Raw genomic sequence first — 115,343 nt, 5'->3', positions numbered from 1 at the left:
ATGACGATCATTGAAGAGGAATATCAGCAACTGAAAAAATTTACTACTGAAAACGGTCTTACGATTAATGCGGTACTGCAATATCTATGGCATAATCAGTTAAGTGTATATGGTGGTGTTGAAACTACCGTTGTAGGAACAACCGTATCCGGACGAAGTCTTCCAGTAGATGATATAGAATCTTCAGCGGGTCTCTTTATCAATACACTTCCGTTAATTGTACAGCATACTGAAAGTAAAGTGGTGGATATCATTTCTGATATTCAACAGAGAATCAGTGAACTGAATACCCATAGTGATGTCAACCTTGCAGAACTTCACCAGGATGCAAGACGTATTTTCAGCAGCTTATTTGTCTATGAAAACTATCCGGTACCACAAGGCGGAGATGATAACAATGAATTAGGATTTGTTTTCAAAGATTCAGTTGAAAAACTGGATTATCCACTAGGAATTATGGCATTTGAGCAGGGAGAAAGTGTAACCCTGAAAATCAATTATGAAGGCGTTCTTTTTGAACAGCATACCATGGAACAGCTGATTGATGGAATGAAAACGGTTCTTGCCCAAATTCTTGAAAACTGGACAATTAGTTCTAATAAATTTTCACATGTTTCTGATAATCAGTTTAAGCTAATGGAAGGATGGAATGCTGTAGAATCTTATTATCCTTCTCATCAAACCATTCATCAGTTGTTTGAAGAACAGGTTGTTAAAGCTCCGGACGCTCCTGCTTTGGTGTATCAGGATGTTGTATTAAGCTACAGAGAACTGAACGAAAGATCAAATCGTTTGGCTAATTACCTGCTCAAAACATACGATCTTCAACCAGATAGCCTGGTGCCGTTATTCCTGGAACGATCTGAGCATATGATTATTGCTATTCTGGCTGTGCTGAAGGCCGGAGCAGCTTATGTACCAATGGATCCCTCTTATCCCGTGGAAAGAATAGAACATATTCTTCAGGATACCGGAGCACAGGTGGTAATCGGACAGGAAAGTACAATAGAAAAACTGCAAAGTCTGGAGACTTCGGTTCTTTCTTTAGATAATGCAGTATTCCAGGTAATTATCAGAAGAATGTCTCCAGAAAATCCTGTTACTCATGTTGATTCATCAAATCTGGCTTATGTAATCTTTACCAGTGGTACTACCGGTATGCCTAAAGGGGTCATGATTGAACACAGAAATGTAATGAATCTTATTCAGCAAGAGGCAAAAGAGTTTGGCTTAATCCATGATTCTGACTTGCCTTTAAGACAAAAGAACTGTCTGTGGTATGCCAATTATGTATTTGATGCCCATATTTGGGAGCTATATCCGGCGATTACTCATGGTCATCGTATTTATTTACTGGATGCTGAAAAACGGATTGACCTTTCTGCATTGCAGCAATATATTAAAGAAAATACCATCAGTATAGCAACAATACCACCAGTGCTCTTAACAAGTGAATTTATACTTCCTTTAGAAAAGCTTGTGGTGGCTGGTGACGTAACCAATCCACAGATCATGTCTCTTTATAAAGCTAATGGAGTAGATCTTATCAATGCATACGGCCCTACAGAAACGACTGTATGTGCAACGCTGCATCACTATAATGAGGATGAAAACCCGGTAAACATAGGTGGCCCGATTGGTAATATGACCATCTATGTTTTGGATCAGTACCAACGTCCTGTTCCGGTAGGTGCCGTGGGAGAATTGTATGTTGGTGGAGCAGGTATTGCAAGAGGTTATCTGAACAGACCGGATTTGACAGAAGAACGTTTTATTTCCAATCCATTCCAAACATTGGCGCAGAGGGAAAAAGAAGAAAACGGACGTTTGTACAAAACAGGTGACTTAGTTCGTATGCTTCCTGATGGAGAGCTGGAATACATTGGACGTAATGACTTCCAGGTGAAGATCCGCGGGTATAGAATTGAGTTAGGCGAAATAGAAAATACTTTACAATCCTATCCGGATATCCGTCAGGTTGCTGTATTGGCAAAAGAAAATAAATCCGGATTAAAATATCTGGCAGGTTATTATGTATCTGAAAAGAATATTGATTCAATACTGCTCTCGGACTACTTAGCTGATTTCCTTCCGGAATATATGATTCCTGAAGCTTTTGTTCATATGGAAGCTTTACCATTAACAATCAATGGAAAACTGGACAGAAGGGCATTACCTGAACCTGATTTTACAGGAAGTAAAGATTTTACTGCTCCTCAAAATAATCTTGAAGCTGAACTATGTCGTATCTATGGTGAAGTTCTGAAACTTGATGGAACAACGATAAGTATTTATGATGACTTCTTCAGGCTGGGAGGAAATAGTATCATGGCGATCAAGCTGATCAGTAAGATCAAACAGGAATTGAACACGCAGGTTAGTGTAACTACGGTATTTACCCATAAAACAGTAGCGTCATTAGCAATGATTCTCGCTGATGAAAACCAATTGGAAGAGCAAATCAATATTCTTCCTGCACAGATCGATTCTGAAGAAGAGCAAAGATTATCCTTTGCACAGGAAAGACTTTGGTTCATTGAATCTTATGAAGGAGGAAGCAGTGCCTATAACATTCCAATTACGACAATACTGAATGAAAATATTCAACTTGAACAGTTTCGTCAATCATTGATCAAAGTGATCATGCGTCATGATATTCTTCGCTCTGTGATCAGAACGAATGAAAAGGGAATGGGATATCAGATCGTTACAGATATAATTCCTGATTGTGAGATCGTTACTATCGGTTCAAGAGAAGAATTGGAAAATGCAATCAACAGAAGTGTTAATACCATTTTCCGTTTGGATGAAGAAACTCCGGTTAAGATTACTATTTTCAAATTTGAAAATCGCTATTACCTTTCAATTGTCATTCATCATATTGCGTTTGACGGATGGTCTACAGATGTATTCCTTAAAGAGGTCGCAATCATTTATAACGGATTGATCGGAAAAGACAGTCCTGAGCTTCCGGAATTAAAAATCCAATATAAGGACTTTGCATTGTGGCAGCGCAATTATCTTTCAGGAGAACGCCTTGATCAACAGATCAACTATTGGAAAAATAAATTTGAGGACTTCCAGAATCTCGACCTGTCTACAGATTTCCAAAGACCACTGGAGATTTCATATGAAGGAGAAAATCTGTACTTCCATCTTACGACAGAACAAGCCGAAAAACTAAGAGAACTCTCCAAAAATCTTGGAGTAAGTATGTATTCTTTACTGCTAAGCGGATATTACCTGATGCTTTCAGTATATTCAGGGCAACATGATATTGTTGTAGGTAGCCCAATAGCTAACCGCCATCATGCAGGTCTTGAAGATATTATCGGTTTCTTTGTCAATACATTGGCTTTGCGTGAACAGATTAACCCAAAACAGAATATCAGAGATTTTATTCTTCAGGTTTCAAAATCAGTTACGGACGCTCAGTCTCATCAGGATCTTCCATTTGAAAAACTGGTAGATGAACTGGGTGTAGAACAAGATACTTCAAGACACCCTGTATTTCAGGTAATGTTTGGTCTTCAGAATATTGAAGCAGAAACAACAAACAACAACGAAGAGATTTTGTTCTATCCTTTTGATGGAGAGATCGACTATCAGGCAGCCAAATTTGATTTGACAACCATGGTAGACGATGACGGAGAAGGAATTCGCATCATGTTTAATTATGCAAAATCTCTTTTCAGAAAAGAAACTATCATTCGTATGGCAGGTTCCTATCAGCTTCTTTTAGAGGAGATTGCACAGGCTGACATCACGGCTCAAATTGGGGATCTCCCATTACTTTCTAAAGAAGAAACAACACAAATAGTAGAGAATTGGAATAATACACAGAAGGAACATCCAAAGAATCTGACGATTCATCAGCTTTTTGAGAAGAAGGTAGTGGAAACACCTGATCATACTGCTTTAGTATATCAGGATGTGAAGTTATCATATAAAGAATTGAATGAAAAAGCGAATCGCCTGGCTCATTATCTGATCGAAAACTATGCCCTTCAGCCTGATGATTTAGTTCCGATATGCTTAGACCGTTCTGAAAGTATACTGGTTGCTATTCTTGCCGTATTAAAAGCCGGAGCTGCATATGTTCCGATAGATCCGTCATATCCTTCAGACAGAATACAGCATATTTTGGAGGATACTTCCGCAAAAGTGATTCTTACCCAGAAAAGCTCTGTTGATAAGATAAAAGATGCAGGTAATGTAGAATTGATCTGTCTTGATGATGTTACTGTTAAAGCAAAACTTGAAATAGTATCATGTGAAAATACTGTTACTCAGGTTAATTCGGGACATCTCGCCTATGTAATCTACACGAGTGGAACAACAGGGCTACCGAAAGGGGTAATGATTGAGCATAAAAGTGTCATAAATCTCATAGAATCAATGATCAATGCTCATAGACTTCAAGAATATAATGAAGTAGGTTGTTATTCAAATTATGTATTTGATGCCTTTGTGTATGAAGCATTTTCTGTTTTGTGTAATGGAAATACCATGTGGTTGTATAACAATGACCTCAGAACATCTGTAGTGGAACTTAACGAATATATTAAAGAAAACAATATTCAGGTTTCCTTTATTCCACCTGTTTTGTTGAGAGAAGTTGTACATCAGGGAACGAACCTGAAACTAATATTTGCAGGTGGAGAAAGTTTCCCGACCTTAGATAAAAATATAGAAAATATTATTCTCATCAATGAATATGGCCCTACAGAAGGGACGGTATGTTCTACGCTTCATGAGTACAAAGAAGATAGAAATCCATTGAATATCGGAGGCCCGATTCCTAATATGACTGCCTATGTATTAGATGCTTATTTCCGACCTGTTCCTGTAGGTGCAGTGGGCGAGTTGTATATTGGTGGGGCGGGTATTGCACGAGGCTATCTGAATCGCCCTGAGCTGACAGAAGAACGTTTCATGTTAAATCCATTCCAAACAATAGCTCAGAAAGAACAAGGCGAAAATGCTCGTTTATATAAAACCGGAGATTTAGTGCGCTGGCTACCAAACGGTGAGTTGGAATATGTGGGTAGAAATGACTTCCAGGTGAAAATCCGTGGACATCGTATTGAATTAGGAGAGATTGAAAATACCTTGTTAAGGTATTCAGGTATTCGCCAGGTAGCTGTATTGACCAAAGAAAATAAATCCGGAATAAAATATCTGGCAGCTTATTATGTTTCTGGCTTAGCCATAGATTCAGAATTGCTTTCAGAATACGTATCAGAATCCCTTCCTGAGTATATGGTTCCCGGAGCTTTTGTTCATTTAACAGCGTTCCCGGTGACTCTCAACGGAAAATTAGACAGAAAAGCATTGCCTGAACCTGATTTTACAGGGAGTAAAGAATATACGGCTCCGGAGACAACCCTTCAGAAGCTGATTTGTCAGATTTATGGTGAAGTATTAGGATTGGAGGCAGAAACGATCAGTATTCATGATGATTTCTTCAGATTAGGAGGAGATAGTATTATCAGTATTCAGCTGGTAGGAAGAATCAGACAGCAGCTGAATGTAAAACTAACAGTTAAAGAAGTCTTTAGTGCCAGAACAACAGCATCATTATCCCAGCTTATTGATGATAAGAAGTACAGTTCAGAAAAACAGCTCCTTACAGAACAGGGATTATTGAATGGGGAAGTATCTTTCCTTCCTGTTCAGGAGTGGTTCTTCAGCCAGAAAGAGAGGGGCTGTCTGAAAGATTTCAACCACTGGAACCAGGCATTCCTGATCCATGTTCCGGAATTGAACCGTGATTATCTTGAAACTTCTATACAATATGTATGGGAAAGGCATGATGCTTTCAGACTTCATTATCCTAAAACAGAGGGCAAATATGGTCAGATATACAGGGATAACTCTTTTTGTCCGGAAATTAGCTATCTGGATGCATCAAAATTAACCCCGGAAGCCCTTTCCCAAAAACTGACTGATTGGCAGTCTGATTTTGATATTGAAAAAGGACCGTTATTCCGGATTGGTTATATCAATGGATACCAGGATGGAAGTGCAAGAATTTTCTTTGCTCTTCATCACCTGATTATTGATGCTGTAAGCTGGAGAATAATTACAGAAGATCTGAAGAATATCTATCAATCTGTTGAAAAAGGAGATGAAGAACGTATTCGTTCTCACACCAAAGGAAGCAGCTACCGTCAATGGGTAAATGCAATAAGCAGCTATCTGTCTGAAGATCCGGAATCAAGAGATAAAGAAATAACCTATTGGAATTCAATTACCGATATTGTAGATGAAAACAATACTGTTTTGAGCAGATTGGCAGGTACAGAATCTCATCATGGTCATCTTATGCTGGATAAGGAAATGACTGGAAAACTGATCAGAAATACACATCATGTATACCATACTCAGATCAATGATTTGTTGCTTTCTGCACTTTCATCTGCTTTATCGGAGATGAGCGGAAGCTCCCATCATGCCGTTTTACTGGAAGGTCATGGACGTGAAGAAGTATTTGATAACTTAGACATCACCGAGACAGTTGGATGGTTTACCACAATGTATCCATTGCTGTTAGAGACGGGGGAAAACCTGAAAGATACAATCGTCCTTACCAAAGAATCACTGAGAAATATTCCAAACAACGGAATGGGATATGGCAGCCTTATCGGGTATACCGGAAGAGACCTCCCTAAGATTAGTTTCAACTATTTGGGACAACTGGATCAGGAAGAAAGCGGGGGAGAAAAATCCTGGTTTATAGCTCCCGAAGACGCTGGTTCAGGTATGGGAAGCGATAACCGTGACAGTCATTTGATCAGCATTAATGGAGCGGTGGTAGATGGTCAGCTGAGGTTCGGAATATCCGGATACTTGTCTGAATCGGAGATTCTTGCTTTATCAGAAGGCTTCAGGAAGTATATTGCCGAAATTATTGAACTTCTATCGGAAGAAAAAAGAAGTTATCTTACTCCTTCAGACGTAGATCAGGTGGTCAACTATAATCAGCTGTTGCATATTCAGGAGTCTGCCGAAATAGAAGGAGTATACCTGGCAAACAGCTTACAGGAAGGTTTTGTCTATCATGCCTTAAACCAGGGGGAGAAAGATGATGCCTACAGAGTACAATTAATGTGGGATTATCATACGGAAATGGATATTGACAAGCTTCAGAAATCATGGAAGCTTACACAGGAGCATTATCCTTCCTTACGTTTAAGATTCGACTGGAACGGAGAAATTGTACAGGTTATAGATAAATCCGGGAATCCTGATTTCCGATACAGAGATATCAGTACCATCAATGGACAGGCTCAGGAAACTCTTATCAACAAAATAACTTATGATGATCGTTTTGAAATTTATGATTTATCAAAAGGAGGCTTGTTCAGGGTCTATGTATTCAAACGGAATGAAAAACACTACAGCTGTTTATTCAGTAATCACCATGCAATACTAGATGGGTGGAGTATGCCTGTTGTTTTAAATGCTGTTCATGATGCTTATCTTAATCTGATTAAAAATCAGGCTCCGGTTCTGATGAAAGATGATGCCTACCAGGCAACTCAAAAGTATCTTCAGGGTCAAAAGGAGAGTAGTCGTAGCTTCTGGAAAAGATATATGACTTTATTGGAAGATCAGGAGAACTTAAGCAGTCTGGTCAAAGAAGATCAAAAAAATACAGACTTAGGAACCTATCGCCATATTAAAGATCATCGCTTTTTGAGTATTTCTATAAGTGGAGATCAGTATCATTTGTTGAAAAACTTTACCAAAGCAAGAGGATTTACAATCAATGCTGTACTTCAATATTTATGGCATAAACAGTTGAGTATTTACAGTGGATCCGGAAGTACGGTAGTAGGAACTACAGTATCCGGAAGAAACTTACCTGTGGACGGTATTGAATCCTCAGCAGGGTTGTATATCAATACCTTACCGTTGATTGTTTCCCACGGAGAAGGTAAAGTAGTGGATCAGATTGCAGAAATACAGGAAAGAATCAGTGATTTAAATACCCATAGTGATATCAATCTTGCAGAGCTTCATCACGACGGGCGTAGAATTTTTAGTAGTCTGTTTGTATATGAAAACTATCCTGTGCCAAAAGGAGGAGACAATAACGAACTTGGTTTTGTATTCAAAGACTCTGTAGAGAAACTTGATTATCCATTAGGAATAATGGCCTCAGAACAAGGAGATAAGGTGACGTTTAAGTTGAATTATGAAGGCGCTCTTTTTGACTCCGGGATGATCGAACAATTGATGGAAGGAATGACAGTTGTGTTGGATCAGATCTTACAAAACTGGGAAATTAGCTCCAAAGAAATATCATATGTCTCAATAAATCAATTAAAATGGGTTGGAAATTGGAGTACACTAAAATCTGAAACCCTTCATGAGTTATTTGAAGAACAGGTGGTGAAAACACCTGATGCAACAGCATTGGTATTCAAGGATATCAGACTTTCATATCGTGAACTTAATGAGAGATCAAATCGCCTCGCTCATTATCTTATGGAAACATATGGTATTCAGCCTAATTCCCTTGTACCTATGTGTCTGGAACGGTCTGAGCTTATGATTATTGCTATTCTTGCTGTATTAAAAGCAGGAGCAGCATACGTACCAATTGATCCATTGTATCCATCAGACAGAATGGAATATATTCTTAAAGATACAGGAGCGAAAATCGTAATCGGGCAGGAGAGTACCGCAGAAAAACTATACGATTTGGGTACAGATATGATTTCTTTAGACCATAAAACGGTAAGAAATCTTATTGAAACCATGTCTCCAAATATACCGGAAACGATAGTTACAGCTGAAAACCTGGCATATATTATCTATACAAGCGGAACGACAGGAACGCCAAAAGGGGTAATGGTAGAGCATAGAAATGTTGTAAATGTAGTGGGTCAGATTAGAGAGGCCTATGGATTCAGTGAAGGAGAAAAGATGACAGCATATACTTCTTATGTATTTGATGTATCTGTATCAGAATTTTTCAATGCCTTATTGTATGGAAACGAACTTCATCTACTGGATGAGAATACGAAGAAAGATGCCGATCTGATCAGTCAGTATTTACTATCCAATGAGATTGCATACGCTTATTTGCCTCCGGTAATGCTTTCAGTATTGCCACGGGTAGATTATCCATTACTGAAAGGGATACTGTATGCAGGTGAACCGTGTGACTATGAGACAGGGAAATACTGGTCAGAAACCAAAAAATTATACAATCTGTACGGCCCTACAGAAGCTACAATCTACGCCATCTACAAACAGGTTGAGCATGGTGATGTACATTTGATCGGGCGACCTGTAGGTAATTCATCAGCCTATATTTTGGATGACTCTTACCGCCTTTTACCTGTCGGTGCCATTGGAGAACTTTATCTTGGAGGGGCAGGAATAGCCAGAGGCTATCTGAACCAACCCGAACTAACGAAAGAACGATTTATTAATAACCCTTTCCAGACTTTAGAACAGAAAAAAAGAAAAGAAAATGGCAGATTGTATAAAACAGGAGATTTGGCAAGATATCTTCCGGATGGAAATATCGAATACATCGGACGTTCTGACTTCCAGGTAAAAATCCGTGGTTACAGAATAGAATTGGGCGAAATTGAGAACAGACTTTCTCAATATCCTGAAGTGAAGCAATCGGTAGTGCTGGCCAAAGAAAACAAAGCAGGACTAAAATTTCTTGTAGGTTATTATGTCTCAGATAAAGATCTGAACCCTGATGATCTTACAGAATTCCTGGCAGAAACATTACCGGAATATATGATCCCGGGAGCCTTTGTTCATTTAACAGAACTGCCCCTCACAATTAATGGAAAACTGGATAGAAGAGCTTTACCGGAGCCCGTATTTACCGGAGATAGAGAATATGTTGCCCTAGAAAATGAATTACAGGAAAAGCTATCTCATCTGTATGGGGAAGTTTTGGGAATTGTACCGGAAACCATTAGTATCCATGATGACTTTTTTAGATTGGGAGGAAACAGTATCATGGCCATCAAACTAATTAGTAAAATAAAGCAAGAGTTGGATGTCCCTGTCAATGTATCTATGATCTTCAATCATAAAACAATAGCTTCTTTGGCGAAAGCCTTGGAGGATGAGACTAATACCGAACAAGTTCTTATAACCCCTGTAAAAGTTGATGCTCCCGAAAAACAACGTTTATCATTTGCACAGGAAAGACTTTGGTTTATAGAATCTTATGAAGGGGGAAGTGGTGCCTACAATATTCCAATGACTGTTTTGCTGGATGAAAGTACAGACATTTCGCTTTTATTTACAGCTTTTGAAGCGATTATAATGCGCCATGAAGTACTTCGTACCATGATTCGTACCACAGAAGATGGAATGGGGTATCAGGTAGTTACAGATTCTATTCCTGAGTTTGAAATAACAGATTTAAAGACCAGAAGCCAACTTGATGAGGCTATAAACAAATGTGCCAATAAAGTGTTCCGTTTGAGCGAAGAGACCCCGGTTAGTATTAATATATTCCGTCTGGAAGGATTATATTATCTGTCAGTTGTCATCCATCATATCGCTTTCGACGGATGGTCTACCGACCTTTTGATGAAGGAAATCGGGACTATCTATTTTGCATTGGTCAACGGGAATATTCCTAAACTGCCGGAATTGAGGATTCAATATAAAGACTACGCACTGTGGCAGCGTAATTATCTCACAGGAGAACGTTTGGATCATCAGATTGAATATTGGAAAACAAAATTTGATGAGTATCAGAGCCTCAATTTGCCTACTGATTTCCACAGGCCTGCTGAGATTTCTTACGAAGGAGAAACCCTTACCTTTAGTATTCCTGAAGAAATGAGTGGAGGGTTGAAAGCAATTTCTAAAAAGCTTGGAGTAAGTCTTTACAGTGTGATGCTAAGTGGATATTATCTGATGCTTTCAGCATATTCAGGACAGGATGATATTGTAGTAGGAAGTCCAATAGCGAATCGTCATCATGCGGGTCTTGAAGATATTATAGGATTTTTTGTCAATACGTTGGCTTTAAGAGAAAAAATAGATTCAAAACAAAGTATAACAGATTTTATTCTGCAGGTAGCCGGTTCTGTGACGGAAGCCCAATCTTATCAGGATCTTCCATTTGAAAAATTGGTAGAAGAACTAGGAGTAGAGCAGGACACTTCAAGACATCCTGTTTTCCAGATTATGTTTGGAATTCAGAGCTCAGGAAGTAAAGAATCTTCTGCTCAGGAAGAAAAAACGCTGTTCCATTCTTTTGATGGCGAAGTAGATTATCAGGTAGCTAAATTTGATCTTACAACAATGATCAACGATAATCCTGAGGCAATGCAGATGACGTTCAATTATGCTAAATCATTATTCAGAAAAGAAACAATAATCCGAATGGCGGATTCTTATCAGTTCCTTCTGAATCAAATGATAAAGTCAGAAGTATCTGAACAGAAGCATATCAGAATCGAAGAGCTTCCTCTTTTATCATTAGAAGAGACAAAACAGATTACAGAGATGTGGAATGCTTCGCAGGCAGATTATCCTTCACAAATGACGATTCATGGTTTATTTGAAACACAGGTTTTAAAAACTCCTGATGAGATCGCTTTGGTATTTGAGGATCGAAAACTTTCATATAAAGAATTGAATCAGAAAGCAAACCGTCTCGCAAACTACCTTATTGAAATGTATGACATTCAACCGGATGATCTTATACCATTGTATTTTGAACGTTCAGAAGATGTACTTATTTCTATTTTGGCTGTGTTAAAGACAGGGGGCGCATATGTACCAATGGATCCAGCCTATCCTGCTGACAGGATAAAGCATATTTTAGAAGATACTAAAGCGAAAATAGTACTGACAAGGGCAAATTCAGATGAAAAAATAGAAGGAGCAGAGGTATTATCACTGAATAAAATGACCAAAATACTTGAGGAATCCAGTTCTGATAATCCCGTTACAAAGGTACATTCGAAAAACCTGTCTTATGTAATCTATACGAGTGGAACAACCGGACTTCCAAAAGGTGTAATGATTGAACATAGCGGAGTAATCAACCTCATTGGATCCATGATAAAAGCTCACAAGCTTGAAGAATATAAAGAAGTAGGTTGTTTTTCAAACTATGTATTTGACGCCTTTGTTTATGAAGCTTTCCCTGCTTTATGTAACGGAAATACCTTATGGCTTTACAATAATGAATTAAGAACCTCCGTAGCAGACCTTAACGAGTATATCAATGAAAATAAAATAGAAGTTTCTTTTATTCCTCCTGTTTTACTGAGAGAGGTAATCGATTATGGAACACGTTTGAAACTGATATACGCCGGAGGGGAAAATTTCCCTGCCTTAGATAAAAATATTGATGACGTTATTTTGGTTAATGAATATGGTCCTACCGAAGGAACAGTATGTGCTACCCTTCATTACTTTAAAGAAGATAATAACCCATTAAATATTGGGTCTTCTATTGCCAACACCACATTGTATGTACTCGATCATCATCAGCGTGCTATACCAGTTGGTGCAATAGGTGAACTTTATATAGGAGGGGCAGGTATTGCCCGTGGATATCTGAACAGAGAAGATCTTACAAAAGAACGTTTTGTAGAAAACCCGTTCCAGACATCTGAACAAAAAGAAAAAGGAGTGAACGGACGTCTTTACAGAACAGGTGATTTAGTTCGTTGGTTACCAAATGGTGAACTGGAATATATGGGTAGAAATGACTTCCAGGTGAAAATACGTGGCTACAGAATTGAATTGGGAGAGATCGAAAATACATTACTTCGTTATAAAGGTATTCGTCAGGTAGCTGTGTTGGCAAAAGAGAATAAAGGAGGAGTAAAATACCTTGCCGGGTATTATGTATCCGACGCAGTGATCGATCCGAGGTTGCTCTCAGAGTTCCTGATAGAATCTCTTCCGGACTATATGATCCCGAATATTTTTGTTCATCTTGAGCGTTTACCATTAACGATCAATGGGAAACTTGATAGGAAACAGCTTCCTGAGCCCGAATTTACAGGCATTTCCGAATATGCAGCGCCTGCCAATGAACTGCAGAAACAATTGGCAGAGATCTATGGTGATGTTTTGGGGCTTGATCCTCAAAGCATAAGTATTCATGATGATTTCTTCAAATTAGGAGGAAACAGTATTATGGTGATCAAGCTGATAAGCAGAATAAGAGCCTTATTGGATATTCAAATCAAAATCCTGGATATTTTCAAAGAAAGAACCATCAGTAAATTGTCTCTGATTCTGGCCAATACAGGTAAAGAATATAAAACAATATCAACATTGGGAGGGATCAATAACAACCCGAATATTTTCCTTATTCATCCCGGAAATGGAGGAAGTGAGGTATATCAGTCACTTGCAGAACAGCTGAAATCAGATTATGACTGCTACGGGGTAGATTCCTACAACCTGTATCATGAAGAAAAAATTGATAATCTGAACAAGCTTGCACGCTATTATCTGGATCACATTAATCTGATACAGGAGCAGACAAAACAGGATGAATACATTTTGCTGGGTTGGTCTTTAGGAGGAAATATTGCATTAGAGATTGCTTCTGAGCTGGAGAAAAGAGGACATAGAAAGATTACGGTCTATCTGTTGGATACAATTCTTTATGCTAACGATCAGACGTTGATAGATTTTCTTGCATTCCCTACCGATGAAGAGTTAAGTGAAAGGCTGAATGTTCCAATTGGTGATACTCACTTTATTGCAACCAAGAAGTTTATGTCAGCAGAGTTTACTATTGCTAAAGAGTCTGTTTCCAATAATCTCAACTTGACGAAAGTTGTTTTATTAAAAGCAATGCTGAATGGGGACACATTTAACGAATCATTTAATAACAATATTAAAAATTCAATGTACAATAATGTGGATTCAATCATAGAAAATCCGGACTTACTATCTGTTTATCCAATCGAAGCTTCTCATCAGATGATGTTGGAGAAAGAAGAACAGATCCTGGATATTATTAATAAAACAACCGTTAAACATTAATATAATAAGGCATGATGAAATACAAAACCTTCATGCCTTATCATCAAAAACATAGAGAAACCTTATGAACACAACCATATCATCAAAACCACAGATATTTTTATTGCATTATGCAGGCGGAGACAGAAACTCTTTCCGCCCTTTAGTTGAAAATTTGCAAAATCTTTTTCAAATAGAGACCCCGGAACTTCCGGGAAGAGGAGGGCGTATGTCAGAACCATTTCTGAAAAATAAACACGCTGCAGTTGAAAATCTGCTGAACCAAATAAAAATGAAGCGGAAAAAAGAAGTTCCCTATATGATTTATGGTCATAGTATGGGAGCCATTCTGGGGCTTGAAATCTGCCATACCATGGAAAATAATGCAGACGCTCCGGAATATTTTGTGGCTACAGGATATCCCGGGCCCAATATAAAAAATAATCCACCTATTGCCGGTCTACCAAGAGCAGAGTTCTTTGAGGAGGTCAGAAAACTGGGAGGCTTATCTGATGAGGTAATGGAAATAGGAGAATTATTAGATTTTTTTGAGCCGGTACTCAGAGCAGATTTCGGATTGCTGGAAAACAAAGAAAATGTACCGTTTAGTGGAAAAATACAGACACCTGTCTATGCCGTAATGGGGAAAAATGAGCAATATGCACTCAACATCAGAAATTGGAAAAACTACACCACTGCCAACTGTGAATGTCAGATTGTTAATGGAAATCATTTCTTTATCAATCAGAATTTCAATTACCTCGCTCAGGTAATTAAAAATGTGATGAATGCTGCAATGGCCAAATAATATATTTCCATTATTAAAAGAATAAAATTTATGATGGCTACGAAAAAAAAGTACGCGCTTGTTTTTATCTACATTACCATTCTGATTGATATTATTGGGATAGGAATTGTTGCTCCTGTATTGCCGACTCTTATTTTAAAATTATCAAATGGGAACTTAAGTAAGACCACCCAATATATTGGATGGTTCATATCGATATATGCTTTCATGCAGTTTATTTTTGCCCCTGTTCTGGGGAGTCTTAGCGACCGGTATGGGAGGCGGCCCTTATTGCTGTGGTCATTATTAGGACTGGGCATAGATTATATGATCCTTGCAATGGCTCCCAATCTTACCTGGTTATTTGTAGGAAGAATAGTCGCGGGAATTATGGGGTCCAGTATGACGACAGCTACAGCATATGTTTCAGATATCAGTACGCCCGAAAAGAAGAGTCAGAATTTTGGAATGATAAGCGCTGTTGCCGGCCTTGGTTTAATAATAGGCCCTGTGATTGGAGGCGCACTAGGACAGTATGGAGAGCGAATTCCTTTTTATGCCGCTGCAGCATTGAGCCTTGTCAATTTTATTTATGGCCTTTTTATCCTTCCTGAATCACTTAAAGAGAGCAATCGAAGTCCATTCTCCTGGAAAACAGCCAATCCTATAGGTGCTATAAAAAGTATTAAAAAAGAAATATTAGCACCTTCTCTCATCATTGCTTTTGTGTTTATTGCATTGTCTGGTCATGCTATGCAAAGTACATGGAATGTATACGGGATGGAAAAATTTCAGTGGAAAGCTGATATGATAGGATATTCATTAGGGTTTTTTGGAGTTTTAATGGTGATCACCCAAGGATTGTTCATTGGCTTATTCATTAATAAATTGGGACAAAAGAAGTCAATCATCATGTGTCTGTTGATTTATTGTATCAGTTTGTTTTTGTTTGGACTCATTAATAAATCATGGATGGCCTTTGTAGTGATGATTCCTTATGCATTGGGAGGAATGGCAACCCCTATCCTTCAAAGCCTGATCTCCTCTAAAGTGCAGGATAACAAACAGGGATTGTTGCAGGGAGGATTATCCAGTATCGGGAGTATTACGGCTGTTTTTGGACCCTTGTTGATGACCAACGTGTTTGCTTATTTTACATCTGGGTATGCTCCTTTTATATTCAGTGGGGCTCCTTTTGTGTTGGCTTCTGTTTTAGCGATGGTAGGGAGTTTATTTGTGTATTCTGCCATAAAAAATGAGAAGACTTAAAAAGAGCAACAAAAGACAAGCCGGGTATGATTCGGATTGATACCTTTGTCAATTAACAGCTTTGAATTGAAAGAATATAAAAAAAGAATTGTCAGAACCATCCAGTATATTGATGCAAATCTGGATGCAGACCTCTCTCTTGAAAGGATTGCCGAGGTTAGTGCTTACTCGCCTTTTCATTTTCACAGAATATTTAAACTCATTACAGGAGAAACCCTTCAGAATTATATCATCAGAAAAAAAACAGAGAGAAGTGCTTTTTTTCTGGCAGTAAAGAAAGAAATGGAAATCAAAGATATTTATTTTGATCTTGGCTTTTCAAATCACTCGGTTTTCAGCAAAACATTTAAAAAATATTATGGGCTACCTCCTTCAGAATTTCGGAAAAAAGCTCCTGAAACATTCCACAAGATTTTACAAACAGACCGCAAGAACGGACAAGTCGATACGGTTTTCAGCCAATACATTTGCAATATAGAAAACCTGTTAAATTGGACAACAATGAACTTAAAAATCGAAGTGAAAGAATTGCCGGAAATGAATCTGGCCGCAGTAATGAGCTTAGGAATTGCGAATGTAGAGCCTTCATTCAATGTATTGATAGATTGGGCAAAAATGAAAAACTTGTTTCCCCGGGAAAATATCAAAATGCTTTCTGTTTATCATGACAGTTTCAAAGTAACACCTCCGGATAAAGTCAGGATTCATGCATGCTTGCTCCTGGATCAAAAGCTTGAAGATTCCAAAGGAGAAGTCTTTTCCGAAACCATTGACGCGGGAAGATTTATAGTCGGAAACGGTGAAGTGACACTCAACGATTTTGAACAGTGCTGGGTATCCTTATTTTTATGGATGAATGAGCACAACTATTCAATGAGAAAAGCATTTCCTTTTGAAATCTATCATTCCAACTTTAAGGAACATCCCGAAGGAAAAATGATTGTGGATTTTTGTATTCCGATTCAGTAATTAAATTCAGGCAGGAAGCCTGAAGCGGGGAGATAGAAGAAGGAAGTCGTGAAGGTTATAAAGAATAAGATCTTTCATTTAAAACCAATTGATTGGCTAGTGAATATCTGTATCTATAACTAAGAGTAACTTCCAGCCCTTTTTACCATTCGGACACAAAAGAATGCCTTTCAGTAATTATTTTTTTACAGGAAGGCATTTTTCATATTATTTTTGATCCAGATATTAAAAACTATGAAAACTCAAGGACAAAAAATCCTGTTTCTTATTGCCTCTTTTGCTTTTATACTGGGATATTCTCAGATGAAAGTTTCAGGAAAAGTAACCTATAGAAACAAAGGAATAGGAGAAGTAAATGTCACTTTAAAAGATTCATATGATGGTGCAACCACCGATGCTCAGGGAAATTTTTCTTTTGAAACGACTGAAAAAGGGAATCACATATTAACATTTACTCATCCCAAGTATGAAGAAGTGGAAAGAAGTATTGTTATTGACAACCAGGAGGTAATGTTGAATGTACAGCTTAAAGAACAAATCAGTGAAATCGATGCCGTAGTCGTTTCTGCGGGCTCTATCGAGGCCAGTGATAAAAAAAGAGCTACGGCACTGCTTTCTCCGATTGATATCTATACTACAGCCGGTGCTGACGGACAAATTTCTTCAGCTTTAACGTATCTTCCGGGAGTACAGAAAGTAGGAGGTACTGAAGGGCTGTTCATCAGAGGAGGAACAGGAACGGAAACCAAAATTTTTATGGACGGCAGCCTTATCAACAACTACTTCTCCAATTCTATTCCGGGAATTGCAGGAAGGGATCAGTTCAATACCTCTCTGTTTAAAGGAAATATATTCTCTAGCGGCGGATATTCTGCTTTATACGGACAGGCTCTTTCCGGGGCTTTATTACTGGAGAGTGTTGACCTTCCGGATCAGAGTTCCTATGATTTTGGAATCTCGCCAATCTTTTTAAGTGCTGGTTTTCAGAGTCTTAGTGAAGATAAAAGCCATTCCTACGGAGCGACGCTGGGATATTCAATGCTGAATCTGATGCAAAAGGTTTTTAACTTTAATACTAATTTTATTGAAGCTCCCAAAGGACTGAACAGTGATTTCAACTTTAGAATTAAAACAAAATCAGGAGGATTTTTAAAATACTATGGAATGTATAATTCCAACAAAATGGGTGTGAAAACAGAGAGTCTTGAACCCGGATATGATTTTGCCCTGGTAAGATTGAACGGAGCAAACACCTATCACAATCTCTCCTTCAGACAGAAATTCGGAAAATACCTTTTCAATGTGGGGGGATCATACTCATATAACAAATCAGATCTTAACTTCTCTACCGAAACCAACGAAGTAGAATCAGGTAAAACCAGATTATTAACAGATGGAAACTATCTCAATTTCAAAGCTGTTCTGGAAAGAAAAATAAACAGGATCAGTGCTGTAAGGGGTGGTTTGGAGTTCAACAACACGAATGAAAAACTAGACTTTGAGCAGGTGAACAAACGGTATAAAGATTTGATTTCTTCAGCTTTTGCAGAGACAGATCTGGGCTTCAGCAATGCATTATCTGCTAAGATAGGAGTGAGAGCAGAGTATTCATCCTATTTGAATAAAACGAATATTGCGCCTCGTTTCGCATTGGCCTATCGGTTTGCCAAAGACTGGACAACCTCTTTTGCATACGGTCTTTTTTATCAGAATCCCGAAAGTAAGTATATTAACGGATCGGCGAATCTGGATTTTCAAAAATCACAACATTATATTTTTCAGATTCAGAGAGCTTCCGAAGGAAGAACCTTACGTTTCGAGGCTTTTTATAAAAAATATGATCAGTTGATTAAAACATTTAATGTCACACCAGACAAAGAACAAAACCAACAGGTACAAACAGCCATGAATAATGATGGTTATGGCTATGCCAAAGGACTTGAATTGTTCTGGAGAGATAATAAAAAAACATTTAAGAATATCGATTACTGGATTACCTATTCATTCCTGGATTCAAAAAGAGATTTTCTTAATTATCCGGTGAGTCTCAAACCAGGTTTTGCAGCAGAGCACACCCTTTCAGCTGTAGTAAAAAGATTTATTCCTGAATGGAAACTTGGAGCAAACCTGTCATACACTTATGCCAAAGGGCGACCTTACTATGATATTGCTTCTACCTATGATAATGGAAAAGCAGTCAATTATACCAGAAATGAAGGAAGACTGAAGGATTATAACGCACTTAATTTCAGTATCAATTATCTTCCCAATCTTGGAAAAAAGGATGCGCGGGCATTTACGGTGTTCGTACTGAGTATTACCAATGTCCTGGGGTCGAAAAATGTGTATGGCTATAATTTTTCAGTAGATGGAACAAGAAGCTCGGCAGTAGTTCCTCCGGTCAACACGTTTATATTTGTGGGAGCCTTTATAAGCTTCGGAGCAGATAAAACACAAGACGCTATCAATAATAATCTATAAAAAAACTAACTTCGAAGAACCTTATTACTAACTTTTAAAATGAACAGTATGAAAAAATACCTTTTAAGCTTTGCTTTAGCTTTTATGAGCTTAAGTGCTTTTGCTCAGACAGATTATGAAAAAATAATGACTGAGAAAATTGCAAAAATTGAAACCTGCAAAACAGCAGAAGACTTTCAGACCCTGGCCAATGATTTTCAAAGGATAGGAAGTAAAGAAAGTTCTCAATGGCTTCCGCAATACTATGCTGCTTTTGCCTCAATTCAGAAAGGAAGAATTATGATGCGCGGAGGACAGATGCAGGATCTCGATGGGGTTGCTGCGCAGGCCGAAAAATACCTGGGGATGGCGCAGAATCTTGCAGGAGCTGATAATGCTGAAATTCATTTATTAAGAAAAATGGCTTATTCTATGCGAATGATGGTAAATCCTCAGCAACGCTACATGACGGATGGAGCAAGAGCTGGAGAAGAACTTAATATTGCTGAGAAACTGGATCCGGGCAATCCGAGAATAGCTTTGATTAAAGCAGAAGATACCTATTTTACCCCGGAACAATATGGAGGAAGTAAAACCAAAGGAGTGGAGCAATTTAAAGCTGCATTGGCAAAATTTAATGCCTACAAACCGAAAACATCTTTAGATCCGAACTGGGGGAAAGCCGAAGCAGAATATTTTATAAGTCTGCCGGTAGAAGCAACAAAATAATCTTAATAAAAGCCTTCATTCAGTGAAGGCTTTTTTGTCCCGTTCAGGAATGAAAAAGCACCCTTCGGTAAGAAATAATTTTTGATACCTTTAATAAAAACTAATTTTGAGTTAAGAAAACGAATCATGAAGCGTAAATATGGTATAATACTTCTCTGGACCTCATTAGGAACAACATTGTTCTTCTTTTTGTTCTTTAATGATCGCAAAGATCTTCATACTTTTATGATCACTTTGTTGCTATCAACAATGTATTCTTTTGTATTGGGGTTTGGAAACGGGTTTATTAATGAATATCTCAATAAAAAATTTCCGTGGTCTGAAGCAACCAGAACAAGAGCTGTCCTGAGTATTATTTCCATTGTTATCGGAAACTTTATTCTGGTCTATTTTTGCAACTTTATGAATTATGTAGTGATTCAGAAAACCGCAACGATCGAAGATTTTTTCTCAAGCAAATATGGGCTTACCAATTGGTTTATGATCAATATTGCCCTGTTGATTACCACCTTTCTTCATGCTAAAGGATTCATGGAAGAGCTCAGAAAGACTTCCAAAAAAGAGGTGGTAGAACAAAAGCTTATTGCCAAGTCTGCCAACGCACAGTTTGAGAGTTTAAAAAACCAGCTCGATCCTCATTTTCTTTTTAACTCTTTGAATGTTTTAAGTTCGTTAATTGATGAAAATCCTCAGCAGGCCCAAAAGTTTACAGCTTCAATGTCAAAGATTTACCGCTATGTACTTGAACAAAAAGATAAAGAGCTGGTAACAGTAGAAGATGAGATAGAATTTGCAAAGATATATTGTGATCTTTTGAAAACAAGATTTGAAGATAGTGTAGATTTCGCTTTTGAAGTAGAAAAAGAAAATTACCGTAACTACGTAGTTCCACTTTCATTACAGCTGTTATTGGAAAACTGTATCAAACATAATTTTGCCACTTCGTCAAAACCATTGATGATAAGAATATTTTCCGATGGTGATACGCTTTGTATTGAGAATAACCTGCAGGTAAGAGAACAAATTAAAGAGAGCTCAGGAATAGGACTGAGTAATATTGTTCAACGATATTCCTTACTGACCAAAAGGAATGTTTTCATTGAAAAATCCGAAAATTATTTTAAAGTAAAACTTCCGATGTTATCAGATAAACCTAACGCTATCAATAAAGAACCTGAAGATGAATATAAAGCTTACAAAAAGGCACAAAAGAGAGTGAAAGAAATAAAGGGATTTTATAGCAACCTTATTTCTTACTGCATTATTATTCCTTTTCTTGTTTTTATCAACCTGATGACGGGAACCAGAAATCACTGGTTCTGGTATCCGGCCATTGGATGGGGAATTGCACTGGCATTCCGGGCACTCCGGATTTTTGGACTCGGAGACTCATGGCAGGACAAAAAAATAAGAGAAATAATGGATCAACAAAAAAATCGAAACAATGGAAACATTTGACGAAAATGATATTCAATATCAGCAAGCCAAAAAACAGGTAGAGAGTTTAAGAGCTTTTTATACGCATCTATTTGCCTATCTGGTTGTAAATATTCTTATTGTCTTTTACAATTACTCAGAGCTTGAACCTGGAGAATCGTATTTCCAATTTAAAAATTTCTTTACCGCAACGTTGTGGGGAATTGGACTTGTAGCACACGGTATAACTGTATTTCTACCCAAATCCAATTATGTAAAGAAATGGGAGGATAGAAAAATCAAAGAGATGATGGGCAAGCAGAAGGAATCTAAGTAAAAAAGAGAAAACATAAGTAATGAACGCAATTCTGCCATATTACAAATTCTTTTTACCACCCTTTCAATCATTTATTTTTAATAAAATTTTATGAAATGAATACCCTATCAATTCTTTTCACCATTTCCATGGTGGCATGGTTTCTCAGTGAATTCCTTTACAAAAATATGTTAAAATCAGATAGAGGAGATAGAAAGGATAAAGACAAATCTACCCTTAATATCTTATGGCTTGCTATTCCATTTTCTATTATGGCAGCAGTTATTAGTTCTTATAATTCTACATTTCCCATTGCCTCAGGATCCTGGATCTCTTACCTAGGGGAAGGGTTGATTCTGATCGGAATAATTTTCAGATTTATAATGATAAGGTCTCTGGGAAAGTATTTCACTGTTGATGTGACCATAAGACAAGATCATAAAATCAAGAAACAAGGATTTTACAAATATCTCAGACATCCCTCTTATACTTTTTCCCTGCTTACATCCCTTGGGCTTGGATTATATTTAAATAACTGGCTGTCATTAGCATTGGCTTTTGTTCCTCCGTTTTTAGCATTTGCTTATAGAATAAAAGTAGAAGAGCAAGCTTTGATAGAACAGTTTGGGGAAGAGTATCTGGAATACAGAAAAAAAACAAAGAAACTGATTCCCTTTATTTATTGAGATAGAACGCTCTTTTGAAGTTGAATATTGGCCTGGAAGTTTAAAGGGGATACCAAAAATTCCATGTAAAGAAAGCAAGAACATCCGCTGAATTAACATTTTTACAGTTCAGTATTCATATTCTACCATTCGGTAAGATAAAATTGATTTGAGGTGGTTTACTGCCATACATTTGTCTCAACAAAAACAAACAACTCATTTTAAAAAATTAAAAAATGGAAACTTTCACCAACAAAGACGAATTAGCTTACAGAAAAGCAACAAGAAGAGTAAAAGAATTAAAGGGGTTTTACGGAAACCTTACTTCTTATTGTGTTATTATTCCTTTTCTGGCCATATTAAATGTTATGACAGCTCCCGGGTATTTATGGTTTTTATGGCCAATGTTAGGATGGGGAATAGGGGTTACATTTCATGCCGTCAGTGTTTTTGGATTAGGAAAACAGTGGGAAGAAAGAAAAATAAAACAGTTAATGGATGAAGACAGGAAAAACATCAAAACACTTTAAAATTTAACAATACTTTTAAAAACTTAATACAATGGACTACAATCAAGCACAACAAAGAGTACACGACCTGAAGAAATTTTACAAACATGTTTTATGGTTCGGAATTGTTGCATTCATTATTTTCTTTGATGATATTTTTGAAAAGGGGATCTTCAATTTTTCACTTTGGGACGGTTCAGTAATTCTGGTGATCTGGGGAATCATTCTGACTGTAAAAGCAGTTAAACTATTTCTTTTTGATGCTGAATGGGAAAAAGAGGTGATAGAAAAGGAGATGAGAAAATCAAAAGAACCACTTAAGTTTTAAGAAAGCATTTTTTTGACTAATTTTATTTCAGAATTTTAAACTAAAATCAGGAACTCAATGATCAAAACTGTCATTATTGAAGATGAAAAACCCGCTTCAAGGAAATTAGAGAGAATGTTAAATAACTTTTCTGAAATTGAACTTGTTGCTAAAATAGAATCTGTAGAAGAAGGTGTGGAATGGTTTACCGAAAATGAGCATCCACAACTTATTTTTTCTGATATCGTTCTCGGAGACGGGCTTTCTTTTGATATATTTGAGAAAGTTCCTACCAAAGGGTTCATCATCTATACCACAGCTTTTGACCAGTATACACTGAAAGCATTTAAATTAAACAGCATTGATTATCTCTTGAAACCTATTATGGAAGATGATCTTTCCGGGGCTATAGAGAAATTCAAATCATTTATTCCTGCTGAGAATACAGTGGGTTCACAGGATATCAAACAACTGATCAAAAAAGAAAAATCAACTCTTTCCAGAGTGCTGGTAAAGATCGGATATAACCTGAAAATTGTACAAACAGAGGAAATAAGCTGTTTTTTCAGCGAGAATAAAATAGTGTACCTTCAAACAGAAGAACGTACTTATCCTTCAGATTTTACTCTGGATGAGTTGGAAGACGTTCTGGATGGCAAAAAATTTTTCCGTGTGAACAGACAATTCATTATCAATTCGGATTATATTAAAAATATTCATACTTCACCTTATTACAAAGTAGATCTCGAATTTCAGCCTCAGGAAGAGATTACCATAAGCCGCGATCGGGTGAAGGACTTTAAAGAATGGCTGGTAAGCTAAGTAGATAAGATTCAGATTGATCATCCTAACTTTACTACACATTTAACCTTAAAAACAATAACACCATGGATCTCATACTTTTAATCTTTAAACTTTTTCTTTCCATGTTTTAACCCGAAAAAGGTTTTACTGATTATAGAAATTGCTTGCAGATGTTGTAAATTCATGAAAAGCTTTGGTAACTTCCTTCTGATGTTTATAGGTCAGCGGAAAAGGAACCATATGAGAATATTCATAAGGGAAATCTTTTATTTCAACGGCTACATTAATATTCCGATAACCGCCCTGTAAGGTGTTTAATGCTTCTATGGGAGGTGCTACGCTATCTTTTTCCAGTACATAAGCCTTGATTTGTGACTGAATTTCACGAATTCTTTCTTCTCTTTCATACTGGAAATAATTGTAGCGCAACATCTTTTTGAACCAACTTTCTTCAGGGTGCAGATTCTCATTCTGGTAATGTTTTAACCGATCATCAAATTTGAAATCGGAACTTAATAGTTCAGTAAATACCGCCAGCATTTTAATGGTTGCCTGGGCGTCCATAATATATTTTGAAATAGGAAACATCCGGTCAATAGTCATTCCTCCGCAAAAACAAAACACTTTAGATTGGGTGAAAAGTTGCTCAGGATCAGCCATTTTAATGATCAAAGAAAGAAATGATCCGATAGAATATCCGAAAAAATCCAGACTCGCATCCTGGGAAATTCCTTTTATCTTATTCATTTTAATTTCCCTTACCACTTCAATGATATCAGAGTAGGTTTGCAATCCTGACCAAAAAACCCTTTGCGGATGAGCCTCAAGTCTGGAACTTATGGCAGCATTTACATAAGAGAAGTTCGTGTTTTCAGGATATCTTTTTTTCCTGAAATTAACAATTTGTGTCATCTGGTGACGATCACTCCAGATAAGTTCTGCTCGATTCATATGAAAAGCAATGGGAAACAAAATGATCGCTTTATGTGTTTTCTGGGCCAATTCATAAGCCCATGGCAGATATTTATCCCATTTCTTTTCATTCAATCCGTGGAAAAAAATGATGCAACCCCTGGCGGTTTCGATATCTGCTCTTTTCAGAATATAATAGTCAAAACGTTTATTACATTCTATATCAAAATCTTTACTATCTACGGAGGGCTGGTTATAGTGAAGGTAGGCTTTTTCATTTATTTCAAGCGGCAACTGATGCTCTTCACAGTCCTGACTTCCCGAACCATGAAGAAGCCCGGAAGCTTTAGAAACAAAAGGAACAGATTCAATTTTTACATTTAAATCCCTGATCTCCACATTTCCTTTTCCGGAATCAAAATGACTTTTCAATACATCATACAGCTCATAATACTCCATCTTAAGATTGTTTGGGGATTATAATTAGAACAATTAAATTAATGAATTATTGCTGTAATACGCTGATTTTAAATATTTAAATATATTCTCAGCATAGAAAAACCTTTCGGATATATCCCGGTTTTGGATTTCGTATATTAATTCTCTATTTTCAACTCCTATAACTACCTGTAATCAATCCTGTTAGATTCAGTATCTTCAAGTTGTTTTAAAATAGACGCCGGAATCTCATCACTATCGATCGGGAAGCTGATGGAATCTGAGATAAAGCTTTTTCGGTCTGCTTTTTGAAAAATCTCAAACAAGGCGATAGGTTCCTGATTGAAGCTGATACAAGTACTTATAAAATGAAGCTCATGAAGTTTATATTCAGGGTTTTTTAGCTTCTCCTTAATATCTTTAATTCTTGAAATAAAGTGCCGTTGCCGGATAAAAGTATTACTGTTCATGATAATAAATACATAGTCAGAATAAGCCGTTACTTTTCCAAAATATTTATGATGGTCACCGCCACTTCTTTCGATAAAATATTCTCCGGTAGTTTCAGATTTATAAATTTCCATGGCAGAACGCCAGATCCTGTCTTCTTTCGCCAGGGAAGGGTTTTCCGGTAGATTTCGGTTATAAGAGTACCAGCAGCCAACCAAACGATCTAAAAGAACGGTATTTAAATTTACATTATTCATATCAATTCTAAGGTCATTAAAGTTGAAAGACTCCGTATTGGAATTAATAAAATCAAGATAATTTGAATATCCGAGTACTTTAACAATCAGGCTGAGTTTGGCAAGATTAGGTTTACTTAATTGAGCATTTTCATGGTGTTTGAATTTCTTTAGTTTATTGATAATCAAATGCTCATACAGATAATTTGTTCCCAGAAGGTCAGGCTTTTTTTTGATCTCTTTTTCCACATGGTCGTTGGTAATGAGGTCATTAAGCTCTGAACCAATGTAAGACCACTCGGTTTTGGTAACATCTTCCCAATGATTTTTTTTTAAAAATTGCCTGCTGAGGAAGTTCATCAATTTCTCCAGATGTAGAATATCTTCTTTTTTCATTGCTCTGTTTTGTAAGACGAATTTAAGATTTTTATCAAACCAAAAAATACTTAAGGAAGACTTTTATATTTTTAATTCAAAAGATATTTGAGTAGAAAAATTAAAATAAAAACAATGGAAACGAATATCTTATTAAAAGACGAGTCTCTATGGATCAGGATCCTCGGATTTTCTTTAGACGCTCCTGACGCCGATTTTCCTTTTTCGAAAAAATTGGCTAAAGAAGAAAACTGGAGTGCTGACTTTACCCGAAAGGCGATTGATGAATATAAAAAATTTATATACCTCTGTTGTATTCTCCCGAATGGAGCTTCACCCAGCAAAATTGTAGATAAAGTATGGCATATGCATCTGATCTACACTCAAAATTATTGGGAGGATTTTTGCCCCAATATTTTAAAAAGACCTCTTCATCATCATCCTTCCAAGGGAGGGCAATCAGAAAAAATGAAACATACCGACTGGTTTTCAGACACTCTGAAAAATTATATGATGGTTTTTCAGTCTGAGGCCCCTGAAGAAATTTGGACACAACAGGTGAAGTCTGAAACAAAAATCAGATGGTGGAAAAAACTGAGCCTTGTTCCATTATTTGCAATACTGATGACACTGACTTCCTGCCTTGGAGAAGTGCTAACTACCTTATTTGGAATTCTTTTTTCTCTACTTGGAATCTTTTTATTTGCGATAATAGTCTCTCTATTTCAGGGAGATAATGGCCAAAATAGAGATGATGATGGTTCGGGAGGAGGATGTAGTGGCGGTGGAAGTAGCTGTAGCGGAGGTGGTGGCTGTGGCGGAGGTTGCGGAGGCTGCGGAGGTTGTGGAGGCTGTGGTGGATAGAAATGAATACCTAAAAATAATATTGAATCATGAAAAAATTATTTGTCCATTTTATACCTGTCGTCATAAGTTTTATATGGCTCATTACGGAATGCCAGACATTCAATCCGATAACATTAAAAGGACCAGATTTCTTAAAATTCTATATGATTTTGGTGCTTGGGTTTTATCTCTCCGTTTTTATTGTAAAATTGCTGGGAGAAAAATTTACACAGACAACTTTTTATTTTCTAATGGGTATTGGCGCTTTGGGAATCATCAAATTGATCTGGGGAATCATGCTGGGAAAACCGGTTGGTTTTTTAACCATGATATTAATTGCAGAGTTAATTATTGCATTTTTGCTAATGGGCTGGACATCTAATGATCAACGTAAGCAATAAAAAAACAACCCGAAACAAAATGCTTCGGGCTTTATAATATCATTAAGTATGATTCTTAATTTTTGTCTGACTTCTGGTTTAGTGAACAACCACTTCTAAATTCTGCCATCAGCATCACGTATCTCGAAACACGCATCCCAATAACCCAAATCTTCTATGAAATCACCCCACTTCCGATAAGCTCTTCATCAATATACCATGAGGCAAATTGCCCTTCAGCAATAGCAGACTGAAGCTCGTCAAATTCAATATAAAAAGCATTTTCAAACTGATATATAGTTGCTTTCTGCAAAGCCTGCCTGTATCTGAATCTGGCCAGTACTTCCATAGATTCTCCATTTTGAAGCTTCATGTCCTCACGTACCCAGTGCAGCTCAGAATTATCAATTTTCAAAGCTTTTTTGTGAAGTCCTGGAAAATGGCTTCCCTCTCCCACAAAAATGATATTGTTTTCCATATCTCTTGAAACGATAAAGCAACTTTCTTTATGTCCTCCTATTCCAAGTCCTCTACTTTGTCCAATGGTAAAGAATTGAGCTCCCTGATGCTTTCCGATTACTTTTCCGTCAGCTTTTTTATAATCGATTTTTCTGGATAAAAAATTCAGTTCCTCCTCTTTAGAAGAGAATGTTGGTATTTCTTGGGAAAAAAGAGGTGAATCTTTGAAAATTTCTACGATTTCACCCTCATTCGGTTTCAATTGTTGTTGTAAAAATTGAGGAAGACTTACCTTTCCGATAAAGCATAATCCCTGAGAATCCTTTTTGTCAGCAGTAACAAGCCCGATTTCTTTTGCAATTTCCCTTACCTGAGGCTTCGTAAGCTCTCCGATAGGAAATAATGCTTTAGACAACTGATCCTGGCTGAGCTGGCAAAGAAAATACGATTGGTCTTTATTATTATCCTTTCCGGCAAGAAGGTGAAAAATCTCCTTTCCGTTTTCATCAAAAGTAGAGTCGACTCTGGCATAATGTCCTGTTGCCACCTTATCGGCTCCAAGGGACATCGCTGTTTTCATAAAAACATCAAATTTTACCTCTCTGTTACACAAAACATCGGGATTGGGAGTTCTTCCTTTCTCATATTCGGCGAACATATAATCAACAATACGTTCCTTGTAAAGATCACTCATATCAATGACCTGAAAAGGGATTCCCAGTTTTTGTGCCACCATTAGGGCATCATTGCTGTCCTCAATCCAGGGACACTCATCTTCTAACGTTACGGAAGCATCATTCCAGTTTCTCATAAATAAAGCCACAACTTCATGGCCTTGTTGTTGTAGCAAATATGCTGTAACACTAGAATCTACACCTCCTGAGAGGCCTACTACTATTTTCATTGTATTTCAATTTTACGAAACTCTTAACGGGAGTTCTTAGTTTGATGCGGCAAAAATACAACTAAAAAAATTCGTAAAAAAACCATAATTTTAAGCATTGATAAAAACGATATTAATTGATATCGCCAATATTTACACCAAATAACTAATGCATTGGTGAATAAGACCATTACAAAATAAAAATAAACATATGAAAAAGAGTATTATTCCGTTGATACTGATGTTCTCAGGGACTTTATTTTCACAAATTTCAGTCGGTACACCAACGCAGGAAAACAATAAATGGACCTTCGGAGGGGGAATTGGGCTGGGCTTTGGTAGTAACAGCTCATTTTATCTGCAAGCTTCTCCAAGGGTAGGTTACAGGCTTACCAATGATCTGGAGGCAGGAGTGGTCGGAAGTGTTTCTTGGCAAACCTCAGACTATTTCAGATCAACGATGTTTGGAGTAGGACCATTTGCCAATTACTATATCGGAAGATCGTTTTATCTGGGCGCCAATTTTCAACATTATTTTATTAATTATAGAGATAAATACTATGATTATAAATATGACAGAGAAGAAAATGCATTGTATCTTGGTGGTGGATATATGCAAAGGATAGGAAATAATTCCTTTATGCAATTAGGATTAATGTATAATGTGCTTTATAAAGAAAGAACAAGTGCATTTTCAAGCGGCTTGATTCCCAATATAGGTTTTGTAGTAGGGCTTTAGGATTTACCCAGTCTGCTTTTCAAGCGTAGAGTAAGTACACAACAACAATAAGGTTGGGCTCATTCCTTACAATGGTAAAATCAACTGGCTTTAGCCAAGACCTGTTAAAACAAAAAGCACCGGAAATCTCCGGTGCTTTTCTATGGTATAAATTATTTGTTTATGATTGAGAAGACTTTTCAGCAGCAGATTTTTTTGCTTTCTGTGTTTTTCCTACCAATGCATCTTTTGCTTCATTAAGATCAAGAACGACTGTTTCTCCTTCATTTAATTGTTTATTGACTAGCATTTCTGCCAATAAATCTTCAATATACTTCTGGATTGCTCTCTTCAATGGTCTCGCTCCGAAATCTTTATCCCATCCTTTTTCAGAAATAAAGTCTTTGGCTTCTTCAGTCAATTCTACTTTATAACCTAATTTTTCAAGTCTGCCATACAATTTGTTCAGTTCAATGTCAATAATTTTCTTGATATCGTCCTGTACAAGAGAGTTGAAGATTACAATATCATCAATTCTGTTTAAGAATTCAGGGGCAAAAGCTTTTTTAAGAGCACTTTCAATAGTACTTCTTGCTCTTGTATCTGAAGATGTTTTTTTGGCTGAAGTTCCAAAACCTACACCGTCCCCAAAGTCTTTTATATCTCTTGTTCCGATGTTTGAAGTAAGAATAATAATCGTATTTCTAAAATCAATTTTTCTACCTAAACTATCGGTAACGTGTCCTTCATCAAGAATTTGTAACAGGATATTGAATACATCAGGATGAGCTTTTTCTATCTCATCCAAAAGAACAACAGCATAAGGTTTTCTTCTTACCGCCTCAGTCAGCTGACCACCTTCTTCATACCCTACGTACCCCGGAGGCGCTCCAACTAATCTCGAAACAGCGAATTTTTCCATGTATTCACTCATGTCAATTCTGATAAGAGACTCGTCTGATTCGAAAAGCTCTCTGGCCATTACTTTTGCAAGCTCTGTTTTACCAACCCCGGTTGTACCAAGGAAGATGAAAGTACCAATCGGACGGTTAGGATCTTTAAGTCCTGCTCTGTTTCTCTGGATAGCTTTCACTACCTTTTTCACAGCATCTTCTTGACCGATCACTTTTCCATTCAGTTTCTCGTCCATCTGAGCCAACTTATCAAGCTCATTTTTACCAACTTTCGTTACCGGAACACCACTCATCATAGAAACCACTTCTGCTACACTCTCTTCACTCACGGTTTCTTTTTTCTCCTTAACATCTTTATCCCATTTCTCCTGAGCAGCATTCAGTTCCATCTGAAGACGTTCTTCCTCATCTTTCAGCTTTCTTGCTTCAAGATAATCCTGAGCTTTAACCGCTTTCTGTTTCAGTTCCTTAATATCCTCAATTTTCTTTTCGAAATCAATGATCTCAGTAGGAACTTTCATGTTTTTAATATAAACTCTGGAACCTGCTTCGTCCATAGCATCAATAGCTTTGTCCGGTAGGAAACGGTCTGTAATATATCTTGATGTCAAATTGACACACGCATTAATCGCCTCAGGGGTATAAATTACATTGTGGTGCTCTTCATACTTATCCTTAATCTGGTTCAGGATCTGAATGGTTTCATCAATAGAAGTAGGCTCCACCATCACTTTCTGGAATCTTCTTTCTAAAGCTCCGTCTTTTTCAATATACTGACGATATTCATCCAGAGTAGTAGCCCCGATGCATTGAATTTCTCCTCTTGCCAAGGCTGGTTTGAACATATTGGAGGCATCCAGACTTCCTGTAGAACTTCCGGCACCTACAATAGTGTGAAGCTCATCAATGAATAAGATGACATCTCTGTTTTTCTCCAGTTCGGTCATGATCGCCTTCATTCTTTCTTCAAACTGACCACGGTATTTAGTTCCGGCTACTAAACTTGCCAGATCCAAAGTGATCACACGCTTGCCATAAAGAACTCTTGATACCTTTTTCTGTTGAATTCTTAAAGCCAACCCTTCCGCGATCGCAGATTTACCAACTCCCGGCTCCCCGATAAGAAGCGGATTGTTTTTCTTTCTACGGGATAAGATCTGAGAAACTCTCTCAATTTCTTTTTCACGGCCAATTACCGGATCCAGTTTTCCATCCCTTGCTAAAGAAGTTAAATCTCTACCAAAGTTGTCCAACGTTGGGGTTTTACTTTTTGCTGAGCCCAGATTTCCTGCAGGCTTTCTCATCTGCTCAAATTCCTCTCTTTCATCATCATCATCATAAGCACTCATCTGTGGTGACTGCCCGGAATTTTTAAGCATTGTCTGGTACTCTCTTGAAACTCCTTCATAGTCGATGTCATAAGCTCCCAGAATATTTGAAGTAGGGTCCTCATACTTATAAAGAATACCCAAAAGCAGGTGAACGGTATTAATTTCATTGCTTTTATATTGTCGGCATTCTAGCTCCGCACGTTTAATGGCATGATCTGCCATCTTGGTGAAAGAAATATTGGTAACCTCTTCAGAAATAGGATTAAGACTTGCTGTATTTAGAGTTTCAATTTTTCTTCTGATTTGTGTTAAATCCGCATTAAGGTTTTGAAGGATTTCTTTTGCAGAGTTTTCCGTTTTTATAATACCTAAAAGTAGATGTTCTGTATTAAGAAATTCACTTTTCAGCCTTTTAGCTTCGCTTTTGCTTTGTTTGAACACCTGGCTCAAACCTTGTGAAAACTTATAATCCATAATATATCTCATTAGAATAATGGCAACGTTGCCATTTATTCATTATCTAAATTACAAATATTTTACCAAAAATCAATTAATGACTTTATGGCAGTAAAAAATTTTATTATCTTCTTGAAAATGTTTAAGTTTGTTATCATTAAAAATTCTTCATGAGCCCTGAAATTACTACTTACATCGGATATTCTGCTTCAGTTTTCATCGTATTGAGTTTCATACTGAAAGATGTAAGAAAAATCAGAATTGTCAACATGATTGGCTGTATTTGTTTTGTCATTTATGGTTTCTTTAGCGGGCCTTTATGGCCGGTTATTATTCCAAACGGAATGATCTGCTTTATCCAGATCTACCATTTAATACTAGGTAAGAAAGATTCATGAAGAAAAAAATAATCATTTCGGCATTTAGTAATCTGTATACCGATCAACGAATAGAAAAGGTGTGCAAAACACTTTTTGATAACGGATATCCTATAGAATTGATTGGAAATGACTGGGGAGGGTGTGAAAAAATGGAACGTCCGTATCCTTTTTCAAGAATACATCTTAGCTCTGCAAGTTTAAAGACAGCGTATTTCGAATTCAATTGGAAGCTTTATCATGAGCTGAAGAAAAAAGCTGACAAAAACACAATACTTCATGCCAATGATATTGACGCGATTCTGCCAAATTATCTCATTGCCAAAAAATTGGATATTCCGTTGGTCTTTGACAGTCATGAAATTTTTACAGAAATGCCTGCCATACAAAACCGGTTTTCCCAAAAATTCTGGCGGGTGATAGAAAGAAGTATTCTTCCGAAGATTAAATTTATGATGACCGAAAGCGAAAGTTATGCAGAATGGTTTCATGAAAAATATAATGTCAGCTCAGTTGTCGTTAGAAATATCCCCAGGAAAATTCCTTCTATACATCATATTCCGCAAAATAATCCTAAAATAATTCTATATCAGGGAGCGATTAATCAATCCAGAGGAATTGAAAAGGTCATTATTGCTATGCATGATATTGAAGGAGCAGTGTTGAAAATAGCAGGTGACGGGCCAAAGAAAAAAACGTATGAAGATCTTGTTGTTCAGGAAAACCTTCAGGATAAAGTCATTTTTCTGGGTAAACTGAAGCCGGAAGTCCTTAGAGAAGTAACGAAAACTGCAGATTTAGGATTTAGTCTGGAGGAAAACAACGGCGTGAGCTACTATTATTCTCTTCCCAATAAAGTTTGTGATTATATCCAATCCAGGGTACCTTTGGTTATGATTAATTTTCCTGAAATGGAACGCATCAAAAGACAATTTGATGTGGGAGAAATGATTACAGATCATCACCCTGAAACTATCGGAAAAGCAATTCGCAAAATGCTTGAAAAAGGCCGGATACATTATAAGTCCGAACTGGATAAAGCGGCAGATGTTTTTTGCTGGGAGAAAGAGGAAATGAAAATTCTTCAACTTTTTGAAAAAGCATCCCACAAGTAATCTTTACAAAATTGGTTATCTTTGCATAAAGAAATTTGATTAAAGATGACCATTAAAGAAAAACAACAGGAAATAATTGACGAATTTGCATTTTTGGACGATTGGGAACAGAAGTACGAATATATTATTGATCTTGGAAAAGAACTGAAAGGGCTGCCGGAGGACAAGAAAACTGAAGAAAATCTGATAAAAGGTTGTCAAAGTAAGGTTTGGATCGATGCGGAATTTAAAGAAGGAAAGCTCTTCTTTAATGTAGATTCTGACGGAATTTTACCTAAAGGAATTGTCTCTCTTCTCGTAAGTATTTATAGTGGGCATTCTACTCAGGAAATTCTGGATTCTGATTTTGAATTTATTGCAGAAATAGGATTGCAGGAATTTCTTTCGCCATCCAGAGCCAATGGACTCATGGCGATGACCAAACAAATTAAATTTTACGCTGTTGCCTATCAATTGAAATCATAGTTGTGACCAGAATTTTAGCATATCGTTTTTCAGCATTTGGAGATGTTGCGATGACAGTGCCTGTCTTCAGAGAATTTCTGGAACAGAATCCCGATGTGGAAATTGTCATGGTTTCCAGAAAAAACTTTAAAGCCTTATTTGAAGGAGTTCCCAACCTTATTTTTAAAGGAATAGATGTAGATGATTATAAAGGTATTTTTGGACTAAGAAGACTAAGCAATGAATTGATCAAAGAATTTAATCCTGATCTTATTGCCAACCTTCACGATGTTATCCGGACAAAGATCATCGATAAGTTTTATGTAAGAAAAGGCCTGAAAGTATTTAAAATAAACAAAGGAAAAGAAGAAAAAGATCATCTTACAGATGTTTGGAACCTCAATAAAGTTCAGTTAAAAAGGACGGTTGAACGCTATGCGGATGTTTTCAGAGAAATGGGGTTCAAAGTAGAACTTTCTCAAAAATTGAGGCCCTCCTCAGAATATAAATCGGGGATTGGTTTTGCTCCTTTTGCCCAGCACAAGGGAAAAATGCTTCCATTGGAGAAGTCCTTTGAATTGGTCCGGATTCTGGCAAAAAAACATACCGTATATTTTTTTGGTGGTGGTAAAAAAGAAACCGAAATTCTCGAAAAATGGGAGAGTCAGATTCCCAATACAAAAAGTCTGTCCGGCAAATTGAGCCTTACAGAAGAATTAAGTAAAATTGCTGAATTGGAAGTTATGATTTCAATGGATTCGGCCAACATGCACCTGGCAAGTCTGGTAGGTACCCGATGCGTTTCCATATGGGCCGCGACACATCCTTATGCAGGATTTTTAGGATTCGGGCAGAGTGAGGCTGATGTGGTTCAGGTAAAAGATCTGACATGCAGGCCATGTTCTGTATTCGGTGATAAAGAATGTTACAGAGGAGATTGGGCATGCCTTGAAGAATTTGACATTCAAAAAGTCATTGAGAAAATCACATGAAAATGAAGCTTTCAATCTGTATTCCTGTCTATAATTTTGATGTTCGCGAATTGGTTTTTGATTTAAAAAAAGAAATTGAAAGTCATACTATTGAGTCAGAGATTATTTTGATTGATGATGCTTCAAAAGAAGAATTTAAACGCGTTAATCAGGTACTTACAGAGGATGTTTCCCATTTCATTTTTTTGGAAGAAAATATTGGAAGATCACGGATTCGTAACCTTTTCTTAGATTATTCTACAGGGGAATATCTGTTGTTTCTCGATTGCGACGGAAAGATCACTCATGAAAATTTTTTACATCAGTATATTCAATGTATACAGCAAAATCCTGAAACCCAGGTTATTTATGGAGGAAGAAAGGTGCTGGAAGATGTTCCGGGGAAAGAGTATTATTTAAGATGGAAATTTGCTGTTGAAAGAGAAAATCTGCCTTTGGAACAGCGCAGGAAAAAACCTTATCTGAGTTTTCAGACGAATAATTTTGTCATCAAAAAGGAAATACTGCAAAAAGTACTCTTTAATCCTGATTTCAGACAGTATGGGTATGAAGACCTGCTTTTTGCAATGGATCTGAAATCTGATAGCATTAAGATTGACCACATTGATAATCCTATTCTCAATAATGACCTGGAAAAAAATGAAATCTACCTTCATAAAGTGGAGGAGTCTGTGGAAAGCCTCTCTGCCATGATTAGAGATAAAAACCTTAGATCAAAGTTATCTGAGGTAAAGCTGGTTAAAATATATTACAAGCTTGGTAAAATGCCTTTTAAAACATTTTTTTCAGGCTTATTCATGATAGGAGAGGGGTATGTTAAGAAAAAGCTTTTAAAGGGAAATGTTAACCTTCGGTATCTGGACTTTTATAAGCTGGGGTTGCTTATACGAAAAATGAAACAGTAATTTTTTTATAAAGTCAGACAATTACATTATATATATAAAAAAAACTCTCAGAAATCTGAGAGTTTTTTTGTGGGCCCTGAGGGATTCGAACCCCCGACCCTCTGGGTGTAAACCAGATGCTCTGAACCAACTGAGCTAAGAGCCCTGAAATTTTTTAAAAGGCTTCAGTATCCTTTTTTTGTGGGTCCTGAGGGATTCGAACCCCCGACCCTCTGGGTGTAAACCAGATGCTCTGAACCAACTGAGCTAAGAACCCTCTAGACTTGTTCTCTTGTTTAGAGTGGTGCAAATATACGACTTATTCCTTAATCTCCAAATTTTTTTCTAAAAATTCTCCCACAACAAAGTTACTTCCGCCAATAAAAATCATCTCTTCGTTTGTACATCGCTCTTTTGCAGAAAGATAGGCCTCCTCTACAGAATTGAAAATTTTATAAAAAATTTTTGCTTCCCGGAGCAGATTTTCATACTCTTCAGGATGTCTTCCCCTATTGATGGATGGTTTCGCAAAATAAAACTCAGAATTTTCAGGTAGCAATTCCATCACTTCATCTATTTTTTTGTCGTTGACAAACCCCAAAATAACATGCTTGTGCTTGTTAATAGAATTTAATTGTGAAAAAACATATTCCAAACCAGCCTGATTGTGTCCCGTATCGCAAATGGTAAGAGGGTCCTTTGAAAATTCAAACCAACGACCGATGAATCCTGTATTTTGATGAACATTTAAGAGTCCTTTTTCTATATTTTTGTCGTCAATGTCAATTTTTAGCTTTTTCAATTCATCAATGATTCCCAGTACGACCCGAATATTCTTTTGTTGATAATTGCCTTTGAGGTCAGAAGCAAACTGAGCATTTATCGAGGTAGCATCTATAAAGGGAGCGCTTTCATGCTCTGCCTTTTCTTTAATAATATTTTTTACCACTTCATTTTCATCTCCGGAAATAATCGGAATATTTCTTTTAATAATACCCGCTTTTTCATAGGCAATTTCCTCGATAGTATCTCCTAGAATATTTTGATGATCAAGCTGAACATTGGTAATGGCCGAAACTAACGGTGTGATGATATTGGTAGAATCTAATCGTCCTCCTAGTCCTACTTCAATAATGGCAAAATCTACCTGTTGCTGATAAAAATATTCAAAAGCCATAATGGTAGTAAATTCAAAAAACGAAGGCCGGATATCTTCAGGAATATTTTTAAGCCTTTGTATAAAGTCAAATACAAATTCTTTATTGCAGTTCTTGCCATTGACCTTAATGCGTTCAGTGAAATCGATCAGGTGTGGAGAATTGTATATTCCTACCTTATAGCCTGCTTCCTGAAGTACTGAGGCCAGCATATTGCTTGAAGATCCTTTTCCGTTGGTTCCACCAATGTGGATGCATTTTATTTTATCTTGTGGATTTCCAAAGAAGGCACAAAGTCTGGTAATATTATCAAGTCCGGGTTTATAGGCTTTCTGCCCGTCTATCTGATAATTGGGCATTTGTACAAAAAGCCAGTCTATAGCTTCCTGATATTGTTGGTGTGTCATCATGATACAAAATTCTCAAAAGTTTTATAAAAATGAAACAATAATTTTTTTTAACTGTAACTTTTTTATATTTAGCACGTCTAATATGGAAAAATCTTAATATGAAATCGCCATGATTTGCAGGTACAAATACTGACGAAGATGATTCGATTCCATATGACCATTAAAAAACAAATAAACATATACATATGAAAAAAGTTTGGATTATCGTTTTTGGACTAGCTTGTTTGGGATTGAACGCCCAGAAGAAATGGTCCTTAAAAGAATGCGTAAGCTATGCAGTGGAGCATAATCTACAGGTTATCCAAAATCAATATAACAAACAGTCACAGGATGCTAACCTTAAAATTGCCAGAAAAGGATATCTACCCTCTGTTTCAGCGGGGATGAATAATTCGGTAAGTTTCGGGCAGCTTTCGCTGGGAACAGGGAGTATCAGAAATGACAGATTTAGTAATAGTGCCAATCTGGGAGCTGATGTTTTAGTGTACAATAATGGAAGACTGGAAAAAAATGTCCGAAAAGCTCAGTTTGATGTGGAGGCGAGCCAGTACGATATCGAAACCATTAAAAACGATATTTCTCTTCAGATTGCCCAGCAATATCTTACGGCACTTTTGAACAAAGAGATCGTTAAGATTTCTCAAAGTGCAGTAGAAAATGCTCAGAAACAATTTGACAGAGCGAAGATAACAACGCAGGTGGGAACTACTGCCCAAACTGTTTTAGCAGAAGCCGAGGCGGCTTTAGCAAGAGAGAAACAGAATCTTAAAACAGCAGAAGTAGATGTAGGAAGAGCATTATTTGCTATTGCTCAGCTTCTGCAGCTTCCTGATTATAAGGGATTTGATGTGGAGGATGTGATCGTGCCGGAGGGTTTAGATCCTCAGTTGCAATCTGCTGATGAAGTGCTGGCTACGGCTTATGAAATCCAACCTCAGATAAAGGCAGCTGAAAGTAGAATAAGATCAGCGGAAACACAAACAGAAATAAGTAAAACTGCATTTTGGCCTACTCTTACGGCAAGTGCCGGAATTTCTTCCTTTTATAACAACATCCTGAATGGCGGGGTTGCCACCAGTACACAGCCTGGCTTTTTTCAACAGTATAAGGATAACTTTGGACAGAGTGTAGGTCTTTCTTTAAATGTACCTATTTTCAATAAAGGAATTACGAAATTACAGGTAGAGCAATCTAAAATCAATGAAAGTCTAGCTAAAGTAACCTTAGAACAACAGAAGCAGACCATAAGACAAAATGTGCAGAAAGCTCAGTTTGATGCTGATGCAAACTATGAAACGTACCTTGCCGCAATAGAATCAGAAAAGAGCACAAAATTAGCCCTTGAATTTGCTGATAAAAGTTATGCTGCAGGAAGAACAACCATTTATGATGTGAATGTTGCCAGAAATAATTATGCAAATGCACAGGGATCAGTAGCGCAGGCGAAATATAATTATCTTTTCAGTCTTAAACTATTGAGTTTCTATGCAGGAATTCCATTAAGTTTGTAAAATGTCTATCCAATCGTTAGAAAAATATTTACCTCAAAATACATTAAAATATTTAAGAATTTGGTTTTCAGAATACTATATTCACATTAAGGTTACACGAAACAGAAATTCTAAACTGGGAGATTATCGAAAACTTCCGGACAATTCGCATGAAATTACAGTCAATTCTACATTGACTCCACAACTCTTTTTCTTTGTGCTTACTCATGAGTTGGCACATTTAATTGCTTTTGAAAAATATGGGCGAAGAATCTCTCCGCATGGAAATGAATGGAAGGAGACTTTCAGAACGATGCTGATAGAAAGCCTGGAAATTTATGACGAAGATTTAAAACCAATCATCGTCCGGTTTTCAAAATCTCCAAAAGCAAATTTTATGGCCAGCCCTGATCTTGTAAGATATTTTCATACTGAAAAACAAGATGATAACCTCCGTTTTATCGAAGAACTTGAAAAGGGAGAATTTTTTATATATCGCAACGAAAAGTATTTATTGGAAGGTCTGATTAAAAAAAACTATCTTTGTAAGAACCTGGCTACTGGAAGGAAGTATTCTTTCAAGCCACTAGCAAGGGTAGAAAAATGTAGCTAAGAATGTTAAAATCAGATAGATACTGTGTAATAATGGCGGGAGGAATCGGAAGTCGATTCTGGCCAATGAGTACGCAGAAGTTTCCCAAACAGTTTCAGGATATTTTAGGAACAGGCCGCACTATGATTCAGCAAACCTATGATAGAATCAGTAAGGTAATTCCTAAAGAGCAGATATTTGTCATCACAAATAAAGAATATGTAGCATTATCTCATCAGCAACTTCCGGAAATTCCTGAAGAAAATATCGTTGGTGAGCCTTTGATGAAAAATACAGCGGCTTGTAACCTGTATATGGCTAATAAAATTGCTGAAATTGATCCTAACGCGACAATGATTGTGTTGCCGGCAGACCATCTAATCCTTAAGGAAGATGTATTCTTGGAAAAAGTAGAGCTTGCTTTTGATGCTGCGTCAAAACACGATTATCTTGTGACTCTGGGAATTACCCCAACCAGACCTGATACAGGATATGGGTACATCCAGTTTGTAGAAAAAAAGGGTTCAGAGTATTTTAAAGTTAAAACATTTACCGAAAAACCCATTCTGGAGATCGCCCAAAGCTTTTTAGAAAGTGGTGATTTTCTTTGGAATGCAGGAATTTTCGTCTGGAATGTAAAAAGTATTCACCATGCTTTTGAACTCTATCTTCCTGAAATGATGCAACATTTCATGGCTTGTGAATACAACTCAGAAAAAGAGGATAGTTGTATTGAAACCATTTATCCGAAAGTTCAGAAAATCTCTATCGACAACGGAATTTTAGAGAAAGCAAAAAATGTGTATGTCATTCCAGCTGACTTAGGATGGAGTGATCTGGGAACCTGGACATCAGTGTACGAGAATACTGATAAAGATAAGAATGGTAATGCTGTAAAACTGAAGCATTTACTTGCCTATAATTCAAAAGGAAATATTATTCGATTAAAAAACAACAATAAGGCGGTGATCATCGATGGTCTTGAGGATTTTATTATCGTTGATACGGATAAAGCACTTCTTATTTGTCCGCGTAATAATGATCAATTGATTAAAGATTATGTGCTTGATCTCAAAAACTTCAAAAAGGGCGAGAAGTTTATGTAAATTTTTGGTATATTTTCTGCTGATTATCAAGCTATGAAGAGAACTACAACCCAACTTACCATTATTATATTCTTATTTTTAGGAATTTTAGGATTCGCTCAGGAGAAGAAAAAATTTTCGAGCATTCCGAATATTTTACAACAGATAGATCCTGATGATAACGTAGATTCCTGGGTATTGGTATACAATAGCTACGGTAAAGGGAAGGAGATTAAAACTTCCGGAGGGACGATAAGTTATACCCCTCAGTTTACGGGCTTCAATTTGTTTCCAAGTGAGGATAGTTTTTATTATATTGCTTATTCTCAAGGAGGGAAGATTAACTATGTTGTTGATACGGAGGCTCTTAAAAAATTCGTCGGGAAGATTGATAATGCTCAGGAAGCATCAATTGTTCTGGCCTCAGATGGCTATGTTGTGGATGAAGAATTTAAAGATCTGGCAGGTAATTACCATGAAGATAAGTCTAATTATTACCTTGATTTAGGAAAACTAACTTCAAAAGAATGTCCTTATCAGAAAACACATTATACTTTAACTGTAAATAAGGCTACAGGGGTTGTAATGAATGTTAAAGACAATGGGACATATATTGAGCTTTATAATAAAAAATGTGCTAATAACCCACGACTTTTAAAGGTCGAAAAAAAAGAAGAACCAAAGAAAGATGAGCCCCAAAAAACACCCAAGCGCAAATAATACCTATGAGACGGAACGATTAATACTCCGCCCAATGTCCCATGACGATCGTGATTTTGTCTTTGAACTTTATAACAGACCAAAATTTATTCAGCATATTGGCAATCGCAATGTTAATAGTATTGAAGATGCTGAAAACTATATCCTAAACAGATTTGTCCCACAGATTGAAAGACTTGGATTTGGAAACTACCTTTTAGTAACAAAAGAAGGACATGAAAAAGTAGGAGCAGTGGGAATCTTCGAGAGAGAAGGGCTTGATATTGTGGATATAGGCTATTCTTTACTGGAAGAATTTGAAGGGAAAGGGTATGCTTTCGAAGCTGCTCAGAAGGTTAAATCTATTGGAATGGATGAATTTGGATTAACAAAAATATCAGCCATCATTTCAAAAGAGAATGTTTCTTCCCAAAAATTGATCGAAAAATTGGGTTTAAAGTTTAAAAAACATGTCATTCTTCCTGGAGAAACTGAAGAACTGAATTACTACGAAACAGAATAAAATAAATAAAAAAAGCTTTCACAAATAGCTGTGAAAGCTTTTTTTATATCTGTTGTTCAAAAAATTATCCTTCCAGAATCTGCTCCGCTGCAGCCTTTGAAGTTACTTTTTCAATTACTCTTGTACAAACGCCATTTTCATCAAAAATAAATGTGGTTCTTACAATTCCCATGTAGGTTTTTCCAAACGTTTTTTTCTCTTGCCAAACCCCGAACTTTTCAATAAGATCATGGTTTTCATCTGCAATGAGATCATAAGGGAAAGCAAACTTGTTGTGGAAATTCTTCTGTTTCTTTACAGAATCGCCACTTACTCCCAATAATTGAAATCCGGCCTTTTTTAGCTTAGTATAATTATCACTCAGGTTGCAGGCTTCCACTGTACAAGTCGGGGTATTGGCTTGTGGGTAAAAGAAGACCACCAGCTTTTTTCCAATTAATTTTGATGTGGTTACTGTTTCTCCGTCTTGATTGAATCCTTCAAATTCAGGTAATTTATCTCCAACTTTCAGCATAATGATTTAATTTTGTTCAAATTTAAGGCTTACATGACAAAAAAACAAAGAGCTGAGCTCGTTCAGATAGAACTGGATAAATTATATCCTACTACGCCCATTCCCTTGGATCACACCGACCCTTATACTTTAATGGTTGCTGTAGCACTTTCTGCACAGACAACAGATAAAAAGGTGAATCAGGTAACACCTGATCTGTTTGCGGTAGCGGGAACGCCACAAAGGATGGCAAAGTTGGAAGAATTCGAAATTAAAGAGTTAATTAAAGAAATAGGACTTTCCAATACCAAAGCTAAAAATCTGAAAAGGATGGCAGAACTTCTTCTGGAAAGGCATGATGGAATAGTCCCTCAGACTTATGAAGAATTAGAAGCACTTCCGGGAGTTGGGCATAAAACCGCTTCAGTAGTCATGAGCCAGGGGTTTGGATTTCCTGCTTTCCCGGTAGATACTCATATCCATCGTCTGATGACCCAATGGAAACTGACATCAGGTAAAAATGTAGTGGAAACTGAGCGTGATGCTAAAAATTTATTTCCGGAAGAAGTATGGAATAAACTTCATCTTCAGATTATTTTCTATGGAAGAGAGTATTCTCCGGCAAGAGGAAAAGGAGAGAAGGATTTTATTACAAAAATGATGTTTGAGAAATAATGTTCTCACTAAGATAAACTTTTGTGATTTTTGGCTGAGCTTAGTTGAAATTTTTATCCATGTTAAGGTTTGACGCTTGACATGGATAAAAGGTAATTAATAATCCAATAACCTTCTGTGATAATTGATCTGCCCTAAATGATAATCCAGATGAGCCACCAGATGGATCAGGAAGTAATCTGTGGTCATTTTGTTTTCAAACACCACCAATGGATATTCTTTTTTAAGATTTTCTTCAGATAATTGAGGTAGAACGGAATCTATCATGGCCACTGTGGCTTCAATTTTTTCAATAAGTTCTGTTCTTGGAATATCTTTTAAGGAAAATTCAAGGTCACGGTTTCTAACATAACCCGTATTTCCGAGCTGAGCTCCTATAAAATGATTAATGTTTCCAACCAGGTGAAGGCTAAGGTTGCCTGCAGAATTGGCAATGCTTTTATCAATTTTCCAAAGGTTTTCTTCCTTCTGATAGGCTTCTATCTCTGTTTTTAATTTATTTAAATCTCTGTTGAAAAGAGATCTTAGACTTTCTGTGATCATATCATTTTTTGTTTTAACTTTTTCAATTTCTTAGAATATATTGTAATAACAAAAGGCACTGATTTTAACCCAGCGCCTTTTGTTATTACCTATTTCTGCTTTTTAGCCCAAAGCTCCATCTTTCTGTTCAGAACATCCAGCGGAAGACATCCCTGACTTAATATTTCATCATGAAAGCTTGCAAGATTAAATTGTTTTCCAAGTTCTTTCTGGTATTTTTCTCTTAATTCACGGATTCTTAAGGACCCGATCTTATATCCTAAAGCCTGCCCCGGCATGGCCATATATCTTTCTACCTCTGCTACAGCAGCCCCTTCATCGTAAGAAATATTGCTTAAGAAATATTTGATCGCTTCTTCTCTTGACATTTTTCCGGTGTGAAGTCCGGTATCTACTACCAATCGTACAGCTCTCAGCATCTGATCGCTTAAATATCCCATTTTTTGGTATGGATCAGTATATAAACCAAATTCAGGGCCTAATGTTTCACAATAATGTGCCCATCCTTCACCATAAGCTCCAAACCATCCAAACCTCATAAATTTAGGAAGTTTTTCATTCTCCTGTTGTAAAGAAACCTGATAGTGATGTCCCGGAATGGCTTCATGCAGAAAAAGAGATTCCATACCTGAAGTCACATTAAATTTGGTGGGGTCAGGAAGCGGAACATAGAATATGCCCGGCCTTTTCCCATCCGGAGTTCCCGGAATATACTCTGCACTGGCACTGGCTTCTCTGAATTTCTCCGTTTGTCTGATCTCAAACTTTGTTTTTGGTGTCACATTAAACATCGTTTTCAGTTTGGGAGTAATCTTTGTCAGGATACCGTTGAAGCCATTCAAAACATCTTTAGATGTTTTATAAGGCATTGCTTTAGGATCAGTTTTTACAAAAGTAATAAACTCTTCAAGTGATCCTGTGAAGCCTACCTGTTGCTTTACTTTTTCCATTTCAGACCGAAGCATGGCAACCTGCTGCTGTCCGATTTTATTAATTTCTTCCGGTGATTTCTTTGTTGTCGTCCAGCTTTTTACATAATAGCTATAGATTTCATTTCCATTAGGAAGACTGTTGTAGCCATCTGTATCTCTGCCTTTTGGTAAATAGTCTTTTTCCAGGAATGCTGCCATTTTGGTATAGGCAGGAATAATTTTGTTCGTAATGGCTTCCTTGTAAAGTCCTGAAAACTTATCCTTTTGAGCCTGTGTAAAACTCTTGGGGAAATTTCTAACCGGGCCGTAGAAAATGTTTTTCTCCATATCTGGAGTGATGATTTCCTCAGCTTTCATTTGAGGAATCATTTTGACCACCAGCTTTTTAGGTAAAACTACTTTATTATTGATTCCTTCACGGAAGTTGTCCGTAGCAGCATTCATCCAATCCGGGAATTTTTCCATTCTTTTTAGCCAGTCGTTGTAATCCTTTTCTGTTTTGAAAGGCTGGCTTCCCTGTCCGCTTCCATAGAGAGGAAAAGTTAAAGGAAGGCCTCCAAATTGGGTAAACGGAATATATTCCGGGTGATACGCGTACGCTTCAATTTTATCTTTCAATGTATAATCCAGTACATCGTATACTACTTTATCTTCATCAGAAAGTGTTTTATAGTCTACATGTTCCAGTTGTTTTTGTACTGAATGGTAAAAGGCAACTTCTCCTGAAATGAAATCTTTATCAATGTTGATAGGCAACTGATCGTTGTATCTGGAATCTCCCTGAGAAGTAGCATCTAAAGGATATAGCTTAAGATACTGCTCGTAGTAATTGGATGCAATAGAGTCCAGATTAGAAGGAGTCACTTTGGTAAGAGGGGAATCAGACTTCTTACACGAAGCAAGAGCAACCATTAATCCCAGTCCTAAAATACTTTTTGACAAAATTTTTTTCATTTTCAGAATCTTTATGAAGCAAAAGTAAGTATTATTAGGGGATCACGAATCAACATGTTACCTGATTTTAAAAAAATAATTTTCAAAATCCTTTTAACTTTAAATCAATTTTTTATCTTTGTCTAAAACGTTTAACAATCATATTATTACAGTTCTTTTTTAAGGAAAAATGAAAGGGATTTTAAAAATTTACCATCCGGAGGAAACGCTAAAATACAATATCAGAAATACTTATTGTAAAGCAATCTACAGCAACCAGCAACACTTTTTAGAGGTTGAAATAATAACGGATGACAGTTTGGATCACGTAGATGATGATTCATTACAGTACAACTTTCCACAACTTTCACTTGAAGTCTTCGATTTTCCTATCGAATCGACGGAAATTGAAGGGAAAACTATCAAAATCAACGATTCTGACGAGGAAACTTATACAGAAGTAGATCTTTTCGATGATGAAGAGGCCTATATTTATGACAATGAGCTTCTTTTTGAAAGAAACGAAGAAGGAGAGCTTGAAGTGATCTGGAAAGGAACCATCGATGATTTCTACACAGGATCAGATACGCCGATTCCTTTTAGATTAAAATGTGAATTTAAGCAGGATGATATCGTGGTAGACGAAGATTAACCGATATCTTTATCTTTTTCGATAACCAATTTCTTTTCAAAATTTCTTTTGGAAAGAAATTTGCTATTTGTAAATCATAACAAAATTTAAGTTGTTTTTAAGCAATTTTTAAGAGTTCAATTCATAATATTCCACTACATTTGTCGTTGAAACTTTAATAAAATACACATTAATGCTGTTAACGGAACTTTCACAGATTGTATTTGCACAAATCGCTACACCCGCAGTTGCCACAGATAATTTAGAATTTTCATTTTGGAAGATCATGTTCCATGGAGGAGCTTTCGCTAAAATAGTGATGGTGACCGTATTACTGCTGGGCGTATTCTCTTTGTATCTGTTTTTTGAAAGATTTTTCTTTATTAAAAGGCTAACCTCAAAGACGGATTCCAATTTCATGAACAATATTGAAGATTTTATCAAAGCAGGCAAGATTGAAGCTGCCAGTGATTATTGTAAAACACAGAATTCACCGGAAGGAAGAATCCTTGAAAAGGGAATTTCCAGATTAGGGCGACCTGTTTCTGATATTGTTAGTGCTATGGAAGCGCAGGCACAGGTAGAAGTAGCCAATATGGAGAAAAACCTGAATCTTTTGGCAGTGGTTCCGAGTATTGCCCCTATGCTGGGACTTTTGGGAACGGTTATCGGGATGATTATCGCGTTCTTTAACTTATCTCATGCTACGGGATCATTCTCACCAAAAACACTTTCTGAGGGTATCTATACTGCTTTAGGACAAACAGCGGTAGGTCTTGCAGTTGCTATTCCAGCAAACTTCTGTTATAATATTCTTTTAACCAGAATCGATAAGTTTGTTTTGAAGGCTCAGAATATGTCTGGAGAATTTTTAGATCTTATCAATAAACCTTTATAAATCTTTCTTATGAAATCGCAGATAAAGAAAGTTCTTTAGGGAATAGTAATTTGAGCGATTCCATCTGATCATTAAAAATATAAGAATAAACAGATGAAAATTCAGAGAAGAAATAAAGCGAATCCGGAATTCAGTTTAGCAGCGATGACTGACGTTATCCTGTTGATGCTGATCTTCTTTATGATAACATCTTCTGCTGCAAATCAGAGTGCTATTGATGTGAATCTCCCTAAGGCAGGAGCCACAGAAGATAATATTCCAAATCCATTGACGGTAAGTATTAAGCCCGATGGCTCATTTTTTGTGGATGATAATCCTGTAAATAAAGGGGAGCTTGAGCAGATTATAGTGGCTAAACTGGCAAGCCAGCCTAATAAATCATTTACCATCAGAGCAGATGAAAACACGCTTCATAAAGATGTGGTTTTTGTGATGGAGATCGCTGAAAAAAATAAATTTAACATTGCCATAGCAACAGTTAAAGATAAATAAGGAAAGAATCAATAGTAAAGATGAGAAGCTATACAGCAAATAGGAATGACGAAAATAAAGATAGAATAAAAAGTGCTCTGCTTTCTATTCTGATCTGGGCTGCCATTTTGCTTTTTGTTTTTTTATATAAATTAAAACCTGAACTGGATAAAGACCCTGAAGTGGTAACCACCATGCTGGTTAATTTTGGAGATAACCGAAACGGGAATGGTGTTGAAGAACCGGCAGAACAACCCGGAAGTTTAGCTGCAGCAACCGAAGAAGTAACCCCGGAACCTGCTGAAACACCTGTACCTGAAACGAAGACGGTGGTAAAACCTGAACCGGCTCCTGAACCCAAAAAAGTAGAAGCAAAGGAGAAGATTATCACCGGCAAAAGTTCGAAAAATACAGTTCCTAAGAAAGAGGAATCTAAAAAGGCTGAAAAAAAAGAAGCAACCAGTACAAATACTTCTAAAAACACTAAAAAATCAGGCGCTGCCACTGCAAATGCTAAAACAGGAAACGGAGATGGAAAAGGGAATGCTGCCATTGGAAATCTGATCAGAGGACGAGGCACAAAAGCTGGAAGCCAGGGAACCGGGGATGGAATTGGAAATGCCGGAGATCCTTTAGGCGGAGATGGAAACGGAGACAGTAAAGTAGGAATTGACAGAAAGCTGGTAGGATATATTCCGGGAACAATGGGACGGGGAGGAGCGCAACCTTCTCACAGTTGTACAGCGAGTGGATCAATTACTATAGCTTATACTGTGGATAAAGCCGGAAATGTGGTTTCTGCAAGAAGAGTGGGGGGTGTTTCTGATCCTTGTGTATCATCTACCTCTGTGGCCTGGGTAAAGAAATATGTAAAAGCAGAAAAAGCTAATACATCATCCACAGGAACTTATAAAATTACTTTCTAAAAATACAAAAGCACTTTATTCAAGTGCTTTTTTTTAATTCATTTATTCTGTTGATGATGGGTAAGGCAAAGATTCCGCTTGTCTGTAGATAGAGTTCATAGAAGGTTTTTGCTTTGTCCTGAAAATCTTTGTTGTGGTCCTGTCTGCTTTTAAAATAGAAAAGATTCCCAAGCATTTCGTAATAGTCTTTGCGGTCTCTTTCCTGTCTTTCATTAACAAGAGCAATCATTTCTTCTTTAGTCATCGAGGATACCTGGGTAAAGTTCATCTTGAAAATATCTCTCATCAACGTATCAAAATCAAGTTCTTTTTGCATTAAACTTTCTTCAGGTTTGTCTAAAATAAGTTTTTCCAATGCCTGTGTCAGCTGACGGATGAGTCTAAGAGTAAATTCTTTATCTGTTATCATAATGGGTAATTTTGTTGCTAGTTGCTAGTTGCTAGTTGCTAGTTGCTAGTTGCTAGAGGTTGGTTATGTACGCCAGTTTAACTGAACGTATTTTATAAAATTATTTATTTTTCCTCCTAAGAGTTTGTATTGTTCTGTTTTGTCTTTGAAGCTTAAGCTTAATTCCGGATATAGCCTGTTGATTTTTGACAAATGGCATACTGTTTCATCACAACTCGCTTGAGAATAGGTTAGAAATCTGATAAAATCACCCTTGTAATTATTGCGTCCATATCCTTCTGCTATATTGGTTACAACGGAGTCTGCAGACCTTCTTAATTGACTTCCTAATTCATATAACTCATGATTAGGTAGTAGAAGTGAAAGTTGATGTGTTTCGATAAACAACTCAAAAGCAATATTGTAAATATCAAGTTTTTCGTAGCTCATTCGTATATTTTTTTAACGAGGAAAATACCAGCAGCTGCTAACTTGCAACCTTATCTAAGCAAAAAAAAGATATGCCAACGCAATTGAGGTAATAATACCCACTAGATCGGCCAGAAGCATGGCAATTACTGTGTATCTTGTATTCTTAACGGCTACGGCACCAAAATATACAGCAATCACATAAAATGTTGTATCTGAACTTCCCTGCAGAACTGCTGCAAGATGTCCCTGGAAACTGTCTGGCCCAAAAGTACTCATAGTATCTACCATCATTCCTCTTGCTCCGGATCCTGATAAAGGCTTAATCAGGGCTGTTGGAAGTCCGTCGACGAAGCGGGAATCAAGTTGAGTCATATTGGCAACCCATTTCATTCCGTCAATAATAACATCAAAAACACCTGAGGTTCTCAACAATGAAATAGCAATTAACATCCCAACCAAATAAGGAATGATTTTTACACAAGTGGTAAAGCCTTCTTTAGCCCCTTCAATAAATGCATCAAAAACGTTGATTTTTTTATAAAGGGCTCCAAGTACAATAGCCAGAAAAATAAACAGAATAAGCCCGTTACTTAATACCTTACTGAAATCATCCAGTTCATCTTTACTCAATTGCACCAGATATACTACCAATAGGCCGATAATGGCTGAAATACCTCCTACATAGGCAATGACTACAGGACGAAGAAGATTGATTTTTTGATATGCAGAAACAATAATCATCGCGGCCAATGTCGCTGCGAAAGTGGCTATCATACAGGGAAGGAAAATATCGGTAGGGGTTTTGGATCCCATTGAAGCTCTTATGGCGATAATAGACACAGGGATGAGGGTCATTCCTCCGGCGTGAAGACAGAGAAACATGATCTGTGAGTTGCTGGCTGTATCTTTATTTGGATTTAAGGTCTGGAGGCTTTCCATAGCCTTTAAACCAAATGGAGTAGCGGCATTGTCCAGGCCCAGAAGGTTGGCACTGAAATTCATCAGCATGTGCCCGAAGGCCGGGTGATTTTTAGGAATATCCGGGAAAAGTTTTGAGAAAAAAGGTTGAATAAACCGGCTTAAGAGATTGATTCCTCCTGCCTTTTCGGCAATACTCATGAATCCCATAAATAAAGTCATGATTCCAATCAGCCCAAGGCAGATTTTTACCGCAGTTTCGGAGGTTCCTATTACGCCATCTGCTTCCTGAATACGATATACTTTTACATTCTGTTGTAAAGAATCTGTTGTTTTATAATGGATTCTGCTTTCGGCAAAATCTGTTTTTTCCTTCAAACCATTTTTAACGACAGGAGAGAGCGTTGCTATGGGTTGTGATGCAATCTGCACCGTATCACCACCTTTTCCTACTACCATATCATTGAAAATGGTTTTGTAGTTGCTTGATGAAATGTATTTTATACTGGCAATGGCAATGGCAATAATAATAAAAGCCGACCAAATTCTGCTGAGAACCATCCGATTGATTTAATTGTTTAAACTTATCAAAAATACTTTAAACCACAAAAGTTACAAAAGAATTAAACAACTAAGTTTTTGAGAAGTGAGAAGAATTCTGTTGATAATAGGCTCAAGCTTTTGAAAGTCAATTATTTTAACGCAGTGCTCTCAAAGATTTTTGCTGAAAGATGTAGATTATTCTTTCGCAGTGGCGTTAGCACTCAGCAGAGTACATTAACAAGAGTCCCTTGCTGAATGAAATGCCTTTGCGCTCAAAAAAATATGCATAAAGTTTTATAATTCCTTTGCGTATTCCTGGCGTTTAAAATAAAATTATGCTTACTCTTCTAGGTAAACCAGATACCCCTCAAAGTCATCATCTAGACTCTTTAAGACTTTGGCGTCATCCATTTTTTTGACCAACGCTTCTACAAAGAAGCTTTTTTCAAAAAACTGGCGATGAATTCCCGGGAGAATTTCCATGAAATAATCCATTCCGATTTTGTTGTTATGAAGATCCATTTTGGTTTCCAGAGGTTCATTTGGGAACAGTTCTTCATGCATGTCTGTTATTCTTTTGCAAAAATCAAGTGCTTTTTTAGGAGAAGAAATTTTGCAGCAATACATCATAATAAAACAGCACCACAGAGCGTGTCTGAAAGCATTTCCAATTCCGTTATTGGAGGCTGTTTCAGGGAATTTTTTCTGTGCTATAGTAAATGCTTTTACCGTTGCATGGAAACTTAATAAGGCAAAAAGAGGATGGGGAAGGACAAGTGATAAAAGACGGATAATCTTTTTAAAACTCATGCTTCGGATGGTATTGAAAAATATCTTAAAAGTCCTCATAAATAAAAATCTCTCCCTAATTAGAGAGAGATTGTATTGTTTTTGTTACAGGGATTATGCTTTTACAGTTAATAAATTAACCGTTTTAGCAACAGTGTCCTGAATTTCTGTTCTTTTTACAATGAAATCAACAAATCCTTTTTCCTGTAAGAATTCTGATGTCTGGAATCCTTCCGGTAAATCTCTGCCGATTGTTTCACGGATTACTCTTGGTCCTGCGAAGCCGATCAATGCTCCCGGTTCAGCCATGATAATATCAGCGGTCATCGCGAAAGAAGCCGTGATTCCTCCAAAAGTAGGGTCACAAAGGTAAGCGATATACAGAAGCCCCGCTTCAGAAAGTTGAGCAAGTTTCGCCTGTACTTTAGCCAACTGCATCAAAGAGTAAGTTGCTTCCTGCATTCTTGCTCCTCCGGACTGACAGATGATCATGTACGGAAGTTTGTGCTTGATACAGTAATCTACTGCTCTTCTGATTTTTTCACCCATTACGGAACCTAAAGATCCTCCGATAAAAGCGAAATCCATACAAGAAACCACCATTTCGGTTCCTTTTACAGTTCCTACAGCATTTCTGATGGAATCTGTAAGTTTCGTTTTAGCTTTTACTTCTTTTAAACGGTCTTTATAAGGCTTTGTATCTTTGAAGTTTAAGATATCAATACTTTCAACATTGGCATCCAATTCGGTGAATTTACCGCCGTCAAAAAGGATGTCAAAAAATTCCGCACTTCCTATTCTTACATGAAATCCGTCTTCAGGAGAAACATAGTTATTTCTCTTTAATTCATCATGTTCCACAACTTTCCCTGATGGAGTCTGATGCCATAGGCCTTTGGGAACGTCCTTTTTTTCATCAGTAGAGGTGGTAATGTTTTTTGCTTTTCTTTTAAACCAGTCGAATGCCATTTTTGCTTGTATTAATGTATAAATGTAAAATGTACCAATGTAAATGTATTCATGATGAATATTTTTTACATTGGTACAAATGTACAGTTCTTATTTTAAAGTATTTACGTTATTTAAATCTTCAAATGCTTTCACCAATCTTGAAGAGAAAGTATCCTCACCTTTTCTTACCCAAACTCTTGGGTCATAGAATTTCTTATTCGGTTTTTCTTCTCCCTCAGGGTTTCCGATCTGAGCTCTTAAATAGTCGATATTATTTACCATGTAATCTCTCACTCCTTCTGTATAAGCAAACTGAAGGTCAGTGTCGATATTCATTTTGATTACTCCATAATCGATTGCCTCTCTGATCTCTTCTAAAGTAGATCCTGATCCTCCATGGAAAACAAAGTTTACAGGTTTGGCAGCAGTTCCGAATTTCTCCTGAACATATTTCTGAGAATTGTCAAGGATTTTTGGAGTAAGCACTACGTTTCCTGGCTTATACACTCCGTGTACGTTACCAAAAGCGGCAGCGATCGTAAAGTTGTCAGAAATAGCTCTTAATTTTTCATAAGTATATGCTACATCTTCCGGTTGAGTATATAATTTTGAGTTGTCAACATCTGAATTGTCAACACCATCCTCTTCACCTCCTGTAACTCCGATTTCTACTTCAAGAGTCATTTGAAGTTTAGCCATTCTTTCAAAATATTTAGCAGAAATATCAATGTTTTCCTCTAAAGGTTCTTCAGAAAGGTCTAGCATGTGAGAAGAGTAAAGGGATTTTCCTGTCTGCTTGAAGAACTCTTCGTTAGCATCCATTAATCCGTCGATCCATGGAAGTAATTTCTTTGCACAGTGGTCTGTGTGTAGAATTACTGTTGCTCCGTAAGCTTCAGCAAGAGTATGAATATGTTTAGCTCCTGCGATTGCTCCAAGAACAGCAGCTTTTTGTCCGTCATTGCTTAATCCTTTTCCTGCATTGAAAGCAGCTCCACCATTTGAAAACTGGATGATTACAGGAGAATTTAATTTCGCTGCAGTTTCCATAGTAGCATTTACATTGCTTGATCCAATTACGTTTACTGCAGGTAGCGCAAATTTGTTTTCTTTAGCATACTGAAAAATATCAGTAACTAATTGACCTGTGGCAACTCCTGCCGGAAAAATTCTACTCATGTTTTACTTTTTATTATAAATTTATTAGGTGTTTTAATTTCGTGTAAAGGTAATCATTTTTAGGAAATTGCTAATTTCTTTTGTCCCTTCCCCAAAGCAGCTTCTGACGAATGGTTTCGTAGAAACTAAGGTTATTGGGCTGCACTAAAAGAAGTTGAAAAGAAGCTTTTTTGATGATGATTTCCTTATCTGTTTCAATATGTATTAATCTTGAGTCTAAAGAAAGGGAGTATTGTGGTACCCGGCTTTCTACTCTGAATTTTATTTCTACTTTGTCATTCACAACTAAAGGTCTCACGTTCAGATTATGAGGGGCAATAGGGGTGATGACGAAATTTTCGTTGTTGGGAGAGATAATCGGCCCTCCACAACTTAGTGAATAGGCAGTGGAACCTGTTGGAGTTGAAATGATAACACCATCCCCCCAGAAAACATTTAAAAATTCATCGTTGATATAAGAGTCTACCGTAATCATTGATGTTGTTTCTTTCCTTGAAACTGTCACATCATTCAATGCATAAGGAAAAGCTCCTTCCAGTTTTGGAGAGACAACTTCTATGACTGAGCGACGACTGGTTTTTACATTACCCTTTAAGATAGAGTCAAGCTCTTTGAAAGCTTCTTCTTTGGTGAAAAAGGCTAAGAATCCCAACCTTCCGGTGTTTACTCCTACAACAGGTATTTCAAGATCCTCAATAAAAGTTAAAGAGTTTACAATGGTTCCGTCTCCACCGAAAGTAAAGAACAGGTCCACTTCTTTATCCAAAAGATCCTGTTTATTATTGAATGTTTCGAAAATTTTTGAGAACTGAAGAGCTTCTGCCATTTCATCATATAAAACAGATTTTACCCCTCTGCTTTCGAGCTCAGAGATAAACTTGCTTAGATATAAAAAAGTATCAAGATCTTTTTTCTGAGAATAAATAGCTGCCTTCATTGTTATATTTCTATAAATTTTTGGAAAAAACCGAATCGATCCTTAAAAAGATCGGTTTTCTCATCAGAATAGTATTTTTCAACAATTCTGTAGTCATACCGGTCAAAAGTAGAGTCTATTGAAGCCAGATTTTCATTACTGATCTTTATAGTTACGTGGATCACCTCGTCAGACATAAAGCTTATAAATCCTCCATAAAACTTTGAATTATTGCTTTCCACAATATTGGCAATCTCCGTCATTGAATATTTTCTGGAAGGAGTTTCTATGGTAAGAATAGCTCCGGATTCTGAAAACAAAGGGTAACGGGATAAATCCTGAAAAATGTCATCACAGGTGATATACCCCAGATACTTTTCATTTTTGTTGATTACCGGGATCACATTGGAGCTGAACGTATAAAACAGACGGATACTGTCCATTATATTATTATCTTCCTGGATGGCAAAACGCTCGATCTGATGTTCCAGATCTTTTAAAGTTCCACCGTCTTCTTCATAAAGAAAGTCTTTGGCGAGGGCTCCGTAAAAGTGATGGGATTTTTTGATGAAAATATGGGAATATCCAAAATCTTCTAACATATTTCGGGCCGACTCTATTGAATCAGACAGGCTAAAACACGGGAAGTCTTTTGAGATATAGTCCTTAATAAACATTGTGCTAATTTATAAAAAATTAAATGAATCTTTTTCTGAAAACCTCACTTTTTTTAGACTCAAATCAAAAAAATGATTCTAAAATTTGTTTGTAAAGAAAAAAAAGGTACCTTTGTCGCCTTTCATTTTTACTTTTTATTAGATTTATTTCAAACTGCACTGTCTGTTAATGACATATGCAGTTTTTTTATTTTAAAGCTTTTGCAAATTCCCACATTACAATTCCACCGCATACACTTACATTCAGAGAATGCTTGGTTCCCAATTGCGGAATTTCCAGGAATACATCAATATTTGGCAATACTTCATCACTGATTCCTTCTACTTCATTTCCTAGAACCAGCGCATACTTTTTTGATGTATCGATTGTAAAGTCTGTGATCAGTTTACTGCCTGTTGTTTGTTCTATTCCAATAATTTCATAGTCTTTACTTCTAAGGTCAGATATTGCTGCATTGGTATCTGTTTCATGTGACCAGTCTACACTTTCTGTAGCGCCTAATGCTGCTTTATGGATTTCACGATGCGGGGGCTGAGGAGTGATTCCACACAGGATTATTTTTTCAATCAAAAAGGCATCTGCTGTTCTGAAAGCGGCTCCTACATTATGCATACTTCTGATGTTATCTAAAATGATAACCAATGGAATCTTATCAACCTTCTTGAATGTTTCTACATCGATTCTGTTCAGTTCTTCCAGTTTTAATTTATGTACCAATTGTTTTATTTTGTTGAGATTAATTTTCCGTCTTTATAGACTTCTGTTTTTTCAATGCTTCCGTTTTCACGGTAAAAAACTCTTTTACCATTGCGTTTGTCATTGGCAAGTTCTGTTTCACGCTCAAGTTTTCCGGATGGATAATATACTTTCCAGAGTCCGGTAGCGAGTCCGTTGCTATAGTTGCCTTGTTGTTTTACCGTTTTTCCATCTTCATGATAAGCAGTGCTTTCACCTTCCAGTTTTCCGAATTTATAATTGGAAACCTCATTTATTTTCCCATTGGGAGAATAAAATGTGGCGGTAGAACTGTCATCATAGATGTTTTTTTCACCGTTTCTGTAATATTCTTTGGAGAGAAGAACGCCACTGTTGTCGTAGTACTCCCAGTTTTTATATTTATATCCTTTTTTATTTTCTCCCTTAGCTTTTACTTTTCCATTTTCATGGTAATAAACGGCTTCACCATCTATCTTTCCTTTTTTCCATTCAACAATGTTCTTTACCTGCCCGTTGTCAAAAAACTCTTTGCAGGATCCTTCCTGCAGGCCGTCTTTAAATCCGCATGGTTTCTGTGCATATATCATTGCAGAAGCAGAGAAAAATAATAGAAAAACGTATTTCATAGCTATTTTTATTTCAAAAATACTAAAATACTTATATTTGGCTCAAAAATATACTATGAAAAAATTCATTATCTTATTCATATTGATGTTGAGTTTCACCTGCACCTATGCTCAGAACACTTATTATCCTCAAGCGTTTTTTGATAAAAAATTAGCCCGAGACATGCTGGGATTCGGAAATTCGTCGATTGAAGGAGTGGCCTCCACAAAACAAAAAAACAACTGGGGAATCAAACCCTTACTTGGAGAAAAGCATTATGCGAGGCAAGGAACAGTAATCATGCTTTTTCCGGTAACCCCTTATTTTCAGGAGTTTTATGATATGAGGAGAAAGTACGAAAACAAAAAGACAACGGTATACATGTCTGAAGAAGCTTTTAAATACAGAGTAGAAGCATTAACGGATGACCGGGGCAGATTTAAGTTTGAAAAACTGAAACCAGGAAAATATTATCTTGAAACGATTATCAATTTCACGGCAACAGCAAGTTATCAGAAACAAACAGGAACAACAGACACCTACAATGGTATGGGAGGTTATTTATACTCTACCCCTATTTATAATACATTTTTCTACGGCTATTCTGCCGCCAACAGGGAAAGCAAATTTGTAGAAATAAAACAGGATGGCGAATTAAAAGAAATCAAGCTTTAAAAGCTTGATTTTTTATTTTCTGATCATAATCTGATGTACATTCTTTTCGATATTTTGCGCTAGTGTTTCCATCGGAATGTCATTTTCATCATTATTAAAAGGATCTTCAATCTCTTCAGCAATCAGTTCAAGGCTCATCAATACATAATACACAAAAACAGTAAGAGGAATCATGAATAATCCGATTGTAATTACGTAGGCAATTGGCAGGGCAAAAACATAAAGAATAATAAACTTTTTAATGAAAGAAGAGTAGGAATAGGGAATCGGAGTGTTTTTTATTCTCTCACAACCACCGCATACATCCAGAAACCCCGAAAGCTGTGTATCTAAATACAGCATTTCTACTTCAGAAATTTTACCTTCTTTTTTTAATTGGTTCAGTTTGTGAGATAAAAGAATAATGATTTCACTTGGGCCGTGGTTTTGAAGTGATTTTTCAATCTCAGAATAGTCTCCATCCAAAGCCAGCCTTGTCGATTCTTTTGACAGGTGCTTGGCTAAAAAGTGAGGGAAAAACTTTAAATATCTTGAAATCTGCTCAGCATCCTGACGATTATCTCCCAAAATAGTGTTGATTTTAATCGCAAAATTTCTGGTGTCATTGACCAGTTTACCCCAAAGCTTTCTACCTTCCCACCACCTGTCATAGGCTGTATTCGTTCTGAATACCAGAAGTAAAGAAAGTACAAATCCCAATAAAGAATGAATCATTCCCACGTTGCTAACTCCGGATTTTGTGGTAAGGTGCAGATATTCTACTTCCAGATACTGAATGCCCCATGAATAAAGCCCTACCAAAATCATACTTGGAAATAAGATTTTTAAAGTATCGCTTTTGTGCAGACTGAAAAGGATTTTAATGAAATGTTTGGTATTGTAGACTCTCATAAATTTACTTAGTACGACAAATATAATTTTTTTTCAGTTAGTGTCTGATTACAGGAACCCATATGGCTTTTCCGGGAGGTCACATTTTGATGTCAATGTAAATACCTATGTGGTCTTCTCTGTTTGTCTGTCGCTTATCGGTCTTGTATGTCCTGATTTCACCTTTTAAAATTTTCACTGATTTCAAAAAAAAACCTATTTTTATTTCGCATTAAATACAAAGTACATGATCCTCGAAAACGTAGATGTTGTTAATGATATCAGTAAAGAAGATTTTCAGAAAAACTATTTTAAGAAGCAGAAGCCCCTTTTGATTAAGAATTTCGCCAGTCGATGGGAAGCTTTTGACAAATGGAATCTGGCCTATATCAAAGAAAAAGCCGGTGATCAGGAAGTCCCTTTATATGACAATAAACCTGCTGATGCTGCTAAAAGCTCAGATGCACCGGTAACACATATGAAAATGAAAGACTATATAGATACCATAAAGTCTGCTCCTTCTGATCTTCGTATTTTCTTCTATATTATTACAGACAGACTCCCTGAATTATTGAAAAATTTCACATATCCGGACCTGGGAATAAAGTTTTTTAAAAGATTACCGACTTTATTTTTCGGAGGAAGTGAAGCACATGTTCTGATGCATTATGATGTAGATCTCGGTGATTTTATGCACATCCATTTTGAAGGCAGGAAAAGAATCTTATTATTCGACCAGAAACAATCAGCATTCTTATATAAAGTTCCATTGTCGGTTCACACTGTTTATGAAGTGGATTATGAGAACCCTGATTATGAAAAATTTCCAGCATTGCAATATGCGAAAGGGTATGAAATTTTTATGGAACATGGAGATGCTCTTTTTATACCGGGAGCATTCTGGCACTTCAACAGATATCTGGAACCCGGGTTTTCCTTATCATTAAGAGCTTTACCCAATAAACCGAATGTTTTTGCCAATATGCTGTATCATGTTTTCATCATGAGGTATACCGATAAACTCATGCGTAAACTTTTTAAAGCTAAATGGGTAGATTACAAGCAGAAATGGGCACATAAGAAAAGTGCAGAAGCATTAGACCAACATTTGGGAAAATTGTAGGGGTGGAAGTTGGAAGCTGGACGTTGTCGGAGTCGATAAAACAAATTTTAAATCCTTTAATAATTTTTTATAAGTGATATTCAGAAATTTACAGACGAACAGTAACTTCCAGCTTCGATCTTCTGGCTTCCAGCTTTAAAATAGTACTTTATTTATTAATCAATCCAAAAAGTTTTGCATCTACAAATTTTCCTTTTTCAAAGAAATAGTCTTTCATAGTTCCTTCATCCTGAAAACTTAAAGAAGTTAAAAGTTTCTCAGAGGAACTATTGGAAGGATCAATAAATGCATCTACACGGTGTAACTGCATGCTTTCAAATCCAAATGTTAGAATAGGAAGAATAGCCTCTTTCATCAACGATTGTCTCCAGAACAGAGGATTAAGTTCATAGCCGATCTCTGCTCTGAAATGCTCACGATACCAATTGTGATAACCACATGTACCGATAACTTTATTTTCAGATTTTAATTCCAATGCCCAGCGGAACCCTTTTCCTTTATCAAATTCACTGTTGAAGTGTTCAATAATATTCCGGGCATCATCCAACGATTTGAATGCTTCAAGATCATAGTATTCCATCACATGATCCTGCGAAAAATACTCAAATAGATCTTCAGAATCATTAAGGGTAAGCTGTCGTAAAATAAGTCTTTCAGTCTCTAAAACAGGAAATTGCATGGGTTTTATTTTATGGTGAAAATACGATTAATTCCTGACAGGAAAAAGTAGGAGCAAAGTAAACCCCGAAACAATTCCTTAACCCTGAATTTATTTTTCTAAATTTGGGGCTCATTTTTTACTATGGCAAAATCGAAGAAGGAAACTCCATTAATGACTCAGTATAATACCATCAAGGCAAAATACCCTGATGCGCTTTTACTTTTCAGAGTGGGAGATTTTTATGAAACTTTTGGGCAGGATGCTGTGAGAACATCTCAGATTCTGGGTATTGTTCTTACCAAAAGGAATAATGGAGAAGGAAGTGTGGAGCTGGCGGGTTTTCCGCACCATTCTATAGATTCCTATCTTCCGAAACTGGTAAGAGCAGGGATGAGAGTTGCCATTTGTGATCAGTTGGAGGACCCTAAAATGGTCAAAGGAATTGTAAAAAGAGGGGTGACAGAACTGGTAACTCCAGGAGTAACATTCAATGATCAGGTATTGAATTCGAAGAAGAACAACTTTTTGTTGTCCCTGCATAAAGAAAAAGAGCGCTATGGACTTGCTCTGGTTGATATTTCTACCGGCGAGTTTTTAGTAAGTGAAGGCAATCTGGAAAAATTGTTACACATCGTCAATACCTTTGATCCCAGCGAGATTATTTACCAGAGAAGTACACAGATTCCGGAACAGATTAAAAATAAAAATGCCTTTAAGCTTGAAGACTGGGCTTTTCAGTATAATTTCGCCTACGAAAAATTAACCAACCATTTTAAAACCAATTCTTTAAAAGGATTTGGGGTGGAAAATCAGCCTTTAGCGATTACCGCAGCAGGAGCTATTTTTGCGTATCTCGTGGAAGATACCCATCATAATCTGCTGGCACATATTACAAAACTGCAGATTATTCCTCAGGAAGATTACCTGATGATGGATAATTTTACCTTAAGAAACCTTGAAATTGTTTATCCAAGCAATCCACAAGGGAAGTCTCTTTTAGATATTATTGATAAAACATCAACTCCCATGGGGGGTAGGTTGTTGAGAAGGAGGATTATTCTCCCTTTAAAATCAGTAGATGAAATTGCAAGAAGATTATCTCTGATTGATTTCTTAAATGAAAATGACAGCCTCAAATATGAGATTGGGCAGTTGTTAAAGTCCATCTCCGATCTGGACAGACTCATGGGAAAACTGGCTGCTGAAAAAATTTCGCCTAAAGAATTAGGGTACCTTCGTCAGAGTTTAATTAACATACATAAAATCAAGGCGTTGTTGCATCCGTATGCGGATGTGTTGGCATGGCTGGATCCTTTATTTGATCTTAATGAACTGATTCAATTTTTGCAAAATAATCTTAATGAAGAACTTCCGGTAGCTGTAGCTAAGGGAAATATCATTAAAGAAGGTGTTTCTGAAGAACTGGACAGATTGAGAAATCTTCAGAGTAAGGGGCGTGGTTTTCTGGATGAAATGTGCCAGAGAGAAATTGAAAGAACAGGAATTTCCAGCCTTAAAATTGATTTTAATAATGTTTTCGGATATTATATTGAAGTGAGGAACACTCATAAAGATAAGGTTCCTGCTGATTGGGTAAGAAAGCAAACACTCGTCAATGCGGAACGATATATTACCGAAGAATTAAAAGAATATGAAAGCCAGATTCTTGGGGCCGAAGAAAAAATAGGCGTGCTAGAAAATGGACTCTACAGAAATGTGTGCTCTGAAGCTATGGTTTATATTGATCAGATTCAAGGGAATTCTAATATTATTGCCCAACTTGATGTTGCAGGAGGATTATCTGAACTTGCTGTATCTGAAAGCTATACAAAACCTATTCTCAATGACGGATATGCTATTGATTTAAAAGAAGCAAGGCATCCGATTATAGAAAATGCACTTCCTTTGGGGGAAAAGTATATTCCTAATGACATCTTTCTGGATAAAGATTCACAGCAGATCATTATGGTGACAGGGCCGAATATGGCCGGTAAGTCTGCCATTTTACGCCAGACTGCCATTGTTTGTCTTTTGGCTCAGATTGGAAGTTTTGTGCCTGCAAAGCATGCTGAGATCGGATTGCTGGATAAGATCTTTACAAGAGTAGGAGCTACCGATAATATTTCAGCGGGAGAATCTACTTTCATGGTTGAGATGAATGAAGCAGCCAATATTTTGAACAATATTTCGGAACGCAGTCTTATTTTACTCGATGAAATAGGACGTGGAACTTCTACTTATGATGGGGTTTCCATCGCATGGGCTATCGCTGAATATCTTCATCAGCATCCTACTCAGGCTAAAACACTATTTGCAACCCACTATCATGAACTGAATGAAATGACAGTGAATTTTGAAAGAGTGAAAAACTTCCACGTATCTATTCAGGAGAATAAGGGAAATATTATTTTCCTGAGAAAACTGATTCCGGGAGGCAGTGAACACAGTTTTGGTATTCACGTAGCTAAACTGGCAGGAATGCCTGCCAAAGTGGTCAACAGAGCCAATGAAATTCTTAAAACACTCGAAGCAAGCAGAACTCAAGGTGACAGAGCTTCAGAAAATATTAAAAGAGTAACGGAAGAAAATATGCAGCTTTCTTTCTTCCAGCTGGATGATCCCGTTCTGGAGAACATTCGTGAAGAACTTACCAAGATTGATATCAATACATTGACGCCCATTGAAGCTTTAATGAAGCTGAATGCGATAAAAAAAATGATTGGAGGATAATCCAATCATTTTTTTTAATTATACTGTTTAGCAACAGTATCCGTTTTTACCAACAGGACCAATAATCATAAAGTGACTAGGGACTCCTCTGAGCTTACAAAGTCCTTCTGCGCAAGTACCAGCTCCTCCGTTGATCTCTTTTAAGTCCTTTTTTGAAAGTTTTCTTTTTTCGGTGTTTGATTTTTTCATAATGGCTTTATTTAAATTGTTGAGTGTTTAAAAAAGCTGATTAACAGCAAAATTCATCCTGGACTCCCGGTACGCCGGAACGTTCCTTGCCAGTTCTTCTATCTGTACAGCTAATGACAATAGGACAGACAGGACCTGCGCCCTTGATTTCTTTCAATTCTTTTTTACTCAGTTTTCTTGTTTGAATGTTTGACTTTTTCATAATAATTTTAATTTGATGGATGAGATAAGATTTATGCTAAAAATGACCGGAGAAATTTCCGGCCATTTTTGTGGTATTAATCATACTTAGCAGCAAGGTCCATCCTGAATACCAGGTACTCCTATTTGCTCCTCGCCTGTATTGCGGTCAAAGCAACTGAATACAACAGGGCATTCCGGACCAGCTCCTTTAATTTCTTTCAACTCTTTTTTGTTAAGTTTTCTTTTTTGAATGTTTATCGTTTTCATAATTAATTGGGATTGGGTAGATTTTAATTCTTAACAACAAGGTCCATCCTGGATCCCATGAACGCTAAACATTTCCTGACCCGTATTAGGATCAAAACAGCTTACAACCAATGGGCAAAAAGGTCTTGCGCCGCTGATTTCTTTCATCTCTTTTTTAGTGAGTTTTTTTGTTTGAATGTTTGATTTTTTCATAGTAGTTTTAATTTAATATTTTGGTTAACAACAGAATCCGTCTTGTCCTACAAAACCTCTGAACAGGTCATCCGATCCCGGTACCATACAGAATCCCCTAAAGCAAGCGGGAGATGTGCCTCCATTGATTTCTTTTAATTCAGATTTTGTAAGTTTTCTTTTTAGAATGTTTAATTTTTTCATGGTATTTTTAATTTGATGGTAAGCTAATATACATTTTATTTCAAATAACTCAACAGTTAGTGAAGGAAATTAATATAATTATTGAAATTATTAACAAAGTTTAACAGATTGATACTCATTAAGAAAGGAAGCGTTTGTTAATTTTGAGTATGAAAACTTTGATAAAGATATCTGCGGTATTTTTGTTTTGTATAATTTGCAAAGCCCAGCAAACTGAAGTTCCCGTTATGAAATATGAAGACCTGGAGAAAAGGATTCAGCGGGAAAAAGAACACCTTGTTGTGGTAAATTTTTGGGCAACCACTTGCGCCCCCTGTGTAAAGGAGCTCCCTCATTTTATGGAAATTAATAATGAATATTCCGGAAATGCTAAATTTAAAATGTTTCTGGTATCCTTAGACAGGCTGGCAGACAAAGAAAGGGTATTAAAATTTATCAAAAATAAAAACATTACAGCTGAGGTTATTCTTCTTGATGACATCAAAAGAATGAATACCTGGATCCCTAAGTTTGAAAAAGAGTGGGATGGCAATATTCCGGTTACCCTGTTTTATAAAAACGGAGAGAAAATAAAGTTCAATGATGGCGAAATGAGTAAAGAAGAACTTAAAAAAACAATTACAGAAAATTTACAATAAACGATCTATTATGAAAAATATGAAAATAGTATTAAGTGCATTCCTAATGGGATTGGGGCTTTTAAGTTTTACCACCGAAAATGGTGATAACAATATACCTGTAAAGGAAACCGTATCTGCTAAAAAAGGCTATGAAGTAGGGGATGAGGCTACAGATTTTAAGCTTAAAAATATCGATGGAAAAATGGTTTCTTTAAGTGATTTTAAAAGCGCTAAAGGCTTCATTGTAATATTTACCTGTAACCACTGTCCCTATGCAAAGAAATACGAAGACAGAATTATTGAACTTGATAAAAAATATAAATCTCAGGGATATCCTGTGATTGCCATTAATCCTAATGATCCTAATGTACAACCTGAAGACGGTTATCAGCAAATGATTGAACGGGCAAAGCAGAAAGGCTTTACTTTCCCGTATTTAGTAGATGAGGGGCAAAAAGTATATCCTCAATACGGCGCTACAAAAACCCCACATGTATTTGTACTGCAAAAAGAGAATGGCAAAAATATAGTTAAATACATTGGAGCAATAGACAACAATTATGATAACCCGGGTGATGTATCAGAATATTATGCTCAGGATGCGGTAAACGCTCTTATCAAGGGAGAGCCGGTGAAAATGACAAAAACGGTTGCCATTGGATGCACCATAAAAGCAAAGAAATAAATATATTTGTGGATTATAAAAAATCGGTGTTCTCTGAATACCGATTTTTTATGATTATTTTTCCTCATATTACAAGAAAAACGAAGCTGAACTCAATAACAATGAAATTTAAATTTAGTCTTACATATTTCATTTTGTCCCTATGTATTTTTCTGATAGAAGTTTTGATTGCGACAAAACTGAAAGATATTTTTTTCGTAAGAGCCTATCTGGGAGATGTCATTGTTGTTATTCTTCTGTATACCCTGGTTAAAAGTTGCATTAAAGTGGACGACCAGAAACTTATTCTCGGAATATTAATCTTTTCGTGCATTGTAGAATTTGCCCAATATTTTCATATTGCTGAGAAATTAGGCTTCCGTCCAGGAAGTATAATGTATATCGTAATTGGTAATGCTTTTTCATGGATTGATATTCTGTGTTATGTTGCAGGTTGTCTGTTACTTTATATAGGCGTAAAAATGAAGCCTTCAAAAGAATTGAAGGCTTTATAGATCTATATGGGTTCTATTTAGAGGTTTTAAATACTAAAGGCTGTCTAACCCTTACCCGTACATTTTCTCCATTTTTTTCTCCTGGAATCCATTTTGTTTTTATTTCTTTCAGTGCTTTTATGAATTCATCTTTAATCGCCCGATTGCTATTGGATTCCATGGTAATATTAGACATACTGCCGTCTTTTTCAATGACAAATGTTGCAACAGCTGATGCTTCATTAACCCCTGCGGCCAACAGAACCTGAGATCGGAACTGGCTTACAAATTCATTTCGAAAGGCAATCATTCCCCCCGGAAATTCAGGTCCCTTATCTTCAATCTGAGAGCTAGGTTTCTCTTCAGTGTGAGGAGGAATTCCGGAATTCTGCTGGGCTTTTACAAAAAATGCGGCCCATAACAGGGTACTTACTATCATAAATTTTTTCATTCTTCTTCTCATCTATCTTCCAAAACTATCATATTTATCTTCCGCATATTTCGTAAAGCGGTTCAGGAGAGCAACGTTTTCCTTTTCTAAAGGAGAAAGCTCATTATCTACATTATTTGAAACGGGAATATACCAATCTGTTTGCTCAAAAAAGTTTCTGTATGTCTCCTTCTTGAAAGAATAGCCATGTCTTGCAAACACAGAGTTTTTAATGATTTCAAGATCCAGTTTTCTTAAATTTTTAAGATCTTTTTCCGCGAGTTTTTGCTTAGATGCATTTAATCTGAAGACTGCGTCAGAGGCAACACGGTTTTTGGAGGTTGTGTAGCTTTCTGTTTTTCCTGTATCGGAGTCCGTATATTTTTCTACAAAGTCTTTAGGATTAGACCAGTCTACGAGGTTAGAGTCTTTATCCAACATGAAATTCGGATTATAGACAAACTCTTTTTTCGTTAATTTAAGGGTTTTTACCGGTGCTTTTACCGCTGTTTTATTGAAGGCATTCCATTTTCCGGTTAAACTGTCCCCATTGAGTTTTACTTCAAATCTCCCATCTGTTTTATCATTTCCCGGTTCATCCAGTACAAAAGATTTTGAGGTTTCATTGAAAACCCCTCTGAAAGGACGCTGATTCCCGTTAACGATGCTTTGGCCGTATACACTGTCATTTGTAATCCTGTTGATCTTTAGAGAGATTTTTTTATACATATTTGCTTCAAATTCGGATCCATCAGAATCGTCAATCATCTTTTCCATTCCGGCAAAATCACCGGTATAGATCCCGTAATATTCCTTATGAATTTCAGGAATGACCACAGAGTCTTTTTTTGCGGTTAAGGAATCCTTTCCTGATTCATTGATTTTCCCATCTTTTTTGCAGCTCAGTAAAGAGAGTGCCAGCATGGAAATAAGGGTGTAATGTAAAGTTTTCATAGATGTTTTTTTGTGATTAAGTATTCAATTAAAAGGATATTGGGAATCCAGCCCAGCCACGCAATGATCTGATATACATCCATAGGATTGGGATGGAATAAATATACGATAATAACTTTCCACATTCTTAAGGTGATGGCTGAGAAAGTAAAAGCAAAACTCCGCCACATCCATTGTTTGTGCTGAGTAAACTTTTTTTGCCTTGCCAGCTGATAGGCTCTAAAGGTTGAAAACCACCATAAAATCCCAAGAATGACAAAAGAAATTTTGGATAGTATTCCGCCATTGGCAAAGAACCCCATATAAATTCCTGAAGGAGCCGCCAGAATCAGAATGAGAAAAATATAAATTTTCCCCATATTCCTATGGAAGCTTTTCCATCCGAAATCTTTCCTGAGGATAGCCAAAAAACCCGTAAAGAGTACAAAAATACTGGTATAGACATGAGTGTAAAAAAAGCTGAGGTATTCCGGTCTTTGTCCAACTTCTGTTTGCTTGATCATTAAAAAACTGACATTAGGATCAAGAGGAATATACTCCAGTGTGATTTTGAGCATCAGCCAAAAAAAATATCCAAATCCTAGGATCAAAAGGACTCTAAAGAATAAAGAGATATTTTTTTTGACTGTAAGCATTTAGTTAATCAAAATTAATTGAAAATGGAAGGTTATACCAGCTTAGTACAGGAGTTCCTTTGTATTCTTCTGGTTTCCATTTCTTATGCATAGAGGTAATGGCTTTTTCGACTTCTTTATTGAAATCTTCGTTATCACCTGTTACATAGACTTTTTCAATATTTCCTGTGGCATTAACAGAAAATCTAGCGTTGGATTTTACCTTTCCTTTTGCTCCTTTAATTTTATTGGTTCTTATTTTTCTGGCGACCTCCATCATAAAGACATTAATACCGCCGGGATATTCTGCAGCTTTATGTTCTTGCGGAATATAACGGTCTCTGGAATGATCTTGTGTGAGTGGTGCTTCAGTTTCCTTTGTCTGTGAAAAACATAATGCAGATCCCAGTGAGAACAGTAGAAATAGTGTTTTTTTCATGGGGTTATTGTTCTTTGAATGATAATTTTATAAGTTGTTGAGATCCTGTGCAATCAGCCATCCTTCACTCCAGCATGCCTGGAAGTTGAAACCTCCGGTTACGGCATCTATATTTAAAACTTCTCCTGCAATATAAAAATTAGAAAGCAGTTTTGAGGACATGTTTTTAAAGTTAATTTCCTTTAAATCAATCCCTCCTGCTGTTACAAACTCATCTTTAAAAGTAGATTTTCCGGTAACCTGGAACTTCTTTTTGCAAAGGTTTTCGAGAATTTTCTGCATTTCTTTCCCGGAAATATTGGCCACCTGTTTATTGAGATCGACCTTTGAAATTTCAAGTATTTTTTGCCAGAATCTGTTGGTGATATCAAATACCTTTGACTGTCCGATGCTCTTTTTAGGATTATTTTGTTTAAAATCCTGAAAAATCTCTTCTGCTTCATCCATGGGTATTGAAATGAAATTAACCTCAATTTCAAAACTATATTTAAGTTTCGCCAAACTGATGGCTTCCCAGGCAGAAATTTTCAAAACAGCAGGTCCGGAGAGCCCCCAATGTGTAATGAGAAGCGGTCCGCTCTCATCTGTTTTCAGTTTCGGAATTGAAATTCCTGCATTCTCAAAGCTTGTTCCCGGAAGGTCTTTCAACAGGTCATCTTTAATATTGAAGGTAAACAAAGAAGGAACCAGATCAATGATCTTATGACCAAGATTTTCGACAATTTTTAAAGATTTTGGAGAACTTCCGGTAGTGTAAACCACATAATCTGCTTCAAAATCCCCTGAATTGGTCTTTATAAGGTATTTTTCATTCTGTTTTTCAATTTCTTTTACCGAGCATTTTGTTTTGACCACCACATTTTTATTCTGAGTCTCGTTCAGGAATGTATTGATGATGGTTTGCGAAGAATTACTTTCAGGGAAAGTTCTGTTGTCATTTTCAATTTTTAACGGAACATTACGGTTATCAAACCATTCCATGGTGTCTCCCGGCTGAAATTTGGTAAAAACACTCAGTAGTTCTTTATTTCCTCTTGGGTAAAACTGTACAAGCTCCCTTGGGTCAAAGCATGCGTGGGTGACATTACAACGACCGCCGCCTGAAATTTTAACTTTCTGAAGGACATCAGAGTTCTGTTCCAGAATCGTGATATTATATTTCTTTTCGTCGAGGTTGGAAGCACAGAAAAAGCCTGCAGCCCCGCCTCCGATAATGATGATCTGTTTCATGTATATGTAATCCTATGCTGAAGATTATTTTTTCAAAAGTACAATTTTTATAAACCATCTTATTTGAGTATTTTTGAAGATTATAATTTTAATTATACTAAAAACGATTTTCATATGATTTTCTACCATAAATTTGAAGTGAGATGGAGTGATCTTGATGCCAATAAGCATTTGGCCAATTCATCCTATGTACAATACTGTGCTCAAGCCAGAATGGCTTTTATGACCAAAGAGAAAATGGGGGTTACACAGCTCAGCAGATGGGGAATTGGCCCGGTAATTCTGCATGAGAGATACTCTTTTTTCAAGGAAATCTATGCGGATCAGATTGTGATTGTAAGTGTAGAAATAGATGGATGCGCAGAAGATTCTTCTATCTACCGTTTTGTTCATAAGTTTTATACTCCTGATGGGCAACATTGTGCAACAGCAGAAGCGACAGGAGTATGGATCGATATGATGCTAAGAAAAATGACCACTCCACCGGATGATGTAGTGGAAGCAATGAATAAATATAAAAGCCCGGAAACGGTGGTGCTGTCAAGAGAAGATTTCAAAAAATTCCCTTTCCACCCAAATAATATTGATCCGGCAGAAATAAGCCTATAAATAAAAGTGTATGTTTGAAGATAAATCACAGGAGCTTACGCCCATTTCAAAACTAGGAGAATTTGGTCTGATCAAGCACTTGACAGAGTATTTTCCATTATCCAACGAATCTTCTGAACTGGGAGTGGGAGATGATGCGGCCGTTATTAATCCTGGAAATAAAAAAGTAGTTCTTACGACAGATGTGCTGGCAGAAGGGGTACACTTTAATCTGGGCTATGTTCCGTTGAAGCATTTAGGGTATAAAGCTGTTGTTGTTAACCTTAGTGACATTGCAGCAATGAATGCTGTTCCTACTCAGATTCTCGTGTCTTTGGCAGTGTCAAACCGTTTTCCGGTGGAAGCGTTGGAAGAAATTTATTCCGGAATCCAGGCGGCATGTGCAAGATATAAAGTAGATTTGATCGGAGGGGATACGACAAGTTCCAATTCAGGATTAGTAATGAGTATTACTGCAGTAGGAATTGAGAATGATGAAAATATTGTAAAAAGAAGTGGTGCTCAACCGAATGACCTTCTTGTGGTAACAGGAGATTTGGGAGGGGCTTATATGGGATTACAGATATTAGAAAGAGAACATGCTGTGTTCCTTGCTGACCCGAATATGCAACCGGAAATGGAAGGCTATGACTATATTCTGGAAAGACAGTTGAAACCTGAAGCAAGAACCGATGTTAAAAATATTTTAGAAGAATTGGATATCAGACCAACTTCTATGATTGATATTTCCGATGGTCTGGCTTCTGAAATTCTTCATCTTTCCGATCAGTCGAAAGTAGGATTCAGATTGTATGAAGAAAAAATACCACTGGATAATCTTACGATTTCTACGGCGGATGAAATGAATTTAAATCCTGTCATGACAGCATTGAGCGGTGGTGAAGACTATGAATTATTATTCACCATTTCTCCGAATGATTTTGATAAAATTAAAAACCATCCTGATTTTACCATTATAGGACATGCGGTAGAAAAAGAAGAAGGAAACTTTATGGTAGCAAGAGGATCCAACCAATTGGTGGCCCTTACTGCTCAGGGATGGGATGCCTTTTTAGGTAACCAAAGTGAATAAAATTACATTTAATTTTAAATATTGTAGAAAGCCGCAGCATTTTTTTTGCTGTGGTTTTTGTTTATTGCCTAACGATTTTAAGATACAGTGATGATACCAGAAAAAGAAATACCAGTTCACCATCTGACCTCTGAGCAGTTTCAAATGAGTACACTGAGTGCAGCAGGCCCTGAAAATTTTCATGATGTTCACCGTCATAATTTTTTTGAAATTATCTGGTTCAGAGAAGTCTATGAAAACAGTCGCTTAGAATTGGACTTTGAAAGCTATACCGTTGAGAACAATCAAATATGCATTATTGCACCGGGGCAGGTATTCAACATGAAAATAGAAGGAGAGGAGGGATATGCCATGGCAATAAGTAAGGAAATTTTCAACGAAGCATGCGATATAGAATCAGTACTTACAGGAGGCACGCTTCCTTTTCCTCTGGATCCGAAAAATGAACAAACCTGCCATACCATCATGCTGTTGATCCAGCAGGAATATAAAGGAGCTGCAAGAACCGAACTTTTGAAGACCTATCTGAAAGCTTTTTGTATTATCATCGGAGAGCAAATTAATCCACAAGAACCTTTATTGAATGACCGTCAACGTATTCAGGAGCTGATAGGGCTTATTGAGAAACATTATATACAGCATCGGGAAACAGCTTTTTATGCTGAAAAATTAAAAATAAGTCCCCATCACCTTAATGATATAGTACGTCTTTTGAGAGGGACAACGGTAAAGAAATTGATTAGTCAGCGCCTTGTTCTTGAATCCAAAAGGGAACTTAGTTTTGGAGCCTTAACAGTGAAAGAAATTGCTTTTAAGCTGGGATTCAGAGATGCCTCTTACTTTTCCCGTTTCTTTAAAAAACATGCGGGGCAGAATCCGGACGGCTTTAAATCTGGAAATAACTAATCCTCAGAATGTTCCGTTGATTTTGATGTGAGGTGGATGAATTTACTATGAATAGATGAATTAATCCTCAGTTTGTGCTAGTCTTCCTTCATTTATTTTATTGTAAGCTTTTAGTTTTTTAGTGAATTTTGCAGACTGAAAATAGGCTGTAAAGGCTTACAATTATTATGAAGAAGTTAAATATTGTAGTGTTTATCTTAGCACTACTCAACACGTTGGAGTCATTAAGTATCGATCTTTATCTTCCTGCTTTTCCGAGCATGGCCAAAATTTTTAATACCGACATCGGGCATATCCAGATTTCTATTTCGGTGTTCTTTGCCGGGTTTGCATTCGGGCAGTTATTGTGGGGACCATTATCGGATAAAAAAGGTCGTAAACCAATGTTGTATTGTGGGCTTTTATTATTTATCATAGGCGCTACTGCCATTTATTTTACCTCAGATATCTATGTTTTATGGGCAATGCGTTTTCTGCAGGCATTCGGAGGAAGTGCGGGGATTGTTATCGGCAGAGCTATTATTATTGACCTTTATGATAAACAAAAATCGGTCACTATTTTTTCACAACAATCTCAGATCAGTGGTATTGCTCCCATTGTTGCTCCATTGATAGGTAGTGTATTTCTTAAATATTGGGGTTGGAACAGCTCGTTTGCTTTTTTATGCATGATGGGACTGATCACATTCTTTATGGTGTATAAATATGTTCCTGAAACCAACGCCAGAATCAATCTTCCTGATGAAGCTATGGATGAAAAAGGATTAAAAGATCAACTGAAAATGATCATTTCCAATAAAGACTTTATCAACAGCACGATGATCGGAAGTATTGCGTTTGCTTCTTTAATCATTTATATTTCAAATGCGCCGTTCCTGTTTATGGAAATTCACGGATTTTCCAGCGGAGAGTTCAGCTTTATATTCGCATTTAATTCATTAGCACTGATTACCGCAGCTTATATTACTCCAAGACTGATTAAGAGAATCAGCAATTCAAATCTTTTATTTGCCGCTACAGCAATACTATTGATCGTAGGTGTGCTGCATATCCTTATTGCTGCGGGAAATTTTTCTGTGATCCTGGAAATTATGATGCTGTATTTATCATTGCTGGCAATAGGAATTTTGTTTCCGATAACATCCGCACATGCCTTGTCTCCATTTAAAGAAGGGAGAGGCACAGCGGCTGCATTATTAGGATTTATGCAGTTGATGGTTACTTTTATCATGTCCGGATTACTTGGACTTCTAGAGGCAGATTCCATCATTCCAATGGTGGTTGCGCGGGCAGGGATTGCGCTGGTTGCTGTATGGTTTGCTTATCGTATAGTTAGCAGTAAAAGAATAGGAGTACAAAATCCTGAGTTGAATATTGATGTTAAGTAAAACAGTGTTGGGGGGAATCGTACTACGAAATGAAATCAGCAAACGATGCCGCCAATTTAGTTTTTTATAAACTTATACGTGTTTTGGTTCTGTACAGTAAGGAAATAGCAGCCTTTTTGTAAATGTGAAATTTTTATTTCATTTTTTGCTGTTTTTCCGGACATGATCTCTTTACCGTCACTGTTAAAAATTTTATAGTTTAGATCTTTACTTTGTAAATCCTTTATATAAAGAGAATTGAGCGCAGGATTGGGATAGATTTTAAAATTGTTTGAAATATCTGATTTAGTTGCTGACAGGGATTGATTACAAAAAGGAAGATTGTTTACATCAATATCAGGACTTTGACCTGGGGCTGTTACTGAAAATAGTGAGTTTAATGGGATTGATTCATTAAAAAAGCCCCCGTTTTTCAGATAGAATTTATTATTGATCGTTCCTCCATAGGCGTCGACTCTTTGATTAGCCGTGTATGTAGCATCAGCAGTGAACGTCGCCTGAGAGATAGGAAGCCATTGTCCTTGCTGTGTTTTTACCCATTGATTGCTATATTCGGCTCTCCTTCCCATATATCCGTTGTCCGGATTAAAGTTTTCTACAAAACTATAGAACGATTTCAGGTAAGTAGTGGTATATGGTCTTTTCCAACTTGCTATTAATTTCCATACCCCTAGTTCAGGTGCATAGAACCATGCTGTATAGTCAGTTTTTCCTGTCCCGTCAGGTTCTCCTTTTAAAAGAAATTTGTAGGTGATTCCTGCTTGCCAATTGTATTGCAGATAGCTTTGCCCCCCGGATCCTTCGTTACCAAACTCTCCTGTAATGACACCATCACCTTTACAATTGAGTTTTATTTTATGATCCTCAGGAATATTATTAGGGTCATCGGTAGAAAAGGGACTCCATACCGAAAATAAAATTCTTCTTTCTGTAGGAGAGTTTACCTGAATTCCAAAATAGCCTTCTTTAAATCCGTTGGCCATAAAGTATGAGCCTATCTTGTCTTGTCCCACCGGAATGGTTACTTCATTATAATAGTAAGATACGTTGGAATTGGTAGGAATCTTATAATTCAGATGGCATGATGGCCCTCTTCTTGCCCAATAGTAATAATTGGGATCATTAGAATAAACATTTGCAGAAGTTGATGAAGATCCGGAAAAGACCACATGTGAAACATCTGCAAAATAGTTTCCGGTTTTATTTATTCCCTGTAAATCTACTTTCACATATCCGGAAGAGACATTAAAGTTTCCCACAGGATGTACAGCATAAGAAGAGCCGGTAATGGTGATGTTTTTCGATGTTCCGTTTACAGTAACCTTTATGGTGCTGCTTCCCGAAGGAACTTTAGCTTTTAAACTTAAAGTCAACATTCCGGAATTTCCCACTTTAAAGTAGGTACTTGTAATGGTATTGGCATTTATCCAGTTTCCAAGTCCATTTCCGGTAATGACTTCAGGAGCTCCCGCAGGTGCATAGGTAATGAAGGAATTTCCCGCTAAAGGAACCTCATTATCTTGCTTAAAAGAGGAAAAGATAAATTGCTTGGCCGGGATAAAAGCAAAACAAAACAATGTAATTAAAATACTTAGTAAGATATTTTTTTTCATGTCGGTTTTTTTACAAAAATAAATATAAAAATAATATAAATCTCCAAATAGAGATATTTTATCTGAATTGATTAACGATTTCATAGCAATTTTTAGATTCTGTTAAACTTAATTCAGTCATTCCTCTTTTGTGGCTGATCATATTAATTAGAATTTTTATTGCTTGACGGTTCTATTTTCAGATATATTTTTTAAAACAAAAATTCATCGTATTACCCAAAGTTGTCTTTAAAATTAATTTTGTCCCGCCATTTTCTCTCTTGGTCAAATCATTCAGACACTTAATCAAGTATTTTTTGTAACAAACAGGCAATAGGCTCTCTTTGCATAAAATTTAAATTATGAAGAGAAGTCTTTTGACAGCTTTTTGCTGTCTTCTTCCTGTGGGATACTGGATCAGTGCCCAGACAGGAATATCTGCGGAGCTTAAAACGGAATATATTCCTTTTTCAAGTTATATCCGTCCGGAGGACAGTGTAAAAACAAATTCTAAAAGCGATTTTAAAAGAGTTGATCTGAACCTGAGCATTCCTTTATCGGTAAAAAAAGACACCAACGGGAAAATCCGGGCATGGTCTATGCTGCTTGGCGGGTCGTACGCAAAAATGTCACACAAAAACTATGAAAATCAGTTGTTTCCTGCTCAAATGCTGAATGCACAGGTGGGAATACAGCATATTCGACCTTTGGGAAAGAAGTGGAGCATGATGATGACGGCTACGGTAGGGGTGTATACCGATCTTGAAAAAATTGACTTTAATGACGTACTGGGACAGGGAGGTATTTTGTTTATAAGACATTTTAACCCCAATCTGGCATTAGGAGGAGGTCCCGTTCTTACAACTGCATTTGGTGCTCCTATGGTTTTGCCATGGATTTATTTTGATTGGAAAACCAATGGAAAGATCAAGTTTAATATCAACTTCCCGGAAGGAATGGAAGCCGGCTACCAGTTCACGGATAAATTTGCTTTAAAAGCTGTTGTCAATCTCAGTGGAATGTCTGTAGAAAGAAACAAAGACGGAAAATCTACCCTTCTGGGCTACCAGCAAATAACCGCAGGATTAAGACCTGAGATACAGCTGAATGATAAGTTGGCTCTTCGTCTTACCGGAGGAACGACTTTAATCCGAAGCTTCAGCGAAAGCGACCGGAAGATTTCCAGTATTTTTAAAGACAAGAAAGTAGCGGATCCACGCTTTGCCAGTACATTTTATGTCGCGGTAGCCTTACGCTGGAATTTACCTTAATAAAAGAAAATAGGTCGGAAATGATACAGCTTCTCATTTCCGACCTCTGTTTTTTATTTGCTGATTAGTTTTTTATACACTACCTGATTCAGCAGTTCTTCTTTTCGGGTACGGGAAATCGGAAGTTCTGTTTTATTGATGAATAAACGGCCTCCGGAGATCATATCGATATGGGTGATATTGATTAAAAACGATTTATGGATTCTGAAAAAATGTTCCGACGGTAAAGATTCTTCTATAGCTTTCATCGTCTGATGGATTACAAGAGATTTATCTTTAAAATGAAGCTTTGTATAGTTCTGCATACTTTCAATGTATAAAATATCTACCCACGAAACTTTAATAAACGTATCGGATTGTCTTACATAGAGAAAAGGATCATCTAAAAGGGTGTTCTTTTTCAATTTTTCATTGATGATAAATTGCTGCTGGGCTTTATTTACCGCCTGATAAAAGCGATTAAAAGCAATCGGTTTTAAAAGGTAATCGACCACTTGCAGACGAAATCCTTCCAACGCATATTCAGAATACGCGGTAGTTAAAATACATAAAGGTGGATTTTCCAGCTGCTCAAGAAATTCGAGACCGGTCAGATATGGCATATTGATATCCAGAAAAAGAAGGTCTATTTCACTTTCCTTTACTTTGGCATCGGCTTCCAGGGCTGTGGCGCAGGTCCCTTCCACAGAAAGAAAATCAATCTGATCCGCTAATTCTTTAAGATGGAATCTTGCCAGCGGTTCATCATCTATAATCAGGCATTTCATTTTAGGAATCATATTACTGCTCATTTTCTTTGGATAATTCTAAGGTTAAAGTTACGGTGTAAACCTGTTCATTGGACTCAATTTTAAGATCATAGGAGTCAGGATATTGCAGTTTTAAACGTTTTTTTACATTTTGAAGACCAATTCCTCCGGCGCCGTCTTTCTTTTTGTATAACGTCATATCGGTGTATGAATTTTCAACATAAAAGAAGAGCTTCTCATTTTCTTCGGTACAGGAAATTTTTACATACCCTTTGTGCCCGGGAAGTCGGCATACATATTTAAAAGCATTCTCAATAAAAGGAACCAACAGAAGAGGGGCGATATCCGCTTTTTTATTCCTGATATCCCAGCTGGCTTTTACATCAAGTTCATTTCCCCAACGTAATTTTTCCACTTCTACCAGATTCTGAAGATATTCAACCTCTTTGTCTAAAGGAACGAGTGGCTGATTGCAGTGATAGAGTTGATATCTTAGAATATCCGAAAATTTCATCAGAAGAAAATCGGCAAGTTGGGTATCTGTTTTCATCAGAATGTGGATGTGATTCATAATATTGAAAACCAGATGAGGATTTATCTGATCCTGCAATAATTTAAGTTGATTCTCCAGATGGGCCTGCTGAAGAAGGATATGATCACGCTCTATTCTTCCGTGTTCTTTGTAGAACTTAATTCCGCAAGCAGAGCCATTGATAAGAAATGAGGCTGGCAGAGACATATAAAATCCTTGCCATAAAATGGGTAAATGATCTACAAATCTTTCAGGAAGGTGATTTTTAGGAAATTCCTCAAGATAGGTAAAAATGAAAGAAAATATCAGACTCAGTAAGAAAATAACCATAATGGTCTGAATGAGGAATCGCTTCATCTTTTTAGCCCTCAATGCTTTTGGGAGCAGTTTATTGGTTAAAAAGTGAGTAAAAGTAAAAGAACCGATACCAATAATAATAGCCTGGAGCATCGCCAGGTATTTTTCTGTAGAAGTCTGAAAGTTGCACCACAATACAAAGGTAAAAACAAGCCAGAACAGAAAAGTAAAAATATGTTCTTTTAAAACAAAGGGTTTTGTCATGGTTGAAACAGGAGTAAATTCATAAAAAAATAGAAACTGCACGGTCACAGTTTCTAATGGTAAAGGTAATTTAAGTTTTTTAGAATAAGAAATAGCCAATCCCTAAGCTAAAGCTATGAGGTTTTGATTTAAAATCTTTGCTGATACTTGATAAACCGGTTTCATACTTAAGGTCAACCGTGAAGTTCTTATAATCTACACCTACACCTCCTGTAATTCCGATATTGGATTTGTCAAATTTGATAAAACCTTCCTGAATTGCATGAGAGGTTGAAATTTTATTATTAAAGGCATAGCTGTAAACTCCTCCGGCAAATACTCTGAAATTAAAATCATCCGTCTTTACAATTTTGTATCCTACCACTACAGGAATATCAATAGCATTCCATGTGAGTTTCGCGTTGCTTCCGTCCTTGATATCGTAAGATGTTTTTCTTTTGTTGAACAAGGCTTCTCCTTGTACATAGAGTTTTCCAATATCCATTCTGGTCATGACGCCGGCCTGATAACCTAAACCGTATTTCCCTTCCAATAAAGAAGACTCCGTTGAGGTTTTGGTAAAACTGGTTCCTCCCTTTACCCCGATGTGAAAAGAAGGTGTTTGCTGAGCCTGAAGCTCTACGGAGCACGTAATGCATAGTAACAAAGCCGTGAATGCCAAAAAATGTTGTTTCATAAATTGATAAGTATTAAAAATTTTATGCAAAACAACGGATCAGAAGGGGGAGTTGAAATTTTATTTGATGAATGGCAGAGATCTTTTGACAAAGCTCTGTTTAGAGATGAAAAAAAAATCGGAAGTTATGCTACTTCCGATTGATTGTTTTTATTAATAAGGTTCTTCCACACAAATAGTTGGAGGGGTACACCCTCCGGTACCTCCACCAGGATTTCCTCCACCTCCAACGGCAATACATTGCCCCGGACTTCCGTCTTCATACATTTCACAAGCTTTTCCCCAGGCACACTGGCAGTCACTTTGGCAATTATAGTGATCTCCGCCCATGTGGCAGGTATCTATTCCGTTACCAAGAATTGTTGAAAGATCCTTTCTCAAAAGTTTTTTCATAGTTTTCATAGTTTAATCTGGTATTAAATGTTATCGTTTAGGATTGTACCTCTTTGTAAATATAATAAAATAGTCTTAATGAATTGTAAATGAATTATATGTAAGGTTGCTTGCCATACAAAAAGAAGCCACTGCTGGAGTGACTTCTTTATAATTCTAAGAGATTTTGTTTTAAAAACTAAAATCCTTTTGATACAATAGGTATTCTTTTTTGAACAAAGGGATGGTGCCTTCATATCGGAAAGGGCTTATTCCAAAACCATAAAACATATCAGCCTGAATTTTGCCTTTTACAGAAAATATTCCTTTTCTTTCAGGAATAAGTGTTAAGCCTAAAGATGAAAGAGCAGAGGCTCTTCCTCTTAATCCTGAATTCGCAATAGGAATAGAAATAAACATCAGTCCCACAGCTCCTTTAGCTTCCAGGCCGGCTTCTGCAGACAGATTGCCTCCTAATCCGGTAATGGCAGGATCTGATTTCTTTTTCAGATTGATATTCAGTGCCGGAGTTTTACTTACCATGAAGTTGGCATTTCCTTCAAGATCCAAAAGCTGTCCCTGGACTTTTCCTGTAGCTTCTACACCCAAAAAAGGACCCGCAGAAAGAGTCGGGCTTAAAATAAGTCCGGTAGGACCCAAAACAATTGGGACGATAGGTATAGACAGGTAATCTGTAGTGCTTGCAGTATATCCCAGACTTCCTACAATGGTTGCTGAACTCTGAAGTTGAATATCATCCATGATAAGGTTAACATAAAAATCAGATAAATGTCCCCAGGAAAAAGTGATATTATAATCAATTTTTGGAGTAAAGCCACCTTTTACATTCACACTGGATGTTCCTGCTGAGGATAAAGGAAAAGAAAATGTTTTATCAAAATCAAAACGGTTAAAAGCAATCAGTTTTTGATTTTGAAGATTTTTGGCTTCAATAGAATAGATTTTACTATTAATTTCTCGTGAAACCATTCCTTCCACAGGAACATAATTGACCATCTTCCCATTAATACTAACAGGGGCTTTATCTGAGGGATCATACACTCCGCTTAATGTTCCACTATAAATAAATTCTTCAAGTTTCGCACTGGAAGTCTGTACTGTAAATCCATTATTAACCTTAGAAACAGATGTAACTTTTGATAAGATGGTACTTATCTGGTCACCTTCTACCTTTGTTCCTACAATAACAGTTCCGGTTGAGATACTGTCCGTTTGAGGAGTGGTACGGCTGAACGTAATGGCTCCTTCATTATGGGCAGATATTGCATCCACTGATTCGTCGTTCAGAATTATAACATTTTTTTGTAAAGTCAGGTTTCCCAGGGTTTTCATAGGAACAGACTCTACCGGTTTTTCAACAGGAGCATCCGCCGGATCATCCTGAGAACAAGACATTAAAAGAAATACACAGAAAATTGCAAAAAAAATAGAGAAATAAAATTTTCTGCTGATTTTGAAGGGGTTAGATTTCATTTTCATAAACAGTGATTTTAAGTTTCTATCTAAGTTAGGTGAATTATTTAAAGCCTACAAAAGAATCAGATTAAATTAATGTCAATAACATAATGATTATCAGCAAGGTTTGTATTTTGTTTTTTAACTGTCTATACTATTCGTGAAATCCTGAAAAGAAAAACCCGCTGTCACAGCGGGTTTTTTGTATTATTTTTTAAAAGTTAATGCTAATGGGATGGAAACTGTAGAGGATACCGGTTTTCCGTTGGCTTCTGCCGGTTTCCAATTGCCTTTTTCTTTAATTCGATAAAAAGCAGCCTCGATGAATGTGTTTACATCTTCATTAATTCCTTTTACATGAGCATCCAGAGGATTTCCTTTAGAATCTACCACAAAACTTAGGGTTGCTTTATAAGAATCAGAAGAAAAGTTTAAGAAAGCAAGATCAACGGCTTCGGATAACAGTTTCTGAAAAGAAGCTTTGCCTTTATCATATTCGGCCTCCTTGGAAATTTTACCTTTAGTCGGAGGATCTACTGCAATCATTTTCTTGTCTTCTGATGAAACCTTATCCAGAGCAGTTTTATAGGAATTTATTTTATCTTCAGTAAGAAGCCATTCCTTCTTAGTTCTTAAATCATTAGGCTTCGGATATTTATTATATAAAGCCGTTTTCTTTCTTTCATAGCGTGAGTCTGCCCGTTGAAATTCAGAAATCTGGGCGCTGCCGAAAACAAAAGTGAGAATACAAGCTAATGCTAAGAACTTTTTCATGACTAATTAAGCTTTTACGATATTAATAATTACCTCTGTAGCTTTCTCCATACTTTCCAGGGCTACATACTCATAAGGTCCGTGGAAATTGATTCCTCCGGCAAAAATATTCGGGCAGGGAAGTCCCATATAAGATAGCTGGGCCCCGTCAGTACCTCCCCTGATTGCTTTGATCTTAGGCTCAATCCCTGCTTCAGTCATTGCTTTTGCTGCAAGATCTACAATATGCATTTTTCCTTCAAACTGCTGCTTCATGTTTCTGTATTGTTCCTTGATCTCCACTTCAGCAGTTCCTGAACCGTGTTTTTGGTTGAACTCTGCTACTTTTTCTTCCATGATTTTCTTTCTTGCTTCAAATTTTTCAGCATCGTGGTCACGGATAATATATTGAAGTTTTGCTTCAGAGATGTCAGCCGTAATGTCCATTAAATGATAGAAACCATCAAACCCTTTCGTTGTAGCGGGGGTCTCATTAGCAGGAAGCATTTGTGCAAATTCCGAAGCTAAAAGAGCTGCGTTGATCATTTTTCCGTAGGCATAGCCAGGGTGTACACTTAAACCGTGAATTTTTACTACAGCTCCTGCAGCATTGAAGTTTTCATATTCAAGTTCACCTACTTCTCCGCCATCCATCGTATAAGCCCATTCAGCACCAAATTTAGCAACATCAAATTTATGCGCTCCTCTTCCGATTTCTTCATCAGGAGTAAACCCTACAGCAATTCTTCCGTGTTTAATTTCAGGATGAGCAATCAGATATTCTGCTGCTGTTACGATTTCTGCACATCCTGCTTTATCGTCAGCACCAAGAAGAGTAGTTCCATCCGTTGTAATTAATGTTTGTCCGATATATTTTTTCAAACTTTCAAACCTTGAAGGAGATAATGTGAATCCCGTTGCCTGATTTAAAAGAAGATCATTTCCGTCGTAGTTTTCCCAAACCTGAGGTTTTACGTTTTCTCCGCTGAAATCAGGTGACGTATCATAGTGGGAAATAAATCCGATAGTGGGCCTGTCATCATTTTCAATGTTGGAAGGAATATATCCCATAATATAGCCGTTTCCATCAATCGAAACATTCTCCAAACCGATATTTTTCAGTTCTTCCGTAATATAATTTGCGATGTCCCACTGACGTGGTGTAGAAGGTGTTGCCTCACTTTCAGCATCACTTGTTGAATATATTCTTACATAACTGAGAAAACGGTTCAGTAATTTGTCTTTCCACATTGGGTTAAATTCTATTGTACTCATCAGATTTATCATAAATTTTAACAAAGTTAGCAAATTTGACGCTCAGAATACATTATTCGCGACTGAATATCAGATATTGAAATTATAAATCAGATATAAAACTTTGAAAATCAAAATAGTGATACATTTACAGACCTCATGTTTAAAATTGTTTAGTTTTATTATATTTGAGAAAATGAAAGTACCAATGTTTCTTACCGAATGTCCCAGAGACGCCATGCAGGGGTGGGGAGAGTTTATCCCTACAGATAAAAAAATTGATTACATCAACTCCTTAATGGATGTGGGATTTGATGTGTTGGATTGTCTGAGTTTTGTTTCTCCAAAAGCAATTCCTCAGATGGCTGATTCTGCTGAAGTGGCTGAAAATATTGATAAATCCCGCTCTAATACAAAAGTTTCTGCCATTATAGGAAATTACAGAGGGGCTGAGAAAGCGTTGAAGCACAAAACCGTGGATATCATTGGGTTTCCTTTCTCTATTTCTGAGACTTTTCAGCATAGAAATACCAACAAAAGCCAGGAAGAGGCCTTTGATGAAATTATAAAGATGCTGGAGCTGGTAAAAAGCGAAGGAAAACAACTGAATATCTATTTTTCAATGGCTTTCGGGAATCCTTATGGTGAAATGTGGAAATGGGAAGATGTGGATCAATGGGCTCAAAGATTTTCAGAAATAGGAGTGAAAGATATTCTACTTTCTGATACCACAGGAGTGGCTACTCCTGAAACGATTGCCCTTTTATTTGAAAAAATTCCTTCAAAATACCCTGAAATCAACTTTGGAGGACATTTTCATAATCGTTATGAAGATTCTTATTCAAAATTGAAAGCGGCTTATGATCAGGGTTGCAGAAGATTTGATAGTGCTATTAAAGGAATAGGTGGATGTCCTATGGCCAAGGATGATCTTGTGGGAAATATGCCTACAGAGCAGGTGATCAATTTTATGAGTGTTGAAAAAGCAGATCATAAACTAAACCTGTTGAACTTTGAAAGTTCTTACAATAAAGCGAAGGATATTTTCCATTTTTAAAAGAAATTAAAGTGTCTCCCAAAGATTTTACTAGTTGAGCAGATTTCTATCTGTGAAGTTTGTTAATCAGCGGGTAACATAATCAATTCAACCAAAAAACAAATACAATGTCTCCAATCATTTCAGCCTCCGAATTAAAAACACTTCCCACAGAAAACCTGATCATTCTTGATGCAAGAACTGGGAAAGATATTCACCAAAACTATTTTGAAAAGCATATCAAGGGTGCAAGGTTCATCGATTTGGATAAAGATCTGGCTGAAATAGGAGAAGATGCTGCTTTTGGAGGCAGGCACCCGCTTCCAGGGGTAGCAAAATTTGCCAAAACACTTGCAGAGCTTGGTATTTCTGAAGACGCTCATATTGTGATCTATGATGATAAAAATGGATCAAACGCCGGAGCAAGAGCCTGGTGGATGCTAAAGTCTTTTGGACTTGAAAATGTACAGGTTTTGGATGGAGGAATGCAAGCTGCAGAAAAAGAAGGGGTGGTTTTCTCATCAGGAGAAGAAGTGTTTGAAAAAGCTTCTTTGATTAAAAAAGAAGAGTGGTCTCTTCCACTTTCAAGCTTAGAAGTTGTTGAAAATGAATTAAAAAACAATTCTTCTACAGTGATTGATGTGAGGGATGCTTACCGATATAGAGGAGAGTCTGAACCCATCGATTTGGTGGCAGGACATATTCCCGGAGCAATCAATATCCCTTTTTCTGAAAATCTTGATGAAAACGGAATGTTCCATAGCCCGGATGTTTTAAAAGTAAAATATGAGAATTTATTGCAAGGTAAACCGGAACATTTGATTATTCACTGTGGCTCGGGAGTAACAGCTTGTCATACCATTTTAGCATTAGCTCATGCCGGATTCCGAATTCCGGATCTTTATGTAGGCTCATGGAGCGAGTGGAGCAGAAGAGAAGGAAAAGAAATTGGAAAAGATATATAAAAAATAAACCTCAGAGATTTCTGAGGTTTTTATATTTTAGAATGTATATTAAAGCATTCCCAATTCAAACTTGGCTTCTTCACTCATCATATCCTTGTTCCAGCTTGGTTCGAAAGTAAGCTCCAAATCAACACTTTTTACATGATCCACTTCTGCAACCTTATCTTTTACCTCTTGGGGAAGAGTTTCAGCAACAGGACAGTTTGGGGTCGTAAGTGTCATTATAATTTTTACATCGGCATCATCGGAGATCTGTACATCATAAATCAGCCCTAGTTCATAGATATCTACCGGAATTTCGGGGTCATATACGGTTTTTAGCACGCTGATGATTTCCTCACCAATGTCAGCAATTTGATCGTCTGTAAATTTCATTTTTTAGTCTAGATTGATATTCCTTTTCAACAAATCTTCCTGACGCATCCGTCGGAAAATATTTGCCAAAGTTAAGACATCTTTTTCACAATAGTCAACAATTCGTTGCAAGTCTTTTTCTATGTAGTAAATTGATGAAACCATTGAGCCGTCAATATCATCCTTTGGAGTAGGGATACCAAAGACATGAGCAAGCAATTCTAAAGATACAAAACTTTTATAATCTCCGAATTTCCATAGTTCCATGGTGTCTATATGGGGAATTTCCCAGGGTTTTTTCCCAAACATCTGAAATGGGGCCGGAGGTTGCATTCCATTGATCAGATAGCGTCTGGCAATCCATGGGAAATCAAATTCTTTTCCATTGTGAGCACAAAGAATCACATTGTAAAGCCTTGGGCTGTTAAAAATCTCTCCAAATTCCTGAAGCATTTTCTTTTCGTCATGCCCGGAAAAGCTTTTTATTTTCAATGTATCATTTTTTTCAACCATTCCGATGGTGATGCAGATGATTTTCCCGAATTCCGCCATAATACCGGCTTTTTCGTAAAATTCTTCTGCTGAGATATCTTCTTTTCTCTGGAATCTTGTTTTTTTGTCCCAAAGATATTGATCGGTTTCAGATAAGTCCTTCCAGGATCCGGATTGTGGAACCGTCTCAATATCAATGAATAAGACTCTTTCTAATGGTATGTTCTGTATCATGAGTGTTTTTTATGTTCTCTATCCTACCTGCATTCCGTTTTTGGTGGGTAATGAAGGGGTTAAAAGCGTGACATCTTTTTTGTCTTCTCCATATAAACCCAACACAAGGCATTCACTAAAAAAATTGGCAATCTGTTTTTTAGGAAAATTAACTACGGCTAAAATCTGCTTTCCTACTAATTCTTCCTTCTTATATAATGAGGTAACCTGTGCGGATGATTTTCTGATGCCCAGATCCCCAAAGTCTATTTCTAACTGATAAGATGGATTTCTTGCTTTTTCAAAGTCATTAACGGAAAGGATGGTTCCGCATCGGATGTCTATTTTCTCAAAATCTGTCCAGGTAATGTCTGGTTTTGTCGTCATGGTAATGGATTAATTAAATGTTCAACTTCTGTTTTCTGTTCTGCATATTTCTTTTGTAACTCTGAGCCTTCGCCCATTCTTTTATAATATTCCAGGGCTTTACCGCCGAAGAATTTTTTATGAAAATCTGATACCTCCGGAATTTGTGGGAAGACTTTATGAAAAAGCATTTCATAATAAGCCTGAAATTCCCTTTCATTTTTATCTTCTATGACCTGACCGGGTGCTTTTTGTTGTACATGAAGCATTTCGTGGGCGATCATATTCAATACAAGATTCAGATCAAAATCAAATAAATTCTTTGGAATCATGACCGTTTGTGGCCCTCCCAATTCTCCTTCAGCAGTGAGAAGCATTGAGGTAGGTGACAGCTCCTGTCTGAATCCAAACCCGGCAAAGTTCTCATGTTCCAGGTTAAAAGAATGAATCAGGTATTTGGCTGCATCCAGAATCTGGTTGTGTTCTTTATAGGCTTCAAGATGTAGATTAACCTGCTCGAAATTCATTTGGAATATGTTTTATAACAAATGTATTAAAATATTGAGAATTACAGAGACAATTTAATGATGACAGGGTTAGATGTGTTCTGATCACTTCATTTTGACCCTTAGATTTCTACATCATACAGTCTCTGTTGGCTTTGTGATGTGAAATACATTAGAAGGAAGAATTGCCGATCATACTATTGAGATCCTAAGGACTGTACCCAATTGTAATCCACGTTGTTTTTCATGTCATTCACGACATTTTTTTGCTAAGGTCCTGATTTATAGTAAAATTTGTATAAGAATTTTAAAAACCAATAACCATGAAAACAACACTTTATATTTTGTGCGACCAAAGCATAAGGATCATTATCATCATTTTTATTTGTGGCCTTATCGGAGGTATCGGAAATACATTCAAGGAGAGATATTGTAACTGGATACTCCTCGTAAAGAATGTTTTATTGGGAATCATTGCAGCGACAACGATTCCTCTTTTTCTGAATCTTGTATCGAGTGATATTTTAAAGAATATCTACGAAGATGAGAATAAACATGCCATCAATTATCTTATATTTTCAGGATTTTGCATTATTGCTGCTTTTTCGTCACTTAACTTTCTGAATACCATTTCCGGCAGGGTATTACAAAGTCTGAAAGAGGAAATCAAAGAACTGAAATCTGATAACGAATCTATCAGGGAAACCAACAAAAGACTGGATAGTAATATTACGGCCATTACCCCTATAAGTAATGATAAACCTTCAGTAGAAAACCGGGATATGGAGAAGTTTAAAGACCCGGGTTATATAGAGATCATAAGTTCCATTCATAATGATGAAAACAGGTTCAAACCCCTCGATGCCGTAAAGAATGAAGTAAATATGGATAATAAGGAAATCGATAAAAAGATTGAAATACTGAAAGAAAATAACCTGGTAAAGGAGGTCATATCCGGAGAAGGAGAAAAAGCAGTTGCACTGACTGAAGGCGCAAAACAAATTCTGGAATAATCACTAAAAACTCATAAAGCTATGGCAACACAAATTTCAACGTATGAAACAGGGAATGCAGAGAATAAAATCTACATTAGTTTCAATTTATCTAATGTAATTAACCTATTCCCACTAAGAACATTTGTCCACCTGGAGTATAAATTGTTAGACGATCAGGACTTGCGTAAAACAACAATTACATCATCCAAGGATACAACAATCGATATTCCTAAAACTTTAATAGGAACGGAGCCGTATCATAAAAAGGGTACGATTGTCATTGAGTCCCATATAGGATATGATAGAGATGATGATTTGAATGACCTTTTGGAATTGCTTCGATTTAAATATAAAATTGAAGGCGGAGCCCAGGGAAATGTTACCTATACTTCTTATGATAAAAAAATAATTATTAAGAGTGATCGAGGGAATAAAGTAATTGTATTAAAAATAATAGATCTGATATGAAAACAATAGTAAATGCGATTTTTATATTTTGCTTTGTACTTATTAAATCGCAATCAGAAACAGACCTGAAAGCAATAAAGGATATTGATAATACCCAATCTGTCAGTATGGCATTGCTGGATAACAGCCCGAGCATTGTTTTTGCCAATTCTTTACCGAAAAAAATAAGTCTGAATACAAGCAATTTATCAAATGTTTCTGTGGAAGTTACCCCTTTTTATTATGCCAATCATGCCTATAAAGGATATGAATTCTTTGGATTAAAAGATACCCTCAACAGCTTTAAGTATACCAGTGGAGGTTTTCATAATCTGAGTAAAGTAACCCTTTCATTGAATGCAATGCCAAAGGATTCTGCAACAACCATTTCTATTGGAGCAAGAACAAATATCCTGACATTATATAATCATTCTCCTCAGAAATTACATGAGCAAATAACAGCGGTGGCTAATGATGATGAAATAACAGCAATGGCTAAGTCAAATCTTTTGAAAAATGGTATAAAGGAACCATCTGTAACGGACAGTAAGTATGAAGAATATATAGTATTACTCGAGAAGGAAAAGGACAAAATAAAAGATGAAATGAAGATTGACGTAAGATTGTCGGATTTTATAAACCAATTAAAGAATCCCATGATTACTCTGGATGTATCAGGTGCTTATAGTACAATAGCTCCCGGTAACAGAATCTCTGATTTCAGGACTGACAGATATGGAGTTTGGTCAACATTTGCCTTTTCACTCAATTTGAATAAGGAATATACCCGCTTCTTTAAAGTATACTTATTTCTTAGATATTTAAAAGACAGTTATATAGAAGAAGATATAATGAAAAGGAGTGAGTTTACTGATTATGGAGTGAAGCTTCAGGGTGTCTTGAGTAAGAATATTTCCGTAGCTTATGAATATGTGAAGAGAAATGGAGATGGCGGAGATTACCGTTCCGTGGGACAAATCCAGTATAAAGTAAATGATGAACTCAGCTTCAGCGGAGGGTTTGGGAAGAATTTTGAAATATCCAATACCAACCTGATGACTTTTTTAGGAATAAGCTGGGGAATCGTCAACAATCCAAAAACCAAATAATACCATGATAACACCATCTATTAACAAGATTCTGTCCGTTATGAATTCCAAAAACTATAGGATTTATGATACCCCAACAGTTGATTGGAATCTCAACATTATCGGGATAAGAAACAAATCATTACAACCTGAAAAATTTGATGATACATTGGTTGTTTTTCATAACTTTATGGGGAACTGGCATATAAGCTATTATCCCATCACCACGGATCCAAGTCTGCATTATTTGAGGAATCCGATCAATGCCAAAGGAACTGCAATCCTGGTGGAAGGGCAATATATGGGAACTCATTGTATAGATAAGCATAGGGGCCAATATGATGCTTTATGTCAAAGATTGGGAAATGTGCGAGTTTACAGGGATGGCGATAAGGATGGAAATCTTGATGTCAATCCTGCCGGAATAGAGACCGGTATGTTCGGGATCAATATCCACAAAGGACCATTGAATGGAAATTGGAACTCTGATAACATTCAATTTTCAGCAGGGTGTCAGGTTTTTGCTGATGCCAGACAATTTCAGGAGTTTATGTTGAAGTGTAAAAATGCAAGAAATGCTTTTGGTAATCAGTTTACCTATACTTTGTTGAACGAAAAAGATTTCGATTAGCTTGTATTGAATCCGGTAAGCATTTGGATTCCAGCTATTCAAAACAAAGAATAAGGAAACTAATAACACACTCAATATGAAAAAAAAATACGTGATCGTAGGGGCCAATGTTGACCTCTACGGAGAATACGAGGAAATCCCGGGAGCTCTTAAGAGTGCTTTGGACTGGAAGGCATTCCTGGATGGGCTAGGCTTTGAGCAAGGGGCTTTTTTATCGGGTAAGGAGGCCGGTCGCGAAAATATACTACCTGCATTGACCAATCTGTTTTCCAACCTTAAAAAAGATGATTTTGCGGCATTCATATACGTTGGTCATGGAAAACAAATAAAGACTGAAGGTAAGAACTATGCTGCTACGGGAGACGAATCTGATGATCTTGATGAAACTTTGATTTGTAACGGAAAGTCAGTCAAGGATGATGATATAAGGGAATTGCTTGAACTTAACAAACAAAAAGCTCCTGTTTTTATTGTAATAGATGCTTGCTATAATGGAGTAGTTGAGAAAAATTTCGAAGCACTGACCCAGTTTTCCGAAAACAATGAGATTGCATTTTCTTCTGCTTCCCAACTGGAAACGGCTTATATGGAAGATTATAATCACTCAAAGCAAGCTGTTTATTCCACTTTTCTGCTGGAAACGTTGATCGAATACCCCAACAAAAACTATAATGATATTTTTGATCTGGCTCGTGGCAGGTTAAAATTTAAAAAATACCCTCAGAATCCACAACTCGCCTTTACAAACTATGAAATATTGAAAAATATTGTTTTCAAATCACCTGTAAATCCTATTATAAGATTTACATCAAGTGAAATAAAGGCAATAGAAAAGGATCTTGGTAAAGGACTAACCGGAATTGAACTTTTTGCAGATGCAAAATTTAAAACAAAATTTTTTCTGAAAGAAAGAGAATTATTCAATGAAATAAACAATAGTAACCATTTAAAACAAATTGATATGTCAACATTAAACTACCCCCACAACATTGATGATGTAGATAACATGGCTCCATTTACACTCGTTTATGATGAGTACGATAAGTTTCAGGTCTGTCATACTAAACTTGGAGAAGACATGAACTTTGTTGTTCTGATCAGGATTTTAGATTCGAAATATGACCCTGACGGGACAATCACGCTTAATGGGTTTGAAATTATTGTAATACATGGCTACTTAAAGGCATCCGAGCAATGGATAGCTTTGGATACGGGAGATGTCTTCAATAATCCTCCTGTAAGTCAGTTCTATTCAAAAAAAGATGAAGAACATCATGGCCCTATCATCAACTTCAAGGTGAGAATAAAGAAGGTAGATAAAATTCCGGAGGACGAAGCCATTCCGGTTTATTACTATTCTCGTCCCGTGAAAATACGAACCAGTATAAGGGAAAAGTTGCACTTTGTTCTGGAAGGAGAGGATATTGAGCTTCAAAAAGGAACCTCCAAAGGGCAAATGTGCCTGGTAGACACCCCTGTAGGAAGGCAATGGGTTACTTATGAAGAGTACTTAAGAATAAAAGGTGGCGGCGGAAGATGAAGTATATAGTCTTTTTTTTGCTGATGCTGTCAATTGATTTGTATGGACAACATTCTGATGACAGACATTATTCTTTAATAGTAAAGGATATCAATAATTATGAGTTCCAAAAAGCAACAGGAAAAATAAGAAACTTAACGAATGATGAAGCCAGAAACCTATTTCAACATGAGGTCGATTATCTGAAGGCAGGCTTGATTTCAAATCAAATTCTGTCTTTGGATAACTCAGGCTTTAACTATTATCTGAAAGGAATTTATTATGCATATTTGGGAGATTACTATTCAAGGGTTTCTAAAAGTTTCAATGAAAAATCGTATCAACTGTACCTGAAGACGTATCAATTAGGTGTTCAGCATCATGATATAAGCTTACAACAGGAGGGGATAAGAAGAATCTTGCATCAGTTTCAGGTGAATGAAATGAATTTTATTCAATTTTCAGAATATTCGGATAAATATTTACAATTAGAAAATGATTTTATCAACAGCTTTTGGGCAAAATATTATTCAGCTTTTAAAAGGTACTATGAAGAAACTGAATTCAAAAGAAAAAGGGGCTTTACCATAAAAAGCTATGATTCATTACTGGTTTATGGAAAGCAAAAACCATTTCTGAAAGGAAGAGCGTATCAATTGATGGGAATCTACTACAATGTTATCAGGAATTATTCTGAATCAAAAAAATGTATGGCCAATGCCAAATCTGAGTATAAAAAATCACCTGATTTTTATTCTCAACTTGCTCTTCATAGGATAGAGTTTAATGAAGGCTTTTATTACCTTGATACCCAGGAACCGGAGAAGGCCGCAGCAATTTTTAAAAGATCAGAGCAATCATCCTATTTTAAAAAAGATATAAAAAGTAATATCCTTATCTCAGATGCTTTATATAAGACCTATTCCAAAATTAAGAATAGCGATAGTGCATTGTATTATTTCAATAGGAGAACAGCATTTGAAGATACTCTGAAGAGAGAGGAGAATGCCCTTGCCATCCATGAAATAGATACCAAATACCAGGTTCAGCAGAAAAATCAAACCATTTCCTATCAAAAAGAATCTTTAAAGACCAATAGGAAATACAGGTTTTTATATTTCATTCTTGCCGTTATGGCTCTTTTGCTGGCACTATATTCTTTGATCCGTTGGAAAAAGGTGGATATGAAAAAACAAAAATTAGCTCAGGAAAAAGAGTCTTTACAAGTGGAACATTCTCAAACCATCTTAGAATTGGAAAAAGTGAAACAACTCATCGTAGAAGATCATATTGTTCTAAAGAATAAAGCTAAGGTTTATATTAATGAGCTTCTTTATATAAAAGCCGAGGATCATTATCTGCAACTCGTCACTTCCAAAAAGAAGGAATTTGTAAGGGGGAAAATCTCCGAAATCATCAAAGAACTGCCTCCAAACTTTGTTCAGGTACATCGTTCCTATATTGTTAATAAAAACTTGATTATTTCCAGTAATGCTAATTTTGCTATTTTAGAAGGCAAAATTGAAATCCCATTGTCCCGGAGTTTTAAAAAAAATATCTGATTTTTAATCCATAAAAATAGACCATGTTGACAGACGAAGAAATGCTGCAAATAGCCGAACGTTTTACAAGATTCTCAGTAAAGGCTCATATCGAGCCCATGATATATTCAGATGATATCATGAAAAAACCTTACGGGAATGTGTATCATTATAATTCAAAAAAATATATTTTGACGGGTGATTTTAATTATTCACTAATAGGTAATGGCCCCTTTTTAGTGGAAAAAGAAACAGGCAGAGTAGTTACATTCGGGACTTCAGGGAGTCTGGAATATCATTTGAAAGACTATGAAAATAATACCCTGATGACATGCTTAACCCGTTATTGGTATCCCGACGACGAACGATTTGATTATAAATAACCTATAATATTCGTTGACGTAAGAATCTGAAGTAATGCAAGTGTACCCTTCCCAATAAAAAAAACTGTGTCTGTGCTTATTCGTACATTCTTCCGAAATTTATCTGAGAAATTATTCAAAAAAACAGAACATGAAAATCACAGTAGTAGGCTACAAAAAAGAAGGGAGGCTTTCACAGGGTGTTGCCAACGATGAAGATACAGAACTGATTCACTTTTTACGCAACAAAGACTTACCTGTTGTTCCCACAATCTGGAATGATGAAACGGTAGACTGGGGTAGTTTTGATGTTGCGGTTATCAAGTCTCCCTGGGATTATCATAACCATCTGACTGAGTTTTGGAGTTGGCTGGATAGGCTTGAAAAACTGGGTGTTAAGGTTTTGAATCCTGCAGAAATTATCAAATGGAACAGTGATAAACATTATCTTAAAGATATTGCTCAAAAAGGACTTCCTGTCATTCCTTCCGGATATATTGAAAAAGGAGGTCGTTTTGATACTGTTTTTTTTGATCATTTCAATACAGATAAACTGGTCATAAAACCGTGTGTCAGTGCAGGAGCACAAAATACAATGACAATTTCCAAAAGTAATGTTACTGAACGACTTGAGGAAGTCAACAACCTTTTGAAAGAACAGGATTTCATCGTACAGCCATTCGTTGAAGAAATTAAAAATGGAGAATGGTCTTTCTTATTCTTTAATGGTAACTACAGCCATTGCGTATTAAAAACTCCTAAACAGGGAGATTTCAGAGTGCAACACTATCATGGTGGAAGCATCAGTTATCTAACTCCTGACCCATTGCACATAGAGCAGGCGGGTGCATATTTAACAAGCTTGCCACAGGCGACATTGTATGCCAGAGTAGATGGTATTTTGATCAATGATTCCTTTCAATTAATGGAACTTGAGTTGATAGAACCTTATCTGTTTCTTAATGGAGATCAACGTGTATTGGAAAATTACTACCAGGCTTTAATCGCTTTGATTTCATAATATCTGTTCAGCTACCAGAATAAAAACAGGACCGGATTTTTTCCGGTCCTGTCAAACAAGATTAAGTGTAAAATTTAGCCTTTTAAGGCAGAAAAGGATAATTCAAATGTTAACAGATTTTTATTGATTCTTAATCTATGTTTAAGGGGATTGATAGTAAGGGAACTTTATTTTTATACGCCATTATAACTGTTTTACTTCGGTGAAACAGTGATTCCAGAAGATTGTATTTATGGGGAACCATGGTGAGCAGATCAGAATTAGTCAATTTCACTTCCTCTTCAATCGCTTTGATCACTTCCGCAGATTGAATCATTTTAAAGCTGTACTTGATGTCATCAAGGTCATATCCGGAATTCAGATCAATATCATGAATGACTTCTGTAAAATCATCCAACCTCTCACTTACATTAAATACTTCAATTTCCGAACTGAATTCATTGATGAAATTATAAATATCATTCATGGCAGACCACGTCATACTTTTATGGGTATCATACGCAAAAAGAATTTTTCGGATGCCGGTATATTCTATATGGTCAGGAACAATCAAAATCGGTTTTTTGATTTTATGAATTGCTATCGTTACGGTATTACCAAGAAGCTTCTCTTCAAGTGTTTTTTCTGCCATACCCATGACAATAAAATCACCATTTGTATTTTGAATACAATGACTAAGCTCTTCAATAAAATTTCCGGATGCCAGATGATGATCGGTATTGATATCATATAATGTACTGAGTTCAGAAGCTTTATCCGAAAGCTTTTTCTGATTCCTGAGAGTTTGTGCATAAAAAAAATCTGCAGAGGCCTGAGCATTTAAGGCATGAATAGAGACACTCTGCAAATTAAAAAGCACTAATTTATATTGGTTATTTTTAGCCATTGATGCAGCATAATGGGTTGCATTTTCTGCCTCATGGGAAAAATCGGTACATACAATTATTGTTTTCATCGCACTGAAATTGATAGGACAAAAATAGAATGAGAGGTTTTTATATCTTAATAAAAAGATGGTGATATCGCGTAAAATGATGATGAAATGTATTTTTCAGCTGATGAAACGTTAGTATTCAGTTGAGCTCTGTTATTTAACGTTTCATGTCCTGTTTTGGCCGTCTCGTATAAAATTGAAGGAAGTCTTATAAAATCTATTTCTATATTTACATTCACAAAATTCCGTAAATGAACAGAATTTCTACCATCAGGAAAAATATAGTACGATATAAAAAGATTTTTTCAGCAATGAAACGCAGATTGGCGATCTGGGCAGTTGCCATTATTACTTTCTGCATCTTTTCTTATCTTATTAATCCCTTTGATCCTGTCTGGCAAAATTATCTGGAAACTCCTCTTAAAATGATTCTTGAAGATGCTCTGTGGGTCTTCTTTTTTTCAGCGATTATTTCAGAGGTAAGTGTCCTTATCGACAAAACGCTTAATAAGCTGCTCCCCTGGAAAGACAGAACTGTGCAGCGATTGTTTCTTCAGGGAATTCTTCAGATTATAGGAAGTGTACTGATGGTAATGATCATTAATTTTATTGTAGAATGTACTTCAGACAGCCTTCCCGAAATGGATTCACGTAAGGAATACACGTTAATGGGACAGTGGATCGCTACCAACATTGTAGTATCATTAACCATAAGCGCATTCAATACCATCGACTATCTGTTGGAAAACTGGAAAAAAACAGCTGTTGAGGCAGCACAACATAAACTGAGGGCCTCTAAGCATAAACAAGCAGCTATGGCGGCAGAATTACAGGCATTAAAGCTGCAGATAGACCCTCATTTTATCTTTAATAATTTAAGCGTTCTTTCGGAGCTTATCCTGGAAGATCAGCAACTTGGCTATGAGTATTCGGAAAAGTTTGCGAGAGTGTATCGCTATCTGCTGGTCAACTCCAAAAAAGATATTATTGCTGTTGAAGAAGAACTTAAATTTTTAGAATCCTATATTTTTCTGATTGAAAAAAGAATTGGAGAAGGAGTTGTATTTAAAATTAATATCACGGAAGAGTGCCGAAGTATGTATACCCTTCCGCTCTCTCTGCAATTGCTGGTTGAAAATGCCATTAAACACAATCAAACCTCAAAATCAAATCCTTTGGAAATAGAAGTTTATACGACTTCGGATAAAGAACTGGTGGTTTCCAATACTTTTTTGCCGTTGATTAATAAACCGGATTCCTCAGGAGTGGGGTTGACCAATATTATTGCAAGATATGAGATTCTGGGGTATACAAAACCAATTATAGAAAAAACTGAAAATAAATTTATTGTAAAACTTCCGTTGATATGAAGATAAATAAAATTTTAATAGTCGAAGATGAAAAACCCAATGCAGACAGGCTTAAGAGGCTTTTATTGAAACTAAGACCTCATCTCGAAATATTATCTGTAGAAGACTCAATCACCTCAACTGTACATTGGCTGGAGAACAATGTGGTACCTGATATCATTATGATGGATGTTCGGCTGGCGGACGGATTGAGCTTCGAAATATTTAATAAACACGAAATCAAAAGTGCTGTGATTTTTACTACTGCTTATGATGAATATGCAGTGCAGGCTTTTAAATACAATAGCATCGATTACTTATTAAAACCAATAGAAGAGGAAGAACTTGACGCCGCTCTTAAACGCTATGAAACTTTTATGGAATCTGTTCCGGTGGTAGGATCTGCCATTGAAGGATTACTCAACTACCTTCAACCTAAAGATTACAGGAAACGATTTCTGATCCCTCACAGAGACGGATATAAAACCGTTTTATCTGAAGATATTCTCTATTTTTATACGGAATTGGGAATGAGTAAAGCCATGCTGAACAGTGGAATTATTGAAAATATCCCTCAAACTCTGGAAGAGCTGGAAAAGCAACTTGATCCAAAAATTTTTTTTCGCGCCAACAGGCAATTCATCATTCACATTGATTCCGTAAAACAGGTTTTTAACCACTTTAACGGGAAACTTAAGCTCGAGCTTAGAAAACAACCTGATATGGAAGTAATTGTAAGCCGCGAAAAAGCATCTGTCTTCAAATCATGGATGGATTATTAATAAATAAATAATATAAAATGGAACAGGATTGCTTTAGCGTAAGGCAATCTTTTTTGTGGGTACTCTTCTTGAATTAATAATAAAAATCCCTTCACGAAATACTCATAAAGGGATTGGGGTATAAAGAAGCAGCTGTGCCTTACTTTGGACATCTTAGTTTACTTAAGAGAAAATCGGAGCTTTTTTAAAACTTATTGGTCCTTATTGTGTAAAGTTTGTCACTTAAAAATAGCTTGAGGGGTCTTTTGTGGTTCAATTAAAAAAGATTTACAAAGGGATCGCATACCCTAAAGAAATCGCAAAACCCCTGTTTTTTACATTCACTCCTTTTTCATCAGAGATATTGGTCAGTCCCAGATTATATCTTCCATCTACAATCACCTTGCCGGGACCTGCAGGAATGGCTACTCCGGCCCCCATCTGCAATCCGAAATCTACAGTTTTTGTTTTTCCATATGCTGCTTTTATTTTGTCATTTTTCCCCATAAGAAAGCCAATGGAGGGTCCTGCATTTACATATAAAGGGCCAAAGCTGTATTTTGCCAATACCGGAATTTCTATGTAATTGAAGTTATAAGTCTGGTTTCCGAAATTGTTTTTAATCTTTGCTCCTTTGCTGATAAAGTTAACCTCAGGCTGGATAGAAAAATTGCTCAATCCGGTCTGGATATTAACACCTAATCCAGCCTGAAAAGATGTTTTGGATTTCTCGCCATCCAGATTTTTAACAGATTGTGTGGCAATGTTGATTCCTGCTTTAGGAATCAGTTCTATACCTGAATCTTTTGTCTTCTCCTTAGTTTGCTGAGCCTGTACTCCCAATCCTAATACTACTGCTGTGATTGCTAAAAACTTTTTCATTGGATAAAAATTTAAATTATTGACTTATTTTTTGATTGATTAATACTGCGAAATTAGGCCGGGAATTTTTTGGGGGGAAGGGTTTTAAAAGCGAACCGTAGAAATTGAAATGCCAACCGTCTTTTTGAAATCTTAAAATGAAAAAGGCTCTGTTTTACTTGTTCAAACCGCCTGACTGACCGCTTTTCTTTTCATTTTTGGTATCATACGCTTCATCTGCCATTAACTACGTTTCACCCGATTTCTAAATCAATATCCTTATTATATGAACTTATTTTGCTCCTGTAAAATTTAAAATCAAATGTTATGAATTACAGAAAAGGATATCTGGCCCTTCCCCTTATCGCAGCAGCAATATTGTATTCCTGCGGTTCAGGAAATGCTCAGGAAAATTCCCAACAGGTACCGGCATTGCCGACAGATTTTATTCAGGTGAAGTCAGGAGATGAAGACGTTTCCACCGGTTACCCGGGAAGCATAGAAGGACAGGATAATGTAGAAATAAAAGCTCAGATTACAGGATATCTTGAAGCCGTTTATATTAAAGAAGGACAATATGTTAACAAAGGGCAGACATTGTTTAGAATTAACCCATCTGTGTACAATGAACAGGTTAATACTAATCAGGCGGCCTTAAAAGCCGCTGTGGCTGCTCAGGAAACAGCAAGACTGGAAGTTGAAAAATTAAAACCGCTTGTAGAAGGAAAAGTAGTTTCAGATATGCAGCTGAAAACAGCACAGGCCAATTTTAAAGCAGCTTCAGCACAGGTAGCACAGGCACAATCATCATTAGGTTCTTCAAAGATCAATGCTAATTTTGCTTATATCAAAGCTCCGGTAAGCGGATATATCGGAAGAATTCCGAACAGAATTGGTAACCTGATTAGTCCTTCTGATACAACTCCATTGACGACACTTTCAAACATCAATACGGTAAATGTTTATTTTTCTATGAATGAAGCTGATTTTATTGCTCATAGCAGAGCCACAGCATCAGGAAATACCACAGGAGATGTAGACCTTATTCTGGCGGATGGTTCCATGTATTCATTGAAAGGAAAACTGGAAAGCGCCAGTGGAAACTTCGACAGAACTACCGGAAGTATCCAGATGAAAGCTGTTTTCCAGAATCCGGATAAACTCCTGAGATCGGGAGGGACAGGAAGAGTGATGATTCACAATAACCTGGACGGAGTTGTAAAGCTGCCAAAAACTTCAGTGAAAGATATCCAGGATAAATATTTTGTCTATAAACTGGAAGGGAAGGATAAAGTGAAAATGACCCAGATTAAAGTTTCAGGAAGTACTTCCCAGGATTACTTTATCAAGGAAGGGGTGAATGCAGGAGATAAAATTGCCATCAACAGAATTGATGCTCTTACAGATGGGGCCCAGGTCGTTGCTAAAGTGGCTCCTTCAAAATAATTTTAATAATCATTCTTAGATCATTCGAAAATGTTAAAAAAGATAATAGACCGTCCTGTACTGGCAACAGTAATATCCCTTATCATTGTGATTTTAGGGATCATAGGACTTAACCAGCTTGCAGTGACCCGATTTCCGGATATTTCACCACCTACGATTACCGTTTCAGGATCTTATCCCGGAGGTAACAGTGAAACGGTGATACGATCGGTAGTAACGCCGCTGGAAGAACAGATCAACGGGGTGGAAGACATGAGCTACATGAAATCCACCGCCAGTAATGACGGAACCTTTACCATTTCTGTCATATTCAAACAAGGCGTAAATGCTGACCAGGCAGCAGTAAATGTACAAAACAGAGTACAGCAGGCCACTCCCATACTTCCTCAGGAAGTAATAAGAATGGGGTTAACGACCTCTAAACAGCAGAACAGTATGGTATTGATCTTCAATATCTATACAGAGGATAATAAACAATATGATGAAAAATTCCTTCAGAACTATGCCAGTATCAACCTTATCCCACAAATCAAAAGGGTAAAAGGAGTAGGACAGGCACAGATTTTCGGGATTAAAGATTATTCCATGAGAATCTGGTTGAATCCACAGAAAATGTCATTATATGGTCTTGTTCCGGCTGATGTTTCCAATGCAATTGCAGATCACAGTTTGGAATCGGCTCCCGGTAAACTGGGCGAAGAATCTGATGCAGCTCTGGAATATGTAATCCGCTATAAAGGAAAAAAGAACACACCGGAACAGTATGAAAATATGATCGTCAAAAATGATGGAACCAATGTGATCAGGCTGAAAGATGTAGCCCGTGTAGAGTTTGGATCCATCAATAATAGTGGAGATAACCTTTCCAACGGGAAGAATGCTGTTACTGTCGCAATTATGCAGACCACAGGATCCAACGCGAATGAAATTGAAATAGGAGTTAATAAAGCGATCGATCAACTGGCAAAATCATTTCCTCCCGGTATAAAGTATACCAAGGTAATGAGTACTAAAGAAAGATTGGATGAAGCGACAGGCCAGGTGAAATCTACTTTGATAGAAGCGTTTATTCTTGTATTCATTGTCGTATTCATTTTCTTACAGGATTTCAGGTCTACTATTATTCCTGCAATTGCAGTTCCTGTGGCGATTATCGGTACATTCTTTTTCCTGCTGGTATTAGGATTTACCATCAATGTATTGACACTTTTTGCCCTTGTATTGGCCATCGGTATTGTCGTCGATGACGCGATCGTCGTTGTGGAAGCGGTGCACAGTAATATGGAAGGAACAACCCTTTCGGGAAGAGATGCCACTCACAAAGCGATGGGGGAAATTACCGGGGCCGTAATCTCTATTACGCTAGTCATGTCTGCCGTATTTATTCCAATCGGATTTATGTCAGGATCTGCTGGACTTTTCTATAAGCAGTTTGCCTATACACTAGCAATTGCTATTATCATCTCAGCAGTAAACGCATTGACACTGACGCCAGCTTTGTGTGCAGTATTTTTGAAAAACCATCATGCAGAAGGAGAAAAACCAAAAGGTTTCGGGCAACGATTTGCAATAGCGTTTAATGCAGGGTTTAACAATATGACGAACCGCTATGCAAAAGGAGTGAGGTTCCTGATTGGACGTAAATGGATTGCAGGAGGATTAATAGCTGGAATCATCGGACTATCCGCCTGGTTAATGATGAGTACCCCTAAGAGTTTTGTCCCAATGGAAGATGATGGATTCTTTATTTATTCATTGAGCATGCCACCTGGAACAGGATTGACAAAAACGACAGAGGTATCCAATAAAATCAATACGATTTTAAAAGGGGTAGAGGCTATTCAGGAAAATACATCCATTACAGGATTTAACCTGTTAAGTAATAGTGCCGGACCTGCCTATGCAATGGGATTTGTGAAATTAAAACCTAAAAAAGAAAGAGGTGCAGTTCAGGATATTGATGAGATCATGAATATTGTGAATGGAAAACTGGCTGAAATTAAAGAGGGAAGCGTGATAAGCTTCAGAATGCCTCCCGTGGAAGGATATGGAGTGACCAGTGGCTCAGAGATCGTATTACAGGATCGTATGAGTAGAGATCCACAGTCTTTGAAAGCAAAGGCTGATGACCTGATCGGACAATTGATGCAGGTTCCTGAAGTAGCATATGCTTACACGATGTTTAGAGCAGATTATCCTCAGCTGGAACTTGAAGTAAATGAAGACAAAGCGAAACAGCTTGGAGTAAGTGTTGCCCAACTCTTAGGAACAGTACAGACTTATTTCTCAGGTGATCAGTCTCAGAACTTTTCCAGATTCGGAAAGTTCTACAGAGTGAATATTAAAGCTGATGGTGTTTTCAGAATGGATGAACAAGCCTTCAATGATATTTTTGTCAAAAATGACAAGGGAGAAATGGTTCCAGTAAATACTTTGATCACGTTGAAAAAAGTATACGGTCCGGAATCCGTTCAACGATATAATCTGTATAACTCGCTTAACATTAATGTGGTGCCAAAGCCGGGAGTAAGTAACGGAGCCTTGATGGATAAAATGGAGCAGACCTTAAGTAAATTACCCTCCGATTACAGCTATGAATGGACAGGATTAAGTTTAGAGGAAAAGTCAGCAGGAAATCAGACTGTTGTAATCCTTGGATTATGTTTGCTTTTCGTTTACCTGCTTCTGTCGGCACAGTATGAAAGTTATATTCTTCCTTTGGCAGTAATGCTTTCCATTCCTACAGGAGTATTAGGAGCATTCTTAGGAATAAAAGCGATCGGATTTGATAATAATATTTATGTACAGGTAGGATTGATTATGTTGATCGGATTGCTGGCGAAAAATGCCATTCTTATTGTGGAATTTGCTGTACAACGTAGGAAAGCAGGGCTCTCAATTCTTGACTCTGCACTGGAAGGAGCAAAAGCCAGATTACGTCCGATTATCATGACCTCACTGGCATTCATTGTAGGGATGATCCCCTTGATGATCTCAACAGGAGGAATGGCTTCAGGAAATAAATCGATCAGTGTAAGTGCTGCGATCGGTATGTTGAGTGGAGTTATTCTGGGAGTATTTGTAATCCCTGTATTATACATGTTCTTCCAGTATCTGGATGAGAAATTTTCATCCAAAAAGAAGTATCCTGTAATCCAAAATCAATTGACAAATGAGACTATTTAATATAAAGAATTTCCTTATTTCAGGCGCAATGGCATCATTACTGATGTCTTGCGCTGTAGGAAAAAAATATACAAGAACTGACCTTCAGATTCCTGAAACATACAAAGAATCTGTACAGGTAACAGGAGATACGGTAGTGCTCCCATGGAAAACATTCTTCAAAGACCCTAAACTGGTCATGTTAATAGATAAAGCCCTCACCAGAAATAACGAGGTGAATATTGCCCTGAAGAATATAGAACAACTGGATCTGATTTATAAACAGGCCAAGTTGTCTCTTATGCCGACTTTGGATTTCAGTGCAGGAGCAAACAGAAGCTGGGCGTCTAAGAACAGTCTTAACGGATCTCTTAATGAACAGTTTTTAGGAACGAAATATATTGATGATTTCAACGCAACTCTAAGACTATCCTGGGAAGTTGATATCTGGGGAAAAGCTAAAATGCAGAAAGAATCAGCTGCTGCAGAATATTTTGCCCAGAAAGAAAACTTAAATGCAATCAAAAGCCGTATTATAGTTCAGGTAGCACAGGCTTATTATAACCTGATCAGTCTGGATGAGCAAATGAAAATAGCTGAACAAAACATTGAATTGAGTGATAATACACTTAAAATGATGAACCTTCAGTTTACCGCAGGACAAATCAATTCATTGGCTGTTCAGCAATCAGAGGCTCAGAAAAAGACAGCTCAGTTATTGATTCCGTTGGCAAAACAAAATATTTCCATTCAGGAAAATGCATTGAGTATCCTTTGTGGAGAATATCCAACAAAGATTGAAAGAGAAGGTAATTTGAAAAATATGATTCCTGAAAATAAATTATCAGAAGGTCTTCCTGCACAGTTGCTGAGCCGAAGACCTGATCTGAAAGTAGCGGAATTCAATGTGATCAGTCTGAATGCAAAAACAGGTTTGGCAAAAGCTGCAATGTATCCAAGTATCAGCCTGAGCCCGCAAATTGGAGTCAATTCCAATAAGTTCAATAGCTGGTTTGATATCCCGGGTTCTATTACCAAAGCCATAGCCGCCAATCTGGCAGCCCCTATTTTTCAGAAGAAACAGCTGAAGACAGGATATGAAACGGCATTAATAGAACAGGAGAAAGCTGCGATCAATTTTAAGCAGTCAGTTATGACAGCTGTTGGTGAAGTTTCTGATGCCATGGCAAAATCTACAGGTTCTTCTGAGAGATTAAAGCTTTTGGATCAAAGAACGGCTATTCTGGATAAAGGAATAAATGATGCACTAAAACTTTATAAAAGCGGTATGGCCACTTATTTGGAGGTGATTACAGCACAGAATAACAAACTACAGAATGATCTTGAATCTATCAATGTTACCCTTGAAAGATTAAATGCTGAGGTTGATTTGTACAGGGCGCTTGGAGGTGGTGTACAATAAGTAGATACATGGTCAATAGAAAAAAGGAAGCTGGATATAGCTTCCTTTTTCATTTTCAGGTGCCGTTAAATTCTGTCTTATTCCAGGTAATCAGGTGGGTAGGTGGTCATGCCGTATCTTTTATCAATCTCTTTTAAAAAAGCGATTCTTTCCGGAGTCGGAGGAGCAACAGGTAAAAACTCACCTGGCCTTACGGCGGTTCCCGCTTCTCTGAACACCTGTTCCAGACCAGCAGGAACTACCGTGCAAAGCATACGGGCATATTGATCTGAAATATTTTTAAAACAATGTATCCCACCTTTAAAAGGAATATTTACAAAGCCTCCTTTTTTAACAATGCTTTTGCCCTGTTCAGTTTTAAACTCCAGTTCCCCCTCAACAAGGTAGAACATTTCCTGAATCTCAGGATGAGAATGTGGAAGAGGTCCACCACCCGGAGGAACAAGCATTTCTATAACGGCATATGCATTATTGTTTTGATCTCCGGAAACAACGATCCGATAATTCCCTCCTGCTATACCTAGTGTTTCACCCTGGTCATTGCTGATGATTTGAATGTTATTTTTCATATTGTGGTTTTTAGTGAGCTATTTTAAACTGATAGTAAAAAATCCAATCGTTTTAAAAATACAATTTTTTATTTGGGCATAGGCTGTCCAAATAAAAAAGCTATCTCAGATTTGAGACAGCCTTACCACGAATTAAAATATCTGATATGATTACCCTATTTTGCCTGATATGAGTAATCTTTAATAAAGATTTGATCAGCTGCTATTGATTTGGTTTCATTGGTTTCAACTTTTCCGTTGACTTCTGCCTTATAGCTGATAGAAACCGGAGCGCCATCTAAATTGGACACACTAACATTCAAGCTGGAAAAATTAAACTGTTTCACAGATTCAAACACATACGTTTTAGTGTTGCCTGTAAAGTTTCCGACTGCCAGTTGAATATGATCTTCGTTTCCTTGAATAGCTCCATTCATTTTCCATACAGGATTTCCATACTGACTGGCATCGTGATTTCCGGCTCCCACAACAAAATCAACCTGATCGTTAGAATCCGCTCCGTTTACGGTAATCGTAAATTTCATACTTGCCTTTGCATCCCCCGGATCATCTCCATCTTTACTGCAGGCAGTGATCGTTGTTCCTATAATTGCCAGTATAAAAAAAGCCGAAATAATTTTTTTTGCTCCTTGCATTTTCATAACAAAATAATATTTTGAGTTGTATTATTTGCAAATCTACCGCAAGAAGGATAGTCAGGACAATACATGGAAATAGTGCTTTTTTTATACCTGTAATTGGGTAGAAAAGTAAAAACTATTTGCAAGAGAGAAAATATTTTGAATTTTTATACGCTTTAAATCAATTGGTTGCGTATTAAATTTTGTTTTTTTTTAAAAAACGTGCAAGATTTCCGGAAAACTGGATTTATATAAATGAGTACTCGAAAATATTTTAATGTTTAATGAAAAAAATAATGTAATGAAGAAATTTACAGTACCCCAATTTTTAATTGTGTTTTTAATCTTACTAACAGGTTTTACTTTATCAGCATGTAATAATGATAACGGACCAGATATTCCACCGGTAAAGCTGGATGATGTTAAAGGAAATTATAAAGGAAAGCTGGTGACCATACAAGGAAGTGTCAAAACAGAAAAAATACAGGCCTTTAGTGTGAAAAAAGATACCATCAACTTTACAGAATTTCCGATAGCTGAAATTGTAAAAAATGTGGTTAAAGATCCGATAAAGGCAGAAACTACACTGAAAGCAATGGGAAAAGTGAAATATGATCTTAATTATACGGCAACCATAAATACAGCCAGTAATGTTTTAGAACTGGTATTTACTCCAAAAGTACTGGAACTTAAGATTCCTGTAGATGGAGCAACAAAGAATACGAAAGTAACACTGGTTGCTAAACAAAAAGGCTTTTTTGTAGGAATGGATCAATCATTGAGATATGCTATCGTTGCAGAGAAAATTAATGTAGATGGAACAGACATCACACCGTATGAGGTGATTAATTATAATTTTCCATTCTGTATAAAAAATTAATTATAGATATTGCCAAAAATGGGTTGCGTTTTATAAGATGCAATCTATTTTTGCTTAAAATTTCAGTAGATATTTAATAAGATACGGCGGGCTGATATATATGGAAGAAAGTAAAGAACAGATTTTGGTGCAACACCTTCTTCAGAAGAAGGAGGCTGCCTGGAAAGAGCTTTTTGGAGCCTATTCCGGAAATCTGTCCTATGTGTGTTCCCGTTATGTAGCTGAGAAAGAGGATGCTCATGATATCCTTCAAAATAGTTTTATCAAGATGTTCCGCTCCATAGGATCCTTTGAATACAGGGGGAACGGATCTTTAAAAGCATGGATGACAAGGATTACGGTAAATGAAGCATTAAAGCATATAAAACAGAAAGGAAATTTCACTTCAAATATTGAGATAAACGACCTTCCTGATATCCCAAATGACGAAGAACCTGACTTTGATGAAATTCCACGGGAAGATATTATGGAAATGATCAGAAGGCTCCCGGATGGATATCGTACCGTTTTTAACCTGTATGTATTTGAGAAAAAAAGCCATAAAGAAATTGCCTTGCTTTTGGGAATTGCCGAAAATTCTTCTGCATCACAGTTTCACCGGGCCAAAGGACTGCTTGTTCAGAAAATAAAAGATTTTAAAACGTCAAAAAAAGCACAATATGAGTAATGAATGGTTAAATAGCCTGCGAAGCAGAATGGAAGACCATGAAGAAGATGTTCCTGACGGGTTGTGGGATGAAGTCAGCAATGAATTATTCTCTGAAAAAGAAGAGAATACTACCGTTGCCGGGTTCGCTCCTGAGGCTAATGCTGTTGAGCCAAAAGGAGACGTTGGGAAAAATAAGAAGAGCAGATCCTTATTCTATCGTATCGGAGGTATTGCTGCAGCGATTGCGTTGCTTTTTTTGATGTTAAAAATCAGTTTTTCAGGTAGTGAGGATGCCCAAAAGCTTTCTCAGAAAAAGACAGATATTAAAAAGGAACCCAACAATCTTTCTGCCTTTGAAAATATAGAAAATAAAAGTGATTCGGAAGAAGAAGAAAAGCACAGAGAAGATATTTCTTTAGCTCAGAATATATTGAAGACCTTTATCCCTGAAAGCGTGTTAAAACAAAAAAAACCAGGAAACTATCTGGAAGAAAATAAAGGTGATATGACCAGTCGATCTGAAATAAATATAGTTGCAGATAAAGAAGAGGGATCACATGACGAAAGTAAGGTTGCTCAAACTTTACCGTCCTCTAAGGAAAGCGTAAGTGAGCCTGCTAAGAATCAGAAAGTTGGTGAGGTTGTATTTAAAGAAGAAAAACCAGTTGAAAAATATGCTGACCTCTCCAAAAATAAAACTGTCAAATCTCAAAAAGATAAATCCTGGATGTTGAGTATGCTTACAGGAAATGCTTCAACCAGTGGCGCTGAACAACAATTCCCGGGATATGCTTCCATGAGTGGAAAGCCAATGAATATCGAACAGGCCTGGAGTACTTCCGTATATGATGATAATCCATTGACAGCGATATTGCTGGCTAATCAAAGCCAGCCTGTAGAAGCGAGGATCAGACACAAAGTACCTGTTACCTTCGGGCTGTCTCTTTATTATAATCTTGGAAAAAAATGGGGGATAGGCACGGGATTGAATTATACAAAACTGTCTTCGGAACTTCATTCAGGAACCGATACCAACTATATAAAAGGAGATCAGTCTGTTCATTATCTGGGTATTCCGGTTCAGGTTAATTATAATGTGATCCAGAAAGGGCGGTTTACCGGATATGTAACCGGAGGTGCTTTGGTTGAAAAACCAATAGCAGGAACAATTACAACGACTTATGTTGTTGACGATGAGATCAAAGAGACTTCGAAGGAGCGATTGGAGAACAAGCCTTTACAGTTTTCTGTTAGTACAGCTGTAGGACTTCAACTGAAGATTATTGATAAACTAGGCGTCTACGCAGAGCCGGGAATAGGATATCATTTTAAGGATGAGACCGCGCCAAATACCATTTACAAGGAAAAGCCCTTACAGTTTAATGTGAAATTCGGACTCAGGCTGTTGCTTGATTGAATATAAAAATTAACATCAACCATAAATATTTAAACATGAAAACAAAATTAATTTTTTTTGCTTTTCTGGTATTCAGCATGCTGAATATGAAAGCACAATGCAATCCAACTATTACGAGCCCAAGGCTTGGCGTACAGTTTCCGGACAGGATTTTGTTCTGTGAAACAGAAGATGAAGTACTTTCTACTCAGGTATTTGACAACTATCAATGGTACAAACAGGAATGGACCTGGCAAACTCCTAATAACAACCCCTGGGTAGCCATTCCGGGAGCCAATTCACAACAATTAACGATCAGTGGGAACGATCAGTTGTATTATTTTAAAGTAGTAGTGAGCCAGGGAGACTGCACCGCAGAGAGCCCGGCGATTATGGCCGATGGATTTGTGTATGGATTACCCGCGATGATGACTACTCTTACTCCGGGAACCTATGAAGATCTTGGTGCCGGAGAAATCAATGTATGTGAAGGAGCATCGGTAAAATTTGATAATGTTTTCCCTATTGTATATGGTGTACATACCTGGTACAAATGCTTCCCCAGTAATATCCCACCTGTAGCAGGTGATCCTTGTATAGTCAGTGGAGTAACAGGTGATTCTTACTCTGCTACAGAATCAGGGCAGTATGGATTTTATGCCTGTACGGAGTATTGCCCTGACCAATGTAAGTTTCTAGGAACCAACTCGTTTGTGAAACTCAATTTTGGAAATTGGGAATTTTGTGAAAATATGGGAACAGGTGAGACAAGGTCTAAAGATAATAGTTTAAGAATATATCCAAACCCTACCGCTCAGTTTCTTTATATCGGAAAAGAGGCTGACAAATCATATAAAGAAGTTTCAATCATTGATATGACAGGAAAGTTAGTTCTGCAGAAAAAAGATCACCAGCATCATCAGGCCATTGATGTAAGTCATCTGGTACCGGGAAATTATATTATTGTTTCAAAAAGCACAGATGGAAAAAATGTGTACAAAAATAAATTCATAAAAAAATAGGATTAAATAATCTTTTCGTTAGTTTTCAATAGTGGTTAGATCGGCACAAATTTATTTGTGCCGATTTTATGTATACTATCAGCTCTTTATACTGGAGTAAAATTGTAGATTGAGGAAGACGGATTTTTGACTTAAACTAAACTTTTAAAGAATCAAATTTGAGTGAATGGATGAATCATGATTTTATTGATGCCATTTGTCATTAATCCATTTTCAAAGAATTCCATCCATCGAAATCACATCTTTGTAAAATAGCATATTAGTTATTTTTACTTCAAAAACACACCCATGCTGATTAAAATTTACGGAAGTGCCATTCATGGAGTGGCTGCACAAACGATAACGATCGAGGTCAATGTCGATACGGGAGGAGTAGGATACCATTTGGTAGGTTTACCAGATAATGCAATCAAAGAAAGTAGTTACAGGATTTCTGCTGCACTGAAAAATGTGGGGTATAAGATTCCGGGAAAGAAAATTACGATTAATATGGCTCCTGCAGATCTAAGAAAAGAAGGTTCAGCATATGATTTAAGTATTGCTATCGGGATTCTCGCCGCTTCAGATCAGATTTTAGCAGAGGAAATTCAGAATTATATCATCATGGGAGAGCTTTCTCTGGATGGGAGTTTACAACCTATAAAGGGAGTACTTCCTATTGCAATACAAGCCAAAGAAGAAGGTTTTACAGGAATTATACTTCCCATTCAAAATGCAAGAGAGGCTGCTATTGTCAGTAATCTGAATGTCTACGGAGTAGAAAATATTAAACAGGTTATCGATTTTTTTAATGAAGGAAAACCTCTTGAAAAGATGATACTGGATACCCAAAAAGAATTCCAGGAAAAGATTAACGATTTTCCTTTTGATTTTTCAGAGGTGAAAGGGCAGGAAACCGCTAAGAGAGCTATGGAAGTGGCAGCTGCCGGTGGGCATAATATTATTTTGATTGGTCCCCCGGGAAGTGGGAAAACAATGCTGGCCAAAAGAGTACCCAGTATTTTACCTCCACTGACCCTAAAGGAAGCATTAGAAACTACAAAAATCCATTCGGTAGCGGGAAAAGTAGGAACTGAGGCTGCTTTAATGACTGTTCGTCCCTTTAGATCACCTCATCACACCATTTCCGATGTTGCTCTTGTTGGTGGTGGAAGTTATCCGCAACCGGGAGAAATTTCACTGGCTCATAATGGCGTTTTATTTTTGGATGAAATGCCGGAGTTTAAGCGAACTGTACTCGAAGTAATGAGACAACCTCTGGAAGACCGGGAGGTTACCATTTCCAGAGCAAGGTTTACCGTAAATTATCCTGCAAGTTTTATGCTTGTTGCTTCTATGAATCCAAGTCCGAGCGGTTTCTTTCCGGATGATCCTAATAATACGTCTTCAGTATACGAAATGCAACGATATATGAATAAACTTTCCGGACCGCTTCTGGATAGAATCGATATTCATATTGAAGTTCAGAAGGTCGAATTTGAACAGCTTTCAGAAAAAAGGAAAGGTGAAAAGAGCAAAGATATAAGAGAAAGAGTTTTAAAGGCCAGAGATATTCAGAATGAACGATATAAAAATTTGAATATAAGCAGCAATGCCCAAATAGGCCCAAAAGAACTCGAGGCATTTTGTGAACTGGACGAAACCTCTTTTAATCTTATCAAATTAGCTATGGAAAAGTTAAATCTTTCAGCCCGTGCTTATGATAGAATTTTGAAGGTTGCCCGAACAATCGCTGACCTTGAGGGATCTGAAAACATTCTTTCCTCTCATATTTCTGAAGCCATTCAGTATCGAAGTTTAGATAGAGAGTTCTGGAATGGCTGATTCGCAAATTCTATGCATTTTCGGGATAAACTCCTTCTTATTCCTGTATTATTAAATTCCTAATATTATGATTAAATATTGGATTATTTTATTTTTTCTATTATTTCCTTGATTAAAAGCGGGCTTTTGTTTTGTCATTCAGCCTATTATCTCTCAGTTTTTCGGGGTTTTTAAAAAAGTTATTCTCAAAATAGGCACTGTATGATAATTATGTAACGATTTATTCAAAATATTATGTTAAGTTTGATTATTGAATCAATATAAATATTTAATTATGAAAATTAATTTATTAAAAAATAGTTTGCATTTAAGTGCCAAAACTTAAAAAAATACATAATATTTTCTGTTGAGGTTAAATGAGTTTCTCATTGGTCTCTATTATTTATATCAACGAATTACATACAAAGGCAGGAAACCACATTTAGCTCATTAATTGTGTTGCCTATGTTCCACAATGCTTCTATGTTTTTTATAGGAGCGGGAGAGAAATTGTCTTTTATTGAAAATCAGAACCATAATAAAATACTTAACCAAATCACTTAAAAATGTCAGACACAACAAAAAAAGTAGAATCACAGTCTTTAGGAGAGGCTGTATTATTGTCCTCTGAAGACAGAGAGAAATTATTGAATGAATTTAACAAAACCGGTTGGGATTATCAGCAACAAGAAACATTGAACTCTCTTTTCCGGAAAATAGTAAACTTTCATCCTGAAAATACGGCCGTTGTATATCGTGATCAGAAAATAACATATCGGGAACTGGATCTAAGAAGTAACCAGGTTGCCAATGTTCTGATAGCGAAGGGCATAAAAGAAGGCAAGTATGTTCCTGTATGGATGGACAGATCCTTAGAGTGGATCGTAGCTGTTCTTGGGATTATCAAGACGGGAGCTGCTTATGTTCCAATTGATCCTGCTTACCCGGTGAAAAGAGTAGAGTATATTCTTTCAGATACTTCTTCAGAAATAATCATTACCAATATTCGTTTAGGAGCTCTTTTATCCGATAGGGAACAGTCTAAAATAATGGATCTGGACAAGATGACAAATCTTGATGGGCGGCCGGTTGATCAGTTTATTGATGCTACAAACACAAATTCTCTTGCGTATACCATCTATACTTCCGGGTCCACCGGAAAACCCAAAGGAGTAATGGTAGGGCATCAAGCTATTCAACATCTTGTCACATGGCATAATCATCATTTTCATGTAGATCATACTTCAAGATTATCTCTGGTGGCGGGTCTGGCATTCGATATTTCTGTATGGGAAGTCTGGTCTGCATTAACCGCAGGAGCAACACTTTTTATAGCTGATGAAGAAGAACGGACAGATGCTTTGGCTTTAATAGATTATTACCGTAAACATCGTATCACCCATGGCTTTGCCCCGACGGTGCTGGCTCCAACAGTAGTGAATCATTCCAAAAATTATGATGATTTAACTTTGAAGTATCTTTTTACAGGTGGTGAAAAACTTAAACCTGTTCTAACTACTGAGCTGCAATTTGAACTGGTAGATTATTACGGACCTACTGAATGTACAGTATTTGCAACTTTCAAAAAGGTGAAAGATGTAGATGGAAAGTACGTTTCTTCAATTGGTAAACCTATAGCTAATACCCAGGCTTATATTTTGGGAGAACAGCTGGAATTGCTTCCGGTAGGTGCAATAGGAGAGCTTTATATTGGTGGGAATATTTTAGCTAGAGGTTATCTTAATAATCAGGAACTTACAGATACAAAATTTATTGTCAACCCATTCAATGAAGCTCAAAGACTCTATCGTACCGGAGACCTGGCCAAATGGTTACCGGATGGTGATATTGAATTTCTGGGAAGAATGGATAATCAGGTGAAAATCCGTGGATTTAGGGTGGAGCTGGGAGAAATAGAGCGGGTACTTGTTCAACAGAGTGAGGTGCGGGAAGCGGTAGTTATTACAAAAGAGACTGCAGGAAGTAACAAATATCTGGTTGCTTTTGTAGTATTAAAATCCGGTGCACAAAAGGATATTGTATCAGTCAGAAATCTTCTGAAGGAAGAGTTGCCTGGATATATGATCCCGGCTCAGATTATTTTTATAGATAAAATACCTTTAACCCCAAATGGAAAGACAGATAGCCAATATCTAAAAGAACTGGCTGATAAAGAAGCAAAAGAACTGGTTTCGTTTGAACCTCCAACCAATGAGACGGAGAGAATAATAGCTGATCTTTGGTCTTCAGAATTAGAACGGCCTGTCATTAATATAACAGATAACTTTTTTGATATCGGAGGAAATTCTCTCCTGGTAGCTGTAGTAGCAGTTGCGTTAGAAAGAAGGTTGAATGTGAAAGTCTATCTGAGGGATATCTATCAGTATCCTGTATTACAAAAACTTTCAGAAGTATTAATTGCACGTTCTAAGGAGATAAGAGAAGCGAGAGCTGTGGAGGATATGGAGCCGTATGTAGCTTTACAACAGGATGTTTACCTTGCGCCGGGGACGGTATTTGCGGGTGGTTTTGATCCAAAACAAATAGAGAACCCAACGGCCATATTTTTAACAGGAGCTACAGGCTTTGTCGGAATTCATCTTCTTCAGGAGTTGCTGGATAGTACCGTGGCAGATATTTATTGCCTGATAAGAGCCCAGGATGAATTTCATGCAATGGAAAAAATTGATCGTTGCTTCAAGCAGTACCATATTCCTCCAAAAACAGAACAGAAAGCAAGAATTATCCCTGTAATCGGTGATCTGGCATTACCTTCATTAGGGCTTTCAGAAAAAACATTCAAAATGCTGGCAGAAAAAACTGATGTAATCTATCATTCTGGGAGTTCAGTAAATTTCATTGAGCCCTATTCTTATATGAAAGCGCCAAATGTAGAAGGGTTAAGGGAAATCATCAAACTGGCAGGAGCTGAAAGAACCAAATGCCTGGCCTTGTTATCTACGATATCGGTATATAGCTGGGGGCATATATTTACCGGGAAGACAGTGATGCTGGAGTCTGATGATATTGCTCAGAATCTAATGTCAGTAAGTAAAGATATTGGATATGTAAGAAGCAAATGGGTGATGGAAGCTGTAGCGGATTTAGCGGCGAAAGAAGGTCTGCCATTAATTACATATCGCCTGGGATATGCAATGTGTCATAGCAAAACGGGTGCGAATGCTCCTTATCAGTGGTGGTCAGGATTAGTGAAAAACTGTGTGGAATTTAAATCTTATCCTGCATTGACAGAGCTGAGAGAAGGTCTTATTACCGTAGATTATATGACGCAAGCGATGGCTCATATCACCAAAAATAAAGATGCTATAGGGAAGAAGTTTAATTTGATAGCCAGCCCTGAAACCAATCTCACGCTGGAGGACTTCTTTGGATTAATCAAAAAGTACTATCCATTTACGCTACATAGCCTTCCGTATAAAGAATGGAGAAAACAATGGGAAGATGACAGTAAAAACCGCTTGTATCCATTGACAAGCCTTTTCAAAGATAATATGCATGAAGGATTGTCTACTGTTGAGTTATACCAGAATACCTATGTATGGGATTGTTCTAATGTTATTCAGTTTTTAGAAGGTTCAGGTATTAAGGAGCCTGTATTTGATAAAAATTTGCTTGATTCGTATTTACAATATCTCGGACTTCCGACCTCTTAACTTTATCTATTGAATTAAAAGACCAGACAGAAAACTGTCTGGTCTTTTTTATGTAAGGATGAGGATATGATTAGTTTACCGTTACTTTAATAACATTTTGTACTACCGGTACAGGATATACTGTTCCTACTTTTGAAATGACCTTGTTTTCACTTTGCGGAGTTCCTCCAAATAGAGCCTGATGATTTCCTGCTCCCGGATACTGATCAATCCCTGTTCCGGAATCAAACAACATGGTTTTTGAGGTAAGGTCTCCTTTCGTACCGGCTTCGATGCTTTGTTCGTTAGCATAGAACCAATCATTGGAAAAGCCAAACATGGTGGCATAGGCAATTTTATCTCCCGAATCTGCTGAGAAATTTGTTGAAATCTTATTTCCCGGAGGAACAGGAGCATTTCCGGCAACATATACACCCTTCACGTTAGGTAAAGATTTTAAACTGGCCTGAAGCTGAGTTACATTTCCGAATTGTGCAATGTTTTTCAATCCCATTCCGCTGTCTGCTTTTCCT

Annotated in this window: 109 protein-coding genes and 2 tRNA genes (2 of these 111 only partly in view); 62 read left to right on the top strand and 49 right to left on the bottom strand. The window is 36.9% G+C overall.

All coding sequences use genetic code 11. From position 1 onward, the window contains the following. The 12 genes from C1631_RS18295 to C1631_RS18240 form a co-directional block, all read left to right on the top strand. Positions 1–14,019 carry part of the coding region annotated (locus C1631_RS18295; RefSeq protein WP_109713643.1) for a non-ribosomal peptide synthase/polyketide synthase on the top strand (this coding region is incomplete at its 5' end). 11,667 nt of the annotated region lie to the left of the window's left edge, so 14,019 of the 25,686 annotated nt are shown. A gap of 64 nt (positions 14,020–14,083) precedes the next feature. Beyond that, complete coding sequence (locus C1631_RS18290) at positions 14,084–14,806, top strand: thioesterase II family protein (RefSeq protein ID WP_103246724.1); 723 nt, start codon at positions 14,084–14,086, stop codon at positions 14,804–14,806. A 30-nt stretch (positions 14,807–14,836) separates the two neighbouring features. Continuing rightward, positions 14,837–16,054: a TCR/Tet family MFS transporter gene (locus C1631_RS18285; RefSeq protein ID WP_103246725.1), complete on the top strand. Its 1,218-nt coding sequence runs from the start codon at positions 14,837–14,839 to the stop codon at positions 16,052–16,054. Positions 16,055–16,120: 66 nt separating this feature from the next. Beyond that, on the top strand, positions 16,121–17,023 hold the full coding sequence (locus tag C1631_RS18280; protein ID WP_165828332.1) for an AraC family transcriptional regulator: 903 nt from the start codon (positions 16,121–16,123) through the stop codon (positions 17,021–17,023). Between the two features lie 234 nt (positions 17,024–17,257). Next, positions 17,258–19,504, top strand: coding sequence for a TonB-dependent receptor (locus C1631_RS18275; RefSeq protein ID WP_103246727.1), 2,247 nt, complete (start codon positions 17,258–17,260; stop codon positions 19,502–19,504). A 48-nt stretch (positions 19,505–19,552) separates the two neighbouring features. Further along, on the top strand, positions 19,553–20,212 hold the full coding sequence (locus C1631_RS18270; protein ID WP_109713705.1) for a hypothetical protein: 660 nt from the start codon (positions 19,553–19,555) through the stop codon (positions 20,210–20,212). A gap of 126 nt (positions 20,213–20,338) precedes the next feature. After that, positions 20,339–21,670 carry a 2TM domain-containing protein gene (locus C1631_RS18265; RefSeq protein WP_103246728.1) on the top strand — a complete coding sequence of 444 codons (1,332 nt, stop codon included), beginning with the start codon at positions 20,339–20,341 and terminating at the stop codon, positions 21,668–21,670. Continuing rightward, complete coding sequence (locus C1631_RS18260; RefSeq protein ID WP_103246729.1) at positions 21,657–21,965, top strand: 2TM domain-containing protein; 309 nt, start codon at positions 21,657–21,659, stop codon at positions 21,963–21,965. The genes C1631_RS18265 and C1631_RS18260 overlap by 14 nt, the downstream gene beginning before the upstream one ends. Positions 21,966–22,060: 95 nt before the next feature. After that, the gene (locus C1631_RS18255) at positions 22,061–22,630 is read left to right on the top strand and encodes a methyltransferase family protein (RefSeq protein WP_103246730.1); all 570 of its coding nucleotides are present in this window, start codon (positions 22,061–22,063) and stop codon (positions 22,628–22,630) included. 215 nt (positions 22,631–22,845) lie between these two features. Then, a complete protein-coding gene (locus C1631_RS18250; protein WP_103246731.1) occupies positions 22,846–23,139 on the top strand; it encodes a 2TM domain-containing protein in 294 nt (97 codons plus the stop codon). A 31-nt stretch (positions 23,140–23,170) separates the two neighbouring features. After that, positions 23,171–23,446: a 2TM domain-containing protein gene (locus C1631_RS18245; RefSeq protein WP_103246732.1), complete on the top strand. Its 276-nt coding sequence runs from the start codon at positions 23,171–23,173 to the stop codon at positions 23,444–23,446. A gap of 57 nt (positions 23,447–23,503) precedes the next feature. Continuing rightward, entirely contained in the window at positions 23,504–24,247 is a 744-nt protein-coding gene (locus C1631_RS18240) for a LytR/AlgR family response regulator transcription factor (RefSeq protein WP_103246733.1), read from the top strand. 126 nt (positions 24,248–24,373) lie between these two features. Here the strand turns inward: C1631_RS18240 and C1631_RS18235 are convergent, their stop codons facing one another. Together C1631_RS18235 and C1631_RS18230 are read right to left on the bottom strand one after the other, a co-directional pair. After that, on the bottom strand, positions 24,374–25,600 hold the full coding sequence (locus tag C1631_RS18235) for a DUF6051 family protein (RefSeq protein ID WP_109713641.1): 1,227 nt from the start codon (positions 25,598–25,600) through the stop codon (positions 24,374–24,376). 164 nt (positions 25,601–25,764) lie between these two features. Then, a complete protein-coding gene (locus C1631_RS18230) occupies positions 25,765–26,661 on the bottom strand; it encodes a hypothetical protein (protein WP_103246735.1) in 897 nt (298 codons plus the stop codon). Between the two features lie 114 nt (positions 26,662–26,775). On the opposite strand from C1631_RS18230, the gene C1631_RS18225 reads away from it, so the two are divergent. Together C1631_RS18225 and C1631_RS18220 are read left to right on the top strand one after the other, a co-directional pair. Beyond that, positions 26,776–27,504, top strand: coding sequence for a glycine-rich domain-containing protein (locus tag C1631_RS18225; protein WP_109713639.1), 729 nt, complete (start codon positions 26,776–26,778; stop codon positions 27,502–27,504). A gap of 29 nt (positions 27,505–27,533) precedes the next feature. Further along, positions 27,534–27,887 (top strand): hypothetical protein, encoded by a 354-nt coding sequence (locus tag C1631_RS18220; protein WP_103246736.1) that lies wholly within the window; start codon positions 27,534–27,536, stop codon positions 27,885–27,887. A gap of 154 nt (positions 27,888–28,041) precedes the next feature. Here C1631_RS18220 and mnmA read toward each other — a convergent pair whose 3' ends face one another. After that, on the bottom strand, positions 28,042–29,229 hold the full coding sequence (gene mnmA / locus C1631_RS18215) for a tRNA 2-thiouridine(34) synthase MnmA (protein WP_103246737.1): 1,188 nt from the start codon (positions 29,227–29,229) through the stop codon (positions 28,042–28,044). Between the two features lie 190 nt (positions 29,230–29,419). Here mnmA and C1631_RS18210 point away from each other — a divergent pair, with 190 nt between their 5' ends. Continuing rightward, the gene (locus tag C1631_RS18210; RefSeq protein ID WP_103246738.1) at positions 29,420–29,947 is read left to right on the top strand and encodes a transporter; all 528 of its coding nucleotides are present in this window, start codon (positions 29,420–29,422) and stop codon (positions 29,945–29,947) included. Positions 29,948–30,107: 160 nt separating this feature from the next. On the opposite strand, the gene C1631_RS18205 is transcribed toward C1631_RS18210, so the two are convergent. Beyond that, positions 30,108–32,645: an ATP-dependent Clp protease ATP-binding subunit gene (locus C1631_RS18205; RefSeq protein WP_103246739.1), complete on the bottom strand. Its 2,538-nt coding sequence runs from the start codon at positions 32,643–32,645 to the stop codon at positions 30,108–30,110. A 152-nt stretch (positions 32,646–32,797) separates the two neighbouring features. On the opposite strand from C1631_RS18205, the gene C1631_RS18200 reads away from it, so the two are divergent. The 5 genes from C1631_RS18200 to C1631_RS18180 are packed head-to-tail and all read left to right on the top strand — an operon-like array spanning position 32,798 to position 36,460. Further along, positions 32,798–33,025: a uroporphyrinogen decarboxylase gene (locus tag C1631_RS18200; protein WP_103246740.1), complete on the top strand. Its 228-nt coding sequence runs from the start codon at positions 32,798–32,800 to the stop codon at positions 33,023–33,025. Continuing rightward, entirely contained in the window at positions 33,022–34,119 is a 1,098-nt protein-coding gene (locus C1631_RS18195; RefSeq protein ID WP_109713637.1) for a glycosyltransferase, read from the top strand. Before C1631_RS18200 ends, C1631_RS18195 begins: the two co-directional genes overlap by 4 nt. A 45-nt stretch (positions 34,120–34,164) precedes the next feature. Further along, a complete protein-coding gene (locus C1631_RS18190) occupies positions 34,165–34,584 on the top strand; it encodes a SufE family protein (RefSeq protein WP_103246742.1) in 420 nt (139 codons plus the stop codon). A 2-nt stretch (positions 34,585–34,586) separates the two neighbouring features. Continuing rightward, a complete protein-coding gene (locus C1631_RS18185; protein WP_228441350.1) occupies positions 34,587–35,555 on the top strand; it encodes a glycosyltransferase family 9 protein in 969 nt (322 codons plus the stop codon). 2 nt (positions 35,556–35,557) lie between these two features. Next, positions 35,558–36,460 carry a glycosyltransferase family 2 protein gene (locus C1631_RS18180; protein ID WP_103246745.1) on the top strand — a complete coding sequence of 301 codons (903 nt, stop codon included), beginning with the start codon at positions 35,558–35,560 and terminating at the stop codon, positions 36,458–36,460. A 70-nt stretch (positions 36,461–36,530) separates the two neighbouring features. On the opposite strand, the gene C1631_RS18175 is transcribed toward C1631_RS18180, so the two are convergent. The 3 genes from C1631_RS18175 to C1631_RS18165 all read right to left on the bottom strand — a co-directional run bounded on the left by C1631_RS18175 (position 36,531) and on the right by C1631_RS18165 (position 38,003). Beyond that, positions 36,531–36,605, bottom strand: a tRNA-Val gene (locus C1631_RS18175). A gap of 36 nt (positions 36,606–36,641) precedes the next feature. After that, positions 36,642–36,716, bottom strand: a tRNA-Val gene (locus C1631_RS18170). A 42-nt stretch (positions 36,717–36,758) separates the two neighbouring features. Then, entirely contained in the window at positions 36,759–38,003 is a 1,245-nt protein-coding gene (locus C1631_RS18165; protein WP_109713703.1) for a bifunctional folylpolyglutamate synthase/dihydrofolate synthase, read from the bottom strand. A gap of 188 nt (positions 38,004–38,191) precedes the next feature. Between C1631_RS18165 and C1631_RS18160 the strand changes: the two genes are divergently transcribed. Genes C1631_RS18160 through C1631_RS18140 form a run of 5 tightly spaced genes read left to right on the top strand, consistent with a single transcriptional unit; the run spans position 38,192 to position 42,395 of the window. Beyond that, on the top strand, positions 38,192–39,517 hold the full coding sequence (locus C1631_RS18160; RefSeq protein WP_103247228.1) for a TolC family protein: 1,326 nt from the start codon (positions 38,192–38,194) through the stop codon (positions 39,515–39,517). A gap of 1 nt (position 39,518) precedes the next feature. Continuing rightward, positions 39,519–40,109: a SprT-like domain-containing protein gene (locus C1631_RS18155; protein ID WP_103247229.1), complete on the top strand. Its 591-nt coding sequence runs from the start codon at positions 39,519–39,521 to the stop codon at positions 40,107–40,109. A 2-nt stretch (positions 40,110–40,111) separates the two neighbouring features. Further along, positions 40,112–41,194, top strand: coding sequence for a mannose-1-phosphate guanylyltransferase (locus C1631_RS18150; protein WP_228441347.1), 1,083 nt, complete (start codon positions 40,112–40,114; stop codon positions 41,192–41,194). Positions 41,195–41,227: 33 nt separating this feature from the next. Beyond that, complete coding sequence (locus tag C1631_RS18145) at positions 41,228–41,893, top strand: hypothetical protein (protein WP_103247231.1); 666 nt, start codon at positions 41,228–41,230, stop codon at positions 41,891–41,893. Next, on the top strand, positions 41,862–42,395 hold the full coding sequence (locus C1631_RS18140; RefSeq protein WP_103247232.1) for a GNAT family N-acetyltransferase: 534 nt from the start codon (positions 41,862–41,864) through the stop codon (positions 42,393–42,395). Before C1631_RS18145 ends, C1631_RS18140 begins: the two co-directional genes overlap by 32 nt. A gap of 64 nt (positions 42,396–42,459) precedes the next feature. On the opposite strand, the gene bcp is transcribed toward C1631_RS18140, so the two are convergent. Next, positions 42,460–42,909, bottom strand: coding sequence for a thioredoxin-dependent thiol peroxidase (gene bcp / locus C1631_RS18135; protein WP_103247233.1), 450 nt, complete (start codon positions 42,907–42,909; stop codon positions 42,460–42,462). 33 nt (positions 42,910–42,942) lie between these two features. Here bcp and C1631_RS18130 point away from each other — a divergent pair, with 33 nt between their 5' ends. After that, positions 42,943–43,563, top strand: coding sequence for an endonuclease III domain-containing protein (locus C1631_RS18130; protein WP_103247234.1), 621 nt, complete (start codon positions 42,943–42,945; stop codon positions 43,561–43,563). Between the two features lie 96 nt (positions 43,564–43,659). Here the strand turns inward: C1631_RS18130 and C1631_RS18125 are convergent, their stop codons facing one another. Both C1631_RS18125 and C1631_RS18120 read right to left on the bottom strand, forming a co-directional pair. Next, positions 43,660–44,106 (bottom strand): DinB family protein, encoded by a 447-nt coding sequence (locus C1631_RS18125; RefSeq protein WP_185144679.1) that lies wholly within the window; start codon positions 44,104–44,106, stop codon positions 43,660–43,662. Positions 44,107–44,195: 89 nt separating this feature from the next. After that, positions 44,196–45,992 (bottom strand): DUF885 domain-containing protein, encoded by a 1,797-nt coding sequence (locus C1631_RS18120; protein WP_103247235.1) that lies wholly within the window; start codon positions 45,990–45,992, stop codon positions 44,196–44,198. Positions 45,993–46,161: 169 nt separating this feature from the next. Between C1631_RS18120 and C1631_RS18115 the strand changes: the two genes are divergently transcribed. The 4 genes from C1631_RS18115 (at position 46,162) to C1631_RS18100 (ending at position 48,897) form a co-directional block, all read left to right on the top strand. Continuing rightward, the gene (locus C1631_RS18115; protein WP_103247236.1) at positions 46,162–46,623 is read left to right on the top strand and encodes a hypothetical protein; all 462 of its coding nucleotides are present in this window, start codon (positions 46,162–46,164) and stop codon (positions 46,621–46,623) included. A 172-nt stretch (positions 46,624–46,795) separates the two neighbouring features. Beyond that, positions 46,796–47,500 (top strand): MotA/TolQ/ExbB proton channel family protein, encoded by a 705-nt coding sequence (locus C1631_RS18110; protein WP_109713635.1) that lies wholly within the window; start codon positions 46,796–46,798, stop codon positions 47,498–47,500. 93 nt (positions 47,501–47,593) lie between these two features. Then, positions 47,594–47,992, top strand: coding sequence for an ExbD/TolR family protein (locus C1631_RS18105; protein ID WP_103247238.1), 399 nt, complete (start codon positions 47,594–47,596; stop codon positions 47,990–47,992). Between the two features lie 20 nt (positions 47,993–48,012). Beyond that, on the top strand, positions 48,013–48,897 hold the full coding sequence (locus C1631_RS18100; RefSeq protein ID WP_103247239.1) for a ferric siderophore ABC transporter substrate-binding protein: 885 nt from the start codon (positions 48,013–48,015) through the stop codon (positions 48,895–48,897). 19 nt (positions 48,898–48,916) lie between these two features. Here C1631_RS18100 and C1631_RS18095 read toward each other — a convergent pair whose 3' ends face one another. The 10 genes from C1631_RS18095 to C1631_RS18055 form a co-directional block, all read right to left on the bottom strand. Next, on the bottom strand, positions 48,917–49,306 hold the full coding sequence (locus C1631_RS18095) for a hypothetical protein (RefSeq protein ID WP_103247240.1): 390 nt from the start codon (positions 49,304–49,306) through the stop codon (positions 48,917–48,919). Positions 49,307–49,369: 63 nt separating this feature from the next. Further along, positions 49,370–49,735, bottom strand: a complete 366-nt coding sequence (locus C1631_RS24280) for a four helix bundle protein (RefSeq protein ID WP_194294618.1) — start codon at positions 49,733–49,735, stop codon at positions 49,370–49,372. 54 nt (positions 49,736–49,789) lie between these two features. Then, on the bottom strand, positions 49,790–51,196 hold the full coding sequence (locus C1631_RS18090; protein WP_103247241.1) for a nucleoside recognition domain-containing protein: 1,407 nt from the start codon (positions 51,194–51,196) through the stop codon (positions 49,790–49,792). A gap of 321 nt (positions 51,197–51,517) precedes the next feature. After that, positions 51,518–52,027: a DUF6973 domain-containing protein gene (locus C1631_RS18085; RefSeq protein WP_109713633.1), complete on the bottom strand. Its 510-nt coding sequence runs from the start codon at positions 52,025–52,027 to the stop codon at positions 51,518–51,520. A 54-nt stretch (positions 52,028–52,081) separates the two neighbouring features. Then, a complete protein-coding gene (gene accD, locus C1631_RS18080; protein WP_103247243.1) occupies positions 52,082–52,936 on the bottom strand; it encodes an acetyl-CoA carboxylase, carboxyltransferase subunit beta in 855 nt (284 codons plus the stop codon). A 90-nt stretch (positions 52,937–53,026) separates the two neighbouring features. Then, on the bottom strand, positions 53,027–54,097 hold the full coding sequence (gene fbaA, locus C1631_RS18075; RefSeq protein WP_103247244.1) for a class II fructose-bisphosphate aldolase: 1,071 nt from the start codon (positions 54,095–54,097) through the stop codon (positions 53,027–53,029). Positions 54,098–54,167: 70 nt separating this feature from the next. Next, on the bottom strand, positions 54,168–55,034 hold the full coding sequence (locus C1631_RS18070; RefSeq protein WP_103247245.1) for an NAD kinase: 867 nt from the start codon (positions 55,032–55,034) through the stop codon (positions 54,168–54,170). Positions 55,035–55,036: 2 nt separating this feature from the next. Continuing rightward, positions 55,037–55,615: a CBS domain-containing protein gene (locus tag C1631_RS18065; protein WP_228441344.1), complete on the bottom strand. Its 579-nt coding sequence runs from the start codon at positions 55,613–55,615 to the stop codon at positions 55,037–55,039. Positions 55,616–55,877: 262 nt separating this feature from the next. Next, positions 55,878–56,408: an RNA methyltransferase gene (locus C1631_RS18060; protein WP_103247247.1), complete on the bottom strand. Its 531-nt coding sequence runs from the start codon at positions 56,406–56,408 to the stop codon at positions 55,878–55,880. A 5-nt stretch (positions 56,409–56,413) separates the two neighbouring features. Continuing rightward, complete coding sequence (locus C1631_RS18055; RefSeq protein WP_103247248.1) at positions 56,414–57,034, bottom strand: toxin-antitoxin system YwqK family antitoxin; 621 nt, start codon at positions 57,032–57,034, stop codon at positions 56,414–56,416. A gap of 55 nt (positions 57,035–57,089) precedes the next feature. Between C1631_RS18055 and C1631_RS18050 the strand changes: the two genes are divergently transcribed. Then, entirely contained in the window at positions 57,090–57,689 is a 600-nt protein-coding gene (locus C1631_RS18050; RefSeq protein WP_228441341.1) for a hypothetical protein, read from the top strand. 12 nt (positions 57,690–57,701) lie between these two features. On the opposite strand, the gene C1631_RS18045 is transcribed toward C1631_RS18050, so the two are convergent. After that, complete coding sequence (locus C1631_RS18045; protein WP_103247249.1) at positions 57,702–58,580, bottom strand: bestrophin family protein; 879 nt, start codon at positions 58,578–58,580, stop codon at positions 57,702–57,704. Positions 58,581–58,806: 226 nt separating this feature from the next. Between C1631_RS18045 and C1631_RS18040 the strand changes: the two genes are divergently transcribed. Next, positions 58,807–59,682 carry a cupin-like domain-containing protein gene (locus C1631_RS18040; protein WP_109713630.1) on the top strand — a complete coding sequence of 292 codons (876 nt, stop codon included), beginning with the start codon at positions 58,807–58,809 and terminating at the stop codon, positions 59,680–59,682. 148 nt (positions 59,683–59,830) lie between these two features. Here C1631_RS18040 and C1631_RS18035 read toward each other — a convergent pair whose 3' ends face one another. After that, positions 59,831–60,361 (bottom strand): GNAT family N-acetyltransferase, encoded by a 531-nt coding sequence (locus C1631_RS18035; RefSeq protein WP_103249737.1) that lies wholly within the window; start codon positions 60,359–60,361, stop codon positions 59,831–59,833. A 123-nt stretch (positions 60,362–60,484) separates the two neighbouring features. Here C1631_RS18035 and mutS point away from each other — a divergent pair, with 123 nt between their 5' ends. Beyond that, a complete protein-coding gene (mutS, locus tag C1631_RS18030; protein WP_109713628.1) occupies positions 60,485–63,073 on the top strand; it encodes a DNA mismatch repair protein MutS in 2,589 nt (862 codons plus the stop codon). 27 nt (positions 63,074–63,100) lie between these two features. Here the strand turns inward: mutS and C1631_RS24180 are convergent, their stop codons facing one another. The 5 genes from C1631_RS24180 to C1631_RS24160 form a co-directional block, all read right to left on the bottom strand. Continuing rightward, positions 63,101–63,262, bottom strand: coding sequence for a hypothetical protein (locus tag C1631_RS24180; RefSeq protein WP_165828331.1), 162 nt, complete (start codon positions 63,260–63,262; stop codon positions 63,101–63,103). A gap of 40 nt (positions 63,263–63,302) precedes the next feature. Next, positions 63,303–63,464: a hypothetical protein gene (locus C1631_RS24175; RefSeq protein WP_165828330.1), complete on the bottom strand. Its 162-nt coding sequence runs from the start codon at positions 63,462–63,464 to the stop codon at positions 63,303–63,305. Between the two features lie 86 nt (positions 63,465–63,550). Continuing rightward, positions 63,551–63,712, bottom strand: a complete 162-nt coding sequence (locus C1631_RS24170) for a hypothetical protein (protein WP_165828329.1) — start codon at positions 63,710–63,712, stop codon at positions 63,551–63,553. 30 nt (positions 63,713–63,742) lie between these two features. Beyond that, the gene (locus C1631_RS24165; protein WP_165828328.1) at positions 63,743–63,904 is read right to left on the bottom strand and encodes a hypothetical protein; all 162 of its coding nucleotides are present in this window, start codon (positions 63,902–63,904) and stop codon (positions 63,743–63,745) included. Between the two features lie 24 nt (positions 63,905–63,928). Next, complete coding sequence (locus tag C1631_RS24160) at positions 63,929–64,087, bottom strand: hypothetical protein (protein ID WP_165828327.1); 159 nt, start codon at positions 64,085–64,087, stop codon at positions 63,929–63,931. A gap of 227 nt (positions 64,088–64,314) precedes the next feature. Between C1631_RS24160 and C1631_RS18025 the strand changes: the two genes are divergently transcribed. From C1631_RS18025 to C1631_RS18015, 3 genes are all read left to right on the top strand, one after another. Then, on the top strand, positions 64,315–64,725 hold the full coding sequence (locus tag C1631_RS18025) for a TlpA family protein disulfide reductase (protein ID WP_228441338.1): 411 nt from the start codon (positions 64,315–64,317) through the stop codon (positions 64,723–64,725). A gap of 10 nt (positions 64,726–64,735) precedes the next feature. Next, on the top strand, positions 64,736–65,392 hold the full coding sequence (locus C1631_RS18020) for a thioredoxin family protein (RefSeq protein WP_103247112.1): 657 nt from the start codon (positions 64,736–64,738) through the stop codon (positions 65,390–65,392). 101 nt (positions 65,393–65,493) lie between these two features. Then, positions 65,494–65,886, top strand: coding sequence for a ribosomal maturation YjgA family protein (locus C1631_RS18015; RefSeq protein WP_103247117.1), 393 nt, complete (start codon positions 65,494–65,496; stop codon positions 65,884–65,886). A 13-nt stretch (positions 65,887–65,899) separates the two neighbouring features. Here C1631_RS18015 and C1631_RS18010 read toward each other — a convergent pair whose 3' ends face one another. The 5 genes from C1631_RS18010 to C1631_RS17990 all read right to left on the bottom strand — a co-directional run bounded on the left by C1631_RS18010 (position 65,900) and on the right by C1631_RS17990 (position 69,532). Beyond that, a complete protein-coding gene (locus C1631_RS18010) occupies positions 65,900–66,304 on the bottom strand; it encodes an energy transducer TonB (protein WP_165828326.1) in 405 nt (134 codons plus the stop codon). Between the two features lie 24 nt (positions 66,305–66,328). Continuing rightward, positions 66,329–67,249, bottom strand: coding sequence for a YARHG domain-containing protein (locus C1631_RS18005; protein ID WP_103247110.1), 921 nt, complete (start codon positions 67,247–67,249; stop codon positions 66,329–66,331). Further along, a complete protein-coding gene (locus C1631_RS18000) occupies positions 67,246–67,806 on the bottom strand; it encodes a DUF2306 domain-containing protein (RefSeq protein ID WP_228441335.1) in 561 nt (186 codons plus the stop codon). The genes C1631_RS18005 and C1631_RS18000 overlap by 4 nt, the downstream gene beginning before the upstream one ends. Positions 67,807–67,888: 82 nt before the next feature. Then, entirely contained in the window at positions 67,889–68,302 is a 414-nt protein-coding gene (locus tag C1631_RS17995; RefSeq protein ID WP_103247108.1) for an energy transducer TonB, read from the bottom strand. A 27-nt stretch (positions 68,303–68,329) separates the two neighbouring features. Next, on the bottom strand, positions 68,330–69,532 hold the full coding sequence (locus C1631_RS17990) for a BaiN/RdsA family NAD(P)/FAD-dependent oxidoreductase (protein ID WP_109713624.1): 1,203 nt from the start codon (positions 69,530–69,532) through the stop codon (positions 68,330–68,332). Between the two features lie 114 nt (positions 69,533–69,646). Here C1631_RS17990 and C1631_RS17985 point away from each other — a divergent pair, with 114 nt between their 5' ends. From C1631_RS17985 to C1631_RS17970, 4 genes are all read left to right on the top strand, one after another. Beyond that, entirely contained in the window at positions 69,647–70,141 is a 495-nt protein-coding gene (locus C1631_RS17985; protein ID WP_103247116.1) for an acyl-CoA thioesterase, read from the top strand. Between the two features lie 10 nt (positions 70,142–70,151). Then, positions 70,152–71,213 (top strand): thiamine-phosphate kinase, encoded by a 1,062-nt coding sequence (thiL, locus tag C1631_RS17980; protein WP_103247107.1) that lies wholly within the window; start codon positions 70,152–70,154, stop codon positions 71,211–71,213. 90 nt (positions 71,214–71,303) lie between these two features. Then, positions 71,304–72,119 carry a helix-turn-helix domain-containing protein gene (locus C1631_RS17975; RefSeq protein WP_103247106.1) on the top strand — a complete coding sequence of 272 codons (816 nt, stop codon included), beginning with the start codon at positions 71,304–71,306 and terminating at the stop codon, positions 72,117–72,119. Between the two features lie 167 nt (positions 72,120–72,286). Further along, positions 72,287–73,507 (top strand): multidrug effflux MFS transporter, encoded by a 1,221-nt coding sequence (locus tag C1631_RS17970; protein ID WP_103247105.1) that lies wholly within the window; start codon positions 72,287–72,289, stop codon positions 73,505–73,507. 56 nt (positions 73,508–73,563) lie between these two features. On the opposite strand, the gene C1631_RS17965 is transcribed toward C1631_RS17970, so the two are convergent. Then, complete coding sequence (locus C1631_RS17965; protein ID WP_165828325.1) at positions 73,564–75,120, bottom strand: DUF3472 domain-containing protein; 1,557 nt, start codon at positions 75,118–75,120, stop codon at positions 73,564–73,566. A 341-nt stretch (positions 75,121–75,461) separates the two neighbouring features. Between C1631_RS17965 and C1631_RS17960 the strand changes: the two genes are divergently transcribed. Beyond that, positions 75,462–76,370: a DUF6268 family outer membrane beta-barrel protein gene (locus C1631_RS17960; protein ID WP_103247104.1), complete on the top strand. Its 909-nt coding sequence runs from the start codon at positions 75,462–75,464 to the stop codon at positions 76,368–76,370. Positions 76,371–76,423: 53 nt separating this feature from the next. Here C1631_RS17960 and C1631_RS17955 read toward each other — a convergent pair whose 3' ends face one another. The 7 genes from C1631_RS17955 to pepT all read right to left on the bottom strand — a co-directional run bounded on the left by C1631_RS17955 (position 76,424) and on the right by pepT (position 82,764). Then, positions 76,424–77,161 carry a LytR/AlgR family response regulator transcription factor gene (locus tag C1631_RS17955; protein WP_103247103.1) on the bottom strand — a complete coding sequence of 246 codons (738 nt, stop codon included), beginning with the start codon at positions 77,159–77,161 and terminating at the stop codon, positions 76,424–76,426. Further along, positions 77,151–78,212, bottom strand: coding sequence for a sensor histidine kinase (locus tag C1631_RS17950; protein WP_103247115.1), 1,062 nt, complete (start codon positions 78,210–78,212; stop codon positions 77,151–77,153). Before C1631_RS17950 ends, C1631_RS17955 begins: the two co-directional genes overlap by 11 nt. A gap of 79 nt (positions 78,213–78,291) precedes the next feature. Further along, on the bottom strand, positions 78,292–78,888 hold the full coding sequence (locus C1631_RS17945) for a porin family protein (protein WP_103247102.1): 597 nt from the start codon (positions 78,886–78,888) through the stop codon (positions 78,292–78,294). A gap of 153 nt (positions 78,889–79,041) precedes the next feature. Next, positions 79,042–79,281 (bottom strand): hypothetical protein, encoded by a 240-nt coding sequence (locus C1631_RS17940; protein WP_123966729.1) that lies wholly within the window; start codon positions 79,279–79,281, stop codon positions 79,042–79,044. Between the two features lie 171 nt (positions 79,282–79,452). Then, positions 79,453–80,760 (bottom strand): hypothetical protein, encoded by a 1,308-nt coding sequence (locus tag C1631_RS17935; RefSeq protein ID WP_103247100.1) that lies wholly within the window; start codon positions 80,758–80,760, stop codon positions 79,453–79,455. 183 nt (positions 80,761–80,943) lie between these two features. Next, a complete protein-coding gene (locus C1631_RS17930) occupies positions 80,944–81,510 on the bottom strand; it encodes an energy transducer TonB (RefSeq protein ID WP_103247099.1) in 567 nt (188 codons plus the stop codon). 6 nt (positions 81,511–81,516) lie between these two features. Next, positions 81,517–82,764, bottom strand: coding sequence for a peptidase T (gene pepT / locus C1631_RS17925; protein ID WP_103247114.1), 1,248 nt, complete (start codon positions 82,762–82,764; stop codon positions 81,517–81,519). 187 nt (positions 82,765–82,951) lie between these two features. Here pepT and C1631_RS17920 point away from each other — a divergent pair, with 187 nt between their 5' ends. Then, positions 82,952–83,800 (top strand): hydroxymethylglutaryl-CoA lyase, encoded by an 849-nt coding sequence (locus C1631_RS17920; protein ID WP_103247098.1) that lies wholly within the window; start codon positions 82,952–82,954, stop codon positions 83,798–83,800. Positions 83,801–83,907: 107 nt separating this feature from the next. Beyond that, positions 83,908–84,744 (top strand): sulfurtransferase, encoded by an 837-nt coding sequence (locus C1631_RS17915; RefSeq protein ID WP_103247097.1) that lies wholly within the window; start codon positions 83,908–83,910, stop codon positions 84,742–84,744. A 48-nt stretch (positions 84,745–84,792) separates the two neighbouring features. Here C1631_RS17915 and C1631_RS17910 read toward each other — a convergent pair whose 3' ends face one another. Genes C1631_RS17910 through C1631_RS17895 form a run of 4 tightly spaced genes read right to left on the bottom strand, consistent with a single transcriptional unit; the run spans position 84,793 to position 86,696 of the window. Continuing rightward, positions 84,793–85,119 (bottom strand): SUF system Fe-S cluster assembly protein, encoded by a 327-nt coding sequence (locus C1631_RS17910; protein WP_103247096.1) that lies wholly within the window; start codon positions 85,117–85,119, stop codon positions 84,793–84,795. A gap of 3 nt (positions 85,120–85,122) precedes the next feature. Next, positions 85,123–85,824, bottom strand: coding sequence for a 3'-5' exonuclease (locus C1631_RS17905; RefSeq protein WP_103247095.1), 702 nt, complete (start codon positions 85,822–85,824; stop codon positions 85,123–85,125). Positions 85,825–85,842: 18 nt separating this feature from the next. Then, positions 85,843–86,190: a tRNA-binding protein gene (locus C1631_RS17900; RefSeq protein ID WP_103247094.1), complete on the bottom strand. Its 348-nt coding sequence runs from the start codon at positions 86,188–86,190 to the stop codon at positions 85,843–85,845. Further along, positions 86,187–86,696: a hypothetical protein gene (locus tag C1631_RS17895; RefSeq protein ID WP_103247093.1), complete on the bottom strand. Its 510-nt coding sequence runs from the start codon at positions 86,694–86,696 to the stop codon at positions 86,187–86,189. The genes C1631_RS17900 and C1631_RS17895 overlap by 4 nt, the downstream gene beginning before the upstream one ends. 302 nt (positions 86,697–86,998) lie before the next feature. Between C1631_RS17895 and C1631_RS17890 the strand changes: the two genes are divergently transcribed. The 8 genes from C1631_RS17890 to C1631_RS17855 all read left to right on the top strand — a co-directional run bounded on the left by C1631_RS17890 (position 86,999) and on the right by C1631_RS17855 (position 94,279). Continuing rightward, complete coding sequence (locus C1631_RS17890; RefSeq protein WP_109713622.1) at positions 86,999–87,688, top strand: YEATS-associated helix-containing protein; 690 nt, start codon at positions 86,999–87,001, stop codon at positions 87,686–87,688. Between the two features lie 21 nt (positions 87,689–87,709). Continuing rightward, entirely contained in the window at positions 87,710–88,138 is a 429-nt protein-coding gene (locus C1631_RS17885; RefSeq protein WP_109713620.1) for a hypothetical protein, read from the top strand. Continuing rightward, complete coding sequence (locus C1631_RS17880; protein WP_103248586.1) at positions 88,135–89,226, top strand: hypothetical protein; 1,092 nt, start codon at positions 88,135–88,137, stop codon at positions 89,224–89,226. The genes C1631_RS17885 and C1631_RS17880 overlap by 4 nt, the downstream gene beginning before the upstream one ends. A gap of 40 nt (positions 89,227–89,266) precedes the next feature. Then, entirely contained in the window at positions 89,267–89,836 is a 570-nt protein-coding gene (locus C1631_RS17875) for a hypothetical protein (RefSeq protein ID WP_103248587.1), read from the top strand. Positions 89,837–89,912: 76 nt separating this feature from the next. Further along, complete coding sequence (locus C1631_RS17870; protein WP_103248588.1) at positions 89,913–91,376, top strand: caspase family protein; 1,464 nt, start codon at positions 89,913–89,915, stop codon at positions 91,374–91,376. Beyond that, positions 91,373–92,917: a LytR/AlgR family response regulator transcription factor gene (locus tag C1631_RS17865; protein WP_103248589.1), complete on the top strand. Its 1,545-nt coding sequence runs from the start codon at positions 91,373–91,375 to the stop codon at positions 92,915–92,917. Before C1631_RS17870 ends, C1631_RS17865 begins: the two co-directional genes overlap by 4 nt. 23 nt (positions 92,918–92,940) lie before the next feature. Next, the gene (locus C1631_RS17860) at positions 92,941–93,279 is read left to right on the top strand and encodes a hypothetical protein (protein ID WP_103248590.1); all 339 of its coding nucleotides are present in this window, start codon (positions 92,941–92,943) and stop codon (positions 93,277–93,279) included. 130 nt (positions 93,280–93,409) lie between these two features. Further along, on the top strand, positions 93,410–94,279 hold the full coding sequence (locus C1631_RS17855; RefSeq protein ID WP_103248591.1) for an ATP-grasp domain-containing protein: 870 nt from the start codon (positions 93,410–93,412) through the stop codon (positions 94,277–94,279). 130 nt (positions 94,280–94,409) lie between these two features. Here the strand turns inward: C1631_RS17855 and C1631_RS17850 are convergent, their stop codons facing one another. Continuing rightward, positions 94,410–95,234: a universal stress protein gene (locus C1631_RS17850; protein ID WP_109713618.1), complete on the bottom strand. Its 825-nt coding sequence runs from the start codon at positions 95,232–95,234 to the stop codon at positions 94,410–94,412. 230 nt (positions 95,235–95,464) lie between these two features. Here C1631_RS17850 and C1631_RS17845 point away from each other — a divergent pair, with 230 nt between their 5' ends. Beyond that, positions 95,465–96,583, top strand: coding sequence for a sensor histidine kinase (locus C1631_RS17845; protein ID WP_109713616.1), 1,119 nt, complete (start codon positions 95,465–95,467; stop codon positions 96,581–96,583). Further along, positions 96,580–97,344 (top strand): LytR/AlgR family response regulator transcription factor, encoded by a 765-nt coding sequence (locus tag C1631_RS17840; RefSeq protein ID WP_109713614.1) that lies wholly within the window; start codon positions 96,580–96,582, stop codon positions 97,342–97,344. The genes C1631_RS17845 and C1631_RS17840 overlap by 4 nt, the downstream gene beginning before the upstream one ends. Positions 97,345–97,611: 267 nt before the next feature. Here the strand turns inward: C1631_RS17840 and C1631_RS17835 are convergent, their stop codons facing one another. Further along, complete coding sequence (locus C1631_RS17835) at positions 97,612–98,205, bottom strand: porin family protein (protein ID WP_103248681.1); 594 nt, start codon at positions 98,203–98,205, stop codon at positions 97,612–97,614. 306 nt (positions 98,206–98,511) lie between these two features. On the opposite strand from C1631_RS17835, the gene C1631_RS17830 reads away from it, so the two are divergent. Genes C1631_RS17830 through C1631_RS17820 form a run of 3 tightly spaced genes read left to right on the top strand, consistent with a single transcriptional unit; the run spans position 98,512 to position 104,218 of the window. Beyond that, positions 98,512–99,630, top strand: a complete 1,119-nt coding sequence (locus tag C1631_RS17830; protein WP_109713612.1) for an efflux RND transporter periplasmic adaptor subunit — start codon at positions 98,512–98,514, stop codon at positions 99,628–99,630. 30 nt (positions 99,631–99,660) lie between these two features. Beyond that, positions 99,661–102,816 carry an efflux RND transporter permease subunit gene (locus tag C1631_RS17825; RefSeq protein WP_103248682.1) on the top strand — a complete coding sequence of 1,052 codons (3,156 nt, stop codon included), beginning with the start codon at positions 99,661–99,663 and terminating at the stop codon, positions 102,814–102,816. Then, positions 102,803–104,218 carry an efflux transporter outer membrane subunit gene (locus C1631_RS17820; protein ID WP_109713610.1) on the top strand — a complete coding sequence of 472 codons (1,416 nt, stop codon included), beginning with the start codon at positions 102,803–102,805 and terminating at the stop codon, positions 104,216–104,218. The genes C1631_RS17825 and C1631_RS17820 overlap by 14 nt, the downstream gene beginning before the upstream one ends. A 77-nt stretch (positions 104,219–104,295) precedes the next feature. Here the strand turns inward: C1631_RS17820 and C1631_RS17815 are convergent, their stop codons facing one another. Together C1631_RS17815 and C1631_RS17810 are read right to left on the bottom strand one after the other, a co-directional pair. Next, the gene (locus C1631_RS17815) at positions 104,296–104,787 is read right to left on the bottom strand and encodes a cupin domain-containing protein (protein ID WP_103246859.1); all 492 of its coding nucleotides are present in this window, start codon (positions 104,785–104,787) and stop codon (positions 104,296–104,298) included. Positions 104,788–104,942: 155 nt separating this feature from the next. Beyond that, positions 104,943–105,428: a hypothetical protein gene (locus C1631_RS17810; protein WP_103246858.1), complete on the bottom strand. Its 486-nt coding sequence runs from the start codon at positions 105,426–105,428 to the stop codon at positions 104,943–104,945. A gap of 280 nt (positions 105,429–105,708) precedes the next feature. Here C1631_RS17810 and C1631_RS17805 point away from each other — a divergent pair, with 280 nt between their 5' ends. From C1631_RS17805 to C1631_RS17780, 6 genes are all read left to right on the top strand, one after another. Beyond that, positions 105,709–106,287, top strand: coding sequence for a DUF4840 domain-containing protein (locus tag C1631_RS17805; protein WP_103246865.1), 579 nt, complete (start codon positions 105,709–105,711; stop codon positions 106,285–106,287). 100 nt (positions 106,288–106,387) lie between these two features. Continuing rightward, positions 106,388–106,954 carry an RNA polymerase sigma factor gene (locus tag C1631_RS17800; protein WP_109713608.1) on the top strand — a complete coding sequence of 189 codons (567 nt, stop codon included), beginning with the start codon at positions 106,388–106,390 and terminating at the stop codon, positions 106,952–106,954. Further along, complete coding sequence (locus C1631_RS17795) at positions 106,947–108,353, top strand: outer membrane beta-barrel protein (protein ID WP_109713606.1); 1,407 nt, start codon at positions 106,947–106,949, stop codon at positions 108,351–108,353. Before C1631_RS17800 ends, C1631_RS17795 begins: the two co-directional genes overlap by 8 nt. Positions 108,354–108,388: 35 nt before the next feature. Next, positions 108,389–109,354: a T9SS type A sorting domain-containing protein gene (locus tag C1631_RS17790; RefSeq protein ID WP_103246864.1), complete on the top strand. Its 966-nt coding sequence runs from the start codon at positions 108,389–108,391 to the stop codon at positions 109,352–109,354. Between the two features lie 288 nt (positions 109,355–109,642). After that, the gene (locus tag C1631_RS17785) at positions 109,643–111,178 is read left to right on the top strand and encodes a YifB family Mg chelatase-like AAA ATPase (RefSeq protein ID WP_109713603.1); all 1,536 of its coding nucleotides are present in this window, start codon (positions 109,643–109,645) and stop codon (positions 111,176–111,178) included. A gap of 545 nt (positions 111,179–111,723) precedes the next feature. After that, complete coding sequence (locus C1631_RS17780; protein ID WP_109713601.1) at positions 111,724–114,831, top strand: non-ribosomal peptide synthetase family protein; 3,108 nt, start codon at positions 111,724–111,726, stop codon at positions 114,829–114,831. Between the two features lie 70 nt (positions 114,832–114,901). Here C1631_RS17780 and C1631_RS17775 read toward each other — a convergent pair whose 3' ends face one another. Then, positions 114,902–115,343, bottom strand: the end of a protein-coding gene (locus C1631_RS17775) for a spondin domain-containing protein (protein ID WP_103246853.1). The gene runs 782 nt beyond the window's last position; 442 of the gene's 1,224 nt are visible here — the last part of the coding sequence; its start codon lies beyond the right edge, outside the window; it ends in the stop codon at positions 114,902–114,904.

This window comes from Chryseobacterium phosphatilyticum, assembly GCF_002899825.2.
GTDB classification, from domain to species: Bacteria; Bacteroidota; Bacteroidia; order Flavobacteriales; family Weeksellaceae; genus Chryseobacterium; species Chryseobacterium phosphatilyticum.
Note: the sequence above shows the minus strand (reverse complement) of the source record. Positions and strands in the feature narration are given on the sequence as shown.

Coding starts and splice junctions, on each gene's coding strand:
- C1631_RS18290 (WP_103246724.1), top strand. CDS start 14,084: ATGAACACAACCATATCATCAAAACCACAGATATTTTTATTGCATTAT.
- C1631_RS18285 (WP_103246725.1), top strand. CDS start 14,837: ATGATGGCTACGAAAAAAAAGTACGCGCTTGTTTTTATCTACATTACC.
- C1631_RS18275 (WP_103246727.1), top strand. CDS start 17,258: ATGAAAACTCAAGGACAAAAAATCCTGTTTCTTATTGCCTCTTTTGCT.
- C1631_RS18270 (WP_109713705.1), top strand. CDS start 19,553: ATGAAAAAATACCTTTTAAGCTTTGCTTTAGCTTTTATGAGCTTAAGT.
- C1631_RS18265 (WP_103246728.1), top strand. CDS start 20,339: ATGAAGCGTAAATATGGTATAATACTTCTCTGGACCTCATTAGGAACA.
- C1631_RS18260 (WP_103246729.1), top strand. CDS start 21,657: ATGGAAACATTTGACGAAAATGATATTCAATATCAGCAAGCCAAAAAA.
- C1631_RS18255 (WP_103246730.1), top strand. CDS start 22,061: ATGAATACCCTATCAATTCTTTTCACCATTTCCATGGTGGCATGGTTT.
- C1631_RS18250 (WP_103246731.1), top strand. CDS start 22,846: ATGGAAACTTTCACCAACAAAGACGAATTAGCTTACAGAAAAGCAACA.
- C1631_RS18245 (WP_103246732.1), top strand. CDS start 23,171: ATGGACTACAATCAAGCACAACAAAGAGTACACGACCTGAAGAAATTT.
- C1631_RS18240 (WP_103246733.1), top strand. CDS start 23,504: ATGATCAAAACTGTCATTATTGAAGATGAAAAACCCGCTTCAAGGAAA.
- C1631_RS18235 (WP_109713641.1), bottom strand. CDS start 25,600: ATGGAGTATTATGAGCTGTATGATGTATTGAAAAGTCATTTTGATTCC.
- C1631_RS18230 (WP_103246735.1), bottom strand. CDS start 26,661: ATGAAAAAAGAAGATATTCTACATCTGGAGAAATTGATGAACTTCCTC.
- C1631_RS18225 (WP_109713639.1), top strand. CDS start 26,776: ATGGAAACGAATATCTTATTAAAAGACGAGTCTCTATGGATCAGGATC.
- C1631_RS18220 (WP_103246736.1), top strand. CDS start 27,534: ATGAAAAAATTATTTGTCCATTTTATACCTGTCGTCATAAGTTTTATA.
- mnmA (WP_103246737.1), bottom strand. CDS start 29,229: ATGAAAATAGTAGTAGGCCTCTCAGGAGGTGTAGATTCTAGTGTTACA.
- C1631_RS18210 (WP_103246738.1), top strand. CDS start 29,420: ATGAAAAAGAGTATTATTCCGTTGATACTGATGTTCTCAGGGACTTTA.
- C1631_RS18205 (WP_103246739.1), bottom strand. CDS start 32,645: ATGGATTATAAGTTTTCACAAGGTTTGAGCCAGGTGTTCAAACAAAGC.
- C1631_RS18200 (WP_103246740.1), top strand. CDS start 32,798: ATGAGCCCTGAAATTACTACTTACATCGGATATTCTGCTTCAGTTTTC.
- C1631_RS18195 (WP_109713637.1), top strand. CDS start 33,022: ATGAAGAAAAAAATAATCATTTCGGCATTTAGTAATCTGTATACCGAT.
- C1631_RS18190 (WP_103246742.1), top strand. CDS start 34,165: ATGACCATTAAAGAAAAACAACAGGAAATAATTGACGAATTTGCATTT.
- C1631_RS18180 (WP_103246745.1), top strand. CDS start 35,558: ATGAAGCTTTCAATCTGTATTCCTGTCTATAATTTTGATGTTCGCGAA.
- C1631_RS18165 (WP_109713703.1), bottom strand. CDS start 38,003: ATGACACACCAACAATATCAGGAAGCTATAGACTGGCTTTTTGTACAA.
- C1631_RS18160 (WP_103247228.1), top strand. CDS start 38,192: ATGAAAAAAGTTTGGATTATCGTTTTTGGACTAGCTTGTTTGGGATTG.
- C1631_RS18155 (WP_103247229.1), top strand. CDS start 39,519: ATGTCTATCCAATCGTTAGAAAAATATTTACCTCAAAATACATTAAAA.
- C1631_RS18150 (WP_228441347.1), top strand. CDS start 40,112: ATGTTAAAATCAGATAGATACTGTGTAATAATGGCGGGAGGAATCGGA.
- C1631_RS18145 (WP_103247231.1), top strand. CDS start 41,228: ATGAAGAGAACTACAACCCAACTTACCATTATTATATTCTTATTTTTA.
- C1631_RS18140 (WP_103247232.1), top strand. CDS start 41,862: ATGAGCCCCAAAAAACACCCAAGCGCAAATAATACCTATGAGACGGAA.
- bcp (WP_103247233.1), bottom strand. CDS start 42,909: ATGCTGAAAGTTGGAGATAAATTACCTGAATTTGAAGGATTCAATCAA.
- C1631_RS18130 (WP_103247234.1), top strand. CDS start 42,943: ATGACAAAAAAACAAAGAGCTGAGCTCGTTCAGATAGAACTGGATAAA.
- C1631_RS18125 (WP_185144679.1), bottom strand. CDS start 44,106: ATGATCACAGAAAGTCTAAGATCTCTTTTCAACAGAGATTTAAATAAA.
- C1631_RS18120 (WP_103247235.1), bottom strand. CDS start 45,992: ATGAAAAAAATTTTGTCAAAAAGTATTTTAGGACTGGGATTAATGGTT.
- C1631_RS18115 (WP_103247236.1), top strand. CDS start 46,162: ATGAAAGGGATTTTAAAAATTTACCATCCGGAGGAAACGCTAAAATAC.
- C1631_RS18110 (WP_109713635.1), top strand. CDS start 46,796: ATGCTGTTAACGGAACTTTCACAGATTGTATTTGCACAAATCGCTACA.
- C1631_RS18105 (WP_103247238.1), top strand. CDS start 47,594: ATGAAAATTCAGAGAAGAAATAAAGCGAATCCGGAATTCAGTTTAGCA.
- C1631_RS18100 (WP_103247239.1), top strand. CDS start 48,013: ATGAGAAGCTATACAGCAAATAGGAATGACGAAAATAAAGATAGAATA.
- C1631_RS18095 (WP_103247240.1), bottom strand. CDS start 49,306: ATGATAACAGATAAAGAATTTACTCTTAGACTCATCCGTCAGCTGACA.
- C1631_RS24280 (WP_194294618.1), bottom strand. CDS start 49,735: ATGAGCTACGAAAAACTTGATATTTACAATATTGCTTTTGAGTTGTTT.
- C1631_RS18090 (WP_103247241.1), bottom strand. CDS start 51,196: ATGGTTCTCAGCAGAATTTGGTCGGCTTTTATTATTATTGCCATTGCC.
- C1631_RS18085 (WP_109713633.1), bottom strand. CDS start 52,027: ATGAGGACTTTTAAGATATTTTTCAATACCATCCGAAGCATGAGTTTT.
- accD (WP_103247243.1), bottom strand. CDS start 52,936: ATGGCATTCGACTGGTTTAAAAGAAAAGCAAAAAACATTACCACCTCT.
- fbaA (WP_103247244.1), bottom strand. CDS start 54,097: ATGAGTAGAATTTTTCCGGCAGGAGTTGCCACAGGTCAATTAGTTACT.
- C1631_RS18070 (WP_103247245.1), bottom strand. CDS start 55,034: ATGAAGGCAGCTATTTATTCTCAGAAAAAAGATCTTGATACTTTTTTA.
- C1631_RS18065 (WP_228441344.1), bottom strand. CDS start 55,615: ATGTTAGAAGATTTTGGATATTCCCATATTTTCATCAAAAAATCCCAT.
- C1631_RS18055 (WP_103247248.1), bottom strand. CDS start 57,034: ATGAAATACGTTTTTCTATTATTTTTCTCTGCTTCTGCAATGATATAT.
- C1631_RS18050 (WP_228441341.1), top strand. CDS start 57,090: ATGAAAAAATTCATTATCTTATTCATATTGATGTTGAGTTTCACCTGC.
- C1631_RS18045 (WP_103247249.1), bottom strand. CDS start 58,580: ATGAGAGTCTACAATACCAAACATTTCATTAAAATCCTTTTCAGTCTG.
- C1631_RS18040 (WP_109713630.1), top strand. CDS start 58,807: ATGATCCTCGAAAACGTAGATGTTGTTAATGATATCAGTAAAGAAGAT.
- C1631_RS18035 (WP_103249737.1), bottom strand. CDS start 60,361: ATGCAATTTCCTGTTTTAGAGACTGAAAGACTTATTTTACGACAGCTT.
- mutS (WP_109713628.1), top strand. CDS start 60,485: ATGGCAAAATCGAAGAAGGAAACTCCATTAATGACTCAGTATAATACC.
- C1631_RS24180 (WP_165828331.1), bottom strand. CDS start 63,262: ATGAAAAAATCAAACACCGAAAAAAGAAAACTTTCAAAAAAGGACTTA.
- C1631_RS24175 (WP_165828330.1), bottom strand. CDS start 63,464: ATGAAAAAGTCAAACATTCAAACAAGAAAACTGAGTAAAAAAGAATTG.
- C1631_RS24170 (WP_165828329.1), bottom strand. CDS start 63,712: ATGAAAACGATAAACATTCAAAAAAGAAAACTTAACAAAAAAGAGTTG.
- C1631_RS24165 (WP_165828328.1), bottom strand. CDS start 63,904: ATGAAAAAATCAAACATTCAAACAAAAAAACTCACTAAAAAAGAGATG.
- C1631_RS24160 (WP_165828327.1), bottom strand. CDS start 64,087: ATGAAAAAATTAAACATTCTAAAAAGAAAACTTACAAAATCTGAATTA.
- C1631_RS18025 (WP_228441338.1), top strand. CDS start 64,315: ATGAAATATGAAGACCTGGAGAAAAGGATTCAGCGGGAAAAAGAACAC.
- C1631_RS18020 (WP_103247112.1), top strand. CDS start 64,736: ATGAAAAATATGAAAATAGTATTAAGTGCATTCCTAATGGGATTGGGG.
- C1631_RS18015 (WP_103247117.1), top strand. CDS start 65,494: ATGAAATTTAAATTTAGTCTTACATATTTCATTTTGTCCCTATGTATT.
- C1631_RS18010 (WP_165828326.1), bottom strand. CDS start 66,304: ATGATAGTAAGTACCCTGTTATGGGCCGCATTTTTTGTAAAAGCCCAG.
- C1631_RS18005 (WP_103247110.1), bottom strand. CDS start 67,249: ATGAAAACTTTACATTACACCCTTATTTCCATGCTGGCACTCTCTTTA.
- C1631_RS18000 (WP_228441335.1), bottom strand. CDS start 67,806: ATGCTCAAAATCACACTGGAGTATATTCCTCTTGATCCTAATGTCAGT.
- C1631_RS17995 (WP_103247108.1), bottom strand. CDS start 68,302: ATGAAAAAAACACTATTTCTACTGTTCTCACTGGGATCTGCATTATGT.
- C1631_RS17990 (WP_109713624.1), bottom strand. CDS start 69,532: ATGAAACAGATCATCATTATCGGAGGCGGGGCTGCAGGCTTTTTCTGT.
- C1631_RS17985 (WP_103247116.1), top strand. CDS start 69,647: ATGATTTTCTACCATAAATTTGAAGTGAGATGGAGTGATCTTGATGCC.
- thiL (WP_103247107.1), top strand. CDS start 70,152: ATGTTTGAAGATAAATCACAGGAGCTTACGCCCATTTCAAAACTAGGA.
- C1631_RS17975 (WP_103247106.1), top strand. CDS start 71,304: ATGATACCAGAAAAAGAAATACCAGTTCACCATCTGACCTCTGAGCAG.
- C1631_RS17970 (WP_103247105.1), top strand. CDS start 72,287: ATGAAGAAGTTAAATATTGTAGTGTTTATCTTAGCACTACTCAACACG.
- C1631_RS17965 (WP_165828325.1), bottom strand. CDS start 75,120: ATGAAAAAAAATATCTTACTAAGTATTTTAATTACATTGTTTTGTTTT.
- C1631_RS17960 (WP_103247104.1), top strand. CDS start 75,462: ATGAAGAGAAGTCTTTTGACAGCTTTTTGCTGTCTTCTTCCTGTGGGA.
- C1631_RS17955 (WP_103247103.1), bottom strand. CDS start 77,161: ATGAGCAGTAATATGATTCCTAAAATGAAATGCCTGATTATAGATGAT.
- C1631_RS17950 (WP_103247115.1), bottom strand. CDS start 78,212: ATGACAAAACCCTTTGTTTTAAAAGAACATATTTTTACTTTTCTGTTC.
- C1631_RS17945 (WP_103247102.1), bottom strand. CDS start 78,888: ATGAAACAACATTTTTTGGCATTCACGGCTTTGTTACTATGCATTACG.
- C1631_RS17940 (WP_123966729.1), bottom strand. CDS start 79,281: ATGAAAAAACTTTTGAGAAAGGATCTTTCAACAATTCTTGGTAACGGA.
- C1631_RS17935 (WP_103247100.1), bottom strand. CDS start 80,760: ATGAAAATGAAATCTAACCCCTTCAAAATCAGCAGAAAATTTTATTTC.
- C1631_RS17930 (WP_103247099.1), bottom strand. CDS start 81,510: ATGAAAAAGTTCTTAGCATTAGCTTGTATTCTCACTTTTGTTTTCGGC.
- pepT (WP_103247114.1), bottom strand. CDS start 82,764: ATGAGTACAATAGAATTTAACCCAATGTGGAAAGACAAATTACTGAAC.
- C1631_RS17920 (WP_103247098.1), top strand. CDS start 82,952: ATGTTTCTTACCGAATGTCCCAGAGACGCCATGCAGGGGTGGGGAGAG.
- C1631_RS17915 (WP_103247097.1), top strand. CDS start 83,908: ATGTCTCCAATCATTTCAGCCTCCGAATTAAAAACACTTCCCACAGAA.
- C1631_RS17910 (WP_103247096.1), bottom strand. CDS start 85,119: ATGAAATTTACAGACGATCAAATTGCTGACATTGGTGAGGAAATCATC.
- C1631_RS17905 (WP_103247095.1), bottom strand. CDS start 85,824: ATGATACAGAACATACCATTAGAAAGAGTCTTATTCATTGATATTGAG.
- C1631_RS17900 (WP_103247094.1), bottom strand. CDS start 86,190: ATGACGACAAAACCAGACATTACCTGGACAGATTTTGAGAAAATAGAC.
- C1631_RS17895 (WP_103247093.1), bottom strand. CDS start 86,696: ATGAATTTCGAGCAGGTTAATCTACATCTTGAAGCCTATAAAGAACAC.
- C1631_RS17890 (WP_109713622.1), top strand. CDS start 86,999: ATGAAAACAACACTTTATATTTTGTGCGACCAAAGCATAAGGATCATT.
- C1631_RS17885 (WP_109713620.1), top strand. CDS start 87,710: ATGGCAACACAAATTTCAACGTATGAAACAGGGAATGCAGAGAATAAA.
- C1631_RS17880 (WP_103248586.1), top strand. CDS start 88,135: ATGAAAACAATAGTAAATGCGATTTTTATATTTTGCTTTGTACTTATT.
- C1631_RS17875 (WP_103248587.1), top strand. CDS start 89,267: ATGAATTCCAAAAACTATAGGATTTATGATACCCCAACAGTTGATTGG.
- C1631_RS17870 (WP_103248588.1), top strand. CDS start 89,913: ATGAAAAAAAAATACGTGATCGTAGGGGCCAATGTTGACCTCTACGGA.
- C1631_RS17865 (WP_103248589.1), top strand. CDS start 91,373: ATGAAGTATATAGTCTTTTTTTTGCTGATGCTGTCAATTGATTTGTAT.
- C1631_RS17860 (WP_103248590.1), top strand. CDS start 92,941: ATGTTGACAGACGAAGAAATGCTGCAAATAGCCGAACGTTTTACAAGA.
- C1631_RS17855 (WP_103248591.1), top strand. CDS start 93,410: ATGAAAATCACAGTAGTAGGCTACAAAAAAGAAGGGAGGCTTTCACAG.
- C1631_RS17850 (WP_109713618.1), bottom strand. CDS start 95,234: ATGAAAACAATAATTGTATGTACCGATTTTTCCCATGAGGCAGAAAAT.
- C1631_RS17845 (WP_109713616.1), top strand. CDS start 95,465: ATGAACAGAATTTCTACCATCAGGAAAAATATAGTACGATATAAAAAG.
- C1631_RS17840 (WP_109713614.1), top strand. CDS start 96,580: ATGAAGATAAATAAAATTTTAATAGTCGAAGATGAAAAACCCAATGCA.
- C1631_RS17835 (WP_103248681.1), bottom strand. CDS start 98,205: ATGAAAAAGTTTTTAGCAATCACAGCAGTAGTATTAGGATTGGGAGTA.
- C1631_RS17830 (WP_109713612.1), top strand. CDS start 98,512: ATGAATTACAGAAAAGGATATCTGGCCCTTCCCCTTATCGCAGCAGCA.
- C1631_RS17825 (WP_103248682.1), top strand. CDS start 99,661: ATGTTAAAAAAGATAATAGACCGTCCTGTACTGGCAACAGTAATATCC.
- C1631_RS17820 (WP_109713610.1), top strand. CDS start 102,803: ATGAGACTATTTAATATAAAGAATTTCCTTATTTCAGGCGCAATGGCA.
- C1631_RS17815 (WP_103246859.1), bottom strand. CDS start 104,787: ATGAAAAATAACATTCAAATCATCAGCAATGACCAGGGTGAAACACTA.
- C1631_RS17810 (WP_103246858.1), bottom strand. CDS start 105,428: ATGAAAATGCAAGGAGCAAAAAAAATTATTTCGGCTTTTTTTATACTG.
- C1631_RS17805 (WP_103246865.1), top strand. CDS start 105,709: ATGAAGAAATTTACAGTACCCCAATTTTTAATTGTGTTTTTAATCTTA.
- C1631_RS17800 (WP_109713608.1), top strand. CDS start 106,388: ATGGAAGAAAGTAAAGAACAGATTTTGGTGCAACACCTTCTTCAGAAG.
- C1631_RS17795 (WP_109713606.1), top strand. CDS start 106,947: ATGAGTAATGAATGGTTAAATAGCCTGCGAAGCAGAATGGAAGACCAT.
- C1631_RS17790 (WP_103246864.1), top strand. CDS start 108,389: ATGAAAACAAAATTAATTTTTTTTGCTTTTCTGGTATTCAGCATGCTG.
- C1631_RS17785 (WP_109713603.1), top strand. CDS start 109,643: ATGCTGATTAAAATTTACGGAAGTGCCATTCATGGAGTGGCTGCACAA.
- C1631_RS17780 (WP_109713601.1), top strand. CDS start 111,724: ATGTCAGACACAACAAAAAAAGTAGAATCACAGTCTTTAGGAGAGGCT.